At 70.6% G+C, this 114132-nt stretch carries 100 protein-coding genes (1 of these 100 running past the window's edge); 46 read left to right on the forward strand and 54 right to left on the reverse strand.

Features of this window, described 5'->3' with window-relative positions; all coding sequences use genetic code 11:
• A protein-coding gene (locus tag ACIA8L_RS26835) for a S8 family serine peptidase (protein WP_395909122.1) crosses the window boundary here: on the reverse strand, nt 1-593 show its 5' portion. The gene continues 1024 nt to the left of window position 1, outside the view; only the first 593 of its 1617 coding nucleotides appear in the window; its start codon is at nt 591-593; the stop codon falls past the left edge of the window.
• 115 nt (nt 594-708) lie between these two features.
• Between ACIA8L_RS26835 and ACIA8L_RS26840 the strand changes: the two genes are divergently transcribed.
• Nucleotides 709-1188, forward strand: coding sequence for a hypothetical protein (locus ACIA8L_RS26840; protein WP_395909123.1), 480 nt, complete (start codon nt 709-711; stop codon nt 1186-1188).
• On the opposite strand, the gene ACIA8L_RS26845 is transcribed toward ACIA8L_RS26840, so the two are convergent.
• Nucleotides 1185-3401 carry a putative bifunctional diguanylate cyclase/phosphodiesterase gene (locus ACIA8L_RS26845; RefSeq protein ID WP_395909124.1) on the reverse strand — a complete coding sequence of 739 codons (2217 nt, stop codon included), beginning with the start codon at nt 3399-3401 and terminating at the stop codon, nt 1185-1187. The genes ACIA8L_RS26840 and ACIA8L_RS26845 overlap by 4 nt on opposite strands.
• 24 nt (nt 3402-3425) lie before the next feature.
• Between ACIA8L_RS26845 and ACIA8L_RS26850 the strand changes: the two genes are divergently transcribed.
• The 17 genes from ACIA8L_RS26850 to ACIA8L_RS26930 all read left to right on the forward strand — a co-directional run bounded on the left by ACIA8L_RS26850 (nt 3426) and on the right by ACIA8L_RS26930 (nt 20843).
• Complete coding sequence (locus ACIA8L_RS26850; RefSeq protein ID WP_395909125.1) at nt 3426-4094, forward strand: MFS transporter; 669 nt, start codon at nt 3426-3428, stop codon at nt 4092-4094.
• 18 nt (nt 4095-4112) lie between these two features.
• Nucleotides 4113-4721, forward strand: coding sequence for a sortase (locus ACIA8L_RS26855; RefSeq protein WP_395909126.1), 609 nt, complete (start codon nt 4113-4115; stop codon nt 4719-4721).
• A gap of 148 nt (nt 4722-4869) precedes the next feature.
• Nucleotides 4870-7287, forward strand: coding sequence for a chemotaxis protein CheW (locus ACIA8L_RS26860; protein ID WP_395909127.1), 2418 nt, complete (start codon nt 4870-4872; stop codon nt 7285-7287).
• A gap of 2 nt (nt 7288-7289) precedes the next feature.
• The gene (locus ACIA8L_RS26865; protein WP_395909128.1) at nt 7290-7742 is read left to right on the forward strand and encodes a chemotaxis protein CheW; all 453 of its coding nucleotides are present in this window, start codon (nt 7290-7292) and stop codon (nt 7740-7742) included.
• A 9-nt stretch (nt 7743-7751) separates the two neighbouring features.
• Nucleotides 7752-9293 (forward strand): methyl-accepting chemotaxis protein, encoded by a 1542-nt coding sequence (locus tag ACIA8L_RS26870; protein ID WP_395909129.1) that lies wholly within the window; start codon nt 7752-7754, stop codon nt 9291-9293.
• Between the two features lie 110 nt (nt 9294-9403).
• The gene (locus tag ACIA8L_RS26875) at nt 9404-10297 is read left to right on the forward strand and encodes a hypothetical protein (RefSeq protein WP_395909130.1); all 894 of its coding nucleotides are present in this window, start codon (nt 9404-9406) and stop codon (nt 10295-10297) included.
• Between the two features lie 186 nt (nt 10298-10483).
• Nucleotides 10484-11686 carry a chemotaxis response regulator protein-glutamate methylesterase gene (locus tag ACIA8L_RS26880; RefSeq protein WP_395909132.1) on the forward strand — a complete coding sequence of 401 codons (1203 nt, stop codon included), beginning with the start codon at nt 10484-10486 and terminating at the stop codon, nt 11684-11686.
• The gene (locus ACIA8L_RS26885; RefSeq protein ID WP_395909133.1) at nt 11683-12540 is read left to right on the forward strand and encodes a CheR family methyltransferase; all 858 of its coding nucleotides are present in this window, start codon (nt 11683-11685) and stop codon (nt 12538-12540) included. Before ACIA8L_RS26880 ends, ACIA8L_RS26885 begins: the two co-directional genes overlap by 4 nt.
• A gap of 6 nt (nt 12541-12546) precedes the next feature.
• The gene (locus tag ACIA8L_RS26890) at nt 12547-12948 is read left to right on the forward strand and encodes a response regulator (protein ID WP_395909134.1); all 402 of its coding nucleotides are present in this window, start codon (nt 12547-12549) and stop codon (nt 12946-12948) included.
• Nucleotides 12945-13418, forward strand: coding sequence for a chemotaxis protein CheX (locus tag ACIA8L_RS26895; protein ID WP_395909136.1), 474 nt, complete (start codon nt 12945-12947; stop codon nt 13416-13418). The genes ACIA8L_RS26890 and ACIA8L_RS26895 overlap by 4 nt, the downstream gene beginning before the upstream one ends.
• Nucleotides 13415-13777 (forward strand): response regulator, encoded by a 363-nt coding sequence (locus tag ACIA8L_RS26900; RefSeq protein ID WP_350619586.1) that lies wholly within the window; start codon nt 13415-13417, stop codon nt 13775-13777. Before ACIA8L_RS26895 ends, ACIA8L_RS26900 begins: the two co-directional genes overlap by 4 nt.
• An 8-nt stretch (nt 13778-13785) precedes the next feature.
• Nucleotides 13786-14268: a hypothetical protein gene (locus ACIA8L_RS26905; RefSeq protein WP_395909137.1), complete on the forward strand. Its 483-nt coding sequence runs from the start codon at nt 13786-13788 to the stop codon at nt 14266-14268.
• A gap of 118 nt (nt 14269-14386) precedes the next feature.
• The gene (locus tag ACIA8L_RS26910) at nt 14387-15412 is read left to right on the forward strand and encodes a LacI family DNA-binding transcriptional regulator (RefSeq protein WP_395909138.1); all 1026 of its coding nucleotides are present in this window, start codon (nt 14387-14389) and stop codon (nt 15410-15412) included.
• A 391-nt stretch (nt 15413-15803) separates the two neighbouring features.
• A complete protein-coding gene (locus tag ACIA8L_RS26915; RefSeq protein WP_395909139.1) occupies nt 15804-17198 on the forward strand; it encodes an ABC transporter substrate-binding protein in 1395 nt (464 codons plus the stop codon).
• Between the two features lie 64 nt (nt 17199-17262).
• On the forward strand, nt 17263-18216 hold the full coding sequence (locus tag ACIA8L_RS26920) for a carbohydrate ABC transporter permease (protein WP_395909141.1): 954 nt from the start codon (nt 17263-17265) through the stop codon (nt 18214-18216).
• The gene (locus ACIA8L_RS26925; protein WP_395909142.1) at nt 18213-19196 is read left to right on the forward strand and encodes a carbohydrate ABC transporter permease; all 984 of its coding nucleotides are present in this window, start codon (nt 18213-18215) and stop codon (nt 19194-19196) included. The genes ACIA8L_RS26920 and ACIA8L_RS26925 overlap by 4 nt, the downstream gene beginning before the upstream one ends.
• Nucleotides 19197-19259: 63 nt before the next feature.
• Nucleotides 19260-20843, forward strand: coding sequence for a glycoside hydrolase family 13 protein (locus ACIA8L_RS26930; RefSeq protein ID WP_395909143.1), 1584 nt, complete (start codon nt 19260-19262; stop codon nt 20841-20843).
• Nucleotides 20844-21242: 399 nt separating this feature from the next.
• Here ACIA8L_RS26930 and ACIA8L_RS26935 read toward each other — a convergent pair whose 3' ends face one another.
• Nucleotides 21243-22142 carry a multiprotein-bridging factor 1 family protein gene (locus tag ACIA8L_RS26935; RefSeq protein WP_395909144.1) on the reverse strand — a complete coding sequence of 300 codons (900 nt, stop codon included), beginning with the start codon at nt 22140-22142 and terminating at the stop codon, nt 21243-21245.
• Between the two features lie 69 nt (nt 22143-22211).
• On the opposite strand from ACIA8L_RS26935, the gene ACIA8L_RS26940 reads away from it, so the two are divergent.
• Nucleotides 22212-23852, forward strand: coding sequence for an alpha-amylase family protein (locus tag ACIA8L_RS26940; RefSeq protein ID WP_395909145.1), 1641 nt, complete (start codon nt 22212-22214; stop codon nt 23850-23852).
• Here the strand turns inward: ACIA8L_RS26940 and ACIA8L_RS26945 are convergent.
• Both ACIA8L_RS26945 and ACIA8L_RS26950 read right to left on the reverse strand, forming a co-directional pair.
• Nucleotides 23827-25548, reverse strand: a complete 1722-nt coding sequence (locus ACIA8L_RS26945; protein WP_395909146.1) for a putative bifunctional diguanylate cyclase/phosphodiesterase — start codon at nt 25546-25548, stop codon at nt 23827-23829. The genes ACIA8L_RS26940 and ACIA8L_RS26945 overlap by 26 nt on opposite strands.
• A 169-nt stretch (nt 25549-25717) precedes the next feature.
• On the reverse strand, nt 25718-28027 hold the full coding sequence (locus tag ACIA8L_RS26950) for an FtsX-like permease family protein (protein ID WP_395909147.1): 2310 nt from the start codon (nt 28025-28027) through the stop codon (nt 25718-25720).
• Nucleotides 28028-28200: 173 nt separating this feature from the next.
• Between ACIA8L_RS26950 and ACIA8L_RS26955 the strand changes: the two genes are divergently transcribed.
• Nucleotides 28201-29409 (forward strand): sensor histidine kinase, encoded by a 1209-nt coding sequence (locus tag ACIA8L_RS26955; RefSeq protein ID WP_395909149.1) that lies wholly within the window; start codon nt 28201-28203, stop codon nt 29407-29409.
• Between the two features lie 59 nt (nt 29410-29468).
• On the forward strand, nt 29469-30092 hold the full coding sequence (locus ACIA8L_RS26960; protein WP_395909718.1) for a response regulator: 624 nt from the start codon (nt 29469-29471) through the stop codon (nt 30090-30092).
• On the opposite strand, the gene ACIA8L_RS26965 is transcribed toward ACIA8L_RS26960, so the two are convergent.
• Nucleotides 30061-31197: an NAD(P)/FAD-dependent oxidoreductase gene (locus tag ACIA8L_RS26965; RefSeq protein WP_395909151.1), complete on the reverse strand. Its 1137-nt coding sequence runs from the start codon at nt 31195-31197 to the stop codon at nt 30061-30063. The genes ACIA8L_RS26960 and ACIA8L_RS26965 overlap by 32 nt on opposite strands.
• A 134-nt stretch (nt 31198-31331) precedes the next feature.
• Between ACIA8L_RS26965 and ACIA8L_RS26970 the strand changes: the two genes are divergently transcribed.
• Nucleotides 31332-32435: a hypothetical protein gene (locus ACIA8L_RS26970; protein ID WP_395909152.1), complete on the forward strand. Its 1104-nt coding sequence runs from the start codon at nt 31332-31334 to the stop codon at nt 32433-32435.
• On the opposite strand, the gene ACIA8L_RS26975 is transcribed toward ACIA8L_RS26970, so the two are convergent.
• From ACIA8L_RS26975 to flhA, 3 genes are read right to left on the reverse strand one after another with little or no spacing between them, the layout of a single operon-like run.
• Nucleotides 32436-32750 carry a hypothetical protein gene (locus ACIA8L_RS26975; RefSeq protein ID WP_395909154.1) on the reverse strand — a complete coding sequence of 105 codons (315 nt, stop codon included), beginning with the start codon at nt 32748-32750 and terminating at the stop codon, nt 32436-32438.
• A complete protein-coding gene (locus ACIA8L_RS26980; protein WP_395909155.1) occupies nt 32751-35672 on the reverse strand; it encodes a hypothetical protein in 2922 nt (973 codons plus the stop codon).
• The gene (gene flhA, locus ACIA8L_RS26985) at nt 35650-37704 is read right to left on the reverse strand and encodes a flagellar biosynthesis protein FlhA (protein ID WP_395909157.1); all 2055 of its coding nucleotides are present in this window, start codon (nt 37702-37704) and stop codon (nt 35650-35652) included. Before flhA ends, ACIA8L_RS26980 begins: the two co-directional genes overlap by 23 nt.
• A 151-nt stretch (nt 37705-37855) precedes the next feature.
• Between flhA and ACIA8L_RS26990 the strand changes: the two genes are divergently transcribed.
• Together ACIA8L_RS26990 and ACIA8L_RS26995 are read left to right on the forward strand one after the other, a co-directional pair.
• Nucleotides 37856-39067 carry an EAL and HDOD domain-containing protein gene (locus tag ACIA8L_RS26990; protein WP_395909159.1) on the forward strand — a complete coding sequence of 404 codons (1212 nt, stop codon included), beginning with the start codon at nt 37856-37858 and terminating at the stop codon, nt 39065-39067.
• An 18-nt stretch (nt 39068-39085) separates the two neighbouring features.
• Nucleotides 39086-40168 carry a flagellar biosynthesis protein FlhB gene (locus tag ACIA8L_RS26995; protein WP_395909161.1) on the forward strand — a complete coding sequence of 361 codons (1083 nt, stop codon included), beginning with the start codon at nt 39086-39088 and terminating at the stop codon, nt 40166-40168.
• Here the strand turns inward: ACIA8L_RS26995 and ACIA8L_RS27000 are convergent.
• From ACIA8L_RS27000 to flgB, 22 genes are all read right to left on the reverse strand, one after another.
• On the reverse strand, nt 40154-40921 hold the full coding sequence (locus ACIA8L_RS27000; RefSeq protein WP_395909162.1) for a flagellar biosynthetic protein FliR: 768 nt from the start codon (nt 40919-40921) through the stop codon (nt 40154-40156). The genes ACIA8L_RS26995 and ACIA8L_RS27000 overlap by 15 nt on opposite strands.
• Nucleotides 40911-41186 (reverse strand): flagellar biosynthesis protein FliQ, encoded by a 276-nt coding sequence (gene fliQ, locus ACIA8L_RS27005; protein WP_395909163.1) that lies wholly within the window; start codon nt 41184-41186, stop codon nt 40911-40913. Before fliQ ends, ACIA8L_RS27000 begins: the two co-directional genes overlap by 11 nt.
• A gap of 15 nt (nt 41187-41201) precedes the next feature.
• Nucleotides 41202-41996, reverse strand: coding sequence for a flagellar type III secretion system pore protein FliP (gene fliP / locus ACIA8L_RS27010; protein WP_395909165.1), 795 nt, complete (start codon nt 41994-41996; stop codon nt 41202-41204).
• On the reverse strand, nt 41993-42244 hold the full coding sequence (locus ACIA8L_RS27015) for a flagellar biosynthetic protein FliO (RefSeq protein ID WP_395909166.1): 252 nt from the start codon (nt 42242-42244) through the stop codon (nt 41993-41995). Before ACIA8L_RS27015 ends, fliP begins: the two co-directional genes overlap by 4 nt.
• Nucleotides 42245-42324: 80 nt before the next feature.
• A complete protein-coding gene (fliN, locus tag ACIA8L_RS27020; protein WP_395909167.1) occupies nt 42325-43068 on the reverse strand; it encodes a flagellar motor switch protein FliN in 744 nt (247 codons plus the stop codon).
• Complete coding sequence (locus ACIA8L_RS27025) at nt 43065-44039, reverse strand: flagellar motor switch protein FliM (protein WP_395909169.1); 975 nt, start codon at nt 44037-44039, stop codon at nt 43065-43067. Before ACIA8L_RS27025 ends, fliN begins: the two co-directional genes overlap by 4 nt.
• 148 nt (nt 44040-44187) lie before the next feature.
• Nucleotides 44188-44643: a flagellar basal body-associated protein FliL gene (gene fliL, locus ACIA8L_RS27030; RefSeq protein ID WP_395909171.1), complete on the reverse strand. Its 456-nt coding sequence runs from the start codon at nt 44641-44643 to the stop codon at nt 44188-44190.
• A 44-nt stretch (nt 44644-44687) separates the two neighbouring features.
• Nucleotides 44688-45596, reverse strand: a complete 909-nt coding sequence (locus ACIA8L_RS27035; RefSeq protein ID WP_395909172.1) for a flagellar motor protein MotB — start codon at nt 45594-45596, stop codon at nt 44688-44690.
• A 241-nt stretch (nt 45597-45837) separates the two neighbouring features.
• Complete coding sequence (locus ACIA8L_RS27040; RefSeq protein ID WP_395909173.1) at nt 45838-46611, reverse strand: flagellar motor protein; 774 nt, start codon at nt 46609-46611, stop codon at nt 45838-45840.
• 4 nt (nt 46612-46615) lie between these two features.
• On the reverse strand, nt 46616-46900 hold the full coding sequence (locus ACIA8L_RS27045; RefSeq protein WP_395909174.1) for a flagellar FlbD family protein: 285 nt from the start codon (nt 46898-46900) through the stop codon (nt 46616-46618).
• 22 nt (nt 46901-46922) lie between these two features.
• On the reverse strand, nt 46923-48146 hold the full coding sequence (locus tag ACIA8L_RS27050; RefSeq protein WP_395909175.1) for a flagellar hook protein FlgE: 1224 nt from the start codon (nt 48144-48146) through the stop codon (nt 46923-46925).
• Nucleotides 48147-48162: 16 nt separating this feature from the next.
• Nucleotides 48163-48819 carry a flagellar hook capping FlgD N-terminal domain-containing protein gene (locus tag ACIA8L_RS27055; protein ID WP_395909177.1) on the reverse strand — a complete coding sequence of 219 codons (657 nt, stop codon included), beginning with the start codon at nt 48817-48819 and terminating at the stop codon, nt 48163-48165.
• 94 nt (nt 48820-48913) lie between these two features.
• On the reverse strand, nt 48914-51118 hold the full coding sequence (locus ACIA8L_RS27060; protein WP_395909178.1) for a flagellar hook-length control protein FliK: 2205 nt from the start codon (nt 51116-51118) through the stop codon (nt 48914-48916).
• 1415 nt (nt 51119-52533) lie between these two features.
• Complete coding sequence (locus ACIA8L_RS27065; RefSeq protein WP_395909180.1) at nt 52534-53640, reverse strand: transglycosylase SLT domain-containing protein; 1107 nt, start codon at nt 53638-53640, stop codon at nt 52534-52536.
• On the reverse strand, nt 53637-54008 hold the full coding sequence (locus ACIA8L_RS27070) for a flagellar FliJ family protein (protein ID WP_395909182.1): 372 nt from the start codon (nt 54006-54008) through the stop codon (nt 53637-53639). The genes ACIA8L_RS27065 and ACIA8L_RS27070 overlap by 4 nt, the downstream gene beginning before the upstream one ends.
• Nucleotides 54009-54067: 59 nt before the next feature.
• Nucleotides 54068-55387, reverse strand: a complete 1320-nt coding sequence (locus tag ACIA8L_RS27075; protein ID WP_395909184.1) for a FliI/YscN family ATPase — start codon at nt 55385-55387, stop codon at nt 54068-54070.
• Nucleotides 55384-56235 (reverse strand): FliH/SctL family protein, encoded by an 852-nt coding sequence (locus tag ACIA8L_RS27080; RefSeq protein WP_395909186.1) that lies wholly within the window; start codon nt 56233-56235, stop codon nt 55384-55386. The genes ACIA8L_RS27075 and ACIA8L_RS27080 overlap by 4 nt, the downstream gene beginning before the upstream one ends.
• Nucleotides 56219-57229 carry a flagellar motor switch protein FliG gene (gene fliG, locus ACIA8L_RS27085; protein ID WP_395909187.1) on the reverse strand — a complete coding sequence of 337 codons (1011 nt, stop codon included), beginning with the start codon at nt 57227-57229 and terminating at the stop codon, nt 56219-56221. The genes ACIA8L_RS27080 and fliG overlap by 17 nt, the downstream gene beginning before the upstream one ends.
• Nucleotides 57230-57325: 96 nt before the next feature.
• A complete protein-coding gene (fliF, locus tag ACIA8L_RS27090; RefSeq protein WP_395909189.1) occupies nt 57326-58948 on the reverse strand; it encodes a flagellar basal-body MS-ring/collar protein FliF in 1623 nt (540 codons plus the stop codon).
• Nucleotides 58948-59277, reverse strand: coding sequence for a flagellar hook-basal body complex protein FliE (gene fliE / locus ACIA8L_RS27095; RefSeq protein ID WP_395909191.1), 330 nt, complete (start codon nt 59275-59277; stop codon nt 58948-58950). The genes fliF and fliE overlap by 1 nt, the downstream gene beginning before the upstream one ends.
• A 2-nt stretch (nt 59278-59279) precedes the next feature.
• Nucleotides 59280-59684: a flagellar basal body rod protein FlgC gene (locus ACIA8L_RS27100; protein WP_395909193.1), complete on the reverse strand. Its 405-nt coding sequence runs from the start codon at nt 59682-59684 to the stop codon at nt 59280-59282.
• A 5-nt stretch (nt 59685-59689) separates the two neighbouring features.
• A complete protein-coding gene (gene flgB, locus ACIA8L_RS27105; protein WP_395909195.1) occupies nt 59690-60031 on the reverse strand; it encodes a flagellar basal body rod protein FlgB in 342 nt (113 codons plus the stop codon).
• 259 nt (nt 60032-60290) lie between these two features.
• Here flgB and ACIA8L_RS27110 point away from each other — a divergent pair, with 259 nt between their 5' ends.
• The 4 genes from ACIA8L_RS27110 to ACIA8L_RS27125 are packed head-to-tail and all read left to right on the forward strand — an operon-like array spanning nt 60291 to nt 68103.
• Complete coding sequence (locus ACIA8L_RS27110) at nt 60291-62483, forward strand: MMPL family transporter (RefSeq protein ID WP_395909196.1); 2193 nt, start codon at nt 60291-60293, stop codon at nt 62481-62483.
• 22 nt (nt 62484-62505) lie between these two features.
• Complete coding sequence (locus tag ACIA8L_RS27115) at nt 62506-64407, forward strand: glycosyltransferase (RefSeq protein ID WP_395909198.1); 1902 nt, start codon at nt 62506-62508, stop codon at nt 64405-64407.
• Nucleotides 64404-66290, forward strand: coding sequence for an FkbM family methyltransferase (locus ACIA8L_RS27120; protein WP_395909199.1), 1887 nt, complete (start codon nt 64404-64406; stop codon nt 66288-66290). Before ACIA8L_RS27115 ends, ACIA8L_RS27120 begins: the two co-directional genes overlap by 4 nt.
• A gap of 19 nt (nt 66291-66309) precedes the next feature.
• A complete protein-coding gene (locus ACIA8L_RS27125) occupies nt 66310-68103 on the forward strand; it encodes a glycosyltransferase (RefSeq protein ID WP_395909200.1) in 1794 nt (597 codons plus the stop codon).
• A gap of 424 nt (nt 68104-68527) precedes the next feature.
• Here the strand turns inward: ACIA8L_RS27125 and ACIA8L_RS27130 are convergent, their stop codons facing one another.
• From ACIA8L_RS27130 to ACIA8L_RS27170, 9 genes are all read right to left on the reverse strand, one after another.
• Nucleotides 68528-70696, reverse strand: a complete 2169-nt coding sequence (locus ACIA8L_RS27130) for a glycosyltransferase (protein ID WP_395909201.1) — start codon at nt 70694-70696, stop codon at nt 68528-68530.
• 163 nt (nt 70697-70859) lie between these two features.
• Nucleotides 70860-71186 carry a hypothetical protein gene (locus ACIA8L_RS27135; protein WP_395909202.1) on the reverse strand — a complete coding sequence of 109 codons (327 nt, stop codon included), beginning with the start codon at nt 71184-71186 and terminating at the stop codon, nt 70860-70862.
• Entirely contained in the window at nt 71183-71569 is a 387-nt protein-coding gene (gene fliS, locus ACIA8L_RS27140; protein ID WP_395909203.1) for a flagellar export chaperone FliS, read from the reverse strand. The genes ACIA8L_RS27135 and fliS overlap by 4 nt, the downstream gene beginning before the upstream one ends.
• A gap of 16 nt (nt 71570-71585) precedes the next feature.
• Nucleotides 71586-72956 (reverse strand): flagellar filament capping protein FliD, encoded by a 1371-nt coding sequence (fliD, locus tag ACIA8L_RS27145; protein ID WP_395909205.1) that lies wholly within the window; start codon nt 72954-72956, stop codon nt 71586-71588.
• 64 nt (nt 72957-73020) lie between these two features.
• The gene (locus ACIA8L_RS27150; RefSeq protein WP_395909206.1) at nt 73021-73878 is read right to left on the reverse strand and encodes a flagellin; all 858 of its coding nucleotides are present in this window, start codon (nt 73876-73878) and stop codon (nt 73021-73023) included.
• A 186-nt stretch (nt 73879-74064) separates the two neighbouring features.
• On the reverse strand, nt 74065-74925 hold the full coding sequence (locus tag ACIA8L_RS27155; protein ID WP_395909207.1) for a flagellin: 861 nt from the start codon (nt 74923-74925) through the stop codon (nt 74065-74067).
• Nucleotides 74926-75110: 185 nt separating this feature from the next.
• Nucleotides 75111-75968, reverse strand: coding sequence for a flagellin (locus ACIA8L_RS27160; protein ID WP_395909208.1), 858 nt, complete (start codon nt 75966-75968; stop codon nt 75111-75113).
• Nucleotides 75969-76065: 97 nt separating this feature from the next.
• On the reverse strand, nt 76066-76920 hold the full coding sequence (locus ACIA8L_RS27165; protein WP_395909210.1) for a sigma-70 family RNA polymerase sigma factor: 855 nt from the start codon (nt 76918-76920) through the stop codon (nt 76066-76068).
• Nucleotides 76921-77350: 430 nt separating this feature from the next.
• On the reverse strand, nt 77351-78223 hold the full coding sequence (locus ACIA8L_RS27170; protein WP_395909211.1) for a sigma-70 family RNA polymerase sigma factor: 873 nt from the start codon (nt 78221-78223) through the stop codon (nt 77351-77353).
• Nucleotides 78224-78391: 168 nt separating this feature from the next.
• Between ACIA8L_RS27170 and flgN the strand changes: the two genes are divergently transcribed.
• The 7 genes from flgN to ACIA8L_RS27205 all read left to right on the forward strand — a co-directional run bounded on the left by flgN (nt 78392) and on the right by ACIA8L_RS27205 (nt 85705).
• Entirely contained in the window at nt 78392-78874 is a 483-nt protein-coding gene (flgN, locus tag ACIA8L_RS27175) for a flagellar export chaperone FlgN (protein WP_395909212.1), read from the forward strand.
• Nucleotides 78874-80274 (forward strand): flagellar hook-associated protein FlgK, encoded by a 1401-nt coding sequence (gene flgK / locus ACIA8L_RS27180; protein ID WP_395909213.1) that lies wholly within the window; start codon nt 78874-78876, stop codon nt 80272-80274. Before flgN ends, flgK begins: the two co-directional genes overlap by 1 nt.
• A 16-nt stretch (nt 80275-80290) precedes the next feature.
• Complete coding sequence (gene flgL, locus ACIA8L_RS27185; RefSeq protein WP_395909214.1) at nt 80291-81181, forward strand: flagellar hook-associated protein FlgL; 891 nt, start codon at nt 80291-80293, stop codon at nt 81179-81181.
• A gap of 32 nt (nt 81182-81213) precedes the next feature.
• A complete protein-coding gene (gene fliW / locus ACIA8L_RS27190) occupies nt 81214-81639 on the forward strand; it encodes a flagellar assembly protein FliW (protein ID WP_395909215.1) in 426 nt (141 codons plus the stop codon).
• A 131-nt stretch (nt 81640-81770) separates the two neighbouring features.
• The gene (csrA, locus tag ACIA8L_RS27195; RefSeq protein ID WP_395909217.1) at nt 81771-82007 is read left to right on the forward strand and encodes a carbon storage regulator CsrA; all 237 of its coding nucleotides are present in this window, start codon (nt 81771-81773) and stop codon (nt 82005-82007) included.
• A gap of 113 nt (nt 82008-82120) precedes the next feature.
• Nucleotides 82121-83698 (forward strand): methyl-accepting chemotaxis protein, encoded by a 1578-nt coding sequence (locus ACIA8L_RS27200; protein ID WP_395909219.1) that lies wholly within the window; start codon nt 82121-82123, stop codon nt 83696-83698.
• A gap of 9 nt (nt 83699-83707) precedes the next feature.
• Nucleotides 83708-85705: an ATP-binding protein gene (locus ACIA8L_RS27205; RefSeq protein ID WP_395909220.1), complete on the forward strand. Its 1998-nt coding sequence runs from the start codon at nt 83708-83710 to the stop codon at nt 85703-85705.
• On the opposite strand, the gene ACIA8L_RS27210 is transcribed toward ACIA8L_RS27205, so the two are convergent.
• The 4 genes from ACIA8L_RS27210 to ACIA8L_RS27225 all read right to left on the reverse strand — a co-directional run bounded on the left by ACIA8L_RS27210 (nt 85702) and on the right by ACIA8L_RS27225 (nt 88923).
• Entirely contained in the window at nt 85702-86634 is a 933-nt protein-coding gene (locus ACIA8L_RS27210; RefSeq protein ID WP_395909221.1) for a polysaccharide lyase family 1 protein, read from the reverse strand. The two genes, ACIA8L_RS27205 and ACIA8L_RS27210, sit on opposite strands and share 4 nt — an antisense overlap.
• Nucleotides 86635-86639: 5 nt before the next feature.
• Nucleotides 86640-88220, reverse strand: a complete 1581-nt coding sequence (locus tag ACIA8L_RS27215; protein WP_395909222.1) for a right-handed parallel beta-helix repeat-containing protein — start codon at nt 88218-88220, stop codon at nt 86640-86642.
• 126 nt (nt 88221-88346) lie between these two features.
• Nucleotides 88347-88763: a DUF5655 domain-containing protein gene (locus ACIA8L_RS27220; protein WP_395909223.1), complete on the reverse strand. Its 417-nt coding sequence runs from the start codon at nt 88761-88763 to the stop codon at nt 88347-88349.
• A 19-nt stretch (nt 88764-88782) separates the two neighbouring features.
• Nucleotides 88783-88923, reverse strand: coding sequence for a hypothetical protein (locus ACIA8L_RS27225; protein WP_395909224.1), 141 nt, complete (start codon nt 88921-88923; stop codon nt 88783-88785).
• Between the two features lie 195 nt (nt 88924-89118).
• Between ACIA8L_RS27225 and ACIA8L_RS27230 the strand changes: the two genes are divergently transcribed.
• The 4 genes from ACIA8L_RS27230 (at nt 89119) to ACIA8L_RS27245 (ending at nt 94746) form a co-directional block, all read left to right on the forward strand.
• Complete coding sequence (locus tag ACIA8L_RS27230; protein ID WP_395909225.1) at nt 89119-89901, forward strand: hypothetical protein; 783 nt, start codon at nt 89119-89121, stop codon at nt 89899-89901.
• A gap of 7 nt (nt 89902-89908) precedes the next feature.
• Entirely contained in the window at nt 89909-91777 is a 1869-nt protein-coding gene (locus ACIA8L_RS27235) for a diguanylate cyclase domain-containing protein (protein ID WP_395909226.1), read from the forward strand.
• A 41-nt stretch (nt 91778-91818) separates the two neighbouring features.
• Nucleotides 91819-92697 (forward strand): sporangiospore maturation cell wall hydrolase GsmA, encoded by an 879-nt coding sequence (gene gsmA, locus ACIA8L_RS27240; protein ID WP_395909227.1) that lies wholly within the window; start codon nt 91819-91821, stop codon nt 92695-92697.
• 642 nt (nt 92698-93339) lie between these two features.
• The gene (locus ACIA8L_RS27245) at nt 93340-94746 is read left to right on the forward strand and encodes an RICIN domain-containing protein (RefSeq protein ID WP_395909229.1); all 1407 of its coding nucleotides are present in this window, start codon (nt 93340-93342) and stop codon (nt 94744-94746) included.
• A gap of 121 nt (nt 94747-94867) precedes the next feature.
• Here the strand turns inward: ACIA8L_RS27245 and ACIA8L_RS27250 are convergent, their stop codons facing one another.
• Nucleotides 94868-95503, reverse strand: coding sequence for a LuxR C-terminal-related transcriptional regulator (locus ACIA8L_RS27250; protein ID WP_395909230.1), 636 nt, complete (start codon nt 95501-95503; stop codon nt 94868-94870).
• A gap of 174 nt (nt 95504-95677) precedes the next feature.
• Between ACIA8L_RS27250 and ACIA8L_RS27255 the strand changes: the two genes are divergently transcribed.
• Nucleotides 95678-96013, forward strand: coding sequence for an MmcQ/YjbR family DNA-binding protein (locus tag ACIA8L_RS27255; RefSeq protein WP_395909231.1), 336 nt, complete (start codon nt 95678-95680; stop codon nt 96011-96013).
• On the opposite strand, the gene ACIA8L_RS27260 is transcribed toward ACIA8L_RS27255, so the two are convergent.
• Both ACIA8L_RS27260 and ACIA8L_RS27265 read right to left on the reverse strand, forming a co-directional pair.
• Nucleotides 95986-97257: an ATP-binding protein gene (locus ACIA8L_RS27260; RefSeq protein WP_395909232.1), complete on the reverse strand. Its 1272-nt coding sequence runs from the start codon at nt 97255-97257 to the stop codon at nt 95986-95988. The two genes, ACIA8L_RS27255 and ACIA8L_RS27260, sit on opposite strands and share 28 nt — an antisense overlap.
• Nucleotides 97258-97288: 31 nt before the next feature.
• A complete protein-coding gene (locus ACIA8L_RS27265) occupies nt 97289-97972 on the reverse strand; it encodes a sensor histidine kinase (RefSeq protein ID WP_395909233.1) in 684 nt (227 codons plus the stop codon).
• Nucleotides 97973-98087: 115 nt separating this feature from the next.
• On the opposite strand from ACIA8L_RS27265, the gene ACIA8L_RS27270 reads away from it, so the two are divergent.
• From ACIA8L_RS27270 to ACIA8L_RS27285, 4 genes are all read left to right on the forward strand, one after another.
• Nucleotides 98088-100013 (forward strand): ATP-binding protein, encoded by a 1926-nt coding sequence (locus ACIA8L_RS27270; RefSeq protein WP_395909235.1) that lies wholly within the window; start codon nt 98088-98090, stop codon nt 100011-100013.
• Entirely contained in the window at nt 100010-100717 is a 708-nt protein-coding gene (locus ACIA8L_RS27275) for a response regulator transcription factor (protein ID WP_246655778.1), read from the forward strand. Before ACIA8L_RS27270 ends, ACIA8L_RS27275 begins: the two co-directional genes overlap by 4 nt.
• A gap of 177 nt (nt 100718-100894) precedes the next feature.
• Nucleotides 100895-101623, forward strand: coding sequence for a hydrolase (locus tag ACIA8L_RS27280; protein WP_395909237.1), 729 nt, complete (start codon nt 100895-100897; stop codon nt 101621-101623).
• A 121-nt stretch (nt 101624-101744) separates the two neighbouring features.
• Nucleotides 101745-103418 carry an ATP-binding protein gene (locus ACIA8L_RS27285; protein WP_395909238.1) on the forward strand — a complete coding sequence of 558 codons (1674 nt, stop codon included), beginning with the start codon at nt 101745-101747 and terminating at the stop codon, nt 103416-103418.
• Here the strand turns inward: ACIA8L_RS27285 and ACIA8L_RS27290 are convergent.
• The 6 genes from ACIA8L_RS27290 to ACIA8L_RS27315 all read right to left on the reverse strand — a co-directional run bounded on the left by ACIA8L_RS27290 (nt 103378) and on the right by ACIA8L_RS27315 (nt 110887).
• A complete protein-coding gene (locus tag ACIA8L_RS27290) occupies nt 103378-104880 on the reverse strand; it encodes a glycosyltransferase (RefSeq protein WP_395909239.1) in 1503 nt (500 codons plus the stop codon). The two genes, ACIA8L_RS27285 and ACIA8L_RS27290, sit on opposite strands and share 41 nt — an antisense overlap.
• Nucleotides 104877-106007 carry a HEAT repeat domain-containing protein gene (locus ACIA8L_RS27295; RefSeq protein WP_395909241.1) on the reverse strand — a complete coding sequence of 377 codons (1131 nt, stop codon included), beginning with the start codon at nt 106005-106007 and terminating at the stop codon, nt 104877-104879. The genes ACIA8L_RS27290 and ACIA8L_RS27295 overlap by 4 nt, the downstream gene beginning before the upstream one ends.
• Complete coding sequence (locus tag ACIA8L_RS27300; RefSeq protein WP_395909243.1) at nt 106004-106378, reverse strand: response regulator transcription factor; 375 nt, start codon at nt 106376-106378, stop codon at nt 106004-106006. Before ACIA8L_RS27300 ends, ACIA8L_RS27295 begins: the two co-directional genes overlap by 4 nt.
• Nucleotides 106379-106488: 110 nt before the next feature.
• Nucleotides 106489-107169, reverse strand: a complete 681-nt coding sequence (locus ACIA8L_RS27305; protein WP_395909245.1) for an SRPBCC family protein — start codon at nt 107167-107169, stop codon at nt 106489-106491.
• A 135-nt stretch (nt 107170-107304) separates the two neighbouring features.
• Nucleotides 107305-108939, reverse strand: coding sequence for a S8 family serine peptidase (locus ACIA8L_RS27310; protein ID WP_395909247.1), 1635 nt, complete (start codon nt 108937-108939; stop codon nt 107305-107307).
• Between the two features lie 292 nt (nt 108940-109231).
• On the reverse strand, nt 109232-110887 hold the full coding sequence (locus tag ACIA8L_RS27315; protein WP_395909248.1) for a DNRLRE domain-containing protein: 1656 nt from the start codon (nt 110885-110887) through the stop codon (nt 109232-109234).
• 397 nt (nt 110888-111284) lie between these two features.
• On the opposite strand from ACIA8L_RS27315, the gene ACIA8L_RS27320 reads away from it, so the two are divergent.
• Nucleotides 111285-111500 (forward strand): hypothetical protein, encoded by a 216-nt coding sequence (locus ACIA8L_RS27320; protein WP_395909249.1) that lies wholly within the window; start codon nt 111285-111287, stop codon nt 111498-111500.
• 273 nt (nt 111501-111773) lie between these two features.
• On the opposite strand, the gene ACIA8L_RS27325 is transcribed toward ACIA8L_RS27320, so the two are convergent.
• Nucleotides 111774-112046, reverse strand: coding sequence for a hypothetical protein (locus ACIA8L_RS27325; RefSeq protein ID WP_395909251.1), 273 nt, complete (start codon nt 112044-112046; stop codon nt 111774-111776).
• A 172-nt stretch (nt 112047-112218) separates the two neighbouring features.
• Between ACIA8L_RS27325 and ACIA8L_RS27330 the strand changes: the two genes are divergently transcribed.
• Complete coding sequence (locus ACIA8L_RS27330) at nt 112219-113745, forward strand: putative bifunctional diguanylate cyclase/phosphodiesterase (protein WP_395909253.1); 1527 nt, start codon at nt 112219-112221, stop codon at nt 113743-113745.
• The last annotated feature ends 387 nt before the right edge of the window (nt 113746-114132 follow it).

The following is a 114132-nucleotide window of genomic DNA, read 5'->3' on the forward strand; positions in this document are numbered from 1 at the left end:
CTGCCGCCGACCGTGCCGGCCACGTGCGTGCCGTGGCCCTGGCAGTCGCTGGCGTTGGTGTCGTTGTCGATGAAGTCGTAGCCGGAGCGGGCGCGGCCGCCGAAGTCCGAGTGGGTCAGGCGGACGCCCGTGTCGAGGATGTACGCGGTCACGTTCGTCGCCGTCGTCGTGTAGTCGTAGCTGCCGTTCAGCGGCAGGCTCGGCTGGTCGATGCGGTCCAGGCCCCACGGGGCGTTGGGCTCGGTCGCCGCCAGCCGCACGGTCTTGTCCTGCTGCACGTAGTCGACGAGCGGGTTGGCCGCCAGGCGCTTCGCGGCCTTCTCGGTCAGCTCGGCCGAGAAGCCCTTCAGCGTCCGGCTGAACGAGCGGCCGACCTTGCCGCCGAACTTGTCGGCGAGTGCGGTGGCGTCGGCCGCGGTGCGCGAAGCGTCGACGGAGTCCTTGAAGACCACGATGTAGCGGTCGCGGATCGTGCCGGCCTCGTTGGCGCCGAGGATCGAGCCCTCGGGCGCGGCGAGCGCGGGCGTGCCGGCGCCGATCAGACCGGCGGTGGCCGCGGCCGCGATCAGGGTCGTTCGGAGGAACGCTCGCATGAGACCGAATCTCTCTTTCGCAGGACGGGACAGCTGTGCCGTTCCAGGTTCGGCAAGGCGGGGTGCGGGGCCGGGTCGGCGATCGTTGCCGGACGGGTGCGGCAGACTTGGTCGCGTGGAGGACTCGCTCGCGGTTTTTGACATCGACGGCGTCGTCGCGGACGTGCGGCACCGGCTGAAGTACCTGGACCGGCGGCCGAAGGACTGGTACCGGTTCTTCGCCGCCGCCGACCGCGACCCGGTGCTGGCCGAAGGGGTCGAGCTGGCCCGCGCCTACGCCGAGTCGCACGTGCTCGTCTGGCTCACCGGCCGGCCCGAGTATCTGCGCGACGTGACCGCCGAGTGGCTGCGCGCGGCCGACCTGCCGGCCGAGCTGCTGTTCATGCGCCCGGCCCACGAACGCCGGCCGGCCCGCGACTTCAAGGCCCAGCAGCTGCGCCGGATGGCCCGCGAGTCCGCGATCGAGATCGTCGTCGACGACGACCCCGAGGTGGTCCAGCGGCTGCAGGAGCTGCGCTACCCGGTGCGGCTGGCCGACTGGGTGCCGCACTCCAAGACCTTGCAGCAGGCCCAGGAGCGCGACGGCCGCACCTAAGCGGCGACGGCGGCCTTCTCCACCAGGAAGGTGGCCAGCGCGGGGGCCGGCATCGGGCGGGCGTGCAGGAAGCCCTGGGCCAGGGCGCAGTCCAGCTCGCGCAGGACCTCGGCCTGCCCGGGGGTCTCGACGCCCTCGGCGACCGGGGTGAGGTACATGCTGCGGGCCAGCTCCACCACCGCGCGGAACAGCGCTTTGTCCTGCCGCTCCTCGATGCGGTGCACGAAGGCGCGGTCGATCTTCAGCACGTCCAGCGGCAGCGTGCGCAGGTAGGCCAGCGACGAGTAGCCGGTGCCGAAGTCGTCGATGGCGATCCGGATGCCGAACGCGCGCAGCCGGGCCAGCCGCCGGCTCACCTCGGCCGTCTCCTCCAGCGACGCCGTGACCAGGACCGTCTCGGTGATCTCGAGGACCAGCGCGGCCCCCGGCAGGCCGGTGCGCTTGAGCACGGCCAGGACCTCGTCGGCGAACTTCGGGTTGCGCAGCTGGCGGCCGGAGACGTTCACGGTCACCGAGATGCCGTGCTCGTCGTGCCAGACCTTGGCGTCGGTGCAGGCCTGCTCCAGCACCCAGGCGCCGAGCTTGCCGATGAGGCCGATCTCCTCGGCGACGGGGACGAAGACGGCGGGCGAGACGGGGGTGCCGTCCGGCGTGGTGAAGCGCAGCAGGGCCTCGACCGCCGTGACCCGCCCGGTCTGCACGTCGACCACCGGCTGGTAGTGCATGGAGAATCCGAAGTAGGCGCCGGCCTCGACCGCGGCCCGGAGCTGGTCGGCCAGGACGGTGTGGGCCACGTGGGCCTCGCGCAGGGCCGGGTGGTAGCGCACGGCCCGGTTGCGCCCGGCCTCCTTCGCGGCGTACAGGGCGATGTCCGCGCTCTGCAGGGCGTCGCCGGTGGTGACCGGGTGCCCGGAGTACACGCCGATGCTGGCGCTGATCCGCTGCTCCCGGCCGGCCACCCGATACGGCAGCGCCAGCTCCCGTACCAGCGCGGCCGCGATGTCGTCGAGGTCGCCGGGCGGGCAGATGACGGCGAACTCGTCGCCGCCGAGCCGGGCCAGCAGCGAGGCCGCCGTGGCCGTGGCCCGCAGCCGCGCGGACGCGGTCAGCAGCAGCTCGTCGCCGGCCGGGTGGCCGAGGGTGTCGTTGACGTCCTTGAAGCCGTCGAGGTCGATGATGAGCAGCCCGATCTCGCGGTGCGCGTCGAGCTCGTCCTGCAGGCTGCTGCGGAACAGCTCGCGGTTGGCCAGGCCGGTGAGCACGTCGTGCTGGGCCCGGAAGGCGAGCTCCTGCTGCAGCTTCGTGCGCTCGCGCAGGGCCCGGCCGAGGCGCAGCACCATCGAGACCATCAGCGCGCCGGTGAGGATCGCGGGCACCAGCGCGTGCCGCCACGGGTCGGCGCCCGGGCGCAGCATCAGGTCGGCCATCAGCAGCCCGGGGCCGAGCAGCGACAGGGCGATGAAGCCGGCGATGGGGGTACCGTGATCGGCTCCGGCCGCGCGCGGGCGCAGCAGGGCGGTCCCGGCGTCGGGGTGCAGCGCGGCCGTCGCCAGCAGCAGCGCCCAGACCAGCCAGCCCACCGCCGAGAACGAGCTGATCGACGCGGTGCCGTGACCGGCCACGTATTTGATGACGTAAAAGGCGTCGGAGCTCACCATCACGCCCACCGCGGCCAGCACCAGCAGCGCGGCCGGGCTGCGGCGGGCCGCGAACGCGAACCGCAGCAGCAGCGCGATCGTGACCAGGTCGCTCACGGCGATCAGGCTCACGCCCCACGCGTCGAGGGGCTTGAGGCCACTGCGGTGCAGCAGCGGGTAGAGCACGAAGATCCAGTTGAGCTGGGCGATCCCGATCAGCACGATGCCGGCGTCGAGGATCCGCGTCGAGGACCACGGCCGCAGCCGCTTGGCGACGAGCCACAGGCCGGCCGCGGTGAGCGGGTAGCAGAGGAAGTAGCCGGCCCCGAGCTCCTCCGGCCCGTCCGGCATCAACGCCAGCAGGTAGGTGCTGGTGGCCGACGCGGCCACGCCGGCGAACAGCAGCCACCACGCGGCCCGCGGCTGGGGCCGCCGCCGGGCGATCGCACCGGCGGCCACGGCGACGAAGACCGCGAGCAGCACCAGGTTCAGCGGGCCGCTGCCGCCGGGCGCGGTAAGTGCCGCGACAGCGGCCAGCGCCGCGCCGCCGATCAGGAACCAGAGCCAGATTCGCACAACACCTATTCACCGGGACGAGCGGTGCAGCCCGGGTGCGCGACGGGGTGCAAGGCGGATCAGCGCTGCCGGAGCCGCACCCGCTACTTCGCGACCCAGCCGGCCGTCCTGGTCGTGCTGGGCGTGGCCTTCGTGCTCGGCAGCATCGGCCGCAGCTACCAGGTAACTATGGCGGCCATGAGCTACGGTCCGCTGTCGGGCGGTCCGGCCGGATACGGCATCCTGTCGACCGTCTTCGCGGGCGGTACCGTGCTCGGCGCGCTGCTCGTCGGCCGCTTCCGCGAGCTGCGCCACCAGCTGCTCATCGGGGCCGGCGTGGCCGCCGGCGTCCTGCAGATGGTGGCCGGCGTCGCGCCCGGGCTGTGGTCGTTCGCGGCCGCGCTGGTGCCGATCGCGGCGGCCGCGGTGATCGTGGACACCACGGTGTCGACCCGCGTGCGGCTGGACACCCGCGAGGACATGCGCGGCCGCGTGCTGGCGGCGGCGGCAGTGGTCAGCGCGCTGGGCGGGATGGTCGGTGCGCCGGTGCTGGGCGCGCTGTGCGAGGCCATCGGGCCGCGCGAGACGCTCGTGGTGGCCGGGGCGATCGGTGTGCTGGCCTGCACGGCCGGCGCGATGCTGCTGCTGCACCGCCCGGCCGGGGCGCTGCTGGTCCTGCGCCGGTCGGCGGAGGTGCCAGTGCTGGCCGAATAATGGCCATATAGTCGATTTATGAGGTTCCGTCGGTTCCTGCTTTCGGCGGTACTGCTGGTGCTCGTCCTATCAGCGGCGAGCGGCACGGCTGTGTGGCACTGGCTGGGGCGCACCCGCGAGATCCAGTCCGCCCAGCACCGGCTCTCCCAGCAGCTCGACGCGCGGTGGGCGGCCGGGGCGGTCCGGGCGGTCGCCACCGGCCCGGTCGCCCGCCTGCATCTGCCGACCATCGGCGAGGACTTCGTCGTGCTCGACGGCCCGGTCCCCGAGGATCGCGGCGTGAGCCCGGCCCGCATCCCGGGCACCGCGCCGATCGGGGCGGCCGGCAACACCGGCATCGCGGCCGAGCGGCGGCCGGGCCTCTTCTGGCGGCTCGACCGGCTCGGCATCGGCGACCCGGTGGTGCTCGAGACCCAGGACACCTGGTTCGTCTACCGCGTGATCGAGGCGACCGTCGTGCGCCCCGAGGACGGTGCGTTGCTCGAACCGCCGCCGCCCGGCGCCGGCCCCCGGCTGACGCTTATGACGGGCGAGCCGCGGCTCAGCACCGCCCGCCGCCTGGTCCGCCAGGCCACCCTGGTGCGCCGCGATCCACGCACCGGCCCGCGCCCGACCGAACTCGCGTAATCGCGGTTTATACCCTCCGTAGCGGAGCGGTGACACATTTCCTTTACCGGCTACGCAGGGTGCCGATTGTCCCAGTGGGCGCGGACCGCGGGGTTCGTCCCAATGCGTGTCGTGTCCCCCGCAGCGGGGTCGAAAGGAGCGCCTGGCCGTGAGCGAGTTGGGTGACATTGTCCAGGAGTTTCTCGTGGAGTCCCACGAGAACCTCGATCAGCTGGACCGAGACCTGGTCGCGCTCGAAGCCCAACCGGGCTCGCGCGACCTGCTCTCGTCGATCTTCCGGACGATCCACACGATCAAGGGCACGTCGGGCTTCCTGGCGTTCAACCGGCTGGAGAAGGTGACCCACGTCGGTGAGTCGCTGCTGTCGCGGCTGCGCGACGGTGCCCAGGACATGACGCCGGCCACGACCGACGCGCTGCTGCGCATGGTCGACACGGTCCGCGGTCTGCTCTCCGAGATCGAGGAGAACGGCCAGGAGCTGCCCGGCGACGACTCCGAGGTGGTCGCGGCGGTCAACGCCTGCATCACCGACGACGCCGCCAAGGCCCCGGCTCCGGCGGCCCCGGCCCCCGCCCCCGCCCCGGCCCCCGCGGCCGCGGCGGCCCCGGCGGCGCCGGCCACCCCGGAGCCCGCGCCCGAGCCGACGGTCGTCGTGGTCGAGCCGCCGGCCGAGGTCGTCGTGGTCGTGGAGCCACCCGCCGCGGCGGCCCCGGCCCCGGCCGCGGCGCCGCCACCGGCCGCGCCGCCCGCGGCCACCACCGCCCCGGCCGCCGCTGCCCCCGCCGCGCCGGCCGCGCCGGCCACCGGCAAGCCGACCGCCCCCGAGCCGGGCGAGGAGGGCGCGTCCCGCCGCAGCGTCGCCGACCAGTCCATCCGCGTCGACGTCGACCTGCTCGACAAGCTCATGAATCTCGTCGGCGAGCTGGTGCTGACCCGCAACCAGCTGGTGCGGGCGATCGGCACCGTCTCCGACCCGGGCATGACCCGCACCGGCCAGCGGCTCAACCTCATCACCTCCGAGCTGCAGGAATCGGTGATGAAGACCCGCATGCAGGCGATCGACCACATCTGGTCGAAGCTGCCCCGGGTTGTACGCGACCTCTCCTCGACCTTCGGCAAGCAGATCAAGCTGGCCCAGGAGGGCAAGGAGACCGAGCTCGACCGCTCGCTGCTGGAGGCGGTCAAGGACCCGCTGACCCACCTCGTGCGCAACGCCGTCGACCACGGCATCGAGGCCCCCGCGGACCGCGTGGCGGCCGGCAAGCCGGCTGAGGGGACGCTGACGCTGCGCGCCTATCACGAGGGCGGCCACGTCATCGTCGAGGTCCGCGACGACGGCTCGGGCATCGACCCGGACAAGATCGCCAGGATCGGCGTCGAGAAGGGCATCGTCTCCCGCGACCAGCTGGCCGCGATGGACAAGCGCGAGATCCTGGCGCTGGTGTTCAAGCCCGGCTTCTCCACCGCCAAGGCGGTCACGAACGTCTCCGGCCGCGGCGTCGGCATGGACGTGGTGAAGACGAACATCGAGCGCATCGGCGGGACCGTCGACGTCGACTCGGTGGTCGGCCAGGGCACCACCTGGCGGCTCACGATCCCGCTGACGCTGGCCATCATCCAGGCCCTGACGATCGAGTGCGGGCGGGAGCGGTACGTCATCCCGCAGGTCGCCGTCCACGAGCTGGTCTACCTCGACGGCCAGTCCGGTCGCGTCGTCGAACACGCGATGGGCGCCCCGGTGTACCGCCTGCGCGGCAAACTGCTGCCGCTGGTGTACCTCGACGACACGCTCGGCATTCCGCGCGACGGCGAGCACGACACCGACGTCTACGTCGCCGTGCTGCAGGCCGAGGGCAAGCGCTTCGGCCTCGTCGTCGACCGCGTGCTCAACACCGAGGAGGTCGTGGTGAAGCCGCTGACCTCCCGGTTCAAGGACATCGGGGCCTACGCCGGGGCCACCCTGCTCGGCGACGGCCGGGTCGCGCTGATCCTCGACGTCGCCTCACTGGCCCGCCGGGCCCACCTGGCCGCCAGCGGCGAGCGGGAGAACGCCGAGGCGTCGCAGCGCCGCGGCCGCGGCAACGCCGACCGGCTGCTCATCGCCGGCGTCGGCGACCGGCGGGTGGCGATCCCGCTGGACATGGTCACCCGGCTCGAGGAGTTCCCGGTCGAGCGCATCGAGCGGACCGGCAGCCGGGAGGTCGTGCAGTACCGCGACCAGATCCTGCCCGTGCTGCGCCTGTCGCACCTGCTCGGCGCCTACGAGACGGAGCCCGGGCCGACGGTACCGGTGGTCGTCTACACGGAGAACGGCCGCTCGGTCGCCCTGGCCGTGGAGAAGATCATCGACATCGTCGAGGAGGGTCTCGACGACTCCAAGCGCGACTTCGGCGACGACGGCCTGCTCGGCTCGGCCGTCATCCAGCAGCGCGTCACCGAACTGCTGGACGTGCGGCGGGCCATCCTCGCCGCCGACCCGCTCTTCCACACCTCGATGGACCCGTATGAGCAGTACCAGGCCGGGACCGAGGCCGACTACACCTCCTACCAGACCGCCGGAGCCTGACCATGGCCAGCCGTCAGTACGCCACCTTCGAGGTCGCCGACCAGCTCTTCGGCCTCGACGTCGCCAAGGTCCAGGAGGTCCTCTCCTTCGACCAGTACACGTCCGTCCCGCTCGCGCCGGAGTCCGTCGGCGGCCTGTTCAACCTGCGGGGCCAGGTCATCGCCGCGGTGGACCTGCGGGTCCAGCTCGGCCTGCCGCCGCGCACGAAGACCGCCGAGCCGGCGATGAACGTCATCGTCCGGACCGACGAGGAGTCGGTGTCGCTGCTCGTCGACCGGATCGGCGAGGTCGTGACGCTGCAGGAGGACACGTTCGAGCCGCCGCCGGACACGCTGCAGGGCCGCGCCCGCCAGCTCATCACCGGCGCGTTCAAGCTCGACGGCCGGCTGCTGCTGGCCCTGGACACCCAGAAGGCCGTCAACACCAACCCGCCCGGCACCAACCGCGAGGAATAGGCCATCTTCATGAGCTGGTTCACGAATCGCAGCGTGCGGGCGAAGGTCCTCACCGCGATCGCCGTCGGCGGTATCATCACGGTCGCCATCACGGTCTTCGGCCTCAACTCGCTGAGTGACTCGAACAGCACCATGCGGCAGTTCACGGCCAAGAACAAGCAGTTCGTGGCTCTGTCCGAGATGCGCCAGGCGGTCGCCGACATTCTCGGGGCACTGAGTCCCGACCAGCAGAAGAGCGCCGACGCGGCGCTGGCCGACGCGATCGCGCGGTATCGCCAGGGCGCGCCGGCCAGCCGCAGCGCCGACCTGGACACGATCGCCACCGCGCTGGACGCCTACCGCAAGGTGCGCGACGGCGTCGCCGCCCAGGCCATCGCGGCCGGGAGCGTGGCCGACTACGTCACCATCATGGCCGCGCAGGGCCAGCCGCAGCTGACCAAGGCCAAGGAGGCGATCGGCCGGCTGCAGGACGCCGACGTGGCCGAAGCCGAGGCGTGGCGGGCCAGCGCCGAGGACGACTACAACAGCGACAGCATGCTGATGGGCGTCGTGGCCGCACTCGGGCTGGTGGCCGCATTCGGCATCGGGCTCTGGGTCACCGCGCTCGTGGTCGGGCCGCTGCGGCGGGTCTCGCAGGTGCTCGGCGCGGTCGCCGACGGTGACCTGTCGGCGAAGGTCGAGGTGCGCTCCAGCGACGAGGTCGGTGAGATGGCCACGGCGCTGAACCGGGCCACCGACAGCATGCGCGGCACGGTCCAGACGATGGACCAGACGGCCACCTCGCTGGCCTCCTCGGCCAGCGAGCTCTCCGGGGTCAGCGCGCAGATCGCCTCCGGCACCGGCGAGGTGACCGACCAGGCCGGCGTGGTCGCCCTCGCGGCCGAGGAGGTCTCGCGCAACGTGCAGACCGTGGCCGCCGGCGCCGACGAGATGGGCCTGTCGATCCGCGAGATCGCGCAGAACGCCAGTGAGGCGGCGAAGGTCGCGTCCCAGGCGGTCATGGCGGCCGAGTCGACCAATAAGGCCGTGAGCCGGCTGGGCGAGTCCTCGACCGAGATCGGCAACGTGGTCAAGGTGATCACGTCGATCGCCGAGCAGACCAACCTGCTCGCGCTCAACGCGACAATCGAGGCGGCCCGGGCGGGCGAGGCCGGCAAGGGCTTCGCGGTCGTCGCCAACGAGGTCAAGGAGCTCGCGCAGGAGACCGCGCGGGCCACCGAGGACATCTCCCGGCGGGTCGAGGCGATCCAGGCCGACACCACCGGCGCGGTCGCGGCGATCGGCGAGATCGGCCAGATCATCTCCCGGATCAACGACTACCAGCTCACCATCGCCTCCGCGGTGGAGGAGCAGACGGCGACCACGAACGAGATGAACCGCAGCGTCAGCGAGGCGGCGACGGGCTCGGCCGAGATCGCGACGAACGTCTCGACGGTGGCCTCGGCGACCCAGAATACGTCACGCAACGTAGCCGAAGCGCAGCGGGCCGCATCCGATCTGTCCCGTATGTCGAGCGAGATGCGCTCGCTCGTGGCCCGGTTCAAGATCTGATGCCGAGTTCGGTGGACACCCCGGGGATGACGCTCAGTCACTAGGCTGGCGTCGTCCCCGGCCCATTTGGCGGACAGACCGGGGTGCAGCTGCGTTGCAGACTAGTTGCCATGTACAGCCTGGTTAGCGCCCCCGTTCTCGGCTTCGACCTCTCTCGTCTGCAGGGTGGATCGGCAGCGGCCGATGTACTGCTCCGCAGTCTCGCCCTTACGCAGGGTGATCTTCCGGCCATCGCCGCGGCCCGTGGCGACGACGACTGGGACCGTGTGGACCTCTGGCGTGACGTCGACGCCGCGGCTCAGGAGCGGCGGGCCACCGCCGCCGACGCCGGGACGCTGACCGTCATCGAGCGGGCACCCCTGGGCACCCTCGACGGGCTGCTGCACTGCCTGCGCTACGACGTGCTCGACTGGACCTGGGGCAAGCGGCCGGCGCAGCCGGCCACCATGCCGACCCCGCAGGCCCGCACCCCGCGCCAGCGGCAGAGCCCGGTCGCCAGCAAGGCCACCGGCGTGCTCTCCGACGCCGCGGCCGCCGCCTACCTGCGCGAGCTGCTCTCCGACGACTCCCGCCGCCGGCTGTCGGCGCCGTGGACCTCCGCCGTGCGGGCCCTGCCCGAGCGCGAGCACGACCTGGGCCCGCAGGCCGAGGACGTGCACAAGCTACTCACCCGGGTCGGTTCGCTGTCCGGGGCCGAGATGCAGGCCCTCAACAAGGTGACCGACACGGCCCGCCCCGGCCTGTCCGACTGGGCCCCGGCCGTGCACTCGGCCTCGTGGGCCGTCTTCCTCTCCGGCCGCGTCCGCGCCGGCGCCGTCGCCCAACTGCTGCTCGTGCAGGCGCTGGACCGCTCCGGCGTCCCGGTGCCCGACCGGGCCGGTGGCGTGTGGAACCTGCTCAGCGGAGCCGTCCAGGCGCTCATGGTGCGCGATCTGCTCGACTCGGCCACCGCCCGGCGCCTGCTGGACCCGTACTTCACCGCGCTGGGTCCGCTGGCCGGCTGAAATGCCGGGGTGACCCCTCGCGGGCGCGAACGCGCGCATTCACCGCCGCTGTCCGGAATGCTCCGGGCAGCGGCGGTTCTTTTGGGAATTTCCTTATCCCCGCCCGATCTGACGCCGATTAGCCCGCTGGAACGTGACGGGCCCGACACCTCTGCCGTGGGCCCCCCGGTGCTGGAGGCAAGGCGCGTGATCTCGGTTCTGGTCGTGGACGACTCGGTCGTCGTGCGGCGTCTCATCACCGACGCGCTCGGCGACGACCCGGAGATCCGGGTGGTCGGGACGGCCCCCAACGGCAAGGTCGCCCTCGCCAAGATCGAGCAGCTGCGGCCCGACCTGGTCACCCTCGACATCGAGATGCCGATCATGGACGGCCTGCAGACCATGCGGGCGATCCGCCAGCAGTACGCCCGCCTGCCGGTCATCATGTTCAGCACGCTGACCGCGGCCGGGGCGACGGCCACGCTCGACGCGCTCTCCGCGGGCGCCAGCGACTACGTGACCAAGCCGGCCAACGTCGGCTCCGTCGCCGAGAGCATCCGCAGCGTCCGCGAGCAGATCATCCCGCGCATCCACGCCCTGTGCGGCGGCCGGCGCAGTGCGCTCGCCCCGCCGGCGCGGCCCGGGCTCGCGCCGGGGCGCCCGCTGACCGGAGCCGGCAACATGCCCGCGCCCTCCCTCACCCGGCCGCCCGGGGGCACCCCGCTGCCGGGTGTCGTGCGGCCGCCGAACGTGCCGCCGGGCGCACCGGCCGCGGCGCCGATCCGGGCCGCGCCCCGCACCGGTGGCATCGAGATCGTGGCGGTCGGCTGCTCGACGGGCGGGCCGGACGCGCTCACCGCCGTGGTCCGGGCGTTGCCGGCGAGCCTGCCGGTGCCCGTGGTGGTGGTGCAGCACATGCCGCCCGTGTTCACCAAGATGTTCGCCGACCGGCTCGACCGGACCGCGGCACTTACCGTCGTCGAGGCCGCAGGCGAGATGGTGGTGCGCCCCGGGACCGTGTACATCGCGCCGGGCGACTTCCATCTGGAGGTACACCGGCGGGGAACCGAGGTGGTGACCAAGCTCAACACCGGGCCGCCGGAGAACTTCTGCCGCCCGGCTGTGGACGTGCTCTTCCGTTCGGTGGCGCGCACGTACGGCGGCGCGACACTGGCGATCATCCTGACCGGCATGGGCCAGGACGGCAAACGCGGCGCCGAGCAGTTGCGCTCGGCGGGGGCCGAGATCGTGGCGCAGGACGAGGCGACGTCGGTTGTCTGGGGAATGCCGGGCGCGGTCACGCACGCGGGCCTCGCGCACGCCGTGCTGCCGCTCGGCGAGATCGCGAACCATCTCATCAGCCGTACCGCAGGCGGCCGCGGCGCGAAGTCCATGGAGGTGACCCGATGACCTTGACTGCCCAGGAGTTCGCCTTCATCAGCGGCCTCGTTCGCCGTGACGCGGCGATCGTGCTGGAGGCCGGCAAGGAGTACCTGGTCGAGGCGCGCCTGCTGCCCTTGGCCCGGCAATCTGGCCTGCCGACGGTGTCCGAGTTCGTCAACCGGGCCCAGATGAAGCCGGACTCCGAGATCCACGCCAAGATCGTCGACGCGCTCACCACCAACGAGACCTCGTTCTTCCGCGATGGAGAGCCGTTCAAACAACTCGTCGACACGGTACTGCCGGATCTCCTGCAACGGCGGGCGAGCACCCGCACGATCAAGGTCTGGTCGGCGGCGAGCTCGAGCGGGCAGGAGCCCTACACGCTGTCGATGGTCCTGCAGGACAACCTGCCGGCCGGCTGGAGCTTCGACATCCTCGGCACCGACATCTCCACCGAGATGCTGACCCGGGCCGAGGCCGGGCAGTACACCCAGCTGGAGGTCAACCGCGGCCTGCCGGCACCGCTGCTGGTGAAGCACTTCGAGCGGCAGGGTGCGCACTGGAAGGTCACGGCGACGCTGCGCAAGCACGTGACGTTTCGCCGGCTCAACCTGGCGGCGCCGTTCCCGCCGATGGGCCCGTTCGACATCGTGTTCATCCGCAACGTGCTGATCTATTTCGATGTTCAGACGAAGCGGACCGTCCTGCAGCGGGTCGCCGGGACGCTGCGCCCGGACGGGTGGCTGTTCCTCGGCTCCGCCGAGACCACGATCGGCATCGATGACAGGTTTGAACGGGTGGTCGCCGGCCGCACGTCCGCATACAAGCTCCGGGCGGCCGGCAAGGCCGCCACCCCCGTGAGCGCTGTAGGAAAGGGGTGAATCCAGATGCTCACCATGGTGATCGACGATTCGCGCGCGATGCGCCTGATTCTCAAGCGGATCGTGGCCCAGCTGGGCTTCGACGTGGTCGAGGCGGGCAACGGTCAAGAGGCGATGGACTACCTCAAGACCAACGTTCTCGACGGTGACGGCGAGATTCCGGGTCTGGCGCTCGTCGACTGGAACATGCCCGAGATGAACGGGCTGGAATTCGTCACGGCGGTCCGCGCGGAGCCGCGGCTGCGTGGGATGACGCTCATGATGGTCACTACCGAGAGTGAGCAGAGTCAGATCGTCCGGGCCCTGGCCTCGGGGGCGCACGAATACGTGATCAAGCCCTTCACCCCGGACGCCATCATCGACAAGCTGGCCCTGCTCGGCCTCGTCCCGAACGGAGTCGCAGCATGACGAACCCGACTGAAGACGACCTGAAGGTCATCGCCGAGCAGGTCTGGTCCTCCTACCTCGACCTCGACGGCGCGAGCCCACTGGTGGCCCTTCCGCACGAGAAGCCCGTCGCCGACGTGACCGCGTCGGTCTCGGTCACCGGTGCGTGGCGCGGACACGTGCTGGTCAGCTGCTCGGAGGCGGCCGCCAAGCACGTCGCGGCGGCGCTGCTGGGCATCGAGTTCGAGGAGGTCGCCGAGGAGGACGTCGCCGACGCCCTGGGCGAGCTCGCGAACATCATCGGCGGCAACGTGAAGAGCCTGCTGCCCGAGCCGTGTGCCCTGTCGCTGCCGCACGTGCACGTCGACGGGGCCAACGGCCGCTACCCCTCGGTCACCGAGGTCTGCCACCTCGGAGGCACCTGGATGGCCGAGTCGGTCACCGTCACCGTTCTCGAAAGCACCGCCGACCTCGCTGGAGCACCCGCATGAAAATTCTGATCGCCGACGACAGCCGGGTGATGCGGCAGATCGTGACCCGCACCCTGCGCCAGGCCGGCTTCGAAGGACACGACCTCGTCGAGGCCAGTGACGGGCAGGAGGCCTTCGACAAGACCGTTGCCGAGAAGCCGGACCTGGTCCTGTCCGACTGGAACATGCCGCACATGACCGGGGTCGAGGTGCTGCGGATGCTGCGCGCCAACGGCAACCAGGTCCCGTTCGGGTTCGTCACGTCCGAGGGCACGCCGGAGATGCGGCAGGCGGCCGAGGATGCGGGCGCGCTGTTCCTCGTCACCAAGCCGTTCACAGCCGACACTTTCAAGGACGCGCTCGACCCGATTTTGGGATGATATGACCTATGTCGCATGTTCTGCCCGTTCCGAAGGCCGTCAAGGACCTGTTTGACGACCTGCTGGGCCGGCCGGTCACCGTGAACCCGGCCGACCCGCTCAAAGCCGCCGACGTCCCCCGCACCACCTTCGCCCTCTACACCGACGAACGCATGCAACTCATGGCTGTGATCGGGATGGACTTCCAGCTCACCGCCTACGCGGGCGCCGCGATCGGCCTGATCCCGCCGGGTGGCGCCGAGGCCTGCATCGAGGACAAGGAGATCTCGAAGATGATCGGCGAGAACGCCGGCGAGATCTGCAACATCCTGGCGGGCCTGATCAACAAAGAGGACGCGCCGCGGGTCAAGCTGCACCAGACCTTCCTGCCCGGCCAGAACCCGCCGGCGGACGCGGTGAACCACCTGCTCGCCCTCGGCCGGCGGCTGGATCTCAAGGTGGATGTTTCAGGGTATGGCGGCGGCAAGATCTCCATCGCCCTCGTCGGTTAGCGTGGTGCCCGGAAAATTCGCTATTTTTCGGGCACCAAACCAGGTCAGGCCCGGGGTGCACGGTTGCGTGGGCGACATCGTGCAAAAAATTGCGTAGTCATGCACTACGCTTGCGGGCATGACTCGACGACTCGCTGAGGTGGCGAAGTACGCCGGCGTGAGCGAGGCGACCGTGAGTCGGGTGCTCAACGGCAAGCCAGGCATCTCCGACGCGACCCGCACGGCGGTCCTCACCGCCCTCGACGTGCTCGGCTACGAGCGGCCGACCAAGCTGCGCGGCGAGCGGGCCCGCCTGGTCGGCCTCGTGCTGCCGGAACTGCAAAACCCGATCTTCCCGGCCTTCGCCGAAGTGGTCGCCGGCGCGCTCTCCAAGCGCGGCTTCACCCCGGTGCTGTGCACCCGGACCGCCGACGGCGTCTCCGAGGCCGACTACGTCGACATGCTGCTCGACCAGCATGTCTCCGGCATCATCTTCTGCGGCGGCCTCTATCACCAGGCGGCCGCCGAGCACGACCACTATCACCGCCTGCGCGACCGTGGCCTGCCCGCGGTGCTGGTCAACGCCGCCATCGACGACCTCGGCTTCCCGCGGGTCGCGACCGACGACGGCCACGCGGTGGACCAGGCGTTCAACCACCTCACCTCGTTGGGGCACAAGCGGATCGGGCTGATCCTCGGCCCGGCCGACCACGCGCCGTCCAACCGCAAGCTGGCCGCGTTCCAGGAGGCGGCGGCCGACTCGCCAACGGTCGACGAGGGCGACGTCGAGCGGGTCATCTTCTCGATGGAGGGCGGCCGCGCCGGCGCCACCCGGCTCATCAAGCACGGCGTCACCGGCATCATCTGCGCCTCCGACGTCCAGGCCCTGGGCGCGATCCGGGCCGCCCGCCGGCTCGGCCGGGAGGTGCCCGACGACGTGTCGGTGGTCGGCTACGACGACTCGCTGTTCATGAACTGCACCGACCCGCCGCTGACCACGGTCCGCCAGCCCATCCAGGCGATCGGCCAGGCCGCCGTCACCCTGCTCGTCAGCCAGGTGGCCGGCACGCTGGTGCCGACCGAGGAGATGCTGTTCGAGCCCGAGCTCGTCGTGCGCGGCTCGACCGGCGCCATGCAAGTGGCCCGGGCCATCACCGCCGCATAACTGTTCTGCACCGAGCGCGCCTCGACTCCTGCGGGAGTCGGGGCGCTCTTTGCGTTGCGCAGGAAACTCGTTTGCTGGGCGCGCTCCCAGTGGCGCGGACCGCCGGCGTGCAGGTTTTCGGGCGATTTCGTGCAAGTCGGAGGGGCGTGGGAGCGCGTCCGTGCAAACGGCTGCTCGAAGATCATTAAAATTTTGCAACGGACCATGGACTTCTTGTGGGACGTGAGCCTAATCTCTTGCCTACGTCAGGCCGAAACCCTGGCGCGATGCGACGGAAATCGAGCAGTAACGCGCCTAGATCGCACGGGGACAGGCCCCGGCAGCTGAACGTCGTGCTGCGACCTCGTGCGCGGTGGTTCGCGAATCGCCTACACCCCAACAAGGAGCGACGATGAAGTTCTCACGTACGACGAGGGCCGCACTGGCCTTCGTCGGTGCGCTCGCGCTCAGCGGCACGCTCGTCGCGTGCGGCTCGAGCGACGACCCGAGCAGCAGCGACGCCGGCTCGACCACGCTCGACCCGAACACCAAGGTCACGCTGAACGTCGTGGGCCTGCTCCCGGGCGCGAAGCCGGAGGCGCAGACGGCGCTGGCGCAGGAGGTCACCGACTTCCAGAAGGAAAACCCGAACATCACGGTCAAGACGCACGACTACGAGTGGAAGGCCACGACGTTCGCGGCCGACCTCGCCGGTGGCACGCTGCCGACGGTGTTCGAGATCCCCTTCACCGACGCGAAGACGCTGATCGCGAACCAGCAGATCGCGAACATGCAGGCCTACCTGGACTCGCTGTCGTACGCGAAGAACTTCAACCAGAACCTGCTGCAGTACGGCCAGGGCGAGGACGGCAAGGTCTACGCCATCCCGGCCAAGAGCATCTACGCGGTCGGCCTGCACTACAACCGTGACCTGTTCACCAAGGCCGGCCTCGACCCGAACAAGCCGCCGACGACGTGGGACGAGGTCCGCACCGACGCCAAGGCGATCGCCGACAAGACCGGCGTGGCCGGCTTCGCCCAGATGTCCAAGGACGGCACCGGCGGCTGGCAGCTGACCGTCGACACCTACGCCCGCGGCGGGCGCATGGAGGACGGCAAGAAGGCCACCCTCACCAACCAGGGCACCAAGGACGCGCTGCAGTTCCTGAAGGACCTGCGCTGGAGCGACAACTCCATGGGCGCGAACTTCGACTACGACTGGTCGAGCATCAACCAGGCCTTCGCGGCCGGCAAGGTCGGCATGTACACCTCGGGCCAGGACGTCTACACGAGCCTCGTGCAGACGAACAACATCGACCCGAAGACGTACGGCCTGACGATGATCCCGCTGACCGGTAGCAACGCCGGCGTGCTCGGCGGTGGCACCATGGCCGCCGTCTCCAGCAAGGCCAGCAACAACGAGAAGGCCGCCGCCATCAAGTGGATCGACGCGCACTACCTGCGCAAGTACACCAACGCTGACGCTGCGGCCAAGCAGGCGCAGGTCCAGGTGGCCAGCAAGCAGCCGGTCGGCACCCCCGAGCTGCCGATCTTCTCGCAGCAGCAGTACGAGCAGTACCAGGGCTGGATCAAGTCCTACGTCAACGTGCCGCTGGAGCAGATGACCACCTTCACCAGCAAGGTCTTCGACGCCAAGCTCGTCAACGAGCCGGCGGTCGCCACCCAGGACGTCTACAAGTCGCTCGACACGGTGGTCCAGGCCGTCCTGACCAACAAGGACGCCAACATCGACCAGCTCCTCACCGACGCCAACACGAAGGCGCAGCGCGCCATCGACGCGGCCTGACCGACCTTCCACGCGTGGGCCGCCGGTCGCCGGCGGCCCACGCCACTAGGACTGGAGATGTGTCGTGAGTGTCGTCTCTGACCGTCACCCGCGGGGCAATGAGGTGGTCGGCCGGGTCCGCAAGCGCAATCCGGTGACCTGGGTGCAGCGCGGCGGGCTGAGCTCGGTCCTCTTCGCGCTGCCGCTGCTGATCGTCTTCGGGGTCTTCTCGTGGTGGCCGATCCTGCGGTCGGTCGTCATGAGCTTCCAGAAGACCAACCTCGTCGGCACGCCGAAGTGGGTCGGCTGGGACAACTTCCACTACGTGCTCACCGATCCCGACCTGCCGACGGCGATCCTCAACACGCTCTACTTCGCGCTGCTGGCCCTGGTGATCGGCTTCCCGATCCCGTTGGTGACCGCGGTGCTGATCAGCTCGGTCCGGCGGCGCAAGGGCATCTACTCCGTGCTGTCCTACCTGCCGGTGGTCGTACCGCCGGTCGTCGCCGTGCTGCTGTGGAAGTTCTTCTACGACGGATCCCCCGACGGCGTGTTCAACACGATCCTGGGCTGGGTCGGGCTCGGTCCCTACACCTGGCTGTCGAGCCCCTCCCTGGCGATGCCGTCCCTGGTGATCGAGGCGACGTGGGCCGCGGCCGGCGGGACCGTCATCATCTACCTGGCCGCCCTCATCGGCGTGCCGGACGAGCTCTACGACGCGGCCGAGGTCGACGGGGCCGGCATCTGGCGCAAGGTGTGGCACGTGACGATGCCGCAGCTGCGCGGTGTCCTGCTCATCACCTTCATCCTGCAGATCATCGGTACCGTCCAGGTCTTCCTGGAGCCGTACCTCTTCACCGGCGGCGGCCCCGCGAACGCCACGCTGACGATCCTGCTGATGATCTACGACTACGGGTTCGGCCGGTCCCTGGGCGGGAACTACGGTGCCGCCACCGCGTTGTCCGTCCTGCTGGCCGCGTTCCTGGCCATCCTGTCCCTGGTGTACTTCAAGCTCACGTCCGGTTGGAGCAAGTCGTGACCACCCAGCAGACCATCACCGCGCGGTCGCCCGGCGGCGCCGCTCCCGCCCTCCCACCTCCGGCCGCCCGCCCGGCCCGGCGGCGCAAGGCCTCGCAGTTCGAGGGCGGCCGCGGCTTCGTCTCCAGCCAGGACTGGCGCAACCCCCGCATCGCCGGGGCCATGAAGACCCTGCACGTGATCCTGCTGGTACTGCTCCTCGTCGTCGGCATCGGCCCGATCCTGCTGCTGGCGAAGTATGCGATCACCCCGACGCAGGACATCATCCGCACCCCGCTGGCGATCTTCCCCAACGGCGTGCGCTGGGAGAACATCTCCGAGGCCTGGAACGACGTCCAGATCAGCCGGTACTTCCTCAACACCATCTGGCTCGCGGCCGGCTCCTGGTTCGTGCAGCTGCTCGTCGCGACCACCGGCGGCTACGTCCTGTCGGTCCTGCGCCCGGCCTGGAGCAAGATCGTCAACGGCCTGGTCATCGCCACCCTGTTCGTGCCGAGCGTGGTGCTGCTGGTGCCGCTGTACCTGACGATCCTCAACCCGCCGCTGGTCGGCACGTCGCTCATCAACAACTTCTTCGCCGTCTGGCTCCCGGCCGGCGCCAGCGCGTTCAACGTCGTGCTCGTGACCCGGTTCTTCGACAGCCTCCCGCGCGAGGTGTTCGAGGCGGCGAAGGTCGACGGGGCCAGCTCGTTCCGGCTGTTCTGGTCGGTCGTCCTGCCGATGTCCAAGCCGATCCTCGGTGTGGTGTCGGTGTTTGCGACCATCGCCAGCTGGAAGGACTTCCTGTGGCCCATGCTGGTGCTCAAGGACCCGGCCAAGCAGCCGCTGTCGGTGCGCCTGCCGGCGATCGCGTCGCAGACCGACCTGGGTGTGTTCCTGGCGTCGCTGGCCATCTCGACGCTCATCCCGGTTGTATTCTTCCTGGTCTTCCAGCGGCTCTTCCTCTCGGGCGCCGGCCTGGGCGGGGCCGTCAAGGGCTGAGCCCCCGCCACTGGCCCGGCCGTTCGCGTTCAACACTTCGATCTTCGAGAAAGCAGGTTCCTCGTGACCGACCAAGCTTGGTGGCGTAGCGCCGCTATCTACCAGGTGTACTTGCGCAGCTTCGCCGACGGCAACGGCGATGGCGTCGGTGACCTGGCAGGCCTGCGCTCTCGCCTGCCCTACCTGGCCGGCCTCGGGGTCAACGCGATCTGGATCGTGCCGTGGTACCCCTCGCCGCTCGCGGACGGCGGCTACGACGTGGCCGACTTCCGGGCCATCGACCCGATCTTCGGCACCCTGGCCGAGGCCGAGAAGCTCGTCGAGGAGGCCCACGCCGCCGGCATCCGGGTGATCTGCGACATCGTGCCCAACCACTGCTCCGATCAGCACGCCTGGTTTCAGCGGGCGCTCGCGTCGGCGCCCGGCTCGCCGGAGCGAGACCTGTTCTGGTTCCGCAAGGGCCGCGGTGAGCACGGCGAGCTGCCGCCGACGGACCTGCAGTCCATCTTCGGCGGGCCGGCCTGGACCCGGGTCGCCGACGGCGAGTGGTACCTGCACCTGTTCGCCTCCGAGCAGCCGGACTTCAACTGGGACCACCCGGCGGTGCGCGACGAGTTCGAGGACATCCTGCGGTTCTGGTTCGACCGCGGCATCGACGGCATCCGCATCGACTCGGCCGCCGTGCTCATCAAGGACCCGCTCGTCAGCGACGTCTACGAGGACAACGACGGCATCCACGAGGTCTACCAGGCGTGGCGGCGCATCGCCGACACCTACAGCCCGCCGCGGGCGCTCATCGGTGAGGTCTGGCTGCCCGACCACGCCGCCTTCGCCCGCTACCTGCGCCCCGACGAGCTGCACACCGCGTTCAACTTCGCGTTCCTGGGCGCGCCGTGGGAGGCCGCCGAGCTGCGCCGCGAGATCGACATGACGATCGACGTGCACGCCCCGGTCGCGGCCCCGGCCACCTGGGTGCTCAGCAACCACGACGTCACCCGCGAGGTGACCCGGTTCGGCCGCGAGGTGACCAACTTCGCGTTCGCCGACAAGCGCCGGGACGTCCCGTCGGACCTGGCCCTGGGCACCCGCCGGGCCCGGGCCGCGGCCCTGCTGACCATGTCGCTGCCCGGCGCCTACTACCTCTACCAGGGCGAGGAGCTCGGCCTGGAGGAGGTCGAGGACCTCGACGACGCGCTGCGCGAGGACCCCATGTTCCACCGCTCCGGGGGTGTGAACCCCGGCCGGGACGGCTGCCGCGTGCCGCTGCCCTGGTCGGGGACCTCCGCCCCGTTCGGCTTCAGCCCGCCCGACGCCACCGGCGAGCCGTGGCTGCCGCAGCCGGCGCACTGGTCGGAGCTCACGGTCGCCGCGCAGCAGGGCGAGCCCGGCTCATTTCTGCGGCTGTACTGCGACGCCCTGCGCATCCGCCAGGACGAGCCCGAGCTCGGCGACGGGCCGCTGCGCTGGCTGGATTCGCAGCCGCAGGTCCTGGCCTTCGCCCGCGGGGACTCCTTCGCCAACGTGACGAACCTAGGCACCGAGCCGGCCGAGCTGCCGCCGCACCGCGAGGTGTTGCTGAGCAGCGTCCCGCTCAACGCCGACGGCACGCTGCCCGCCGACGCGTCGGCCTGGATCCGGCTGGAGTAGCGGCAACACACACGGGGGTCTTGAACGCCGGGCGGTCGCACAAGTTGGCGGGTGCGACCGTCCGGCCCTATTTGTATGTACGGTCGTCTCTTAACTGTTAAGAGTGATCCGAACCCAGAGCGTTAACTGTTAAGGCGATCCACAATCTTGATGGCGCGTGTGCCGCCCAATAGGTTCTCCACCAAGGAAAGACTTCCTTGTGGAGGCGGCACATGCGTTCCACCCTGACCGTCGCGGCGACATCCCAGCCGTTCCGATGGTGACGCCGGGATTCTCCGGGAACAGAGGCGGGGCGCTGGCCACACCGGCGCCCCGTTGTTCGTCCCTACCGTCGAAGGTGTTGTGAAATGCCATCCAAGATTCTGTGACCAGCGAGTTTGTCCCGGCCGTCGGCCGCTGCTACTCCCAGTCCCAGCGCACGCCATAGCGCCCGGGGCCGTAGTCGAGGGCGATGGCGTGCACCGAGTGCCCGGCATCCGCCTCGATTGTGACCACCTGCTCGTCCTGATCGTCCATCTGCTGATATTGATAAATCGCGCGCGGCAATGCGGCGGGGTCGAAACACACCTCGACCACATATTCGCGGACCGGCAGCCGAAACTTTCGCTCGTACTGCGACGCCAGGGGAAACGGCGGATAATTGTGCAGTGCGTGCTCGGTGATCACCGTCTCGCCCTTGGCGAGCGGCCGGTCGAACAGCAACTCGGCCAGCAGCAGGCCGCTCTCGCGGGCCTCCACCACCCGGCCCAGCCGGCAGTTGCGCACCGGCGTCAATAACGGCAGCGGCGGCCCGGGCTCGTCGAGCCGGATGATCGCCACCCAGCGGTCCGGCCCGTCGGCCTCGGCCCGCAGCACCTGACGCACCACGATCGACGCCTCGCCCCGGTCCGGGCCGACGTTGATCCGGTCGTGCTGGCTGAGCCGGGTCAGCCGCTCGTCCCATCGGGTGTCGATGCCCTGGGCGAGGTCGACGATCAGCTCGCGCTCCGACCAGAACGCGCCCAGCGGCGCCTCGGCGCTCTTGTGCAAATGCCGCCCGCGGGGCCGGGGCGGACCGACCAGGGCCGCGAGGGAGCCGGGCTCGACCTCGAGGATTTTCTCCAGCTCGGTCAGGGCGGCGAGCGACTCGCGCCGCTCCGGCCGGCTGCGCCCGGTCTGCCAGTAACTGAGCGTGGCCAGACTGACCGAGTAACCCTCCGCGCGCAACCGCTCCTGGATGCGTTCCAGCCCCAGGCCACGTGCCTGGATTGCATCTCGTAGCGCGCCAGCGAAGTCGACCATCAGCCCCCCGGGAGCCATCCTCGCGTTCCGGGCCGCACACACGCAAGCGCGCGTTTGAGCTGAGGCCGAATCGGAGACCCGAACCGCATGGGCGAGCGGTGGTACACCGAGAGTGTCATCTATTGCCTGGACGTCGAGACGTTCCAGGACTCCAACGACGACGGCATCGGCGACTTTCAGGGTCTGATCAGCCGCTTGGACTACCTGACCAGGCTCGGAGTCAACTGCCTGTGGCTCAGCCCGATCCATCCGACGCCCGGCAAGGACGACGGCTACGACGTCACCGACTTCTACAACGTCGACCCGCGGCTGGGCACTCTGGGCGATTTCGCCGAGTTGCTGCATCAGGCGAACAACCGCGGCATCAAGGTGATGATCGACCTGGTGGTGAACCACACATCGGATGAGCACCCGTGGTTCCAGTCCGCGGTGTCGTCGCCGGACTCGCCGTATCGCGACTGGTTCGTCTGGGCGGACAAGGAGCCCGCCGACCGCCACCAGGGCATGGTGTTCCCGGGCGAGCAGTCGGAGACGTGGACGTACCACCGCAAGGCCCGGGCCTGGTACTACCACCGCTTCTACAACTTCCAGCCCGATCTCAACTTCAGCAATCCGGAGGTCCGGGCCGAGATCAAGAAGGTGCTCGCGTTCTGGATCCAGCTCGGCGTGGCCGGTTTCCGCATGGACGCGGTGCCGTTCATCATCGAGCTCACCGAGCCCGGCAACCCGAACAGCCCGATGGACTTCGACTACCTCTCGGAGCTGCGCTCGCACGTGCAGTGGCGGCGCGGCGACGCGGTGCTGCTGGCCGAGGCCAACGTGGAGCCGGAGAAGCTCCCGGAGTACTTCGGCGACGCCGGCGGCACCGGCAACCGCATCCACATGCTCTTCGACTTCATGCTCAACGGCCGCCTGGTGCTGGCCCTGGCCCGGCAGAACCCCGAGCCCGTCATCGAGTGGCTGCGCACGACCCCGAAGCTGCCGCCGGGCGGCCACTGGGCCACGTTCCTGCGCAACCACGACGAGATCGACCTGTCCCGGCTCACCGCCGAGCAGCGCGACGACGTCTTCACCGAGTTCGGCCCGGACGAGAACATGCAGCTCTACGGCCGCGGCATCCGCCGCCGGCTGGCGCCGATGCTCGGCGGCGACCGGACCCGGATCGAGCTGGCGTACTCGCTGCAGTTCACGATGCGCGGCACGCCGGTCCTGCGCTACGGCGAGGAGATCGGGATGGGGGAGGACCTGTCCCAGGTGGGCCGCTACGCGATCCGCACGCCGATGCAGTGGTCCTACGACACGAACGGCGGGTTCTCGTCGGCCGAGCCGATCCGGCCGGTGATCAGCAAGGGCGAGTACGGCTACGAAGAGGTCAACGTGACCGCCCAGCGCCGCGACGACCAGTCGCTGCTGGCCTGGTTCGAGCGGATGATTCGGACGCTGCGGGAGAGCCCCGAGGTCGGCAACGGCACCTGCACCGCGATCGACCAGGCGCTGCCGCCGGGCGTGCTCGCGCATCGGGCCGACGGGCCGACCGGCTCCATGCTCTTCCTGCACAACCTCGGCACCGAGGACGTCGTCGTGGACCTCAGCTCGCTGCACGCCGGGACCAACCACCCCAACGCGGTGTTCGGCGACCAGGACTACCCGGAGGTCGGGGACTTCTCCGAGCTGGCGCTCGGGCCCTACGGGTATCGATGGATCAGGTTGAAGCGGGTGAGCGCGTAAGGGGAATCCGGGCCGGCTCCACGGGCCGCCCGAAATGCCAGCCCTGGCCGAGGTCACAGCCCAGCGCGGCCAGGCGGGCGGCCTGGTCGGCGGTCTCGATGCCCTCGGCGGTGACCGTCATCTGCAGCGTGTGCGCGAGGCGGATGACGGTCTCGACGATCTGCTCGTCGACGTGGTCGCTCTCCAGCTTGCGGATGCCGGCCATGAACGCCCCGGCCAGCTTCAGCCCGTGGACCGGCAGGTGGCGCAGGTAGGCCAGGTTGGAGTAGCCGATCCCGAAGTCGTCGATGACGATCCGCACGCCCAGGTCGGCCAGCTGGCGCAGGGTCTGCACGGGGCGGCCGGTCTCCTGCATGAGGACCGTCTCGGTCAGCTCCAACTGCAGGCTGCCCGGGGCCAGCCCGGTCTCGGCCAGCACCGCCCGCACGTCGTCGAGCAGTCGCGGGTCGCTGCACTGCCGCGGGGAGACGTTGACGCTGATCAACAGCGGGTGCCCGGGGTGGCTCGCCTGCCAGGCGGCCGCGGCCAGGCACGACTCGCGCAGCACCCACCGGCCCAGCGGCAGGATCATGCCGGACTGCTCGGCGACCGGGATGAACGTGTTGGGCGAGACCGTGCCCAGCTCCGGGTGGCGCCACCGCAGCAGCGCCTCGGCCCCGTGCAGGCGATTGTCGGCCAGGCCCACGAGCGGCTGGTAGACCAGCTCGAATTCGCCGCGCTCGAGCGCGCCCGCCAGGCGCCCGGTCAGCCCGTATTGCAGCAGCTGCTGGGCGTTGCGCTGGGCGTCGAACACCGCGTAGCGGGCGCGGCCGTCGGCCTTCGCCAGGTAGAGCGTGGCGTCGGCGGCCCGCAGCAGCTCCTCGGGGTCGGCCCCGGCCGCGGCCTGCTCGACGATGCCGATGCTGGCCGACACCGCGAGCTCGTGCCCGTCGAGCCGGACCGGCTTCGCGAGCGCCTCCAGCATCGCCTCGGCCAGCTCGGTGAGCTCGTCCGGCCCCTTGGTGTCGCGCACGACGACCACGAACTCGTCGCCGCCGACCCGGGCCACGAAATGCCCGGCCGCGTTGACGCAGCCCCGCAGCCGGTCGGCCAGGGCGACGAGCAGCTGGTCGCCGTAGCCGTGCCCGAGTGTGTCGTTGATGGTCTTGAACTCGTCGAGGTCGAGGAAGCACACGCCGATCCGGGACCCGTCGCCGGCGTCGCGCAGCGCCTCGGCGAGGTGGCCGTAGAGCAGCACCCGGTTGGGCAGGCCGGTGAGCGGGTCGTGGTGGGCCTGGTGGTGCAGCTCGCGCTGGAGGGTGTGCTCGGCGTCGGTGAGCGCGCGGGTCCAGGCCCGGCGGATGCGCTCCTGGTCGTCGAGGATCTTCTGCCGCTCGGCCCGCGCGAAGCCGGCCGCGAACCCGCCGAGCACGTCGCCGGTCGCGTTGGGCATGAGCACGCTGATCGAGCGCTGCAGGGCCTCGGGGCTGTTGAGCCCGACGGACACCAGCGCGGCCCCGACCTCGGCGGCCGCCGTGGAGTCGCCCTGCTCGAGGGCGCCGGTCAGCCGGACCGTCTGCTCCTCGAAGAACCGCTTCAGCGCGTCCGCGGTCAGGTCCAGGTAGCTGGTCTGCCGCACGGCCGCCAGCCACTGCCGCGCGAGCTGCGACAGCGCAGGGTCGATGGCGGCATCGCTCCCGCTGTCCGAGCCCGCCACTGCATCACCCCCGGCGAAGATTACTGCACCAGGGCCCCGGGCTGAATCGACGCTCAGTGGCGCTGTCCGACTGTTTCGGTGAGGTCTGCGAGCCGACCTGGGCTTTTACGGTTTGCCGGCCAACCCGTTCATAAATCCGAGCTTGACGGCCTACAGGCTCGGCGAGTGCTCAGTCCGCGCGCAGCGCGCCGACGGTCCGCACCCGCGCCGCCCACACCGCCGGCGGAAGAGCCCCGGCGACGGCGATGAGCACCCCGGCCCCGGCCAGCAGCACCAGGACGGACGGCGGCAGCGCGGCGGTGACACCGGCCGGCAGGGTGAAGCCGGCCGAGCGGCCCATGGCCGGCACGAGCAGTCCGTGCAGGGTCCGGCCGGCCACCACCCCGGCCACCGCGCCGAGCAGCCCGGGCCCGAGCACGGACGCGACGATCGCGGCCACGGTCTGCACCGGCGTCATGCCGATCGCCTTCTGGATGCCGATGTCGCGGGCCCGGGCCCGCACCTCCAGCAGCACCACGTTGAGGACGCCCAGGGCGGCGACGGCGGCGAGCACGGCGCCCAGGGCGGTGGTAAGGGCGATGGCGGTGAGCAGGCTGCCGCTCGTCCGGTCCGGGATGGGCTCGGCGGTGGCTCCGGTCCCGGCCAGGGAGTGGTTCAGCCGGTCGGCATAGCCCGACGGATCACTGCCGAAGAGCAGGGTTATGTGGTACTCCCTGTGCTCCGGCAAGGCCTCGGCGACCGCGACGGTGGCCAGGTCGGTCATCAGGTTCAGGCCACCGTTGGAGGTATCGAAGACCTCGCCGACCAGCCGCACCGCGATGGCGGTGCCGTGCACGTCGACGGTGGCCGAGTCACCGACGCGCAGGCCGGCCGCGGTCAGGAACGCCGTGGCCACCACCGCCTCGCCGGGCCGTTCGAACCAGCGCCCGACGGTGAGCCGGTACGCGCCCGAGGCGTCGCCGGTGACGGCGGAGACGATGATCGCGCCGGGCCGGCCGGCGAGCACGGCCTGGGTGACCGCAACGCCGTACCGGGCGCCGGTCCCGGGCTGCGCGTCGATGGCCCGCGTGACCGCATCCTGGTCCGGGCCGGCCGCCGGCGGCACGGTGACGAGGACGTCGCCGCCGCGCGGGCGCGCCTCCTGCAGCCGGCCGAGGGAGGCGGTGAGCCCGGCGGCCAGGGTGACGGTGGTGGCGCCGAAGACCACGGCGGCGAACACGGCGGCGGCGCGGCCGGGCCGGCTCATGGTCCGGGCCAGTCCGAGCGCGACCGGCGCCGGCAGCGGCCAGATCGATACCGACCTGGCCTTGCCGATCGGCCGGGCCGGGCCGGTGGCCAGGACCTCGACCGCGGCCAGACGCGCGGCCCGGCCCGCCGCGGCCCCGGCGACCGCGGCGACCAGGGCCAGCACGGCGGCGGTCGCGGCGGCGGCGACCCCGGGCGGCAGGCCCGGGCCGGCGACTCCGTAGACGTCCGCGGTCTCCGCGAGGATCGGCACCGCGAGGAGCTCGCCGGCGACCAGGCCGAGGACCGCACCGGCCGACGCCGGGATCAGGACCTGGGCCAGGTACATCATCAGGATCTGGCCGGGGCCGCACCCCACGGCCTTGAGCACGCCGATCCGGCGCCGGTCGGCGCTCACCGCCCCGGCGATCGTGTTGGCGGCGACGAACCCGCTGAGCATCAGGCTCAGCAGGGCGAAGACGAGCAGGAACGGCACATACAGGGTCGCGCCGCCGGTCACCGTCGCGCGGACCACCAGCCAGGACTGCGCACCCCGGACCGACTCCGGCGGCAGCGCGGCGACGATCGCGGCCCGTGCCGCCTCGACCTCGGCCTCCGTCCTGGCCTGGCCGAGCCGGTAGAGCAGCTGCCAGCCGACCGGCGAGCCCGGGGTGGTCAGCGCCGCGACCTGGTCCGGTGCGACCCAGGCGTCGGCGCTGTGGCCGGCCGAGCGCGCGGTGCCCACGACCGTCAGCGCCGGTCGGCCCGGCCGGTCCGGGAAGACCACGGTGCTGCCGAGCGGCGGTGGCGGCGGGTCGGCCGCGAGCACGATCTCACCGGGGCCGGTCACCCAGCGGCCGGTCACGACGGCCACGCGGTCGACCGCCGCGACCGGCGTGGCCCGCCCGGCGATCCGCAGCGCCGACATCTCCTTGCCTTCCATCCAGCCGGTGCCGGGCCCGCCGTATGGTGTCGCCGCCACCGTGGCGAACGGCCCCGCCACCGCGGTGACCCCGGTGACCTGGCCGGTGCGCGCCACCTGCGCGGCCGCGGCCCGGCCCGGGTCGACCTCGACCGTCAGGTGGGCACCCCGCTGAGCGGCGAACGCGCGGTCGAACGGGCCGTCCGACGCGACCATCAGCCCGCCACCGAGCACCGCCGCCGACACGGCCGCCGCCGTGCTCAACCCGACGGTGACGAACGCGATCCGCCGGCGCCGCACACCTGAGCGCACGACCGTCCACCAAGCTCTCATCCGGCGAGGCTATGGACGGCCCCGGCGGCCGCGCGTCGGGCCACGGCCGGACCCGGGTGCCTCCGCCGGCTGAACCGGCCGCCGGCTCATCCCCGCGATGTAGTCCAGCGATGTAGCGGGGCTCGGCGCCGCAGCGGATGTCGCCGGGCCGCGGCGCCGGAGAGAATGGGGTGATGTGGCGGCTCCGCGACCGGGCCCGGGAACTGGCCCGGCCCACCGGCCCCCGCCCGCGGCCGGACCGGCGGGCGTGGCTCTTCGACGCCGCCCTCGCGCTGGTGCTGACCGGGGTCGGGGTGCAGTACGCCCGCGAGCATGCGGGTGATGCGTGGCCCGGGCCGGTGGCCGTCGCCGTCGTCGCCGGTGTGGCGCTGGCCTGGCGGCGGCGCTATCCGCTCGCGGTGCTGTGGATCGTCACCGGTGCGATGCTGCTCGCGCCGGCCGAGGCGGTGCGGCCGGAGTTCTACGCCTGCGTCGTCGCGGCCTACAGTGCCGCCGCGTTCAGCCCGTACCGGGTGCCGGCGCTGGCCGGCCTGGCCGTGGCGGCGCTGGCGGCCATGGCGGCGCCGGACTCGTCGCTGCCGACCGTGCCGAACGAGTATGTGCCGTTCGCGATCCTGGTCCCCGTGGTGCTCGCCGCCAACGGGCGCCGGGCCTGGCAGCGGCGGGCGGCCGAGCAGCGGGAGCGGTTCGCGGCCGCGGCGCGGGCGGCCGAGGCGGAGGAGCGCGCCCGCATCGCGCGCGAGCTCCACGACGTCGTGACGCACCACGTCAGCATGATGATCATCCAGGCCGGCGCGGCCCGGCACACCCTGGCCGGCGCGCCCGACCAGGCCATCGGCGCGTTGCTCGCGGTCGAGGCCAGCGGTCGGGCCGCGATGACCGACCTTCGCCAGGTGATGGGGCTGCTCGCGACCGAGCCGAGCCCGGCGCCGGCCGACGGCGCCGATCCAGGACCAGGCTTGTGTCGCCCGGCCGCGTTGGAGCCGTTGCCCGGGCTGGACCGGCTCGAAGCGCTCGTCAGCGGCGTGCGGGGGAGTGGCGTGGCCGTCGCGCTCGCCGTGCACGGCACGCCGCGGCCGCTGCCCGACGGGGTCGACCTGGCCGCCTACCGGGTGGTCCAGGAGGCGCTCACCAACACCGTCAAGCACGCGGCCGGGGCCGGTGCGCGGGTCGACGTGCATTACGGCGCCGACGAGCTGCGCGTCGAGGTCACCGACACCGGCTCGGCGCGGTCGGGCCCGGGTGGCGCGGGCGGTCCGGGCAGTGGGCGGGGGCTCATCGGGCTGCGGGAACGGGTCGCCGTGCTTGCCGGGACGCTGCGGGCCGGGCCGGAGCACGAGGGCTTCGCCGTCCGGGCCGCGTTTCCTCTGGAGCGGGTGTGACCGCGGCCGTCCGGGTCGTCATCGCCGACGACCATGCCCTGGTCCGGACCGGCTTCCGGATGATCCTGGCAGCCAACGGCATCGACGTGGTCGGGGAGGCCGCCGACGGGCTCGCGGCGATCGACGTCGTCCGCCGCACCCGCCCCGATGTCGTGCTCATGGACATCCGGATGCCTGACCTCGACGGGCTCGAGGCGACCGGGCGCCTGGTGACGGGTACCCCCGAAGATCCTTGCATCATCATCCTGACCACGTTCGACCTCGACGAATACGTCTACGCCGCGCTGCGCGCCGGTGCCGCCGGCTTCCTGCTCAAGGACATCACCCCGGAGCATCTCGTCCTCGCCGTCCGCACGGTCCGGTCCGGTGACGCGCTGCTCGCCCCGGCCGTCACCCGCCGCCTCGTCGAACGCTTCGCCCGCCGCCCCGGCCCCGCTCGCCCGACCGACCCGCGGCGCGGCGTCGCCGGCCTGACCCGGCGCGAGCTCGAGGTGCTCCACCTGGTCGCGCAGGGCCTGAGCAACACCGAGCTGGCCGCGCGCCTGTTCCTCTCCGAGGCCACGGTGAAGACCCACGTCGCCCGGGTGCTCGCCAAGCTGGGCCTGCGCGACCGCGTCCAGGCCGTCGTGTTCGCCTACGAGACCGGGCTGGTCAGCCCCGGCGAGACGGGACCGCCCGGGTGATGGCGGCCAGGGTGCGGGGGCTCAGGAGGCCGTCGCCGAGGCCCAGCTCGATCAGGGCGTCGAACACCCGCTGGTCGCGGTCGGCGGCGTGCACGGCGGCGTCGACGATCCAGCGGCGCTGGCTCAGGGCGGCGGCGGCCCGGGAGTGGCGCAGGTGGCGGCCCAGGCGGGACCGGAGGGCGCGGCGGTAGCGGCCGGCCGGGTCGTCGGTGTGGGTGGCGGCCGCGCCGGCCAGGGCGCCGGAGAGGACGGCGTAGAAGATGCCCTCGCCGGTGAACGGGTTGATGAGGGAAAGGGCGTCGCCGGCCAGCAGGAGGCGGCCCCGGCCCGGCGGTGGGCGGTGGGTCGACAGCGGCAGGTGGTGGGCGCGCAGGCCGGTGGCGCCGGCCGTGTCGATGTCGGGGAGGAGCTCGGCCAGGCGGGTCAGGAGGCGGGTGCGGGTCAGCGGGCGGCCGCGGAGGACCTCGCCGTAGCCGATGTTGGCGCGGCCGTCGCCGATCGGGAACGCCCAGGCATAGGCTGGCCAGCCCGACTCGGTGGTGATGATCCGCTGCTCGGGAGCGAGGTGCGGGGCGTGCGCGTAGCCGCGGATGGCCAGTGCCAGGTGACCGGGGGCGTTCGGGGCGTGGCCCAGCGTCTTGCGGACCAGCGAGTAGGCCCCGTCGGCGCCCACCACCGCCCCGGCCCGCAGCTCGCCGTCGATGACCACGTGGTCGCCGCGGTCCTCGACCCGCCGGACGGTGTGGCGGCGCAGGGTGGCGCCGGCCCGCACCGCGGCCTGGACCAGGCGGTCGTCGAAGACCTCGCGGGGGATCGTGTAGGCCGGGCGGGCGTGCGGGCGGGCGACCTCGGCGCCGCCGGGGCCGGCCAGGCGCAGGGCCGGGACCGGGGGGTAGCCCGCGGTGAGGTCGGTGACGCCCAGCGCCCGGGCCACGTCCACGGCGTGCGGGGCGATGCCGTCGCCGCAGGGCTTGTCGCGGGGGAAGCCGGCCTTGTCCAGCAGCAGGACCGTGGCCCCGGCGTTGCGGGCGGCCAGGGCGGCGGCGGAGCCGGCCGGGCCCGCCCCGACCACCACGACGTCGAACCGGTCGCCGGAAAGGGTCATGGGGTCGAGCCTGCCACCATGGCCGGTCGGGCGCACCCGTCGGCGGGTGGTGGGTGCGGGGTCCGTCGATTCGTCACCGACGCGGGGACGCATGGTGGATCCGGCTGGTTGTGGCGGCTGGTTAGGCTCGTCGCATGCCCTGCCCCACGTGCTATTTCCCCGGCAACGCGCCCGGCGCCACGCAGTGTTCGCAGTGCGGGTCGCCGTTGACGCCCGTGGGCGGGCAGTATCCGAACTCGGCGCCGCCCGGGGGCGGCCAGTATCCGATGCCGACGCCGGTGGCGTACGACGTGCATCCGGTGTCCGGGCCGGGACAGCCGCCGGCGCCGCAGTTCCCGCCGATGCCGCAGTTCCCGCCGCCCGCCCCCGCGGCCTATCCGCAGTCCGCGCCCGCGGCCTATCCGCAGCCTGCTCCGGCGGCCTATCCGCAGTATCCGACGGGTGGATATACGCAGGTGCCGCCGCCGGTCTCGGGGGCGCCGTATCCGGGTATGCCCATGTCGCCGACGCCGATCTCCATCACGCCCGCCTCGGGCGCGCCGGACCCCGGCTACTACCAGCCGCTCAAGCCCACCCGCTCGCGGGCCCTGCTGCCGCTCACCGTCATCGTCGTCGTGCTGGTCATCGCCAGCACCGTCATCGCGGTCGTGAAGCTCAAGGGCGGCGGTGACGACAATCCGACACCGCCCGTCGCGGCCTCGGGCACGGCGACCGGCGGCCCGACGACCACGGCCCCGGCCACGACCGATGCGGCGGCACCGACCACCGCGGCGGCCACGACCAAGGCCAGCGCGGACCCGGTGGCGCAGGCGGCGGCCGTCGACGCGCTGCTCAACGCGAGCGTGTCCAGCCGCAAGAAGCTCAACGACGCGATCCAGCTCATGGGCAACTGCACGCTCGTCGAGAAGGCCATCGGGGACATGCGGGCGGCCGGCACCGAGCGCGAGGCGCAGATCGACAACATCGGCAAGTTCGACCTGTCCGCGATCCCCGAGGGCGAGCAGGTGCGGGCCGCGCTCAAGGAGTCGCTCGGCTTCTCCCTCGCGGCCGACCGCAGCTTCGTGCAGTGGGCGCAGGCGCAGCAGAGCTCCGGCTGCGGCGGCGGTGGGCAGTCGTACTACGACGAGGCCCAGAAGCAGTCGAAGAACGCCACGGACGCCAAGAACCGGTTCCTGGGCGTGTGGAACCCGGTCGCGAGCCGATACCAGCTGCAGACCCGGTCGTCCGACAATATTTAGCTAGGAGTCCTCGGCGCGCCGCTGCTGGAACGGCTCGCCCGCGACGGCCTCGGCCCGCACCGGCTCGTCGGTGCCCGGCTCGGTGGCGCCTTCCGGCGTGTCCGGGCGCTTGCGGGGCTCGTCGGGCTTGTGACCGTACCCCCGCGTAATCATGCGGAAGACGGCCAGCATCACCGCGGCCACCGGCACCGCGATCAGCAGGCGGAGCAGGGCCGTCTTGACGTCGAGCGCGTGGGTCACGAAGCCGGCGTAGAGGGCCGGGGACGCGATCAGCAACGCCAGGAGCAGCGTCGAGTAGCGCGCCATACCCAGCATCTACTCACCCACCAGGCTCAGCCGCTCGCACAGCATCGCCGCCCACTGGAACGGGGTCGACGGGCGGCCGTCGAGCAGAGCCACCGGCATCCGCAGCGACAGCGGGCTGGCCGGGTCGCCGCTCGAGCCGGTGCCGCGCAGGCAGATCGCGTCGACGCGGCGCAGGCCCTGCAGGTGGTGAGCGACATCGGAGGTCTTGCGGCTGGCGTCGACGACGACCCAGACCGCCACCGGTCGTACCGCCTCCACGATCGCCGCCGCCCACGTCGCCTCGTCCAGGGCCGCCTCGACCGCGACCACGCTCGGCGCGTCGGACTTGCGCAGCTTCTTGGCCCACAGCCGGGCGTCGTGCGCACCGGTGATGCGGCGCTTGCCGTCGATGCCCGCGGCCGCGGCGTTGCGGCCGGCGAACAGGATGTGGTCGGCGTCGAGCCGCTGCGCCTCGGCCACGAACCGGGCGACCTCCATCGCGTGCGTCGACTCGCCCACCACGATCAGGGTCTCGCCGGGGGCGTCGGGCGCCGGGTCGGCGACCGGAAGGGCGGTGAACGCCTCGACGATGGCCCCATAGGTGTCGCCCGTGGTCGCACGAACAGAAATATCCGGGGGTACTCCCAGAGACTGCAACTTCCGCGCCAGCACCGTGGCACCGCCGTTGCCGCCGTTCGGGCCGCGGTCCGTGCGGTCACCCTTCTCGGCCATGGCCGCGGCGGCCTCGGCGGCCGCGGAGGTTTGCTGGGCGTACGCGCCGCCCAGCCGCTCACTCGCGGGCGGGGTACGCGGCTTCTCCACCGTGGCGGTCGCTTCAACAGGCATTCGGGACTCCTGCGGGGAATCGGTCGGCCGGAACTGACCCGGCTCACTACGGTTTGGTCCATCAGGTGCGAGACCGTCGTCTTCATACGGCGATCCGTCCGGTCCGGGCGACCCGGTCCACCCGTCCGCGCCGGTCCAGGCCGGCGGCGGGGGCACCGGGCCCCGCGGGAAGGTGCCGCCCAGCCGGCCGGGCGACGCTGCCCGGGTCGGCGGGAGCGGGCCTGCTGGTCGGCCGGAGCGCGACGGCGCCGCGGCCCCGGGTGGTGCGGTGGTCGCTCGGGCCCGAGCCGGCCGCGACGGCACGGCGAACCCCGCCGGCGCGGCGTCGCCATAGGCTGCGTCCCCATACGCGGGGAGCTCCGGCGGCGCTGGGAACCCTGGCGGTGCCGGGAATCCGGATGCCGTGGGGAGTTTCTGCCGGGCCGGGTAGCCCAACGCCCGGGCGTACTCCGGTGGCGGCGCGAACCGGCCCCCCGCGCGCCGCCCGGACGCGCTGCGCAGGGCGTCGCCGGTGGCCATCGGCACGCCGAGCGGGGGTGGTGGACCCGAGCCGGTCGACGGCCGCCCCCAGGCGACGGTGGCGAGGTCGGCGGGGCTGTCGGTGCTGTACCGGCGCGCACCCCGTTGTGCGCTCCAGGGGTCGGGCTCGCCGCGCAGCCAGTCCTGTTCGAGGCGGCTCCAGTCGACGTCGATTCCCGGCGGGACCTCCGGGTCCATGCCCGCCGACACGAGCGGGTCGATGACCGGCGGCGGTGGGAAGGCCGTCGTCGCCGGCGGCGGATACGCGGCCGACGGGTGCGCGGCCGGTGGATATGCGGGCGGTGGATATGCGGCCGGAGGCGGGAATTCGGCCGATGGTGCCGGCGCCGGCGGCGGGAATGCGGCGGGCGGGAATGGGGCCGGCGGCGCTGAGTCGACCGCGGGTGTGGCGGTGGCCGGCGGCGCGGCCGGGCGGATCGTCGGCGGGTTGGCCGGGGTCCAGCCGGCGGGCGGGGCGGTCACCGGCCTGACGGTGGGCGGCGGGGCGGCCTTCGCGGACGGCGGCGCGGACGCGGGGCCGGCGGCGGGTGCCTTCGACTGGGCGGCCCGGATCTGGTCGGCTCTCGTTTGGGCGCCCCGGATTTGGTCGGCTCCGGTTTGGGCGGCTTCCGTCTGGGCGGCTCTGGTTTGGGCGGCTCGGGTCTGGGTGCCGTTCGCTTCGGCCGTGCTCGCTGCGAACGTATTGCTGTCGGAAGGCCCGGCGTGCGGCGTCCTGGTGCCCGAAGCCTTCGCGGCCGGCGCGTTCGCGGTGGGGGGCTGGGTGTCGGTGGTCTTCGCCGGTGGTTTCTCCGCCGCCGTCGTTGCGCCGCCGTTCGCCTTCGCCGCCGCAGTTTTACCGGCCGGCTTCGTGGCGGCGTTGTTGGGCCGGGCGGCGGCGGACTGTGCTGCGGCGGACTGGGCGGCTGCGGACTGGGCGGGCGCGGCGGGCGTGGCGTTTCGGACCGGCGTGGGGTTGGCCGGTGGTGTGGCGGGGCGGGCCGCGGGGTTGTGCTGGGCGGCCTGGGCGGCGGCCGGTGGCGGGGGTGTGCGCAGGCTCAGTTTGGCCACGGGCTGGTCGGCGCCCGCGCGGATGGGGCGGACCGACGGGGCGGCGGGCTCGGCCGGCTCGTTCGGTGCCGTCGGCTCCGCGGCCAAGAGGCGGTGCAGGGCGTCGGCGGCGGTTGCCGGGCGATCGGGCAGTACCCCCGCCGCCGTTTGCTGCTCTTTGTGCTGGGCCTCGGCCAGCAATTCGGCGAATGCGGACGCGGCCGTCGGGTTTTCGCCCCGGCGTTCCGCCGCATCCGCCATCGCGGCCAAATCTTCGATGCTGATCTGGCGTTTCGGCGTGTCGTCTTGGTCGGTGGCGGGAGCAGATGATGAAGTGGTCTCAGCGGGGGCGGAAACGACCTCGCCGGGGCTCGGAACCTCGACCGTCAGCTCATATTTCTGCGTGCCGAAAAGACCGCCGACGCCACCGGACCGGACCTTTTCGGCCGAGATGATGACAGCGTCGGGCCCGTGTTCGTCGCGCACTTGCGCGAGCAGTTCCTCGAGGTCACGACCTTCAAGCAGCAACCGGGTAGGCACCGTTCACCACCCCAATAGTCTCAATTCGCAGCGTACTCCCGGTGATCTCTGAGTACGACAGAACCGGCAAACGCGGTAGCGCCATCTGCACCAGGCGGCGCAATGCGTTGCGCAGTTGTGGCGAGCAGACCAGGACGGGGCTCACGCCGCGCTCCTCGCCCTGTTCGGTGAGGCGCGTGAGGTCGGCCAGAATGGACTCGGCGCGGCCGGTGTCGATGAGCAGCTGCAGGCCGTTGTCGGTCGGGCGCATCGATTCCAGCAGTTGCTGTTCCAGCCGGGGCTCCAACGTAATAGCGGTCAGGGTGCCGTCCTGTGAATAGCGGTTGGCGATGGCCGGGCCCAGGGACGCGCGGGCGGCCTCGAGCAGGCTGTCGGCGTCGGTGGACTGCTTCGCCTGCAGCGACAGCGCCTCGTAGATGCGGACCAGGTCGCGGATCGGCACGCCCTCGTCGAGCATCGCCTGCAGGACCTGCTGCACCTGGCCGAGGCTGAGCGCGGCCGGGGTGAGCTCCTCGACGACGACCGGGTGCGAGCGCTTGACGATCTCGGTGAGCGCGCGCACGTCCTCGCGGCCGAGCAAGCGGCTGGCGTGCACGCGGACGATCTCGGCCAGGTGCGTGATGATGACGGACGCGCGGTCGACGACGGTGGCGCCGGTGAGGTCGGCCTGGTGCCGCAGTTCGGCCGGGACCCACTTGCCGGCCAGGCCGAAGACGGGCTCGACGCCGGCCCGGCCGGGCAGGAAGTCCAGGCCCTCGCCGATGGCCAGGACGGTCCCGGGCGGGGCCTGACCGCGGCCGACCTCGACGCCGCTGATCCGCACCACGTAGTGCGACAGGGGCAGGTCCAGGTCGTCGCGGGTGCGCACCGGCGGCATCACGATCCCCAGCTCCAGCGCGACCTTGCGGCGCAGCGCGCGGACGCGTTCGAGCAGATCGCCGCCGCTGGCCTCGACCAAGTCGACCAGGTCGGGGGCGAGGGCGAGCTCGAGCGGGTCGACGCGCATCTCGCCCAGCAGCACCTCGGTCGGGTCCGGCGGGGCGATGTCGGCCTCGGCCGCGGCGAGCGCGGCCTGGTCCTCGGCGCTCGGCTCGCCGGTCTGCTTCGGCAGCCGCAGCGCGATCGCCAGCACCCCGCCGCCGGCCAGCAGGAACGGCAGCTTCGGCAGGCCCGGCACCAGGCACAGGGCCAGGGCCGCGCCGCCGGCGATGAGCAGGGCGTTGCGGTGCTGGCTGAGCTGCTTGCTGACGGTCGAGCCCATGTCGCCGTCGCTGGCCGAGCGGGTCACGATGAGGCCGGTGGCCACCGACAGCAGCAGCGCCGGGATCTGCGAGACCAGGCCGTCACCGACGGACAGCAGCGAGTACGTCGTGATCGAGTCCTGCGGCGACAGTCCCCGCTGCAGCATGCCGATCGCGAAGCCGCCGACCAGGTTGACCATCGTGATGATGATGGCCGCGATGGCGTCGCCCTTGACGAACTTCGACGCACCGTCCATCGCCCCGTAGAAGCTCGCCTCGGAGGTGACCTCGGTGCGCCGCTTGCGCGCGGTCGCCTCGTCGATCAGGCCGGCGTTGAGGTCGGCGTCGATCGCCATCTGCTTGCCGGGCATCGCGTCGAGGGTGAACCGGGCCCCGACCTCGGCCACCCGCTCGGCGCCCTTGGTGATGACGATGAACTGGATGATGAACAGGATCAGGAAGATGACCAGGCCGACGATGAGTGAGCCGCCGACGACGAAGTGGCCGAACGCGTCGATGACGTGGCCGGCGAAGCCGTTGGTGAGCACGAGCCGGGTCGCGCTGATGTTCAGGGCCAGCCGGAACAGCGTCGCGATGAGCAGCAGCGACGGGAACGACGAGAAGTCGAGGGCGCGCTTCACATACATGCTGACGAGCACGATTGTGAGCGCGAGGGTGATGTTGGCGGCGATGAGCGCGTCGAGCACGAACGCGGGCAGCGGCACGACCATCATCAAGATGATCAGCACGATGCCGATCGGCACGACGTACTGCGAAAGCCGCTTCGGCACCGCCCGCTGTTCCTTCCCGCACCTCTGGTCGTTGTCCACCTGATCGGTGGCGAACGGGTAGTTCTGAGGTTTTTCTTTGGTTGCAGGGCTGAGTGCCGATCGGTCCTGCGTGCAGCCCGCAGCAACCTCCTCCCGCGACTCCACTCAGCTCGTGCACATCGGCCGCCAGCCCATCTACGACTGGGGCGGCCACGTCGTGGGCTACGAGCTGCTCTTCCGCGGTGCCTCCGAGGACCTCGAGGCGACCCGGCGCAGCTCGTACGCGACAAGTCAGGTCATCGTCAACGCGTTCACCGAGTTCGGCCTGGAGCAGCTGGTCGGCGGTCGCAAGTGCTTCATCAACCTGACCCGGGAGTTTCTCGTCGGGGACCTGCCGCTGCCGTTCGACCCCGACCACGCGATCCTGGAGATCCTCGAGACCGTCGAGATCGACGGCGCGGTGCTGTCGGGCACGGCCCGCCTGGTCGAGCAGGGCTACGAGATCGCGCTCGACGACTTCGTCTTCGGCCTCGGGCACGAGCGGCTGCTGGGGCTGGCCGCCTACGTCAAGCTGGACCTGCTGATCCGGGAGCCGGACGAGCTGGCCGCGGTGGTGGAGCAGTGCCGGCGATACCCGGGGGTGAAGCTGGTCGCGGAGCGCCTCGAGTCCGAGGAGCACATCCTGCTGGCCAAGCGGTTCGGCTTCGACCTGCTGCAGGGCTACGCGGTCGGCCGGCCCCAGGTGCTCAGCGCCGTCGCGCTGTCCCCGTCGCGGCTGCGGCGGCTGGAGCTGCTCGGCGCGGTCACGGCCGAGGACGCGGATCTGGCGAAGGTCGCGGCGATCGTGCAGGGCGACCCGGCGCTGTCCTATCGCGTGCTGCGCGCGACGAACTCGGCGGCGAGCGGGCTGCCCCGCCGGGTCGCGTCCGTCCGCGACGCGGTCGTCCTGCTGGGCTCGGCGAAGATCCGGCAGTGGGCCGCGCTCATGCTCGTCAGCGATGTCGCCGAGTCGGCCAGCGAGGAGCAGCTGTCCAGCACCATGGCCCGGGCCCGGCTCTGCCAGACCGTCGCCGAGCGGCTCGGGCTCTCCGGCGAGGCCGCGTTCACCGTGGGGCTGCTGGCCGGTGTCGCCGAGCTGATCTCCGAGCCGATCGCCGAGATCGCCAACCGGCTGCCGCTGACCGTCGAGATCGTCGAGGCGCTCGTCGACGGCCACGGCCGGCTCGGGCAGGTGCTGGCCACCGTCCGCGCCTACGAGCTCGCCGACGAGCAGGCCCTGGCGGCGTCGCCGGTGTCGTCCAGCGAGCTGGCCAAGGCGTACCTGTCGGCGGTCGGCTGGTCGATGAAGACGATCGAGGGCGCGCTGGGCACCGGCCCGGCGTAGCGCCCGTTGGAGTAAGCGGTGGCCGGGGAAAAGACCGAGCAGCCTACCGAGCAGAAGAAGCGGCAGGCCCGAAGGGAAGGCACCCGGGCCCGCACCCCGGACCTCGGCGCGTGGGGCGGCGTGCTGCTGGCGAGCTTCCTGATCCCGTGGACCGCCCGCGAGCTGGCGACCCGCACGCAGGCGCTGTTCAACCAGAGCACCCAGGCGTTCATCGACCCCGAGCCGGCCAAGGCCCTGCGGCTGATGAAGGGCGCGGCCTGGGACCTGGTCGTCATCGGCGCGCCGATCACCGTCGGGCTGTTCGCGTTCGTCATCCTGGCCGCCGCGGCGCAGGGCGGGCTGCGGCCGGCGACGAAGCTGTTCAAGCCGGACTTCAAGCGGCTCAACCCGATCAAGGGCCTGAAGAAGACGTTCGGCGGCCAGGCCCTGTGGGAGACGGTGAAGTCCCTCGCGAAGGTCGTCGTGCTCGGCCTGGTCGTCTACAACTCGATGAAGACGCTGGTCCCGGCGCTGCTGTCGGCGACCGCGGTGCCGCTGCAGACCGTCATCGGCATGGTCGCCTCCACCGTCATGCACGTCGTGCAGATCGCCGCCGCGACCGGTCTCGTCCTCGCCTTCGCCGACTACTTCGTGGCCAAGCGCCGGGTCAACAAGCAGCTGAAGATGTCGAAGGAAGAGGTCAAGGAGGAGCACAAGAAATCCGAGGGCGACCCGCACGTCAAGGGCCAGATCCGGGCCCGCCAGCACGCGATGGCCCGCCAGCGGATGATGGCCGACGTGCCGAAGGCCGACGTGGTGGTGGTCAACCCGACGCACGTGGCCGTGGCGCTCAAGTATGAGCCGGACAAGGGCGCGCCCCGGGTCGTCGCGAAGGGGGCCGAGCTGGTTGCGGCGAAGATCCGCGAGATCGCCACCGAGCACCGGGTGCCGCTGGTGCAGGACGTCCCGCTGGCCCGCGCGCTCTACGGGGCCTGCGAGGTCGGCGACGAGATCCCGCCCGAGCTCTTCGGCGCGGTCGCCCGCGTGCTCGCGTTCATCATGCTGCTGAAGTCGAAAGGCTCGGCGGCCGGGCTGCACAGCAATGTCCTAACCGCCGAATAGCTCCAGGATCAGGTTGATGGCGCGGGTGGTCAGGTTCGCCATCGCGTTGGGGAGCAGCATCATGGCGGTACCGGCGACGGTCAGGGTTAAAAAGATCTTCGCCGGATAGCCGAAGGAGAACGGGTTGAGCGCGGGGGCGGCCCGGGTGAGCAGGCCCAGGGACACGTCCACGGCCAGCATGATCCCGATGAGCGGAGCCGCGATCTGCAGGCCCGCCAGGAACATCTGCGTGGCCCCGGTGGTGACGATCTTCGTGAAGTGGGTCATGTCCATCGTGCCGTTGAGGGGGATCGCCGTGTAGGACGCCGTGAACCCGCGCAGGATCAGCTGGTGGGCGTCCGTGGCGTACATGATGGCCATGGTGATCAGGCCGTAGAACCGGCCGAAGACCGCGTTGCCCTGCAGCGAGAACGGGTCCAGCGCGAACGCGAGCGTGAAGCCGCCGACGAGGTCGATGAGGTTGCCCGCGATCTGGGTGGCGGCGAAGATCAGCATGGTCAGGAAGGCCAGCGCGGCCCCGACCGCGGCCTGTTCGACCGCGTTGGCGACGAGGAAGCCGGTCGACATCTCGGCCGGCACCTGGCTCGCCAGCTTCGGCGCGAGCGGCAGCGCGATCGCGATGGAGAGCAGGCCCTTCACCGTGGTCGGCGTGCCCTTGTTGCTGAACGGCGGGCACAGGGCCAGCCACACGCCGGCCCGGATCGAGGCCAGCAGGATCGCGGTGACGGTGCTGAGCGAGAGGTCAAGCGCCATTGATCAGGTCGGGGATCTGGGCGTAGAGCTGCTCGGTGTAGTGGACCATCTCGTGCAGCATCCAGTTGCCGGCGATGATCAGGGCGGCTCCGATGGCGGCGGCCTTCGGCACGAAGCTGAGCGTGCTCTCCTGGATCTGGGTGACGGACTGGAACAGCGACACCGCGAAGCCGACGACGAGCGCGGTGAGCAGGATGGGCGCGCCGAGCTTGGCCGCGATCGTCATGGCCTGGACGGCGAGTTCGATGATCTTTGTGTCGGTCATGGTGTGGTACTCCGATCAGCTGCGGTAGCTGGCCACGAGCGCGGTGAGAATCAGGCCCCACCCGTTGACCAGCACGAACAGCAGGAGTTTGAAGGGCAGGGCGATCGAGACCGGGGGCAGCATCATCATGCCCAGGGACATCAGGGCGGCCGAGACCACCATGTCGATCACCAGGAAGGGGATGTAGATGACGAAGCCGATGATGAACGCGGCCCGCAGCTCCGACAGGATGAACGCGGGGATCAGCGTGGTCATCGGCACGTCGTTCTTGTTCTTCGGCGCCGGCCGGTCGGCGATCTTGGTGAAGAGGGCGATCTCGTCCTTGCGCGTCTGCTTGAGCATGAAGTCGCGCAGCGGGGCCGAGCCGTCCTTGAACGCCACCGACTGGGTCTTCTCGCCCTTGATGTAGGGCTGCACGCCGTCCTTGTTCACGCCGGACAGCACCGGCGACATGATGAACAGGCTGATGAACAGGGCCAGGCCGGCGACCACCTGGTTGGGCGGGACGTTGCTCAGGCCCAGCGCGTTGCGGGTGATGCTCAGGACCACGAAGACCTTCGTGAAGCTCGTCATCGTGAGCAGCAGCGCCGGCGCGACGGACAGCAGCGTCAGGGCGACCAGGATCGTGATGGACTGGCTGGGTTTGACGCCGTTGACGTCGATGTTGACGGTGCCGTCGGGGTTGCCGTCGATCACAGGGGCGCTCGGCGTTGCCGGTGGCTTCGGGGTCGGGACCGCTTCGGCGATGCCCGGGGACGCGAGGATGCAGAGGGCCAGCAGGAGCAGTACCGCCGCCGCTGTTTTTTTCACGGCGTGCTCTTCCGGAACAGTTTCAGCGCCTGCTCGACCACCGGATTCTCGAGCGGTGCCGGCTCCGGGAACAGGGCGGCGTCCGCGTCGGCCAGCAGGGACACGCCGGCGTCGCTGACACCGAGGACGAGCGCGCGGTCGGCGACCTTGACCACCGCGACCGACGAGCCGCGGCTGAGCTGCTGGCGTGCGACCACGGTGAGGGCTCCTCCGCTGCGGCTGCCGAGCGGGCGCCGAGCCAGCCGCATCAGAGCCCAGAGTATCGCGAAGACTACGGTGAGTGAGCACAATACGCGGAGTACGAGTTCCATGATGGTCGGTGCTTCCGTCAGGCCCGGTCGCTCGGGCCGACGATCTCCGTGATCCGGATGCCGAAGTTCTCGTCGATCACGACCACCTCGCCGCGGGCGATGAGCCGGCCGTTGACCAGCAGGTCGGCCGGCCCGCCGGCGGCCCGGTCGAGCTCGATCACCGCGCCCGGGGCCAGCGACAGCAGCTCCCGCACACTCATCCGGGTGCGCCCGAGCTCGGCCGTGACCTCCATCTCGACGTCGTGCAGCAGGTCGAACGCGGGCGGGCCGCCGCGGGCCCGCTCCGAGCGGTCCGGCTCCCCGCCGCCGTCGGCGCCCGGCACCTCCACCGCCACCGCGAGCCCGACGACGGCCTGGACCCCGAGCTCACCGGCCTCCAGCGGGATCAGGACGCCGCCGGCGGCGACGAGCTCGGCCAGGGCCCGCGCCGGGTCCAGCAGCTCGCCCGGGTCGACGACGACCGGGCCGACGACGGACGCGGCCGCCTCCAGCGCCGGGCGCACCGCCTGGCTCAGGTCCAGGCTGCCCATGGGGGAGTTGGCGAGGGCCTCGACGAGATCCTGGGTGACGACGATCGCGACCTCACCCTGTGCCGCCCCGGCGAACCGGGCCCGCACGGACTGGCCGGTGATGGCCAGATCGTCCGCGTTCTGCGTGGGTGCACCGACGGAGAGCGGCGAGCTGGCGGGCAGCAGTGCTACGGCGGCCTGCGCGGCCGCCTCCGCCCGGGCCAGCGCGGTCTCGTTGGTACCGATCGTCATCGGCTGGTCTCCTCAGCGCGGCTCTTCATGCCGAGTTGCCCGGCGGTGGCGGGTTGCGTCGCCGGACGTTGTCCCGGCTGAGGGCTCGGCACCACCAGGCAGGCCATGCGGTTGCCCTGCGCGCCGGGCACGGCGTAGGCGAACGTGATGTCCGCGGTCACGACGGCCAGCGGCGTGGCCGTCGAGTGGGCCAGCGGGACGACGTCGCCCGGCTGTAGCCCGATGAGGTCGGCGGGGTGCATCCGCACCGGCTGGAACCGCACGGAGACCTCGATCGGGGCGCCTTCCAAACCCGCGACGACATTACGGTACGCGGCTTCCCGGGCCGCCCGCTGCGCGTCGGTCAACACGCCCTCGCCCCGCTCGCCCTGCAGCTTCGGGAAGATCGAGCCGAACGGCAGGCAGATCGAGGCCACGCACTCCTCGCTGCCGACCCGCATCTCGAACGACGACACGATGACGGCGTCCGAGGCGGCCCCCGCCTGTGCGAACTGCGGGTTGTACTCGATCGTCGTCATCTGCGGGCGCAGCGCCACGATGCCCTCGAAGGCATACCGCAGCTCGCCGAGCGTGCGCTCGATGAGGCCGTGCAGCAAGGGCATCTCGATGTCGCTCAGCGGCCGCTGCGGCTGCGGGCCGCCGGGGCCGCCCAGCATGTGGTCGATGCAGGCCATGGCCGTGCTCAGGGAGAACTCCAGGATCGCGGTGCCGGGCAGGGGCTCGATGGTGAACATCGCCACCACCGTCGGGCTGGACAGGCCGGAGATGTACTCGTCATAGGTGAGCTGTTCGATGGAGATCAGGCTGATCGACGACACGGCGCGCAGGCTCGTCGTCAGCAGCGTGGCGTACTGGCGGCCGAAGGTCTCATAGGCGATCTGCAGGGTTCGGATGTGCTCCCGGGAGAGCTTGGTCGGGCGACGGAAGTCATACGGCTCCGGGCCGGAGCTTTTGCCCCCACGCCGGGACATCCTGCCCGGCGTGCGGCCACCCCCGGTCGCGGACGTTGACTGCGTCACTCTCTTACCATCGGCCTTTTCGGGAGCAAGTTGACGTAAAACGGCCGAAACGGACCTGAAGGTTTCCTGCGAAACCCCCAGGTCCGATCGGTGCTTCCAGCTACTGAATCACAAACGTGGTGAAGTAGACGTCCATTACCTCTTTCTTCTTGTCCTCCGTGTACGCCTTCACGACCTTGGCCACGAGGTCCTTCTTCGCGGCCTCCCGGCCCTCGGCGGTCAGCAGCTTGTCCTGGCTCTGGTTGCTGAACAGCTCGATCGCGATGTCCAGGGCCTTGGAGCCGTCCGGGGCCTCGGCGGCGTCGGTGGTGGCCTGCAGCGTCATCTTGAGCTTGAGGTAGTGCCCGTCGGCCAGGTTGATGGTGATGGCGTCCAGGACGGACACGACGCCGGGCGTGGGCTCCGGCTCGGCCTCGACCTTCTTGGGGGAGAACATCTTATAGCCGGCGAACCCGCCGCCGAGCAGGGCGACCAGCGCGATCGCCACGATGATGATCAGCTTCTTCTTCCCACCCTTGGCGGGGGTCTCTTCGGTGGTCTTCTCATCCGCGGCCATGTCAGGTCCTCCTCGTCAACGTTCGGTGGTCAGGGCTTGGCAGATCAGCTGGTGGTGGTCGCGGCCGACGGCAGGAGCGCCTTCGTGTCGGCCGGCAGGTTCGACAGGACGATGACCTCGACGCGGCGGTTCAGGTCCGCGGCGCGGGCGTCGGTGGTCGGGTAGAGGGGTTTGGTGTCGGCGAAGCCGACGGCTTGCAGGCGGTTGTCGGGGATGGCGGCGTCGGTGTGCAGCATGCGTACGACGGCGGAGGCGCGGGCGGAGGACAGTTCCCAGCCGGAGGGGTAGTTGCCGGTGCCGCCGGAGAGCTGGTTGGTGTGTCCGTCGACCTCGAGTTTGTTGGGCAGTTTCGCGATGGCCGGGCCGACGCTGTCGATGATTGTCTGGCCGGCGGGGAGGAGGTTGGCTTCGTTGCCGTTGAACACGATGCCGGTGGTGACGATGGTGACGACCAGGCCGCGTTCGTCGATGGAGTATTTGACCTGGTCCTGTAGGCCTTGTTTGGTCAGTTCGGCGGTGATCTCGGCTTTGATCTTCTCGTAGTCCTTGACCTCCTGGGCGGCGGCGGCTTGGCGCTGGGAGGCGGTGGCGCGTTCTTTGCTCTGGACGGCTTCCTGTACGGCGGTGGCGTCGGAGGTGGTGCCGCCGATGCCGGAGGAGAGGTCCATGGGGCTGTTGGAGTCGGAGGACTCCATGAGGCTGGCCTCGCCGCCGTCGAAGGCCACGGAGGGGTTGCCGAAGCCGACGGCGAGGCCGTTCTTGAGTTCGGCGAACTTTTTCTGGTCGACCTGGGAGATCGCGAACAGCACGATGAACAGGACCATGAGCAGGGTCATCATGTCGGCGTAGGAGACCAGCCAGCGCTCGTGGTTCTCGTGCTCCTCCTCGTCGTGGCCGCCCTTCTTGTGCTTCGTGTGCGCGCCGGCCTTCGCCGCGTGTCCACCACCAGACATCGTGGCGGCCCCCCTCCAAGTCGTTGTAACGCTGTCGGGGTTCTCATCGGCCTAACCGGGGGACACAAGAGTTCCGGGGCGGTGCCCTACGGGTGCACGGCGGTTACTGAGCTCCTCTCGGTACGCGAAATGTCGGGCGCTGGTCGGTACGCGAAATGTCGGGCGCTGGCGCGCCCGACATTTCGGACTTATCATGATTTAGCGGGGCAGTTGGCTCGCGAAGGGTGCTTGGCCTGCGGTTTCAGGCCGCCTTCTTCTCCTCCTTGACCGTGCCCGGAGGCAGGAGGCTGCGGAGCTTCTGGGCGACGAGACGCGGATTGGCGCCGGCCTGGATGTTGATGATGCCGGCGATGACGAGCTCCATCTGCGCGCACTCGATCTCGGAGAGGCGCTTGAGCTTGGCGCCCATCGGCAGCCACATGACGTTGGCCGAGAGCACACCCCACAGCGTGGCCACGAACGCGCCGGCGATGAGGTGGCCGAGCTTCTCCGGCTGGCTCAGGTTCTCCAGCACGTGGATCAGGCCGATGACAGTACCGATGATGCCGACGGTGGGTGCGTAACCACCCATGGCCGTGAAGATCGCCGCGGCCTGCTTGTCGGCCTTTTTCTTCGCGTCGACCTCGGCCTCGAGGATCGCCGCGAGCTCCTCCGAGTCGGTGCCGTCGATCGCGAGCTGCAGGCCCTTCTTGAGGAAGGGGTCCTGCACCTCCTTCATCGCGTCCTCCAGGGCGAGCAGGCCCTCGCGGCGGGCCTTCTCGGCGAGCTTGACGATGTCATCGACGAGCGTGTCGTAGGTCGCCGACTTGGACAGCAGTACCCGCTTGAAGGAGTCGATCAGCGCGATCGTGTCCTTGAGCATGCCGCCGGCCATGGCCGCGCCGAGCGTGCCGACGAACACCAGGATCAGCGGCGGGACCAGGAAGATCGAGCCGGGGCTGCCACCCTCCAGGATCATCGCGGCGAAGATCGCGATGAAGGCGAGGACGATGCCAGCGATAGTTGCCGGATCCATGGATTCAGCGCTCCCGACGCTTCAGACGGACGACGTTGGTCTCCGTGACCTGCTCGGCCGCGGCCTCGGCGCGCTCGTCCGGAGTCTGCCCAGCCAGCTGCTGCGCCTCGACGATGACGGACGCGCGGTAGTGGCGCACGAGCGTCACCACCTCCGGCAGCGACTCCGCGACCAGGTACTTCGTGCCGTCGACCAGCGTGATCACGGTGTCGGGGGTGCAGTCGGCCCGCTCGACCAGGTCGGGGTTGAGCGCGAACACCGGGCCGTTGAGCCGGGTCAGCAGAATCACGGCGACCTCCCGCTTCTACGCGTTACCGCTTGAGGTTGACCAGTTCCTGCAGCACGTCGTCGGAGGTGCTGATGACCTTGGAATTGGCCTGGAAGCCGCGCTGGGCGACGATCAGGTTGGTGAACTCCTGGGCCAGGTCCACATTGGACATCTCGACCGCACCGCTCTGCAGCGTGCCGAGGCCACCGGTGCCGGGCGGGCCGACCTGCGCCAGGCCGGAGTTGACGGTGAAGCGATACAGCGAGTCGCCGGCCTTCTCCAGGCCGGGCGGGTTGTTGAAGTTCGCCAGCGCCAGCTGGGCGATGGTCTGCTTGTTGCCGTTGGAGAACACGCCGACCAGCTGACCGTCGGGGTTGATGCTGAAGGACTGCAGCGTCGCCGCCGGCGCACCGTTCTGACTCAGCGGTTGTACTGTCGCATTGCCCGTGTAGCTCGTGAGCCCGGCCAGGTCGATGCCGATACCCGTGCCCGTGCTCAGCGGGTCATACAGGACACCGACCTTCGTGGCGCCGTTCTTGTCGGTGAACGTCGGCCCGGTGACCTGGCCGTTGGCCCCGAACGTCAGCGCCGTCGGCCCGACACTGTTCGTGCCGTCGGAGAACGTCACCGACCACGTGCCGCCCGTGTACTGGTACGACTGCGACAGGTTCACGGCCGCGCCGGTGACGTCGTAGGTCTTGATGACCCGCGTGATCGTCGACGGGTCGGGCGCGTTGGCCGGCAGGTTGCCGGAGATGACCACGGTGTCGGTGGCCGTCGGCGCGATGAGCGTGCCCATCGGCAGCCGGATGTCACCGAGCGGGGCGTTGGAGTTGACGACACCGTTGACCGCGGGCCAGCCCTGCACGGCGGCACCGGTCGGGGTCACCAGCTTGCCCTCGGCATCGAAGTTGAACGCACCGGCCCGGGAGTACAGCTGCTCGTTCGTCGAGTTCACGATGAAGAAGCCGTCACCGGAGATCATCACGTCGGTCGGCCGGCCCGTCGTCTGCGCCGAGCCCTGCGTGAACACCGTGTTGATCGCGGCCAGCCGCACACCGAGGCCGACCTGGGCCGGGTTCGTGCCGCCGATCTCCGGCTGGGGCGCGCCCGCAGAGCGCATCATCTGGCTGAGCGTGTCGGCGAAGACCGTTTGCGCGGCCTTGTACCCCACCGTGTTGACGTTGGCGATGTTGTTGCTGGTGACGTCGAGCATCTGCTGGTGCGCGCGGAGGCCGCTGATGCCGGAGAAGAGTGAGCGGAGCATGTGGGGTGGTTTCCTTTCAGGACGCCGCTTCGGCGGGCCGGCTCGGCTGGCCCGGTTGCTGCTGTTGCTGCTGACCGGCCGGTGGCTGACCGTTCTGGGCCGGCACTGTCGCTTGGCCGCCGTTTTGGGCAGGCGCCGTTGCTTGGCCGCCTGTTTGGGCGGGTGCCGTTGCTTGGTTGCCGGCTTGGGCGCTGCCTTGGTTGCCGGCTTGGTTGCCGGCTTGGGCGCTGGCTTGTGCCGGCGTTGTGGCCTGAGGGCCTTGCGGGGCCTGGTTGCCGATCTCGGTCACCGCGGCGAGGGCCACGTCGGTGTCGCCCACGCGGAGGGTCGGCGGGGCGCCCGTGAAGAACTTGGCCGACGACACGATGCCGCTGTGGACCTGGTTCTCCTTGTCGGTGTACGTGACCGTCTTGCCGATCAGCGCACTGGCTCCGAGCTGCAGCTGCGCACTGAGCAGGCTCTGCTGGGTCTCCGCGAGATCGTTGAGCTTCTCGACGGTGGTGAACTGCGCCGTCTGCGCCAGGAACTCCCGGTTGTCCATGGGATTGCTCGGATCCTGGTACTTCAGCTGCGTGACGAGCAGCTTGAGGAACGCATCCTTCCCCAGCTCGCCACCGGGCTTCGCGAGCCCGTCCGAGTCACTCTTCTTGGTCGGTGCGTTCGTCTTCGGCACGTAGTCGGCGACGTTTCCACTGACCGGCGTCGGGGCGGTGATGGCACACTCCCTTGTTCGGCTTCATCTACTGCTCGTCTTGCCGGCCCTTTGGCTAGAGCCGGACGTCGAGCAGCCCATCTCCGGCGGGCTGGTCCGAACGGGACGCGTCAACCGCCACGCCCGATTCGACGCGTTCGGACGCTCGTCGTTGAGATCGTCCCGGAGCCTCCCAACCTGAGTAATGTTGCGATTCGTTGCCCGCGAAGGCAGCATCCTGGTGCAACTCGAGTGCACATTGCGCAAACCCGGCCGCACTGAGCTCCTGCCGAAGCTCCGGCAGCGCGGCCTGCAGCGCCGCCAGCCCGGCCTCGTGATCGGCCCGCAACCGCACTTCGATGGCCCCATCCCGCACCTCGGCCACGATGCTGACGGGCCCAAGCTCGTCCGGCTGCAAGTGAACAGCTAGCCGGTGTACTCCATCCGCCCCTTTCCGCAACGGCGAGAGCACACTCAACACCTGCGGCGCGACGCTGGCCCAAGCACTTTGCCCTCCACCGGAAAGCCCGGTACCGTCCATCGCCGCACCACCGCTACCACCGACCCCCGCGATCCCGGCGCCGGCACCGCTCGGCGCACCGACACCCCCGCCGCCGGCGACACCCCCGCTGCCGTTACCGCTTCCACCGGTACGAGCCCCGGCCGTCCCAAGCCCACCCGCCCGATCGCCGCTGACCGCCCCGGCCAGCCCCACACCGGCGAGCGCCCCGAGTCCAGCACTCCCGAGCACCCCGAACCCGTTGACGCTGAAGTCACCGCCGCCCCCGAACCCACCAGTGGCCCCGAACCCACCGGCTCCCGAGTTCCCGCCGCCCTCAGCCCCGCGACTGCCGGACTGATCACCACCGGAACCACCGCTGTCGAGCCCACTCCCACCACTTCCACCACCGGAACCGCCGCTGATTCCGTCCGTACCGTTCGCCGCGCCCCCAACCCCGACAACGTTGCCGTCAACTTCTCCGGCGATGAGATCGTCGGCGGCGAGCCGACCGGCGGCACCGATTCCGTTCACACTCGAGCCGTCGCCGGCCAGCCCCTCGCGAGACCCGCCGTCCGCGGCGCCAACCCCATGCCCGGCTCCGTCCACACCACCACTGCGGTCCACACCACCACTGCGGTCCACGCTGCCGGAGGATTCGCTGCTATGTGCGACATTGCCGGCGGCCAAGTCCTCCACAACCGTGCCGGTCGTCGCACCGTTGCCGGACATGCCTTGGCCACTGCTGAACGTGATGTCCGGGTGCGCCGCGTTGGAAAGCCCATGCGCGGCAGTGTCCGAAGCGGAAGTGTTCGTGCGCATTTCGGGAGCGGTTCGCACATCGCGTACGTCAGCTGTTGCACGCTGCGAACCACTCGCCGTTGCATCCGAGTGCGCACCGTGCGGGGATGGGTCGACTGCTTGCTCGGCGGCCGGGTGTGCGCCTGACGGGGTGCGGTTGGTGCCGGTGGGCGTACTTGTCGCTTCGGTGATGCGGTTGGCGCCACTGCCACTGCCACTGCCGCCAGCGGCCAGGATGCCTTCGTTGGTCACCGCCGCGCCGGATGCGGTTGTGTCGTCCGTCGCGGTCGTTCCTGCGCCGGTCATGTCCGCCGCCGTCATGCCCGTCGTGCCCGTAGCTGTCGTGCCTGCCGCTGTCGTGTCCGTAGCTGTCGTGCCTGCCGCTGTCGTGCCCGTTGCGGTCGTGCCGGCCGCGGTTGTGTCCGTTGCGGTCGTGCCTGCCGGTGTCGTGTCCGTCGCTGTCGTGCCGGCTGCGGTCGTGTCCGTTGCGGTCGTGCCTGCCGGTGTCGTGTCCGTCGCGGTCGTGTTCATTTGTGTCGCGTCGGCCTGGGTCGTGCCAGCAGCAGTCGTGCCAGCAGCAGTCGTGCCAGCAGCAGTCGTGCCAGCAGCCGTCGCGCCCGTTGCGGTCGTGCCCGAAGCCGTTGCCGTCGTGTCCGTTGCTGTCGTGCCCGTTGCCTTTGTGGCCGCCGCGGTTGTGTTTGCCGCCGTTATGTGTGTCGCGGTTGTCCCGGTCGCCATTCCGGTCGTCATGCCGGTCGCGGCTTGGCGGAGCGCGGTTGGGGCGAGCGAGGAGAGGCGGGCTTTGGTCATGCCTGTCTCGGTCGGGGCGGTTGCTGCCGCGTGGAGGGCCTCGGTCAGGGCTTTCTCGGCGGCGGCCAGGGCTCGTTCCATCGGTGTGCGCGGGCCGAGGTTCTGTGCGAAGGCCGCGTTGGCCGTCGTCGCGGCCGAGTTGGGCGTGGTCGCGAGGGTTGGTGAAGCCATGGTTGCCGGGTTCTGGGAGGCGGGACTTCCGAGAGCGGCGTTTGCAGTGCTGCCCGTCGCGAAGGTTGACGTCTGCGCCGCCGGGCTGGGGTTGGGTGCCTCTGCAGGAGTTTGCGCATGCATGCTCGGGGTGCGCATGGTGGCGTCCGCGAGCTGCGCGATTGTGTGCGTGCCTCGGGTGAGGGTTGCGTTGGCGGGCGTTCCGGGTGCTCGGTCCGGCGCCGGCTTGGTCGCGTTCTGGAGGGGTGGTTCCGGTGCTTGTCCGGCTACGGAGGTTTTCGCATCCGGGCCGCCGGAATCGGCTGTGGGCGTGGTCGGAAGTGCGGCCCGCACTTCGGTGACCGTGGCGGTTTCCGGTGCGTTTGACGGTGCGTTTTGCACGGCGGTTGCGGGTGCGGCGTCCGTCGGTGCTCGCATTGCAGCTCGGGGTGCGGTGGTGGGGGAGTGGGTTGAAATGCTGTCGGGGGTGGGTGTGCTTGCGGCATCGCCCGTTGCGGTGGCGGCCGCCGGGATCGGGGTGGGTGGCTTGGCGGTCGGGGTGAGCTGGAACTTCTCGGGAGACCGGGGGAGGGAGGCCAGTGCTTGGGTGGCCGCGTCCCGGGCTGCCCTGGCTCGGGACTTGGCATCTTCGGCGGCGTCCACGGCTTGCCGGTCGCGCGCGGCTGCGTCGCGGATTGCCGAATCGCGAGCTGTGGCGGCCCGGGCTGCATCGCGGATTGCAGCTTCTCGAGTTGCGGCATCACGGGCTGCAGATTCTCGAGTTGCGGTGTCACGGGCTGCGGCGTCACGAGTCGCGGCATCGCGGGTGGTCGCGTCTCTGGCTGCGTCGCGGTTGGCAGCGTCTCGGGCTGCGGCGTCTCTCGCTGCGTCGCGAGTTGCGGCGTCTCGGGCTGCGGCGTCGCGGGTGGTCGCGTCTCTGGCTGCGTCGCGGTTGGCAGCGTCTCGGGCTGCGGTGTCTTTCGCTGCGTCGCGAGTTGCGGCGTCTCGGGCTGCGGCGCTTTCGGCGGCATCATGGGCGGCAGTCTCGCGGGCCGCTGCGTCTCGGGCGAAAGTCTCGCGGGCGGCTGTCTCGCGGGCCGCTGCGTCTCGGGCGAGAGTCTCGCGGGCCGCTGTCTCGCGGGCGGCTGTCTCGCGGGCGGTGGAGAGGCGGTCGTTGCGTCGTTGGTCGTCGCGGGACTCGGTTGCCCGGGCCGCTGCCTCGCGTTGTTGGGCGGCCTCGCGTTGTTCGGTTGCGGCTGTGCGGTTGTTCGTTGTGGTGTCCGTGAGCCTTGGGCGGATTGTCGGGCGTGGCTGGTGTTGTGCGGGGTCCTGCATCGCCGCGGCCAGAGTTTCTGCGAAGTCCGGGCCCGAAGTCGACGGCTGGGGCGGGGCGGGGGTGGGTGCTGTGGTGGTTGCTGTCGTCGGTGTTGTTTTGATCATGACAGCAGGCCTCCGTCCGAAGTGGACTCCGCGGTCAGCAGCGCGGCGATCGACGGGGAAAGTGCTGGTGAGGTGGCGACGGGAGATGTTGAGGCCAGGGACAGGGCGGCCAGTGTCGACGGGGTCAGGGTGGTGGACTCCGTCAGTGGTGTCACCGCTCTGGTCAGTTGGGCCAGGGCGGCCTTCACCTTCGGGACGTAGGCCTGAGTCTCCGGGAACGGTGGGATGCCGCCGTATCGGCTCACGGCCCCGCCGCCCGCGTTGTACGCGGCCAACGCCAGGTCCAGGTTGCCGAACTGCTTCAAGTGCGAGGAGAGCAGGCGGGCCGCGCCGTCCACGGCCTGGGTCGGGTTCAAGGCGTCCACGCCCAAGCCGCGCGCGGTGGCCGGCATGATCTGCATCAGGCCCTGCGCGCCGGCCTTGCTCACGGCGGCCGGGTTGTAGCCGGACTCCACCTTCGCGACCGCGGCCAGCAGGGCCGGTGAGATGCCGTACCGCGAGCCGGCGGACTGGAAGAGGGCTGCGTACGGTACCGACTCCGGCAGTTGGTTGGTTGTGAGCGCGGCCGGGCGGACGGCCGGGGTCGTGACCGTCGGGATGATGCGGCGGATGGCGGTCGGCCGGCCGGAGACGCGCTCCGTCTTGACGACCTCGCCAGTGTGTGGAGCGACGATCATGTTGCCGTCGCCCGCGTAGATGGCGATGTGGTTCACCGGGCGGCCGAAGGCCAGCAGGTCGCCCGGGCGGGCCTGGGCCAGCGAGGACACGGCGGTGCCGAAGCTGGCCTGGTCGCGGGCGGTGCGGGGGAGTTTGATGCCCACGTCGGCGTAGGCGCGCTGCACCAGGCCCGAGCAGTCCAGGCCGCTCTCGGGGACATTGCTGCCGAATTTGTACGGTGTCCCCGCGTACTTCTGCGCGGCCGCCACCACCGCGGCGCCGGTCGAAACAGTCTTGCGGCCCGTCACGAAACCGGACGTCGCGGCCGAGTCTACTGTGGACTGCAACGTGTCGGCGAACGCGGCCTTGTCCGAGGCGGTGGGGTGGTGCCGGCCCAGCATCGAGCGGATCTCGGCGATGCGGGACTGTGCCTCCAGTACGGTCACGAAAGGTCCTCTCGGAACGAGGCCGACGTCGTCAGGTCGTCGACCGCCTTCTCCTCGGCGGCGGCCTCGGTGCGCTTGCGGGTGGCGTCGTGGCGCTCCTGGAGCTTTTCGATCGTGCGGCGCTGCACGGCCGCGTCGGTCAGTTCGTGCATGCGCTGTTCGACGGTCTCGTCGGCCAGCCGGGCCAGGCCCATCGCGGCGGCCAGCTCGCCGGCCAGAGCCTGGCGGGCGGTCAGCGTGGCCGCATACGCCGCGGCGGTCGCGGAGGTGGGCACCGGGCGGCCGTCGAGGTCGCGCTCACGGGCCCGGATCCTCTGGACGGCGGCGGAAGCGTCTTCTCGTGCCCGTACCACCGCTGCTTTTGCCATGTCTTCCTGCGCCTTGCGGGCTCGCAGCACCGCGCCCAGGCGAAAACCGCCCTTTGCCATCAGGCACCCCCGGCCAGCAGCGTTTCCAGCATCTGCCACGCCCGCGGCGCGGGTGTGGTTTCGTCCATGTCCTGCCGCAGGAAGTCGTTGATCTGCGGCCACAGCTCGCGCGCCCGGTCGGCGTCGGGGTTCGTTCCTGCTTGATAGGCGCCGATTTCGAGCAGCTCCCGCACATCCCGGTGCGCGGCGAGCATGCGGCGCAGCGCGATCGCGTTCGCTTTCTGCTCGCGGGTGGTGACGGCGCCGAACACTCGGGAGATCGATTCGAGCACGTCGATGCTCGGGAAGTGTCCGGATGTGGCCAGGCGGCGGTCGAGGGTGATGTGCCCGTCCAGGATGGAGCGCGCGGAGTCGGCGATCGGCTCGTTGTGGTCGTCGCCCTCGACGAGGACGGTGTAGAGGCCGGTGATGCTGCCGACGGGCGCCGGCCCGGCCCGTTCCAGCAGCCGCGGCAGAAGGGCGAAGACGCTTGGGGGGTACCCGCGGGTCGCCGGAGGTTCGCCGGCCGAGAGCCCGACCTCACGCTGCGCCATCGCGGTGCGGGTCAGGCTGTCCATGAGCAGCAGGACGTCCTGGCCGCCGTCGCGGAAGTACTCGGCGATGCGGGTCGCGACGAATCCGGCCCGCAGGCGCACCAGCGGGGGCTGGTCCGAGGTGGCGATGACCACGACCGAGCGGGCCAGGCCCTCGGGGCCGAGATCGTTCTCGATGAACTCGCGGACCTCGCGCCCGCGCTCACCGACGAGCCCGATGACCGAGATCTCGGCGTCGGTACCGCGGGTGATCATCGACATCAGCGAGCTCTTCCCGACCCCGGAGCCGGCGAAGATGCCCATCCGCTGCCCGCGCCCGCACGGCACCAGCGTGTCGAGGGCGCGGACCCCGAGCGACAGCGGCTGCTGCACGCGGCCGCGTTCGAGCGCGATCGGGGCCTCGTTCTCGACCGAGAACTGCTCGAGTCCGGTCAGCGCCGGGCCGTTGTCCATGGGGCGCCCGAGCCCGTCCAGGATCCGCCCGCGCAGCTGCGGCCCGATGGGGATCCGCAGCGGGGCGCCGGTGCTGGAGACCGGGCTGCCGGTACCGATGCCGGTCAACGGGCCGAGGGGCAGGCAGGCGAGCCGGTCGCCCTGCAGCGACACGACCTCGGCCGGGACGATGGCCCCGGACGCCGGGTCGCCGATCTCCACCAGGTCGCCGACCGCGCCCTCGACGCCGGCCACGGTCACCGACAGCCCGACGATCGACACCACGCGCCCGGTCACGCGCGGGTGCGCGGCGTGGGCGGCGGCCCGCAGGCGCTGCTGAAGCCCTGATGTCACTGCTGCAAAACCTCCCGGACCCGGTCGAGCGCGGGGCCCAGCCGGGCGTCGACGGTCGTCGCGTCGCACAGCGCCACCGCGTCGCCGGGCCCCAGGCCCGGATCGTCCACGAGCGTCACCGTGCGTCCGCCGATGACCAGTTCCGTCTGGCCAATCGTCAGCCGGTCGGCCGGGTTGAGCCGTACGGTCACCGGACTTGCCGAGGGCGCCAGCGCGAGGGCGCGGGCCAGGGCGTCCCGGCCCGGCTCGGCCGCGGTGCGCAGCTCGCGGGTCAGCACCGCCTCGGCGATCGCGAACGCGGTGGCGAGGATCTGCTCCTCGATGTCGTGCGCGGCGGCGACCGCGCGGCCCTCCAGCGACATGGCGGCGGCGCCGATCGCGTGCAGCGCCCGCTCGACCACCTGCCGGTGCGCCTCGGCGAGTTCGGCGGCCTCCCGCGCGGCCCGGGCGGCGTCTGCGGCGGCGGCCTCGCGGGCCTCCCGCACGCCCTGGGCCCAGCCGGCCGCGTAGCCGGTCGCCTCCGCCTCGCCCTTCCACCGTTCGAGCAGCTCCGGCGGGATCGGCTCGCGCTCGCGCAGGTCGACGTCGAAGCGCGCGGACCGGGCCGCGCCCGCGCGGGCGTCGCGCAGGACGCTCTCGCCGAAGCGGACCGTCGGTGGCTGCTCCGGCGGCGGGAACGCGCGGGTCGCCGGGGTCGTCGGCGGGGGCGGGGGCGGCGGGAAGGCCGGCCGGGGCGGGGCCGGGCGCTTCTTCGGCGGCGGTGGGAAGGCTAGGGGGTAGTCCTCCGGCTCCGCGTCCGGCGTTGCGGCCGGGAACGACGCCGGGGCGAACTCATCCGACCATTTCATCGTCGTCACCCCTGCTGATCACGATCTGGCCGGACTCCTCCAGCGTGCGGATGGCCTGGACGATCTTGGCCTGGGACTCCTCGACCTGGCGCAGCCGCACCGGCCCGAGCATCTCGATCTCGTCGCCCAGGTTCTCGGCCGCGCGCTCGGAGAGGTTCTTCATGACCTTCTGGCGCACCTCCTCGCGCACGCCCTTGAGCGCGGTCGCGAGGTCGTTGGTCTCCACCTGCCGCAGCACCAGCTGGATGGAGCGGTCGTCGAGGGACACGATGTCCTCGAACATGAACATCTTGGAGCGGATCTCCTCGGCCAGCTCCGGGTTGCGCCCGGCCAGGCCCTCCAGGATCAGCCGCTCCGTGGCCCGGTCGGTCCGGTTGATGATCTCGACCAGGGGCTCCAGGCCGCCCACGTTGGACAGGTCGTTGGGCTGCAGGACCGAGGACATCTTGCGTTCCAGGGTCGCCTCGACCTGGCGGATGATGTCCGGCGACGTGCGGTCCATGACGGCGATCCGGTGGGCGACGTCGGCCTGCAGCTCGGGGGCGAGGCCGGAGAGGATCTGCGAGGCCTGCGTGGCCGTCATGTGGGCCAGCACCAGGGCGATCGTCTGCGGGTGCTCGTCCTGCAGGAACGACAGCAGCTGGCGCGGGTCGGCCTGGCCGAGGAAGCCGAACGGCACGTCCATGAAGACGGTGTTGAGCCGACCGACGATCTCGCCGGCCCGCTCCCGCCCGAGCGAGGCCTCGAGCAGGTCGCGGGCGAAGTCCATGCCGCCCTGGCCGACGTACTTGTGCCCGGTCGCCATGTCGTGGAACTCCTCGAGCACCACGTTGGCGACATCCGCCTCGACCTGGCCGAGACGCACGATCTCGGCCGTGAGCTCCTCGACCTCCGACTCGCGGAGATGCGCCATGATCTTGGCGGCCTCTTCCTTGCCCATCTGCACGAGCAGGACGGCGGCTTTGCGCAACCCCGTCATCTCACCCGTGGCCATGCACTACCTCTCCCGAAAACGCCGAGACCCTCAAAAATCGTGATATGTCCGAAATGTCGAGCGGAGCGTGGCGCGGAGCGCCCGACATTTCGCGCCCTAACTGCGCCGGTCGGCCAGCCAGCCGCGCAGCAACTGGGCCACCTCGTCCGGCTGCTTCTCCACCATCGTCGAGAGGTCGCGGAAGCGGCCGTCGCGGTCGAACTCCTCGCCCGGCGCGCCCCCGCCCTCCAGGGCGGCCGCTCCGCCCGGCCCGCCGCCGCCCTCGAGCGCCAGCTTGGCCCGGGCCGCCTCGATCGCGGCCTGCATGTCCTCGAGCGCGGCGTTCTGCTCCTCGGTGAGTTTCTGCTTCTCCGCCTTCTTGCGCTTGCGGTTGGCCAGCGCCGCGATGATGAGCAGGATCAGCAGCGCGAGCACGATCGCGCCCATCTGGATGTACTGCTGCTGCACCTCGGCCTGCTCGCCCTTGGCCGCGGCCGCCTGCGCGTTCTTCTCGGCGGTGGCCGCGGACGTGTCGAACGCCATCGACGAGACCGCGATCTGGTCGCCGCGGGTCGGGTCCAGGCCGACCGCGGAGGAGACCAGCTGCTGCAGCTGGGCCAGGTCGACCTTGGCGACCGAGCTGTCGACGATCACCGCGATGCCGAGCTTGTCCACCCGCCCGGGCGCGCTCTTGGTCGTCTCGGTGACCATGCCGACGGCGTTGTTGCGGGTCTCGGTGGTCTGCTGGTACTGCCCGTCGCCCCCGGCCCCGGTCCCGTTGGGCACCTGGATGTTGTCCGGGCCGAGCACCCCGCCGACGGGGACGCCGTTGCCGCCGGTGTACTGCTCCGACTTCTTCTGCTCGGACAGCGGCGGGATGGCCGGGTCGGCGACGTACTTCTGCGTCTTCGTCTCGGTGTTGTCGTAGTTCATCGCCGCGGTCACGTTCACGGCCGCGTGCCCGGGCCCGACGACCGTGTCCAGCATCGTCTGCACCGCCGAGCGCAGCCGCTGTTCGTAGGCGGAGGTGGCCGCGCTGCCGCTGTCGCCGCCGGAACCGCTGCCGCCGCCCGAGTCCGATGTGGACAGCACCTTGCCGCCGGCCGAGACGACTGTCACGGCGCCGGGTTCGAGCCCTTCGACGCTGGAGGAGACCAGGTGCACGATCGACGTGACCTGGTCGCCGGAGAGCGCCTGGGTGCCGGTGTTCACCAGCACCGACGCGGTCGGCGCCTGCTGGTCGTCGCTGAAGACGTCTTTTTCCGGGATCGCCAGGTGTACCGTCGCCGAGTTCACGTTCTTGATCGAGCCGATGGTCTTGGCGAGCTCACCCTCGAGCGCCCGCCGATACGTCACCTGCTGCATGAACTCGCTGGTCATGATGCCCTGCTTGTCCAGCAGGGCGTAGCCGGCATCACCCTGTGCGGGCAGGCCGGCCCCGCTCATCGAGATGCGCAGTGCGTACACCTGGTCGGCGGGCACGTTGACGGTGCCGCCGCCGTCCGAGAGCGTGTAGGTGACCCCGTCCGCGTTGAGCTTGTCCACGATGGCGCTCGCGTCCGCGGCGGCCAGGTTGGAGAACAGCGGGGCCATCGTCGGCTGGCCGGACCAGCTCGCGAAGAAGTAGCCGCCGATCGCCAGGGCCAGGATGGCGAAGATCGTGACGGCCTTCTGCCCGGGGGAGAACGACTTCCAGCCGTCGATGCCCCGCCGGCCGAGCGCAGTGAGCCGGTCACGCATCAGGCCTGCATCCTCATGATCTCGTTGAAGGCGTCGAGGGCCTTGTTACGCACGGCCACGGTCAGCTGCGTGGCCAGGCTGGCCTCGGTCGCGGCGATGATGTAGTCGTGCACGTCGGTGAGCCGGCCGGTGGCCGCCTCGACGGCGAGGTTGTCGGCGGTGTTCTGCGTGTCCTGGAGCTTCTGCAGGCCCTGCGCGACCATGTTGCCGAAGTTGAGCCCGGCGGCCGGGTCGGCCGACGAGCCGGAGGAGCCCGAGGTGCCGGTCGCGTTCATCATCGAGGAGACCGGCGAGATGGCGCCGAGCGGGGAGATGGCGTCGATACTCACGATCAGCCCTTTCCGACCTGGATCGCGGCCTGGTACTGGTCCTTGGCCCGGTCGACCACGGTCAGGTTCGCCTGGTAGGCGCGCTGGGCCATGATCAGCTGGGTCATCTGCGAGCCGAGGTCGATATCGGGGTACTTCACATACCCCTCCCGGTCCGCGAGGGGGTTCTCCGGCTCGTAGACCAGCCGCCCCTTCGGGTCCCCGAGCGCCGTCCCGGCGACCACGACCCCGCCCTCGCCGTCGCCGTAGTGCACGGCCTGCGCCTGGACGTAGCGGGCCCGGAACACCTGCGCGCTCGTCGGCACCGCGTCGTTGATGTTGGCCACATTGTCGGCGACGGCGTCCAGCCACTTGCGGTACGCCGTGACGCCCGTTCCGGCGATGCCGATCGCCCCGAAGATCGTCATCGCGATCAGCCCCGGATGACGGAGCGGAGGAGGCCGAACTTGTCGTCGGTCGCGCGAAGCATCGTCTGGTACCGCAGCCCCGTGTCGATGTTCGAGAGAACCTCGTGGTCCAGGTTCACGTTGTTGCCGTCCTCGCGGGTGGGCTCCAGCGACCGCGCCGTCGTGATGTCAGTGTCCTTCGGGTCGCCGGCCTGCACCGCCAGGCGCAGCGCGTCCTCGAAGTCGGTGCGGCCGGCGAGGAAGCCGGGGGTGTTGATGTTGGCGATGTTGTCCGCGATCACCCGCTGCCGCTTGGCCAGCCCGGCCAGCGCGGCGTGTATGGCGACCTGGGTAGTGTCCTCGAGCACGAAACCGACTCCCCACGGTGTGTCGCCGCGTCCTGCGCTTACGGGTGAGCGATCCTTGCTCACTGGGGCTATCGGCTCGTTCGCGGCCAGGTTAAGGCAGATCGGTGCTTTCTTCGGTTGCCGCCCGGTTGCGAGCCGGTCGCTTCCGACGACCCCCTGTGAGCCCTGATACTCAGGGGAACCCCCGGTTCGTGAATCGGGGTGCGGGGCGGGTGCAGCCCGGATGTTGCGGGGCCGCCCGATCCATAGCGTCATCGGCGTGGAGAAGAGACCAGTCACTGTCCGCGTCGCCCGCTGGAGTGCCGAGCACCCGTGGCGCGCGATTGCCCTGTGGGTCGTGTTCGTCGCCGTGTGCTTCGTCGGCGGGAGCATGGCCGGGTCCGTCGAGGCGACCAACCGCGACCAGGCCATCGGCGAGTCCGGCCGGGCCGACGTCATCGTCGACGACGGCCACTTCGACAACCCGGCCACGGAAAGCGTCCTCATCACCGCCCGCACCGGCGTCCTCGACACCGACGCCGCCATGAAGGCCGCGGCCGACGTCACCACGGCCATGAAGGCCCTGCCGGACGTCGAAGCGGTCAGCGACCCGCTGCCGGCCCACGACAAGAGCGCCGTCATGGTCCGGGTGACCCTCAAGGGCGACCCCGACACCGCGTCGGACCGCCTCGGCCCGCTCACCGCCGCGGCCGCGGACGTGCAGAGCCGCCACCCGGACCTGCGGGTCGAGGAGACCGGCGGCCCGTCGATCTCCAAGGCGATGGACGACACCCTCGGCAAGGACTTCCAGCGGGCGGAGTACCTGAGCCTGCCGGTCACCTTCGCGATCCTCATCGTGGCCTTCGGCGCGCTCATCGCCGCCGGCATCCCGGTGTTGCTCGCGCTGTCCTCGGTGGCGGCCGCCCTCGGCCTCTCGACCCTGGCGTCCCACCTCGTCCCGTCGACCGACACCACCTCCAGCGTCATCCTGCTCATCGGCATGGCCGTCGGTGTCGACTACTCCCTGTTCTACCTGCGCCGCGAGCGGGAGGAGCGGGCCAAGGGGCGCAAGCACCTCGACGCCGTCGAGCTGGCCGCGGAGACCTCCGGGCACGCCGTCGTCGTCTCCGGGATCGCCGTGACGATCGCGATGGCCGGGCTGTTCCTCGCCGGCGACGTCGTCTTCTCGTCCCTGGCCGTCGGCTCCATCCTGGTCGTGCTCGTCGCCGTGCTCGGCTCGCTGACCGTCCTGCCGGCGCTGCTGTCGAAGCTGGGCCGCTGGATCGATCGCCCCCGCGTGCCGCTCCTGTGGCGTCTGACTCGTCCCCGTACCGACGAACAAGGCTCCAAGGTTTGGGCTTTTATCCTTCGCCCCGCGCTCCGTCGCCCGGCCGCAACCCTGATGATCTCCGTCATCGCTCTGCTCGCCCTGGCCGCGCCGGCGCTGAGCATGCGCCTGACGTTCCCCGGCATGGAGGACCTTCCGCGAACCACGCCGGCCATGCAGGCGTACGACCGCCTCGTGAAGGCCTTCCCGAGCAACGGCACGGTGCACGAGGTCGCGGTCCGGGTCCCGGCCGGGCAGCTCGACAACACCAAGGCCGCCCTCACCCAGCTGGCCCAGAAGGCGGCCGCCGACCCGCTGTTCGCCCCGCTGGACCAGGAGCCGCAGATCGAGGTGTCGAAGGACGGCACCGTCGCCGTGCTGGACGTCGCCACCCCGTTCGAGGGCCGCTCCGAGCAGGCCCGCACGTCACTGACGAAGCTGCGCACCGAGCTGGTGCCGCAGACCCTCGGCGGTGTTACCGGCGCCGAGACCGCGGTCGGCGGGTTCGTCGCCGCCGACGTCGACTACGCCCAGCACGTCAAGGACAAACTGCCGCTGGTCGTCGGTTTCGTACTCGTCCTGACCTTCATCGTCATGGCGTTCACGTTCCGCTCGGTCGTCGTCGCGGTGACCTCGATCGCCCTGAACATGCTGTCCGCGGCCGCCTCCTACGGCCTGGTCGTCCTGATCTTCCAGGGCACCTGGGCCGAGGGCATCCTCGGGTTCAAGTCGATGGACGCGGTCGTCTCCTGGCTGCCGCTGTTCCTCTTCGTGGTCCTCTTCGGCCTGTCGATGGACTACCACGTGTTCGTCGTCAGCCGCATCCGCGAGGCGGTCCGCTCCGGCCTCACCACCCGTGAGGCCGTCGCCAGGGGCATCTCCGGCTCGGCCGGCGTCGTCACCAGCGCCGCCGTGGTCATGGTGGCCGTGTTCGCCATCTTCGCCACGCTCAGCACGATCGACATGAAGCAGCTCGGCGTCGGCCTGGCCGCGGCGATCCTGCTCGACGCGACGATCATCCGCGCGGTGGTACTGCCGGCGCTGATGACCCTGCTCGGCGACGCCAACTGGTGGGCGCCGCGGTTCATGCGCGAGAAGTCCCCGGTGGTTGCGAACAACCCGGAGAAGGTTTTCCTAAAGGTGTGAATCAGGTGCCGATGGGGCCGGTGTGCGGAAGAACACACGCCGGCCCTGTGCGGCCGTCATCCTCCCCTCGCGCGACTCGATCGCGTACCGCCGCTGCGCCACTCTGGCCCGCCAGGTCGCGGCCCGCGGCTGGGATGTCCTGGCCATCGAGCCTTCGCGTGGTGCGACTGCCGTTCTACGCGAGACCGGGCTGGAGCAGGGCGTGCGGCAGTACACCCTGGAAGTGCCCGGCCCCGAGCCGTTCTTCGGCGACACCCCCTCCGAGAAGCTCCTGGCCGAGCTGCTCACCTCGCACGACGTCGACGTGGTGCACGTACACCTGGCCGGTGAGCTCGCCGACGCGGCCCTCCTGGAGCGTTCCTGGCTCCTCGGCCTGCCCCTGGTCGTCAGCGTCCACGCCGGCTGGGCACCCCCGCCGAGCGAGGCCGCCCAGGTCTTCCTCACCGACCAGTTCACCCGGGCCGACCTGGTCTGCGTCGCCGACCACCGGGGCCTGCTGGCCGACTGGCTCGACCCCGGCAGCCCCGTGCTCGACCACTCCAGCCCGGGTGCCGGCAAGGGTTGGTCCGATGTGTACCGCGAACTCGCCGGCGACCTCGAGCCGCCGGAGACGGACCTCACCCTCAGCGTCGTCATCAGCACCTTCCAGCGCCCGGCGGCCCTGCACGACTGCCTCGCCGCCCTCTGCGCGCAGACCCTGCCCCGGGAACGGTTCCAGGTCGTGGTCGTCGACGACGGCTCACCCGACTCCGCCGAGCTGGTCGTCCTGCCGTTCCTCGACCGCCTGGACCTGAAGTTCATCCGGCTCGAGCAGAACGGCGGCCCCGGCGTCGCCCGCAACGCCGGCCTCGAAGCCGGCCGCGGCGACATCGTCTTCTTCCTCGACGACGACGACGAACCCGCGCCCCGCTGCCTCGCCGAGCACCTGCGCACCTACGTCGAGCACGGCAACGACGTCGACGCCGTCCTCGGCTGGACCGGCCCGACGGCCGACCGGGCCTGCAGTGTCGAGGCCTGGCTCGCCTTCCGCGGCACCGTATATCGCAGCCACGACGGCCTGCGCCACTACGGCATCGGCGACTGGCATCAGTTCTGGGGCGGCCGCTCCAGCATCCGCCGCTCCGTCCTCGGCGACGCCCGCTTCGAGGTGCCCTTCGCCGAGGACGCCGACCTCGCGTATCGGCTCTCGCGCCGCCCGCGCGGCCTCCGCGTCGTCCACAACCGCCACGCCGTGCAGCGGGTGCGGATCGGCCTCGACCCGGTGTCGCTGATGCGCCGGGCCGGCCGCGTCGGACAGGCCCGGGCCCACCTCGCCGAGCGCCACCCGGACCTGCGGACGCACCCGGCGTATCGGAGCACGACCTACGAGGCGACGACCCGCAAGGTCGGCCGGCGGACCGACGCGCGGCTGCGCCTCATGACGACGAACCTCCCGACCACCGTCGAGGAGCTGCGGCGCACCCACGACCCGCACGGCAAAGGCACCCTCCTCGACCGCGTGCACCAGGACCTGGTGACGGTCAGCTCCATCGAGGCGAGCCTGGGCTGGCTCCTCGTCACCCGCCGCACCGCCGCCCGGGCCGAGGGGCGCCCGCTGCGGGTCGGCATCAGCGCGCTCTCCCCGCTGCTGGACGAGGTCGCGGCGCAGCTGGCGCGGGCGCCCTCGGGGTCGGCGATGCTCGTGGTGGGAGTACCCCCGGGAATCGCCATCACCGCCGCCGACATCGACGTGCCGTGCGAATTCGAGGTCCAGGCCGGACAGGGCGCCGACGACCTCTGGCGGGCCTGCGACCTGGTGGCGTCCTTCGCACCGGTCGACGGGCACGACCCGGCCCGCCACGCCCTGCCGCTGCCGCGCGGCGGGATCGCCGAGACCCTGCGGCGCCTGCTGGACACACGCGACCTGGTGGGGAGCTTCAGATGACGGCGGTACTCGAACGGCTCCTGATCCCCAAGGTCTTCCACCGCATCGCGCTCGGCGGGCCGCTGTCCGCGCGGGAGCAGGCCTTCGGCGAGTCCTGGCTTCGCCACCACCCCGGCTGGGAGCTGCGGCTGTGGACCGAAGCCGACGTGCCGCCGCTGCGCAACCAGCAGCTGTTCGACGCCGCCCCGCCCGGGCAGAAGGCCGACATCCTGCGGTACGAGCTGCTCCTCGCCCACGGCGGCGTGTGCATCGGCACCGACATGGAGTGCCTGCGCAACATCGAGCCGCTGCTGGCCGGGGTCGACGTCTTCTGCGTGCGCGAGGACGGCTTCCGGCTCGGCGACGGCGTGCTCGGGGCCGCACCCGGTTCGCCGCTGCTGGAGGCGGTCGTGGCGGCGCTGCCGAACTCCGTCGCCTGGCGGCCCGGGAAGCCCCGGGACGAGCAGACCGGGGCCGAGCTGCTCACCCGGGTCGTGGCCGAGCAGGACGCGCTGGGGGCGGTCACCCCGGCGGTCTTCGGGTCCGAGCTGTTCTTCCCCTACCACTGGACCGAACCAGCCCGCGAGGGTACGGCCTATCCCGCGGCGTATGCCGTGTGTCATTGGCTGTCCGCCTTCCCGTCCGAGCCGGTCGCCGAACGGCCGGTCGCCCCGTCGCCGGCGGTGGCTGCCCCGGCCGCCGACGCTTCGAAGGTCGCCGATCGCATCGTGGTGACCGTCGACCCGGACCTGGTGGAGACCGCGGCGGTGGTGCTGGCGGCGGCCGTCGAGATCGCCATGGGGCGGCCCGGGATGGAGCTCGCGCTCGTCGTGAAGGGCGTCCCGCAGGTCACCGAGGCCGTCGGCGACGCCATGGCGGGGCTGCTGCGGCAGCTCGCGGGTGGGCGGGACCTGCCCGAGATCGTGGTGTACAGCGAGCCGGAAGGAGCCGCGCTGCAGGCCACGATGCGGGTGGCGATGAGCGACGACCCGGCCGAGAACGCGCGGATGCTGCTCGGATTGCAGGCTCCGCCGTCGGGTCAGGCGCCGTCGGGTCAAGCGCCGTCGGGTCAGGCGCCGGCGGTGCCAATGCCCGCCCCGCCGCTCGCCAAGGCGGGCCTGCGGGGGACCTACATCGGCAACAACCGGATGCTGGTCGAGACCATCTACAACGCGATGCTGGTCATGCCCGCCGACGACTACAGCCTCATGCCGTCGCTGGTGACGTGGGGCGCGATCGAGGGGCCGCTGACCAAGTTCCTGGCCTCCGAGCTGCGGCCCGGGCAGACGTTCGTCGACGTCGGGGCCAACATCGGCTACTTCACCGTGCTCGCCACCCAGCGCGTCGGCCTGGGCGGCAAGGTGATCGCGTTCGAGGCCAACCCGGGGACGGCCGCCGTCCTGCGCGACAACCTGGCCGTCAACTGGCTCACCGAGCACAACGTGGTGGTGCACAACCAGGCCGCGTACTCCGCCAACACCACGGTCAGGTTCAACGCCTCGGCCCGGTGGGTCGGCGACTCCTCGATCCAGCATCGCCCGGGCAACGCCCACCGGCTCGACGAAATCACGGCGATCGAGGTTCCGGCGGTACGCCTGGACGACGCGCTGCAGAGCGCCGGCGTCATCGACGTCCTGAAGATCGATATCGAGGGCGGCGAGTATCAGGCGTTCATGGGCATGATGGGCCTCATCCGCCAGCGCCGCGTCCGCCGCCTCATCTTCGAGTGGAATACGCTGATGCTGGGCGCGGACCGCGGCCGCTTCGCCGACCTGCTGCGCACGATCGGCGCGGAGTGCGGCGGCCGGTTCTCGGCCCTGGACGGCGAGGCGCGGCTGAAGCCCATGCAGGTCTCGGACCTGGAGCGGGTCGACTTCTACCCGTTCGCGATCATCGATTTCTGAGAGAGTCCGCTTCGCGATCATGGGTTTGCGTCTCAAGTCATTCTCGCCGTCGGTGGCCGGCGCGCTGTGTCCGGATCTGCCGGCGGCGGTGACGGCGGCCCGGCGCCGGGAGTTCGAGTCCCGCCGCGCGCTGCCGGCACTGGCTCCGTCGACGCTCAGCTTCGGCATATCCGGCAGATCCGGATATTTGCGCATTGCTTATCTGGCGCCTCGCACGGATGTGGGCGGCGGCGCGAGGATCTTGTTCGAGCACGCCAACCGCCTGGCCGTCCGCGGTCATCGAGTCACCGTCGTCAGCCACTTTCCGCGGCCGGACTGGTTCGATCTGCGCGCCGACTTCACGCAGGTGCCGTTCGGGGTGGATTTATCGGCATATGTCGAGGAAGCGGATGTCGTTGTCGGCGGCTACTGGGACCAGCTCCTGGCCGCCCGCGCCCTGGGCACCGCCCCGGTCGTCCACTTCGAGCAGGGCGACTTCCACCTCTTCGAGAAGATCGACCGCGACATCTTCGACATCGCCGCCCGCAACCTGTCCGCCGCCGACGCGACGATCACGGTGAGCGGCACAGTCGCCGAGGTCCTCCGCGACCGCTACAACATCCCCGCCGCCGTCGTCCACAACGCCGTCGACCGCGCCGTCTTCACCCCGGCCGGCCCGCCCGCGACCGCCGACCACCCATACCTGCTCTTCGTGGGCTGGGACGGCAACGCGTTCAAGGGCATGGACGAGATGCGCCGGGTGTACCGCAAGCTGTCCGCCGAACTCGCGATGCTGGGCCGCCCGCTCGACCTGATCTGGGTGACGCCCCGCCCGCCGCTGGACCCGATCGGCCGCGTGGTCGTCGCACCCGACCAGCCGACACTGGGCGCCCTGTTCCGGGGCGCCGCCGCATACGTCTGCTGCTCCCGCTACGAGTCCTTCTCCCTCCCGTGCCTGGAAGCGATGGCCTCCGGCACCCCGGTCGTAGCAACCCGCAACACCGGCGTCCTGGAGTATGCCCGCGACGGCGACAACGCCCTCCTGGCCGACGTCGGCGACGTGGACACCTTGACCGCCCAGCTCCGCCGAGTCCTGGACGAGCCCGGCCTGTCCGAGCACCTCCGCGCCGGCGGCCTGGCCACAGCGGCCGGCTACTCCTGGGACGTCATCGTGGGCCGCCTGGAGGACACCTACCGAACCACAGCCGCCGGCTGGTCACCACCGCCACTCCCACCCGGCTGGACCTTCGACCTGACCGGCCTCCACTTCACCGACCCGACCTCCGAGCAGCGTCTCCGCCGACAGGCCGCCGCCACAACGGCCGGCGCCATAGCGGTGCCGGTGTCGTTCCCGGCCTTCGAAGGCCACCGAGCGGTGCGCTGGCAGATCGTGGCCCGCCGCCCCGAGGCCACCCCGGGCGTAGCAAGGGCCTACCTCCCAGCGGCGGCCGATCGGCTGCCGGAAGACCTGCCGTACCGCACCGCCATGGAGCACTTCGCCGCGGGCCGGATCGAGGCCGCGCTGAACGACTTCACGGCCGCCTTCCAACGCCCGGCAACGAGGACCGCCGCCGGCCGCTGGGTGGTCCTGTCGCTCCTCGAACTGGGCCGCGACGTGGAGGCGGCGGAGCTGGTGTCGGGCGCCGTCCGCGAATACCCGGACCACAGCGACTACCAGTACCTGCAGGCCGTGGTCGGCAAGCTCACCGGCCGCCGAGTGGACACCGACGCGTACGTCACCGCGATCGACATGCTCGGCCCGGCCACCACCCACGACGAGTGGTTCGACGACCCCGCCACTCTGATCCGGCGCGCTCTTCACCACGGTCGCTAGGGCGCTGCCGGACCCGCCGGGCTTCGGCCCGGACCGCAACCAACAAACCGCGACCAGACCACATAGATGCCCCTCCGAGCGGCACCGCAGAATGTGACGCCCGCGCGGGGCAACTACCGGATAGTGTGGGCGCGACCGTGATTTGGTTGCGGTATCGGTGGCCGGGGTCCGTCGTTTGCTGCCGGGTCGGTCGTGGTCACTTTTCGGTGGTGACGATTCGTGGGCGCCTGCGGCGACAGAAGCAGATTTCGGTCCGTGGTGATTGCGGCCGGTTGCCGCGTTCGGCTCGCCGCGTGGGCTGGCGACGTCGCGAATCCCCTGCGATCATCTGCCGTCGCCGTCGCCGTCGCCGTCGCCGTCGCCGTCGCCGTCGCCGCTGCGTTTGCCGTTGCCGTTATGTGCCCCCAGCCGGCCGGGGGAGAGGCTACGCGTCGGCGAGTTCGATGCTGGCCGAGACGCGCGGGGCCAGGATGCGGATCTCCTCCAGGACGCCGGCGGAGAGTTCGTCCGGCACGTCGGTCAGGGCGTCGTTCAGCAGCGGCAGCGCCGACTCGTCGTGGAACATCTCCAGAGCTATCGCCGCCGCCAAGGTCCGTTCGCGTGGTGTGCGGCGCTGGTCGGCGGAGAGGGCCAGGAGTGTGCACTGGTCCGGGAAGCCGTGCTGGCGCAGGCGGGCCGACCATTCCATGGCGCGGATCAACGGTACGCGCCGGCCCACGCGGGCGGCCAAGGTGAGGACCGTAGCCTCGCCGGGGTAGCGGCGCCACAGCGCTTCGAGGAGTTCGTCGGCGGCCTCCGGTGGGGCCTCGGCGACGCTGAACAGCAGGCCGCGGACGTTCTCGGGCGGCAGGAGCTCGGCGACCTCGGCCAGGCTGCCGTCGGCGGCGCCGAGGACCTGGGCCATGCGGGCCACGGGAATCGGGACCTGGCCCTCCTTCAGCCACTGGCGCAGGTGGTACGCGGCCTCCTGGTGGCGGTCGAGCCGGCTCAGAGCGTCGACGTGCAGGCCGGCGAAGCGGCCCTTGCCGACGCCGTAGAGGAGGTCGTTGGCGCCGGACTCGGGGAGTTCGGCGATGAGCTCCAGGGTGCGTTCGTAGTCGCCCTCGGAGAAGCGGAGTTTGACCTCGTGCTCGACGACCGTGAACGCGGTGTTGGCGATCTTGCGGAGGTCCTCGATGGCCTCGTTGGCCTCGGTGAGGCGGCCCACGGTGATGTACGCGTCGGCCAGGATCTTCAGGAACAGCACCTTGTGCGTGTGGTCCTGAGCCTCGTCGAGGCCGCGGCGGGCGGTGGTGATGCACTCGTCGTAGTGGCCGGAGCCGAGCTGGGAGCGGGCCAGGTTGCCGACCGCGGTCAGGCCGCTGACGTCCTCGGCGGCCAGGGTGGCCAGGCGGAGGTTGCGCTCGGCCTTGTTCTTCAGCGTGCCGCGCAGGCGGGTGTAGCCGGAGTGGTCGAGGACGAGGTCGTTGAGCAGCGAGCCGGACAGGGAGCGGCCGGTGATGCGGTCGACGACCTGTTCGTGGAGGCGGCCGTAGATGCGGCCGCGGACCCGGCGGAACATGCGCGGGAAGTAGATGGTGCTGGAGCCGGCACCGCCCTCGTGGCCCTCGCGGTTGTCGATCGTGGCAAAAAAGGCGCTGTTTTCGCTGTACCGCAATGCATCCCGGACGATCCGCGCGTCGCCGGTGAACACCTCGTCGGCGTCGACCCACAGAGCCCAGCGGCCGGAGCAGTGATTGAGGCAGCGGCTGCGGGCGTCGCCGAAGTGGTCGCTCCAGTAGCCTTCGACGACCTTCGCACCGTACTCCCGGGCGATCTCCATGCTGCGGTCGCTGGAGCCGGTGTCGTAGACGACGATCTCGTCGGCGAGCTCGCGCAGGGCCTCGAGGCAGCGGGGCAGCACGTCCTCCTCGTCCTTGACGATGAGGCTGGCGGTGAGCAGCGGAGCGTCATCGGCCGGGTCGGGCTGGCGCAGGCCGCACGCCGGGGAGCCGACGTGGGCGACGAGGGCGGCGTGGGCGACGACGATGCGGCCCTGCGCGGACAGTTCGTCGTAGGGCAGGTCGAGGCTGGGGCCCCCGGCGATCATGAGGGCGTCGCGGCGGATGGCGACGCAGACCGGGCCGAGCCGGTCGACGTCCATGAACTCGCCGCGGTGCTGCTGGCGCCACTCGCGGGCGTAGGCCTTGAACGCGGCGGCGCTGTCCATCGCGGCCTCGGGCGGGTCGGCCTGCTGGGGGCCGTAGCTGTGCTGGACGCGGGGGCCGGCGGCGACGACCGACGGGTCGCCGAAGGCCTCGAGGACCGGGTCGAGCCAGTGCGCGGAGAGCACGACGTCGCCGTCGAGGAAGACGACGATCGGGTGGCGGGTGGCCGCGAGCCCGTCGGTCCAGGGGAGCGGGCCGGCTGCGTCGACGACCCGCAGCCAGGTGTGGCCCCGCAGCTCGGCCCGCAGTTCGGGGCGGTCGGCGGGCATCACGCACACGACCTCGTCGCGCAGGCCGAGGGTGGGTCGCAGCGACTCGAGGCAGGCGTGGAAGTCGTCGGGGCTCCCGCCGGCGGCGATGATGACGGAGACGGGGATGTGGCTCATGCTGCCCGTATCGGCACAAACAGGCGCAAATCAAGAGTTTTTCGGTTGCCGTCAAACGAAGCCGAGGGCGCGCACCGGCGGGGGCGCAGGGGGGCGCAGCCCTCCCGCACCGGGCGGGAGCGAAGCGGCCCGGAATCCGAAGCAGCTTGAAGGTTTGTCGTTTTTACGTACGGATGTCGTGGTAAACGGGGGGTGGGCCGCCGCCGCTGCCCTCGCGCCGGGTGCGGTTGACCAGCCGGGACTGCTGCCGGTTGCTGGCGATGGCGATCGAGAGTTCGCGGGACAGGTCCAGCTGCCGCTGCATGAGCAGGCGGGCCCGGTCGGTCAGCTCCATCGGCAGCGGCCCGATCCCGGTCGGCGGCGTGAACACGGCCCGCTCCGGCGCCTGCTCCAGCCGGTCGCGGTGGCGCAGCATCTGCTCCACCGCGTCCGCCTCGAGCTCCATGGCCGCCAGCGCGGCATCCCAGGCCGCGGACCAGTCCGGGTTCATTTCCCCTGCGCCGTCACCTGTGCGGCCGCCGCCCGCCACGCGTCCCGCAGTTGCTCGGCGAAGCCCTGCACGGTCTCGATCCGCTCGCGGTCGCCGGCCACGTTGGCCTGCACCAGCTCGTTGATCATGAAGCTGTAGAGCGACGCGAGGCCGGGGCCGCCGCTCCACACCGAGGTGTCGAGCGTCGCGCGCAGCTCCATGAGGATCTCCTGGGCGTGGTACACCCGGCTCGAGCTCGTCGCGGTGTCGCCGGCCTCCAGGGCCTGGCCGGCGATCATCAGGTCGAGCACGAGCCGGTCGTACAGCATCACCAGCAGCTGCGCCGGGGGCGCGGTGGAGACGCTGTCGGTGACATAGCGGTTCCGCAACGCTTGCGTAGTCATTCAGGACTCTCCCGGATCAGCCCAGCGAGGACAGCTGGCCGGCGAGCCAGCTGGACTGGTTCTTCATCGAGCCCAGCGCCGTCTCCATCGCGGTGAACTGCTTCTGCAGCGTCGCCTGCCGTTGCTGGAGACGGACGTCCCAGTCGCTGATCCGGTCGTTGAGATCCGTGATGTTGTTGTTGCCGCTGGTGATGAGCTGCGCGAGGGTGCCGGTGCTGGACATGGTGGCCTTGTTGGCCATGCCGACCATCTTGTCGGCGAAGCCGTCCTTGATGCCGTCACCGTCGGTGTCGGTGGCCCCGTTGAAGTAGGACTGCGTCTTGGCCGGGTCGGCGTTGAGGGCCGACACGAACTTCGTCTTGTCGAACGTGAGCTGGCCGTCGCGGGTCAGCTCGATGCCGACGTCCTTGAGGCTGCCCAGGTTGCCGGCGCCGCCGGAGACGGTCTGCAGAATGGTGCTGGCCAGCTGCTGCATTGAGGAGTTGCCGGCGAGCTGGCCGGCGGGCACGGCGCCGCTGGCGTTCTTGGTCTGCGCGCCGATCTCGGACAGGGCCCCGTTGGCCGCGTCGACCATCGCCTGGACCTTGGCCGCGATGCCGTCGGTGTCGCTGCTCACGCCGACCGTGACCGCCGGGTCGGTGTCCTTGGTGACGGACTTCGCGGTGACCGTCAGGCCGTCCATGAGGCCCTTGAAGGTGTTCGAGGAGGAGGAGATCTCGAACGCGTTGGTCGTGCCGACGGTCAGCACGGCGTCGGAGCCCTCGGTGGCGGCCACGTCGGCGCCCAGGCCGTCGATGCCGCCGATCGAGAACGCGGACGCGGCGCCGGTGTCCTTCGAGGTCAGCTGGAGGGTGTACTTCCCGGGGGCGAGCTGGATCGCGGTGGCCTTGACGGGCAGGTCGGTGGAGGCGTTGATGGCGTCGACGACGCCCTTGAGCGTGCCGTCGGTGATCGGCAGGTTCTTGACCTCGCCACTGGCCGTGTTCGTGATCGAGATGTTCGACGAGGAGGTGATGCTGTCACTGGTGGCGCCGACCGAGCCGGCGGAGAAGATCCGCGACTCCGCCGCGGCCAGCGACTTGACCTTGAAGGTCACCGAGCCGGTCTGGTTGCTGCTGGTCGCGCTCGTGGTGGCCAGCACGGAGTCCGAGCTGGACGTGGCCGTCGCGCCCTTCCAGGCCGTCGGGTCGTTGAGCGCCTTCGCCGCGGTCAGCAGTCCGCCCATCTTCGTGTTGATCGACTGGTACGAGCTGATGACCTTCTGCTGGGTGCTGACCTTGGCCTTCAGGGCCGTCTGCGGTGCGGCTTCGACCTGCATCAGCCCCGCGATGACGGACGAGGTCTGCATACCGGAGACCAGGCCGTCGACGCTTGCGCCAGTGACCATGCGGTACCTCCTGAGGAGCGGCGAGCGGGGAGGAGACCTGCTCCTCCCCGGACGGTTCGGTGGTTTACCGCAGCAGCGACAGCACGTTCTGTGGTGCCTGGTTGGCCTGGGCCAGCATGCTGGTGCCGGCCTGGGTCAAGATCTGCGAGCGGGTGAACGACACCATCTCCTGCGCCATGTCCGTATCTCGGATGCGGGACTCGGACGCGGACAGGTTCTCGACGGCGACGTTGAGGTTGTTGATCGTGTGTTCGAAGCGGTTCTGATACGCACCGAGCTGGGCCCGGGCCGTGGATACACCTTTGATGGCGGTGTCGATGGCGTCGATCGCCGAGGTGCCGGCGGTCGACAGGTCCAGCGACCCCACACCGAGGCCGGCCGAGTCGAACCCGCTGACGCCCGCGACGCTGCCGAACGCGGCGGTGCCCAGGCTGACCGTGATCTGGTCGGAGGCCGACCCGTTCGCGCCGACCTGGAACGTGCCGGTGAACGGCGTGGTCGCGTCGAGCAGCTTCTGGCCGCCGAACGACGTGGTGTTGGCGATGCGGTCGAGCTCCTGGCCGAGCTGCGAGAACTCGGTCTGCGCCGCGTAGCGGGCGTCGGAGTCCTGCGAACCCGTGGAGGCGGCCTGCACCGACAGGTCGCGCATGCGCTGGAGGATCGAGTGGGTCTCGGTCAGTGCACCTTCAGCGGTCTGGACGACGGAGATGCCGTCCTGCGCGTTGCGGACGGCGACCTTCAGGCCGCCGATCTGTGAACGGAGCCCCTCCGAGATGGACAGCCCGGCCGCGTCGTCCGCGGCCCGGTTGATCCGGTAGCCCGAAGAGAGTTTCTCCAGCGACTTGCCCATCTGGTTGTCGGTCACCGACAGGTTGCGATAGGCGTTCTGCGCAGCGATGTTGTTGTTGATCCTGAGACCCATGGCGCTCCTCCCTGAGTCTTGAAACCGGCCATCCGCGGCCTAGGTCGCGTCTTCTGCCGGTCCCATCGGACCGCGCGGGCATCGGTTGAGGGGAAAAGCTTAAGAAGATCATGTAGCAGGGCACGGCGCCCTGGCTGGATGCCGTGCCCTGCCGGTGTCCTCTGGGTCAGGTCAAGCCCGTAGGTCCTAGCGCAGCAGCGAGAGGACGTTCTGCGGCGCCTGGTTGGCCTGGGCCAGCATGCTGGTGCCGGCCTGGGTCAGGATCTGCGAGCGGGTGAACGACACCATCTCCTGAGCCATGTCGGTGTCACGGATCCGCGACTCCGACGCCGAGAGGTTCTCGACCGCGACGTTCAGGTTGTTGATGGTGTGCTCGAACCGGTTCTGGTATGCACCCAGGGTGGCGCGAGCCGTCGAAACACCCTTGATGGCATTGTCGATCGCGTCGATCGCCGCGGTCCCGGCGGTCGTCAGGTCGAGGGAGCCGACACCGAGGCCGGCCGAGTCGAACCCGGTCAGGGTGGAACCGCTGCCGAAGGCGGCGGTGCTCAGGTTGACCGCGATCTGGTCGGACGAAGAACCGTTCGCGCCGACCTGGAAGGTGCCGTTGTACGCGGTGCCACCGACGTCGAGCAGCTTCTGGCCGCCGAACGCGGTGGTGTTGGCGATACGGTCGAGCTCCTGGCCGAGCTGCGAGAACTCGGTCTGAGCGGCCGACCGCGCATCGGAGTCCTGGGAACCCGTGCTGGAGGCCTGAACGGACAGGTCACGCATACGCTGCAGGATGGAGTGCGTCTCGGTGAGCGCACCTTCAGCGGTCTGGACGACCGAAATACCGTCCTGGGCGTTGCGAACCGCGACCTTCAGGCCGCCGATCTGGGACCGGAGACCCTCGCTGATGGAGAGGCCTGCGGCGTCGTCGGCCGCCCGGTTGATCCGGTAACCCGACGACAGCTTCTCCAGCGACTTACCCATCTGGCTGTCCGTAACCGACAGGTTGCGGTAGGCGTTCTGGGCAGCGATGTTGTTGTTAATGCGAAGACCCACGATCTTCCTCCTTGAGTCGGGTCAAGCCGGTCCATCCGTGGTCCGGTCACTCATAAGTTCGGCACGAGCCCTTGCGGCATAAGGTTTTCGTGAAGAATTTTTCGCGGGGGTACTGTCCTGAGGCCGCACCCGCACCGCGAAGAGCCCGGCCCCACGCTGGGGAGCCGGGCTCTCGCGGTCGCCGATTAGCGCAGCAGGGACAGGACGTTCTGCGGTGCCTGGTTGGCCTGGGCCAGCATGCTGGTGCCGGCCTGGGTCAGGATCTGCGAGCGGGTGAAGGACACCATCTCCTGGGCCATGTCGGTGTCGCGGATGCGCGACTCGGACGCGGACAGGTTCTCGACGGCGACGTTGAGGTTGTTGATGGTGTGCTCGAAGCGGTTCTGGTAGGCACCGAGGTTGGCGCGCGCGGTGGAGACGCCCTTGATGGCCTTGTCGATCGCGTCGATCGCGGCCGTGCCGGACGTGGTCAGGTCCAGCGAGCCCACGCCGAGGCCGGCCGAGTCGAAGCCGGACAGGCCGGAGCCGCTGCCGAACGCGGCCGAGCCGAGGTTGACCGCGATCTGGTCCGAGGTCGAGCCGTTGGCGCCGACCTGGAACGTGCCGGTGTAGGCGGTGGTGCTGTCCAGCAGCTTCTGGCTGCCGAATGCGGTCGTCGAGGCGATCCGGTCGAGCTCCTTGCCCAGCTGCGAGAACTCGGTCTGCGCGGCCGAGCGGGCGTCGGAGTCCTGCGAACCCGTGGACGAGGCCTGCACCGACAGGTCGCGCATGCGCTGCAGGATCGAGTGCGTCTCGGTGAGCGCACCTTCAGCGGTCTGCACGACCGAGATGCCGTCCTGCGCGTTGCGCACGGCCACCTTGAGGCCGCCGATCTGCGAGCGCAGACCCTCGGAGATGGACAGGCCGGCGGCGTCGTCGGCGGCGCGGTTGATCCGGAAGCCGGACGAGAGCTTCTCGAGCGACTTGCCCATCTGGCTGTCGGTGACCGACAGGTTGCGGTAGGCGTTCTGCGCGGCGATGTTGTTGTTGATGCGAAGACCCATGATGACTCCTCCGTGAATTGGGTCGAACTCCGCGAGCCGTCCTTGGCTCGCTCGCCGTGAACATCGGCGCTCCGGGCCGGTTCACAAGGGTTTTTGATCAGAAGCTTCTCGGCACTCCCAGCGGATTGGTCATGGACAGCCGGGCGCTCAGGTCGCCCTGGGCCGCGATGTTCGCGTAGTAGGCCTCCCGCCGCCGGGTCACGCAGCCCTTGTCCCGGGCCGCCTCCACGAGGTGCGGGTCGAGATGGTTGTTGAGCCCGTCGCGCAGCAGCATGAGCGCCTCGGCCCGCAGCTGGCTGACCCGCGACTCGGTGACGCCGAGCTGCTCGGCAATGTCACTCATCGGGCGCTCGTCGAAGAAGTAGGCGGTGACGACCTTGCGCAGGCGCTCCGGCAGTGCGGTGACGGCCTGGTGGAGGTAGCCGATGCGCTCCCGGTGCAGGATCAGCTCCTCGGGGCCGGCGGTGCGCTCCGGCACGAGATCCTCGGCGGTACCGGCGGTGAAGCCCTGCAGCGACAGTACGACCGAACGCTGCACGTCCTCACTGAGGCTCTTGAGCTCCTCAACGGCGACGCCGAGCGCCTCCGCCAGCTCGTTCTGGGTGGGTGTGCGGCCCAGGGCCGCGGTCAGCTCCTGCTGGGTCGTCTCGACCCGGCGGGCCCGGGTGCGCACGGAGCGGCTGGCCCAGTCCAGGCCGCGCAGCTCGTCCAGCAGCGCGCCGCGGATGCGCGTGGTCGCGAAGCTGCCGAACGGGATGCCGCGGCCCGGGTCGAACGAGCGCGCGGCGCCGGCGAGGGCGGCCATGCCGGCCGAGATGAGATCCTCGCGCAGGACGTGCGCGGGCAGGCGGCCGAGCATCTCGCGGACGAGGTGCCCGACGAGCGGCAGGTGGCTGCGCACGAGCTCCTCTCGCTCGGCGCTTGACGTCTTGGTGGCGATGCTGCTGGTCACGGCAACCTCTTCGTGGCAGGAGGCGGGTACTCGCGACCGGGTTGATCAACCCGGTACGACCCAGCCTCCGTCACTTTGGGTACACAATCGGTGCCTCTCGGTTGCGAAACGGTTGTTCTCGGGGGCGGTCACGGCATCCGTGCCGCTTGACCGCCCCCGAGCCCGTTTTTCTGGCGGGACCTCCGTGTCCCCGCGTCGTTCCGGCCTCCGTGCCACGCGTTGTCCCTCGGCGTCCATGCCCGGCCTGCTGCGGCGTCCGTGCCTCACAAGGTGGTGCTGCGGTGCGGTGCGCATCCGTGCCTGGGCGTCATGCCTGATCCCTGGTGCCTCCTCCCGCGCCCGAATCCGTTCGGCGTCGCGGGTTTGCAGCGCGTTCGTCCGTCGCTCCCGGACCCTCCGGTGCGACCCGCTGCGGGTCTGTGATGGCGTTTTAAGCGGCTTTCGGCATGCCCAAGGGCGTGGTGATGGCGAGGCGGGCGCTCAGGTTGCCCTGGGCGGCGATGTTCGCGTAGTAGGTCTCGCGGCGGCGGGCCACGCAGCCGGCCGCAGTGGTGCCCGGGCCGCCCTGGAGCAGGTCGGGATCCAGGTGGTTGTTCAGGCCGTCGCGCAGCAGGACCAGGGCCTCGGCGCGGAGCTGGCTGATGCGGGACTCCGTGACACCGAGCTCCTCGGCGATGTCGTTCATCGGGCGCTCGTCGAAGAAGTAGGCGGTGACGACCTTGCGGAGGCGCTCCGGGAGGGCGTTGATCGCCTGGTGGAGGTAGCCGATGCGCTCGCGGTGCAGGATCAGGTCCTCGGGACCGGCGGCGCGCTCCGGGACGAGCTCCTCGGCACTGCCGGCGGTGAAGCCCTGCAGCGACAGTACGACCGCGCGCTGGACGTCCTCGTCGATCGTCTTGAGCTCCTCCACGGCGACGCCCATCGCTGCGGCCAGCTCCGGCTGCGTCGGTGTGCGGCCCAGGCGGCCGGTGAGCTCCTGTTGGACCGTGTCGACCTTGCGGGCGCGGGCCCGCACGGAGCGGCTGGCCCAGTCGAGGCCGCGCAGCTCGTCGAGGAGGGCACCGCGGATGCGGCTGGTGGCGAAGCTGCCGAACGGGATGCCGCGGCTCGGGTCGAAGGAGCGGCCGGCCCCGGCGAGGGCGGCCATGCCCGCGGAGACGAGGTCCTCGCGGGAGACGTGGGCCGGCAGGCGGCCGAGCATCTCGCGCACCAGGTGGCCCACGAGCGGGAGGTGGGCGCGCACGTGGGCGTCCAGCTCCGCCGGGGTCAGGGCGGTGGCGGTGGCTTCGGCGGTGGTGGTCACGGCAACCTCTTCGTGGCAAGGAGTTGGTTGGTCGAGAACCAGATTCGCCAGCCCCGGGTGCGGGCTCGGGTGACGCAAAGTTGCAGACCGGTTGTGCTCAAGCCGGGCATCGAAATGCCGAAGTGTCGGGCGTCCGACGTGGAGATGTGCTTAGGGAAGGCGGAGCGGATGGGGCTGGCGGATCTCGCGAGCATCCTGTGGCGGGAGCGCGAGATGCTGGAGCTGCTGCTGTTCAAGCTGGAGGAGGAGCAACTCGTCCTGGCTTCCGGCCGCACACGCTGGCTGGCCCACGCCACCCGCGAGGTCGAGGTCGTGCTGGAGGAGATCCGGCGCACCGAGGTCGTGCGGGCGGCCGAGGTCGAGGCGATCGGGGCGGAGCTCGGCGTCGGGCCCAACCCGAGCCTGAGCCGGCTCGCCGAGGCCGCGCCGGCGCCGTGGGGAGACCTGCTGACCGAGCACCGCAAGGCCTTCCTGACCGTGACCGCCGAGGTGAGCGCGCTCGCCGAGGCCAACCGCGACCTGCTCACCACCGGGGCCCGCGCGGCGCGCGAGACGATGCTCGCCGTCGTCGGCTCCGTCGAGACCTACGGGAGCAAGGGCGAGACCGTGTCGGCCGCCGCCCGGACCCGGCTGATTGACAAGGCGATGTGATGAGCACCTTTTCCGGTCTGAACACAGCCCTCTCGGCCCTCTACGCCCAGCGCCGCGCCCTCGACCTCACCGGGCAGAACATCGCCAACGCCAACACCGAGGGCTACTCCCGGCAGCGCGTGGAGCTCGCGCCCGTGCAGTCGCTGACCCGGCCGGCATACTGGTCGACCAGCGAGGCCATCGGCGACGGCGTGAAGATCACCGACGTCACCCGGCTGCACGACGAGTTCATCTCCAACCGGACCCGGACCGAGCGCGGGCTGAACGAGTACCTGCAGGCGCAGAACGGCGTCTACGCCAACGTCGAGCAGGCCATCGGCGAGCCCAGCGACACCGGGCTGCAGTCGCAGCTGTCCGACTACTGGTCGGCCTGGTCGGACGTGGCCAACCGGCCCGGCGACATGTCGGCCCGCACCCAGCTGCTGTCCCGGGCCAACACCATCACCCAGAACATGGGCACCACCCGGCAGAATCTGGACAACCTCTTCGGGGCGACCCGCGAAGCCCTCGACGCCGACGTCTCCGTGGTCAACCAGACCTCGGCCGGTGTCGCCGACCTCAACGCGCGCATCAAGCTCGCCCGCAACGCCAACATGCCGACCAACGAGCTCTCCGATCAGCGCGACCAGCTGGTCATGAAGCTGTCCGAGCTCACCGGGGCGGCCGGGCGGCTCAACGAGGACGGCAGCATGGACGTCGCCCTCGGCGGCAACCTGCTCGTGCAGGGCGACTCGGTGCGCAACCTCAAGGCGGTCGGCAGCACGACGGTCGACGGGATCGGCGTCGCGCCGGTGCAGGTGCAGTTCGCCGACAACAGCAGCGTCGCCGCGATCACCACCGGCAAGCTCGCCTCGGGCCTGGAGGCGCTGACGAAGACCATCCCGGACACCGTCGCCGGCCTCGACAGCGTCGCCCGGACCCTGATCCAGTCCGTGAACGACCAGCACGCCAAGGGGTACGACATCACGACGACGCCCCCGGCGACGACCCCGAGCCCGCAGCCGGGCGGCGCGTTCTTCACCGGCACCAACGCCAAGGACATCCGGGTCGCGATCACCGACCCGACGAAGATCGCCGCGTCGAGCACGCCCGCCACGCCGTATCAGGGCGACAACGCCAACGCCATGGCCGACATCGCCAAGGACCCGCTGGGCGCGGACACGCAGTACCGCAACTTCGTGGTCGACATCGGCATCCAGGCCCAGACCGTCAGCCGGCGCGCCTCCTCGCAGCAGGTCATCGCCGACGACGTCACCTCGGCCGAGCAGGCCGAGTCGGGCGTCAGCCTCGACGAGGAGATGACGAACATGCTGATGTACCAGCGGGCGTACGAGGCGGCCGCGAAGGTGATCAGCACCGTCGACACCACGCTCGACACGCTGATCAACATGAAGCGATAGCAGGAGGAGGGAACGGATGCCCGGCTTCCGCGTCACCGAGCGCTCGGTGGCCACCAACACGCTGGCCAACCTGCAGGTCAATCTGCAGAAGAACCAGGATCTGCAGAACCAGCTGTCCAGCGGCAAGCAGCTCACCAAGGCGTCGGACTCGCCCGGCGGCGCGGTCATCGCCATGCAGACCCGCAGCGACATGGCGACGCTGAATCAGTACTCGCGCAACGGCGATGACGGGATGGGCTGGTTGAACCAGGCCGACACGGCGCTCAGCAGCGCCTCCACGCAGCTCAACCGGGCTCGTGAGCTGGTGCTGACCGGCATGTCCAGCGGCACCGCCGGTGACGCCCAGGCCCGCGAGGCGATCGCGCAGGAGATGGACAACCTCCGCGGCTCGATGCTCGACCTGGCCAATACCACCTACCTCGACCGGCCCATCTTCGGCGGTACCGCAGCCGGCTCCATCGCCTACGACGAGAACGGCGTGTACAAGGGCGACACGGGCCGGGTGAACCGCACCATCGGCGCGAACGCGACCGTGCGCGTGGACACCGACGCCGCGTCCGTGTTCGGCGCCGAACCCGGCAACGTGTTCAAGATGCTCGGCCGGATCGCCGACGACCTGCGCAACAACCCCTCGGCGCTCAAGGCCGACCTGGACGATGTCGACACGGCGCAGAAACGGGTGCAGACGGGGCTTTCGGGGGTTGGATCCCGATATAATCAGGTTTCACAAATGCAGCAGGCCGCGGACAACCGGGTGCTCGACCTGAGGACCCAGCTGTCCAATGTCGAGGACATCGACCTGCCGAAGACCATCACCGAGCTGTCCCTGCAGAGCACCGCGTATCAGGCGGCGCTGGCCGCGACCGCGAAGGTCGTCCAGCCGTCGCTGGTGGACTTCCTGCGGTAGCCCGCACGGCGGCTCCAGTCAGTGAGGAATCTATGAGCGTCGCGACCGTTGACAGTCCGGGGGAGACCACCACGCTGCCGGTGATCGACTTCGTCGCGCCGATCCCCGGCTTTCCCGAGGACCGCCGCTTCGTGCTCGTCCGCCTCGACGACGCCGGGGTGCTGTACTCGCTGAAGTCCGTGGACTCCGACAGCCTGCGGTTCCTGGTCGTCCCGCCGACGCAGTTCTTCCCCGACTACGAGGCCGAGATCGACGACGAGACCCTCGCCACGCTCGGCGTGTCCGACCAGGCCGACCTGCTCGTGCTGCTGGTGGTCACGGCCGGCGAGGCCGGTGCGGAGGACGCCACCGCCAACCTGATGGCCCCCATCGTGCTCGATCAGCGGACCCGCCGGGCGGTGCAGCTGATCCTGAGCCACAGCGGCCATCCGGTCCGCCAGAAGCTGATGGTGCCCTGAGGCTGCTGGTGCCCTGAGGCTGATGGTCGCCTGAGCCGACGGTGCCCTAACGGGGTCCCGCCCGGCTTTCCGGCCCGGCGGGACCGACAAATCGGGTACTGTTCGCGTATCGCCCACGGAAGGAGCGGCCCGTGCTCGTCCTGACCCGACGTCCCGGTGAAAGCGTGATGGTCGGTGACGACGTCGTCGTCACCGTGCTCGATGTGCGCGGCGACGTGGTGCGGCTGGGCATCAAGGCGCCCCGCAGCATCCAGGTCCACCGCGAAGAGGTTTACCGCGAGCTGCAGAAGGCCAACATCGAGGCGGCCTCGCCCAGCGACGTGGCCGTGCGGGCCCTGAGCCGGATGCTTCGCACGGAACCCAAGTAGCGTCGAACCATGCGGCACCGAACCGGATAGCCACCAAACGCAAACCGAGTTCTCAAGACGTCTCCGCCCGCGCCGATAGGCCGGGCGGAGATTTCTGTGAGAGAGGCACGTTCATGGCCGCGGTGCGTAATCTTCCCATCGCCGCGAAGCTCGGTGCGGTCATCGTGCTCGCTGTCATCACCGTCGCCGTGCTGCTGGCGATCGGCGTGCGGACGTTCGCCGCCGACGGCGACCGCGCCCACCAGCTGCAGTCACTCAACGGCCTGACCCGCACGACGCTCGAGGCCGACATGGCACACGACGCGGTCCGCGGGGACGTGCTGCGGGCCCTGCTCGCCACGACCGGCAGCACCGACGTGGCCGAGGCGCAGAGCGACCTCACCGAGCACGCCAAGATCCTCACCGACGCGATGACGCTGTTCACCGGAGCCGGCATGACCGCCGACGTGCGCGCCGCGGCGCAAGGGGTCCAGCCCGCCGTCCTGCGCTACGTGGACCTGGCCAACGAGGTGGTGCGCGCGGTCGTCGCGGGGCAGCGCACCGGGTTGGGGTACACCCAGTTCCAGACGTCCTTCACCGAGGTCGAGGAGAAGCTCCCGGCGATCGGGGACGCGCTCGGCCGGCACGCCGAGGACGCGGCGGCCGCCGTCGACCGCGAGCAGGTGCGGGCCATCACCGCGCTGTCCCTGGCCGGCGGGGCCGGGGTGCTGCTCATCGTCGCGGTCAGTGTGCTCGTCGCCCGCGGCATCATCGTGCCCCTGCGCGACGTGTCCGGCGTGCTGCGCGGCATGGCCGGCGGCGACCTGTCGCGCAGCTGCGGTGTCGACTCCACGGACGAGGTCGGACGGATGGCCCGCGATCTGAATCAAGCGATAAGCAGCGTTCGCGGTACCGTCAAATCGCTTTCGGAATCGGCCGGCACCGTCGCGGGCTCAGCGGAGGAGCTGTCGGGCTCCGCGCAGCGGATCGCCGCTTCGGCCGGGGAGTCCAGCGGGCGCGTCGGCGCCGCGAACGAGGCCGCCAACCAGGTCTCCCTCAACGTCGACACCCTGGCGTCGGCCAGCGAGCAGATGAGCGGCTCGATCGCCGAGATCTCCCGCAACGCCAACGAGGCGCTGCGGGTCGCGGGCGACGCCGTCACGATGGCCGAGCAGACCAACGCGACGATGGCCCGGCTCGGCGCCTCCTCGGCCGAGATCGGCAACGTCATCAAGGTGATCACGTCGATCGCCGCGCAGACCAACCTCCTCGCGCTCAACGCCACCATCGAGGCCGCCCGCGCGGGCGAGCTCGGCAAGGGCTTCGCGGTCGTCGCCGGTGAGGTGAAGGAGCTGGCCCAGGAGACGTCCCGGGCCACCGAGGACATCGGCGCGCGGGTCGACACGATCCAGGCCGACGCCCAGCAGGCGATCGCCGCCATCAGCGAGATCGGCTCGATCATCGAGCGGATCAACGACTTCCAGGTCACCATCGCCAGCGCCGTCGAGGAGCAGACGGCCACGACGCAGGAGACCAGCCGCACGGTGAGCGACGTCGCCACCCGGACCAACGAGATCGCCGCGACCATCGGCGACATCGCCGGCGATGCCGCCCGCAACACCGAGGAGGCCGGCACGTCGCTCACCGCCGCCCGCCAGCTGGCCGGGATGGCCGAGCAGATGAACGGCCTCGTCACCCGGTTCCGGTTCTGAGGTCGGTCCATGCCCACCGGTGACCTGCGCGCGCTGAGTGCGCCCGACCGCTGGCTGCGGATCCTGCCGTTCCTGGCGGTGACCGGGCTGGCGTTCGGGGCCGCCCTGCTGCCGCCGGCCGTGCACCCGCCGGCGCTGCTCGCGGCCCTCGGCCTGACGGCGGCGCTGCTGGCCCTGGTCGTGGTCGTGCCCTGGTCGCGGCTACCGGTCCTGCTGGAGGCCGGGCCGCCGCTGGGCTACTTCGGCGTCGTCCTGCTGCTCAACCTCGGCTCCGACGGTGGCCCGGCCGGCTACGGCCCGCTCGCGCTGCTGCCCGTGCTGTGGCTGGGCCTGTATCACGGCCGGCTCGCCACCGCGATCGGCGTCGCCGTGATGGCGGGCGTCCTGCTGGTGCCGGCCGCGCTGGACAACCACGTGATCCGGGCCGAGTGGCGGCGCGGGCTGCTGCTCATCGCCATGGGCGTCATCGTCGCCACCGCCGCGCAGAGCTGGACCCGGCGCGCCCGCGACGTCACCCGGGAGGCCCGCCGCGACCGCGACTTCAGCCAGGCCATCCTCGACTCGACCGGGTTCCTGGTGCTCGTGGTCGCCCGGAACGGAATCGTCACCGCCTTCAACCGCCGGTGCGAGGAGCTGACCGGGCGGGCCGCGGCCGATATCGTCGGACGGTCGTACGGCGAGCTGGGTCTCGCCGTCGACGGCGGGGAACGGCTGAACACGGCCCTGGCCGGCTCGATCCCCGGCGACTTCCCGCGCACCGTCGAACGTGACTGGCTCGTGCCCGGCGGGAAGCGCCGGATCGCCTGGAGCAACGCCGCCAGGGCCGACGACGACGGCCGGTTCACACACGTGATCTGCACCGGCATCGACGTCACCGAGCAGCGGCGCACCGAACGCCTCTTCGCCGACGTGCTCGCGGCCGCGACCGAGCAGGCCATCATCGGCGTGGATCGGGTCGGCACCGTGACGGTCTTCAACGCCGGGGCCGAGCGGCTGCTGGGCTACCGCGCGGCCGAGGTCGTGGGCATCGCCGGCCTGTCACGCTTCCACGCCGAAGCCGGCCCCCTGGAAGCGGTCTTCGCGCCCGCGCGGGCCGGTGACACGGAGGCCCGGGAGAGCGTTTATCAACGCCAGGACGGTTCGGTGGTACCGGTTGCGCGGACGGTCAGCGTCATCCGGGACGAGTCCGGGGAGGTCGCCGGGTATCTCAGCGTGGCCCGCGACGTCACCCGCGAGCGGCGCACCGTCGAAGCGATGCGCCACGCCCTGGAGCGCGAACGGGAGGCCACCGCCCGGCTGCGCGAGCTCGACAAGGTGCGGGCCGATCTGGTCGCGACCGTCTCCCACGAGCTGCGCACCCCGCTGACCAGCATCCTGGGCAACCTCGAGGTGATCGTCGACGGCGACGCCGGCCCGGTCGCGGCGGCCCAGGCCCGGCTGCTGGCCGCGGTCGAACGCAACGCCCGCCGGCTGCTCGCCCTGATCGAGGACCTGCTGATGCTGTCACGCATCGAGGCCGGCGCGGTGAAGATCAACGCCCGGCCGGTGCAGGTCGCGGCGGTGGTGTCCGGGGCCCTGGAGGCCCTCGAGACGGTCCGCGGCCGCCGCGAGGTGGCCCTCGAGGTCGACCTGCCCGGCGATCCGCTGGTCGTCTTCGGCGACCGCGACCAGCTCGAACGGGTGGTCATCAACCTGCTCGACAACGCCCTGAAGTTCACGCCGGCCGGTGGGAGCGCGCGGCTGAGCGCCGACGGGGACGGCGAGCAGGTGCGGCTGACCGTCTCGGACACCGGCATGGGGATCCCGGACGACGAGATCGACCAGATCTTCGAGCAGTTCTTCCGGTCGAGCCGCTCCCAGGAGCACCAGAGCCAGGGCACCGGCCTGGGGCTGGCCATCACCAAGACGATCGTGGAGCGGCACGGCGGCCGGATCTGGGCGACGCCCGCCACCGGCCAGGGCACGGTGGTCACGTGCCTGCTGCCGTGCCGCTCCGGTGTCTCCTAGATGTGCCCGGTGCCGGCGTTGGCCGTCACGGCCGCCGCGACGCTGCTGACCGGGTCCAGGGTGTACGCGTACGGCGGGTTCGTGAACGAGCCCGTCCGCGTGATGTTGTTCGGACCGCAGCCGGTGTAGCTGTTATTGCGCTCGACCGCGTAGCCGTCCGCGACGCTCAGCGTCGTCGTCTTGATCGGCGTCTGCACGTTGGTGAACACGTTGCCCTCGACGAGCACCTGCGCGCCCATGCGCGAATGCACACCGTTGACGTTGTTGTGGAAGTAGTTGTTGAACACGTGCGCGGTGCCGAAGCGGACACTCGGCGTGCGGGCGTCGAGGTTGTAGAACTCGTTGTGGTGGTAGGTCACCGTGAGATGCCCGGTGTCCTCGCCGCCGTTGTCGTCGTCGTGCCCGACCAGTGACGTCTTCCAGTGGTCGTGGATCTTGTTCCAGGACACCGTCACCCAGTCACTGGCGTGCGTGATGTCGACCAGGCCGTCGTAGTAGTCGATGTCGTGCGCGCGGTCGCTCCACAGCTCGTTGTGGTCGATCCAGACGTGCTGCGCGTCCTGCACGGTGATCGCGTCGGTGCCGACCGGGAACGAGATCTTCAGGTTGCGGATGATGACGTTGTCGTAGTGCGAGATCTTCAGTCCGCCGCCGGTGATCCCGGAGTTCGCGCCGACGCCGACGATGGTCTTGTCGTTGCGGACCTGGACCTGGCCCGAGCCCTGGAGGATGCCGTTGATCCGGATCGTCTCCGGCGTCTTCTTGCCGGCCTCGGTCTTGAGCTGGGCCCAGGTGGTCACGGTGACCGTCGGCCCGGCCGCCCCGCCGGTGGTGCCGCCGGCCAGGGTCGCGTAGCCGATCGGCCCGGCGTCGGCCAGCAGGGGCGCGGCGGGGTTGAGCATCGCCGCGACCAGGAGCAGTGCCTTCATGATCGTCAAATCCTTCCGGTACCCGCGCCGGCGAGGACGGAGGCCTTGACCGTGCCGGCGGGTTCGAGGGTGTACGCGTAGTAGGTGCTCGGCTCCTGGACCGTGCCGCCGATCGTGCCGGGCGCGCTCTCGCCGATGAAGAGGTTGCCGCGGGCCACGATCCGGCCGCGCGGGCCGGCGTAGTCGATCGCGTAGGCCTCCTCGGTGTCCTCGAAGACGTTGTTCTCGATGACACAGCCGGACGACGCCTGGCAGGCGACGCCGATGTCGGAGTTGTGCAGGTAGTAGTTGTCGAACACGTGCACCGGCTCGCCGAAGCGCACGCGCGGGTTGCGCTGGGGCGTGCGGTCGAAGAAGTTGTGGTGGTACGTCACCTTCAACTGGCCGGTGTCCTGTGCGCCGTTGCCGTCGTCGTGGCCCAGCAGCATGTTCTTCGTGTGGTCGTGCGTGTGGTTCCAGGAGACGGTGACGTAGCTGGACCCGCGCTTGATGTCCACGAGCCCGTCGTAGCCGTGCGACAGGTCGTTGTGGTCGATCCAGACGTGGTGGGAGAACATCTGCACGTTGATGGCGTCGTCCGGGGTGCCGGTGAACACCAGATTGCGGATGATGACGTTGTGCACCGCGTTCGCGGGCACTGAGGTCACCGTGTCGTCGACCGGCAGGCCCACGTTCAGCCCGCCACCGGTGAACCCGGAGGCCGCGCCCACGCCGACGATCGTCTTGTCGGACGTGACGTCGTGCATCGGACCGGGAAGGGCGATCATCCCGTTGACGACGATCACGACGGGGCCGGTCCGCGCGACCGCGGCCAGGAACCCGGCGGCGTCGGTCACGGTGACCGTCGGCCCGCCGCAGCCGCCGGTCGTGCCGCGCTGCCCCCACGCGTCGACGGACGCGAATCCGGCGACCGGCGGCGGGTTGGTGCAGTCCCCGGGCGGCTCCGGCGACGTGCTCGGGGTCGGGCCGGCGCTGCCGCTCGGGGTGGCCGTGACCTGGTCGTCGGCGGTCACGTCGTCGAAGGTGGCGCTGGCGTAGGTGGCGGCCAGCCCGAGCCGGCCTCTGGCGAAGGTGGCGTCGGTCGCGGTGGTGACCTGCGCGTTGTTCACGAATCCGCGCAGCGCCGCGCCTCTGGCCTCGAGCCGCAGCGTGGCCCAGCTGCCGGCGGCCACGGCGACCGGGGCGCTCGCGAGGGTGGTCGTGGCCCCACCGACGCGTTTGACGAGCTGTGCCTGGCCACCGGTGAGCACGAGGGCGTAGTAGTCGGACGTGTTCTGCGCCCGCGCTATCACCCCGACGGAGTGCGCGTTGTACGCGATCGGCTTCACCTTCGCCTGCACGGCATAGTCCGTCCAGGCCGCACTGCCGGCCAGGGCGCGCGCATCCGCGCTGGTGCCGCTCTGCCGCAGGGATCTCGTGCCGTCGGTGACCACGGTCCAGCTTCCACCGGACCGCGTCCACCCATCGGCGTTACCGTCTTCGAAGTCATCGGCGAACAGGGTCGCCGCTCCGGCCTGGTTCGCCACGACACCGACGAGCACGGCGGCGCCGGCGAGCACGGGCAGGACACGTTTGAAAGTCGACATGGCGTTGGATCGCCTCCCGGTAGTTCTGGCGGGATCCCCGGGGAAAGGCCTTTCCTGAACGCTAAAGCGGCGCATTGATCGAAGTCAACGCATCTTGTGCGCAGGTTTGTTGCAGTGTTTTCGCGCTTACGGACCGGCGTCCTCGAACGCCTCGGTCAGCCAGCCCCGCATCCGCTCGTCCACCTGGTCGACGTCGGTGATCCGGACGACGTTGACGAACCGCCCCCGGCCGACCTCGTAGTGCCGGGTCACGCGCTCGTCGTCGAGAGGCCGGGAGAGGTACAGCTCGACCGAGAGCGCCCGGGCCATGGGCCGGATCTCGGCCAGCTTGCGGTCCCGCTTGAGGAACACGCCGACCTTCACGGCGTCCTCGTGCACCGGCCCCAGGTCGTCGAGGAGCCCGATGATCGCGGCGTAGGCGGCCCGCTGGTAGTCCGGCCGGCCGGCGAAGGTCTCGTCGACGGTGCCGCCGGGCACGCAGACATGGCCCTGCCGGGCCTTGTCGAACTCCCGCTCACACTGCGGACAGATCCAGCGTGCCATCAAGGTCGATGATACGTGCCTACCAGGCCTCGCCGAAGAGGGTGATCGCGGCGACCACGGTGATGCCGAGGAGGACGGCGCCCAGGCCGACGTCCAGGGTCGCGGCGCCGCGGTCGTTGCCGGTGGTGCGGGCCACCAGCTTGGCGAGCAGCAGCTTCATGTTTCGTTCCCCCTTGACTTTGTGTAGTCAAACTATGACGGAAAGTCGCAGCGCGGGGCATCCGCCAACCACCCGACACGGCGGTGCTGGGTGGGTGTCGGGCGGGCGCTGATGGGCAGCTAGCGGGGCATGGCGTTGCGGGCGCATTTGCCGAAAGTCACCCCTGTGCGGGGTTGTGCGGATCAGAATGAGTCTGTGCCGAAGATCGACAGTGGTCTGGCGGCGGTGCTGCGGGCGCTTGTTCCGCTGGTCCTCTGCGCGGCCTGGCTCGTGGGTGAGCCGGCCATCATCCTGCATACGGCCCGGTTCGCCGTCGTGATCCCGGGGCCGCCGACCGGGCAGCCGGCCGAGGCCGCGATGGACGGCGGGCGCTGCGCCGACCCGGCGGGGACGTGGCTGGGCATGCGCTGGCGCAGCGAGCTCAAGTGGCGGGTCAACGAGAAGACGATCCCGGCCTACCTCGGCGACCGCGCGGCCGTCGTCAACTCCCTGCGCAGCGCCGCCTACACCGTCGACACCGGCCGCAACGACTGCGGACTGCCGGCCAACCTCGGCATCTCCGAGTCCTACGCCGGCAAGACCGACCACACCGCCGGTGTCACGCCCACGGGCGGCTGCGGCGAGCGGGACGGGGCCAACGCCGTGTCGTTCGGACCGCTCAACCAGGGGCTGCTCGCGGTCACGTGCATCTGGTGGTACGGCGGCAAAGACAACGGCCGCAGTGTCGAAACGGACATCCTCATCGACGACACCGAAGGCCTCTTCTTCCTCAGCACTCCCGCCGCGTGCGGCAACCGCTGGGACCTCGAGGGCACGCTGACGCACGAGTTCGGGCACGCGTTCGGTCTCGGGCACGTCGCCTACGCCCAGCACTCCGCGCTCACCATGACCGACGGGCTGCCGGACTGCTCGACCGCCTACCGCGGCCTCGGGCTCGGCGACTACCTGGCCCTCAAGCAGCAGTACGGGACCAACTGAGCGGACCGTGTGGCGCGCATACCTGCTGATCGCGGCGTTCCTGGCCCCGGTGGCGCTGTGGAACGACGGGCCGGTGGCGCGCCTCGCCAACCTGGCGCTGCAGCTGGCGGCCGTGGTGGCGACCGGTGTCGGGATACTGCGCAACCGGCCTTCCGCGCGACGGGCGTGGCTGTTGCTGTGGGGTGCGCTCACGCTCGTGTTCGCGCAGAACTCGATCTGGACGCTGCAGGATCTGTTGCGGTTGCCGGCGCCGCCGAGCGACCTGTTCGTCAACTGGCTTTCATACACGGCATTTTTGGCGGGTACGGCCGGCTTGTTCCTCCTCGCCGGAAGGGGCGACGGGCGGGCGCCGTGGGAGTCGCTGATCGACGCCGGGATCGTGACGGTCGGGGTCGCCATCCCGGTGTGGAGCTTCCTCGTCGAGCCCCAGGTCACCGACTATGACCTCGGCCCCGGTGAGCTCGCCGGCCGGCTGATCTTCCCGGCCTGCGACCTGGTCGTCGTGGCCATGACGACCCGGCTGTGGTTCACCGGTGCCCGTTCGCCGGCCGCGGCCATGCTCACGGTCGCACAGTTCTTCCTGCTCGCCGCGGACATCCTGTTCTGGTCGCAGTCGCGCAGCCTGGCCGAAGCGGACCTGAACCGGCCGGCGAGCGCCGCCTGGCTGGCCTGGTTCACGCTGTGCGCGGCCGCGACCCTGCACCCGGCGATGCGCGAACTCGGCGCCTACTCGGAAGCCGCGCGCAGCCGGAGCGGTACCCGCGGACGATTCTTGCTGCTCTTGTCGCTGTCACTGGTCGGGCCGCTCGTCACGGCGCTCCAGGCGCACGCGACGGTCATCGGTGAGCGGGTCGTCGTGCCCGTGTTCACCGGGACCCTGGCCGTGCTGCTCGTCGTGCGCATGCAGCGCATCAACCGGCTGGCCCGCCGCCGCGCGGACGAGCTCGCCTACCGGGCCACGCACGATCCGCTCACCGGTCTCGGCAACCGCGCACTGCTCGCCGACCGCCTGCGCGAACAGCCACATTCGCCGTCCGGACCGGCCTCGCCGGACCACGACGGCACGCTGCTGCTGCTCGACCTCGACGGGTTCAAGCTCGTCAACGACACGTACGGACATCCGGTCGGCGACCGTCTCCTGGTGACCGTGGCCGAACGGCTGCGATCCGTCGTCGCGCCGGGCGACGTCCTCGTGCGCCTCGGCGGTGACGAGTTCGCGGTGATAAGCCATTTCGCGGGAGTACCGGAAAGAATCCTGCATCGCCTGCGCGAACCCTTCGTGCACGACGGCCGCGAACTCGCGGTCACGGCGAGCATCGGACTGTTGCCGCTGCGGGGCTCGTCGGACCCGCTGCGGGATGCCGACCTCGCGCTCTACGCGGCCAAGGCGGCCGGCCGCAACCAGATCGTCGAGTTCGACCCGGGCCTGCGCGACGCGAACCGCCGCTCGGACGCGCTCCGGCAGGCGTTCGCGGCGGGTGAACTGCACGTGCGGTATCAGCGAATGGACATGGAGCCCGGGCTCTTCTCGGCCCGGATCGACTGGCCCCCGCACGACGGTGCGGAGCTGGTGGCCGCGGCCGAGAGCGCCGGCCTGGTCAAGGCCATCGGCGCATGGCTGCTCAACCGGGCCTGCGCGGACGCGGCCGCGGGCGGCTTCAACGTCGCCGTGCCGATCTCCGTGACCCAGCTCCGCGACCCGCAACTGTCCGGCACCGTGCTGGCCACGCTGGCCCGCCACGACCTGCCGGCGAGCGCGCTCACGCTCGTGCCGCAGGGCACCGCCCCGCTCGAACGCCTGCGCGCCGCGGGCGTGCGGGTGGGGCTTGCACCTGCCTGGCACCAGACGGAGAACGAGGTCCGCAACGCCCGCTGACGATCTTTGAGGGGTCCTACTCGACCCTCATCGGAGATCAGATGCTGCACTCCCTGAAAAAGTATGTTTTCGCTCCGGCGCTGGCCCTTGCCGCGACCGCCACGACGCTCGTCGTGGCCGCTGCACCGGCCGACGCCGCCGTTGTCAGTGTTCGCGTCAAGGGCTCCCTCGCCGCTCGTACCGGCGCCGCCAACTGGTTCGGCCAGACCCGCACCATCAGGAACAAGCAGAAGGTGACCGTCACGTGCAAGGTGAGCGGTCAGTACCTGCGCGGCAACGTGCGCAAAACCGCGCAGTGGGACCGCACCGCGATCGGTGACTACATCTCCCACGCGTACGTCTCGGGCAACCCGAAGCTCCCCGTCTGCGCCCCGCCCGCCGCCCCGGCCCCGGTCACACCGGCGCCCGTGGCCGCGGTCCCGATGGGCCCGACCGGGACCATGACCAACGAGCAGTTCCTGGCCGCCTCCATCCCGGCCGCCCAGCAGAGCCAGCGCGACACCAAGGTGCCGACGTCGGTGACGCTGGCGCAGGCGATCCTGGAGTCCGGCTGGGGCCGCAGCTCACTGTCGGCCAGCGACAACAACTTCTTCGGCATGAAGTGCTTCAACAACGCCCCGGGCAGTTACGCGGCGGGCTGCAAGTCGTACTCGACACAGGAGTGCAACGCGGCCGGCACCTGCACGACGACGGTCGCGACGTTCCGCACGTATCGCGCATCGGTGGACTCGTTCCGCGACCACGGCGCGAACCTGAAGTCGCTGTCCCGGTATGCGGCCGCCTTCAACTACACGGGCAACCCGAACCAGTTCATCGCCGAGATCCACAAGGGCGGCTACGCCACGGACCCGCAGTACACGACCAAGGTCGTCGCGCTCATGACGAAGTACAACCTGTATCGGTACGACATCGCGGTCTGACGCTTTCTGGTCCGGCAACGGCGGTCACCCTGTCCCGGGGTGACCGCCGTCGTCGTTGCGTACCGGTCGGCGACGGCGACGCCGACCCGGCCGGTCTCCCGCAGCAGCGGTACCGCCGCCGCGAGGTCGTCCCGCCGGACGTACGTGTCCGCCAGCCGGTACTTGGTCGCGGTGTCGGCCGGTGCGAGCTCGACGGCCTTGCGCAGCAGCCGCTCACTGTCGGCGAGCCGGTGCGCCGGTGATCAGGTGCCGGGCCCGCCGGACGATGGGGTCGATCGACGTGTCGTAGTTGCTGAGCACGACCACCACCCGGTCCGGGTCGGGCACCGCCCACCACGGCGTCGTCGTCGCCGAGCCGGGTCTGACCGGCGGCCTCGACCTGTCGGTCGCCCGGCCGGGCGCCGATTGAGCTCCGGGCTGGCCGTTGCCGGGGTGTCCGGGCTGCCGCCGGGGTGAAGGCGCGCTGGTCAGCTGGCTTGAGAGACACTTAATGTAATCAGCAAACAAAGCTAAACAATTCGCTGTTGGACATTGTTCGATGGCGCGGAACTGGGACACACTGGGCGTTCCTGACCCGTCCGCCAGCGGGAGATGCTCATGTTTCGATTGCAGTTCAGGCCGCGGAGGAAGGTGCTCGCCATCGTGGCGGGGGCCTTGCTCGTCGCCGGCATCAGCACAGCGCCCGCCTGGGCGCAGCAACAGCAGCAAGGGCCGCCGGACCCCACGATTCCGGCGAACGACAGTGCGCGGGGGTTGGTGTACGACGGGTTCAAGGTCGGCACCGGGCGCTGTAAAGGTCTGTTCGAGGTCAAGAACGTGCCGGGAGCGTGCACGCACGGGCCCGATGCGTCGTTCGCCGGGACGGACGTCACGCGGTCCGTCGCACCGTTGGCCGAGGCCGGCACCGCGGCTCAGGCCGCGGCGGCCGCGAGCATCGTCTGCGACGGTGACGGGCAGTCCGGCAACCGGGTGCAGGTGCTGTACATCCACGGGTCCGGCAACGCCGACCGGTACAGCCAGTATCTGGCCTCGATCCGGACCTGGACCGCGGGTGTCGACGACATCTACAGTGCCAGCGCCGCGCAGACCGGGGGTACGCGGCACATCCGGTTCGTGACGGACAGTTCGTGCAACATCTCGGTGACCGACGTGGCCATCGCGAACAGTGCGCTCAGCGACTTCGGCAACTCGGTCAACGCCATCAAGGCGCTCGGGTACAACCGGACCGACCGGAAGTACCTCATGTACGTCGACGCCACCGCGCTGTGCGGCGTCGCGTACGTGACGCTCGATGACCGGCCGGGGCAGGACAACGCCAACAACTCCGGTGCCAGCTTCAGCCGGGTCGACTCCGGGTGCTGGAGTTCCGGGCCGGCGGCGCACGAGCTCACGCACGCGATGGGCGCGGTGATGAGCAGCTCGCCGAACCACACCGCGTACGGGCACTGCACGGACGACTACGACATCATGTGTTACAACGACGGCCCCGGCACCGTCATGCGCATCGTCTGCGGTGACCAGGCGCAGGACAACCGCCTGGACTGCAACAAGGACGACTACTTCAACACCAACCCGCCGGCCGGCTCATACCTGGCCACGCACTGGAACACGGCGAACAACCGGTTCCTGCTCACCAGCGGCGGCAGCGGCGGCGGCACGAAGACGGGGCCGGTGACGCTGGTCCAGCTCGGCAAGTGCGTCGACGTGAACAATTCGAACTCGGCCAACGGCACGAAGATTCAGATCTGGACCTGCAACGGCACCGGCGCGCAGCAGTGGACGTTCAACACCGACGGTTCGGTGCGGGCGCTCGGGAAGTGCCTCGACGTGACGGCGGCCGGCACCGCGAACGGCACGAAGTTGCAGCTTTACGACTGCAACGGGACCGGCGCGCAGCAGTGGACGTATGTGTCCGGCACGCAGGCGCTGCGCAACCCGGCGTCCGGTCGCTGCCTGGACGACCCGTCGAGCAGCACGACGGACGGCACGCAGCTGCAGATCTGGGACTGCAACGCCACGAACGCACAACGAGTGACCGTTCCCGCGTAGACACCGTGCACGAAATGACGGCCCGGCTCCAAGGGGGAGGAGCCGGGCCGTCACGCCTGTGCAAGCGAACAGCAGTCAGTCGGTCAGTCGGTCAGCCGGGTCAGTCGGCCGGCGTCTCTCTTCAAGCGGCGTCCGCCGACACCAGGAGGCCCTGGTTGACGGCGGCCATGAGCGCCTGTGAGCGGTTGTTGACGCGCAGCTTGCTGTACAGCCGCGACACGTACGTCTTCACGGTCGCCTCGGACACGGACAGGCGCTGGGCGATCGTCGGCAGCGACAGGCCGTCGCGCATCAGCGACAGCACCTCCTGCTCGCGCTGACTCAGCAGGCCGGTCTGGCCGCGGCGGCGGGACAGCGCGGCGGACAGGCCCGGCGCGGTGAACGAGTGCGGGGCGACGGCGGCGTGGCGGATCGCGGCCAGCACCGACGAGATCGGGGCGGCCTTGGTGACGTACGCGGACAGGCCCGCGTCCAGCGCCCGGTACAGCAGGTTGTCGTCGCTGACCGCGCTGAGCAGGACCACGCCCAGGTCGGGGCGGGCGAGGCGGAGCTTGCGGGCGAGCGAGATGCCGTCACCGCCGGCGAGTGAGGCGTCGATGGTGACGACCTCGGCCTCGGTCTCGGCGACGACGCGCTCGGCCTCGGCCGCGCTGCCGGCCTCGCCGACGAGGGTGATGTCGGGAACGGTGGCCACGACCCGGTTGAGACCGAGACGGAGAAGGACGTGTTCGTCGACGGCGACCAGTCGGATCGTCATCAAGGGCTCCTAGTGCGAGGGTGTGGCCGGGCGTTTTCGCTTGCCTGACCAGCGTCGCAGCGGGAGCGGTACCCCAGCTAGATGCTGCAATTGCCTTGCGCTCGTCGGCACCCGTGCTGCACCGGGCGACAATCGGACACCGGATGACACTCGTCCTGTTTTAGGCTCAAGCGCATGGCTGATCTGGTGACACGAGTGCGCGAGCTGTGTCTTGCGCGGCCGGGCGTGAGCGAGCACGTGAGCCACGGGACGCCGTTTTTCAAGCGCAAGGGCAAGGGTTTCCTGTACCTCTGGCCGGACGGACATCACCAGAACGCGTTCGCGCACCTGTGGTGTGCGGCGCCGGAGGGTGTGCAGGAGCTGCTCATCGCCCAGGACTCGCGGGTGTACTTCAAGCCGCCGTACGTGGGCCATCGGGGCTGGATCGGCATGGATCTGACCGCTCCGGACTGGGACGATGTCGAGGAGCGGATCGATACCGCCTACGAGACCAGTGCCAAGGCGACCTGATCGGCGGGTTTGGGGATCGTGATGCGCATGGTGGTACCCCCGCCGGGTGTTTCGTCTATGACCAACGCGGCGCCGTGGGCTTCCACGATCCGCTGACAGGTGGCCAGGCCGATGCCCGAGCCCTCGACGTCGCTGCGCAGCCGGGTGAACATCTCCAGAACCTTCGGGCGGTCCTCGGCCGGGATGCCGATGCCGTTGTCGGCGATGTTCAGCGTCCAGCCGGTCGGTGACTCCTCGGACGTGAGCGAGATGTGGCAATCGCGGGCGCGGTCGCGGAACTTGAGCGAGTTGCTCACGATGTTCTGGATGAGCACGCGCAACTGTGTCGCGTCGCCGACGACCTTCGGCAGCGGGCCGACCTCGACCACCGCCTGCGACGCCGCGATCGCCGTGCTGACGTCCTCGACGACGTTGCGGGCGACGGCCTCCAGGTTCACCTCGGTGAAGCTGGGGCGGCCGCCGAGCGAGGCGTGCGAGAGGACATCCTCGATCATGCGCCACATGCGGGTCGCCGAGGAGAGCGCCCGGTCGACGCAGCGTTTCCCGTCCGGGTCGGCGGCGACGGCCGGGATCTCGGACAGCATGGCGACAAAGCCGAGCACGCCGGTGAGCGGGTTCTTGAGGTCGTGGCTGACCTGGCCGGCGAAGTGCTGCAGCGAGGAGTTGGACCGCTGCAGCTCGCGGGACGTGCGGTGGACCTTGTCCAGGGCCTGCTCCAGCATTTGACTGTGCCGGTGCAGCTCGAGCACATCCAGTACCATCTTCGCCAGCTTGTCGAGTCCTTCACGCTGGTCCGGGGTCAGGTCGTGCGGCTTGTCGTCAAACACGCACAGCGTGCCGAGCACGTTCCCGTCGCGGTCGCGCAGCTGCGACGAGGCGTAGAAGCGCACTTCGTCGATCTCGCCGGTGACGAACGGGTTGTCGGCGAAGCGCGGGTCCTGGGTGGCGTCACGCACGACCACCGTCTCCGGCTCGACGATGCTGATCGCGCACATCGAGTCCTCGCGGGCGCACGCGTTCGCCGTGAACCCGAACGCCGCCATCTGCAGCTGCTGCGACGCCGAGATGATGTTCACGACGGCGTTCGGCACACCGCACACGTAGGCCGCGAGCTCGACCACGGACGGCAGGTCCGGCAGCGGCGGTCCACCGACGATCCCGTAGCCGGCCAGGGATTTGAGCCGCTCCTGCTCGTTGTCGGGAACCGGGAACGTGCGCGGTTTGATGACCGAAGGCGTGCTCATGCTGGCGACGTTAGGCGCACGAGGTTGCAGCTCACGGGAAACGGGCGGGAAGGGCTATCCGGACGGTCACTCCTGGCCGGTCGACGGACGTGACCATGGAGCCGCCGTGCCGGGCAGCGATCTCGCGGCCCAGCATGAGCGCCAGCGCACCGGTGCGGAACTCGCCGGGCTGCTCGGGGTGCGGGATGCGCATCGACAGCAGCCGTTCGGGGGTCAGGGCGGCTTCGGTGGGGGCGGAGATGACGATGTGCCAATGGCCGCCGGAGCAGTACGCCTCGATCTCGGCCGGCCCCGTGAGCGCGACGACCCGCACGGCCGTGTGGAAGAGCTCGTGCAGCAGCGTGCGATCGCCCAGCAGCTCGGGCCCGGGCTCGCAGCGAAGCGGGACATCGGGGAAGTCCAGGAGGTCGGCGACGCGCAACCGCACCCGGTCGAGGGGCGCCTCGGCCGTCTCGAGACTGCTCAGCAGCAGCAGGTCGGCCACGATCACCTGCATGTGCTCCGCGTTGCGCCGGATCACGCCGATCGCCTGCTGACGGTCGGCGGCGGTCAGCGGCAGGGAGTCGTCGGCCGTCTCCAGCATCGTGGCGAACGTGACGATCGACGTGAGCGGGGTGCGCAGCTCGTGCGACGCGACCCGGATGAACTCGGTGCGCAGCTGAGCCAGATCCGCCGTCGTCGAACGCTCGCCCGTGTCGGGTGTTTCGTCATTCATCAGCACCCGCTCGGTCCTCCGGAAACGTTACAGGACATGTCATTACATTGCGTAGGATATGTGTGTACCGACAGTAAGCGACGAATGCCGCATTCGCTGTCGGCCGAGGAGTGCTTTGCGAGGAGAGACCGACCGTCTGGTCGACACGAGCCTGATCGAAGGGGCCGTGGTCGACCTGGTGGTCCGTGCGTCGAACGCGGCCACTGCGGTGGACGCGCAGCGACTCGTGTCCGAGTTACGGACGTTCTCCGGCGTGCGCGCGGCCGACATCGTCCCCGCGCTGCTGCCCGTCGTCGGCGACCTCGACCTGCTGGAGCGGCTGCCCGTCGGGCCGGCGCAGTGGGGCCAGGAGCTGCGGGTCGAGTTCAGCGCCGAGCCGGCCCGGGCCGAGCTGCTCGTGGCCGCGTCCGAGATCGCGGCCGCGGCCGACCGGGTCCTGACGGTGCCGTGCCGGGCCGTGCCGCCCCCGCCGATGCTCGGCTCGCCGCTGGCCTGGGCGATCACCGCCGGCGCCCGCGCGATGATCCTGTGCATCGAGCCGGGCCGCGGCTGGAGCGCACTGTCCGACTCGTTCACCAACTCCCTCGGATACGACCGGCACCACCCGCCCGACTTCCGGCTCCTCGACATCGTCCACCCCGACGACCGCCCCGCGGCCATCGGCCTGTTCCTGGCCAGCTGCGCCGGGCGGCCCCCGGAGCACGCGGTCGACCTGCGGGTGTGCACGGTCAAGGGCCGCTGGCGCACGATCGAGATCGGCGCCCGCAGCTTCGTCGACGACCCCGACGTCGGCGCGGTCGTCTTCTTCGGCCTCGACGTCACCGCCCAGCGCGACGCCGAGCGGACCGCCCGCATCGAGCAGCAGCGCCTGGCCCGCCTCGTCGAGACGATGGACGACGGCCTGCTGATGCTCGACGAGGACGGCAACGTCTGCCTGGCCAACCGGGCCGCGCACCGGCTGCTGGACACCGGCGTGCTCGACGTGAGCCCCGAGCACGACCCCGACGACGCCGAACCGCTGGACTGGCACCAGGTCATCGCCCGGACCATCCATCGGCTCGGGACCGAGTCGGGCCGCATCGAGCGGCTGCGCGCCGGGTTCCGCTCGCGCCGGGCCGTGATCGGGGAAGAAATGCCGTTCGAGGACGGGCGGGTCCTGGAGCTGGACCTCGTCCCCGTCACGGGACCGGCCGGCCCAGGAGGTACCGATGGAGGAACGCTCATCCACCTTCGGGACGTCACCTCCCGGGTCGCCGTGCGCCGGGGACTGGAAGAGCGCAGCCGGGGGCTCGAGGAGCGCAATCAGGCACTGGTGGAGGCGACGGCGCTCAACAACGAGTTCATCGCCAGCGTCTCCCACGAGCTGCGCGGGCCGCTGTCGTCGGTGGTCGCGTTCTCGCACCTGCTCGGCGACAGCTCCAGCGGGGCGCTGTCGGAGGACCAGCAGACGTACCTCTCCGTCATCGACCGCAACGCCAACCGCCTCCTGCGCCTCATCGAGGACCTGCTCCTGCTGTCCCGGCTGGAGGCCCGCACGCTACAGCTCAAACCGATGCCCACCCGGCTGCCGGAGCTGCTCCACGTGGCCGTGGCCGAGCGCACGCCCACCGCCCAGGCGGCCGGCATCGACCTGCTGCTGGAATGCCTGGAAGGCCCCGAGATCGTCTGCGACGACACCCGGATCCACCAGGTCGTGGACAACCTCGTCAGCAACGCGGTGAAGTTCACGCCCAGCGGTGGCCGGGTCACCGTGAAGGCCTGGCCCGGGCGCGACGGCGAAGGCTGGAGCGTCGCCGTCGCCGACTCCGGGGTCGGCATCCCGGCCGCGGACCTACCGCGGCTGTTCAGCGCGTTTTTCCGCGGTTCCAACGTGACCGCGGCGGTCGGGCGGCAAGTCATGCCCGGCACGGGACTCGGGCTGGTCGTCAGCCGGGCCATCGTCGAGTTACACGGCGGCAGCATCAGCGTCGCCAGCACTGAAGGGGTCGGCACGACGGTCACGCTGTCGTTGCCCACGCGACCGGCACGAAATGGGGGATGATCGTGAGCCGACTTCTCGTCGTCGAGGACGATCCGGATATCGCCATGGCGCTTCGCCTGCTCCTCACGCGGGCGGGGCATCAGGTCGCGCATGCGAAGGACGGCCGGACCGGCCTGCGGGACGCGTACACCGAGCGCCCGGAGCTGGTGATCCTCGACATCGGCTTGCCGGGGATGGACGGCTGGCAGGTGCTGGAGCGGCTGCGTGACGTCAGTGACGTGCCGGTGCTGCTGCTCACCGCGCACGGCCAGGAGTCGGACAAGGTCCGCGGCCTGCGCGGCGGGGCCGACGACTACCTGACCAAGCCGTTCACCAACGCCGAGCTCGTCGCTCGGGTCGAGGCGCTCCTGCGGCGGTCGGCCGGTCCGGCGTCGTGGGCCGACGAGGTGTACGACGACGGCGTCCTGCGCATCGATCCGGCGGCCCGCCGGACGTTCGTTGCCGGCGACGAGGTGCGGCTCACGCCGACCGAGTTCCGGCTGCTCAACGTGCTCGTGCGGCATGCGGGGGCGGTGCTGTCGCCGAACCAGCTGCTCGCGCAGGCCTGGGACGACCCGACCGGCATCGGCCCGGAGCGCGTGAAGTTCGCCGTCCTGCGACTGCGGCGCAAGCTCGGCTGGACCGACCCCGACGCGTCACCGATCGAATCCGTCAGAGGCTTCGGTTATCGGTACCGCCGGCCGGTCATGGATCGCGCGGAGTGACGCTGTTCCGATATGTCGGGCGCTGCGCGCCCCGCTGCGCTCGACATGTCGGAGGCTGGAGTGTCGGGCGTCTCGGGCGGTCGAACCGAGCCGCAACTGGGTGGGAACGGTCATCGCGACCAATCGTGGCGAACCTGAAATGGTCCCGCCACGCAGACCCACGAAATGAGTGCCTCGATGATCGACCTCTCCGTTGACGGCCACGTCCACACCGCGTTCTCGTCCGGGCGCGACAGCGTCTCCGTGCTTGTCGCCGCGGCCGAGCAGGCCGGCCTGGCGGAGCTGACGTTCGCCGACCGGGTGGGGCCGGACACCAGCTGGCTGCCGCCGTACCTCTCGTCGATCCAGCGGGCCCAGCAGCGCACCGACATCACGCTGCGGCGCGGGGTCGAGGTCGAGGCGATCGGGATCGACGGCTGGCTGGCGTTCCCGTCCGACCTCAACGGGCTCGAGGTCATCTCGGTCGCGTTCAACCGGCTGCCGCTGCCGGCCGGGCTGCTCAGCCCCGACGCCGTGCGGGCCCAGATCGAGTCCGGTGCGATGCGCGCGCTCGACGTCATCGACCAGGTCGTCACCGTCACCGGGCTGGCCGTCGAGCGGGTCTCCCGGTATGCCCCGACCCGGCTCGCCCGGCCGCTGGACTTCCTGACCCGCTCCGGGATCGACGAGGCCGCGGTGCCGGACTCGGCCCTCGCCGAACTGGTCGCGGCCTGCCGGACCAACGGCACCGTCGTCGAGATCAGCGAGCGGCACCGGCTGCCCGGGCTGCGGCTCGTGCAGGCGTGCGTCGACGCGGGCGTGCGGCTCGTGGCGGCCAGCGACGCGGTGCGGGCCGGCGAGGTCGGCGCCTACCGGTACGTGCGCGAGCTGTCCGCCGCCGCCGTCCCCGCCTCGGTCACCGCCTGAGTACCACCTGGGGCTTCGCTTCCGGGGGCCTGGACTTCGTTTGAGGTGCGGCTCCGAGTGGACCCGCCGTCGTTGCCCGAAACGGGTCAAGGGCGGCGGGTCCGGCATTTAGGATCAAGGTGTGCCGAAGGATCGCGAACTCGTCCTCGTCTCCCTCCTGCAGGAGGCGACGAGGATCGCGAACGAAGCCGACGACATCCGGGACGCCGGGCTCCCCGTGATCACGGCTGTGTGCGCGGCGACGGGGTGGCCCGTGGGCCATCTCTGCCTGCCGGACGAGCGGGACCGCCGGGTGTTCGTGTCCACCGACGTGTGGCACGAGGAGATCGCCGGCGAGTTCGCCGAGCTGCGTAAGGCCAGCGAGGACGTGCGGTTTCCGCTCGGCGCCGGGATCGTCGGGCGGGCGGCGAAGACCGGGCGGCCGCAGTGGATCGCCGACGTGAGCGACGAGCCGATGTTGGTGCGCCCGCTGGTGAACTGTGTCGGCTCCGCCATCGCCTTCCCCATCACCGGGCGCGGGATCGTCGCCGCGGTGCTCGAGTTCTTCACCCGGGAGCCGGTCACGCCCGACCCGGGGCTGCTGGAGATCATGGCCGACGTCGGCATCCAGCTCGGCCGGGTCGCCGACCGGATGGCCGCGCGGCAGGCGCTGCTGTTCGGCTCGCAGCGGCTGGAGCGCATCCTCGACAGCTGCGTCGAGGCGTTCGTCTCCATGGACGAGGGCGGCATGATCACCTCCTGGAACGCGGCCGCCGAGAAGGTGTTCGGCCTGTCCAAGGAGGAGGCGATCGGCCGGCGGCTGGCGGACACGATCGTGCCGCCGCAGTACCGGGAAGCCCATCATCTCGGCGTCGGGCGCTTCCTGACGACGGGCGAGAAGCGGGTCCTGGACAACCGGATCGAGATCACCGGGTGGCACGCCAACGGCTACGAGTTTCCGGTCGAGCTCGCCACCTGGGCCGTGCAGGACCCGATGATGGGCTGGACGTTCAACGCGTTCGTGCACGACATCACCGACCGCAAGCGGACCGAGGACGCGCTGCGCCACGCCTATGAGCACGAGCGCGAGGCCGTCACCCGGCTGCGCGAGCTCGACGTGGCCAAGAGCGACTTCGTGGCCACCGTGTCGCACGAGTTTCGCACGCCGCTGACCAACGTGATCGGCCACCTCGAGGTGCTCACCTCCGGCGACGCCGGCCCGCTCACCGCCGCGCAGACGCGCATGCTCGGCGTCATCGGCCGCAACTCCGACCGGCTGCGCGCGCTCATCGAGGACCTGCTCACCATCTCCAAGGTGGAGGCCGGCGTCTTCGACCTGGAGCTGCGCCCGACCGACCTGCAGGAGGTCCTCACGGCCGCCTGCGCCACCGTCGAGCCGCGGGCCAAGCGCCGCGGCCACCGGCTCGTCCTGGCCGTCGAGGGCCAGCTCGGCACCGTCGAGGCCGACCCCGAGCAGCTGCAGCGGGCCCTGTCCAACCTGCTCACCAACGGTGTGAACTTCACGCCCGACGGCGGTCTGGTCGAGCTCACCGCGCGCATCGACGACGACCACGTCGAGATCAAGGTGCGCGACAACGGTGTCGGTATCGACACGGACGAACAGCCACAGCTGTTCACCCGCTTCTTCCGCGGCACGTTCGCGGTGCGCGAGGCGGTGCAGGGCGCCGGCCTCGGCCTGGCCATCACGAAGACGATCGTCGAGGGGCACGGCGGCGAGATCGCCGTGGCGAGCGACGTCGGCCACGGCACGACGTTCACGATCCGGATTCCGCGCGAACGTCCTCTCTGGCTTTGAGCGGCTCCTCGGCCACGTGTTCAAACGGCTGCGTCTGTACTGTCTGAAAGCCCGTCCGCGTCATCTCGCCCCAGACGTGCTTGCCACCCCGGATCGCCGACCACATGCCCATGACCCGCCACAGCGCGGTCAGCTGGCGATAGCCGACGTTCTCCAGGATCGAGGCCAGGACCGAGGCGACCAGGTCCGTCCAGCGGTGGTAGCGGTGGAACGAGTACTCCTCGACCGTCAGCGCGATCAGGTTGAGCAGCAGGGCGTAGCCGTAGGCCACGGCGATGTAGACGAGCGCCAGGCCCGTGTCGATCGCGCCCACATAGAGGCCGAGCGGGATCAGGATGACGCCGGCCAGCTCGATCAGCGGGGCGAGCAGTTCGAAGAACACGTAGTACGGCATGGAGACGAGGCCGATGCGACCGTACCGCGGATTGAAGATCATGCTCTTGTGCTTGCTGAGGATCTCCGTGATGCCGCGGTGCCAGCGGCGGCGTTGCTTGCCGAGCACCTTCAGGGTGCTGGGGGCCTCGCTCCAGGAGACGGGCTCGGCCACGAACACGATGCGGTAGTCCCGCTTCTGCCGCCGCAGGTGCTTGTGCAGGCGGACCACCAGCTCGGCGTCCTCGCCGATGCAGTCGTGCGCCAGGCCGCCGACCTCGATGAGCAGGGAGCGGCGGAAGATGCCGAACGCGCCGGAGATGATGAGCAGGCCGCCGACGCGCGACCAGCCGGTGCGGCCCAGCAGGAACGCGCGGAGGTACTCCACCACCTGCACCCGCGGCAGCCAGCACCTCGGCATCTTCACGTCGACGATACGACCGGCCACGACCGTGCAGCCGTTGGCGACGCGGATGACGCCACCGGACGCGGCGGTGCGCACGGGATCGTCGGCGAACGGCTTCGCCACCGACAGCAGCGCCTGCGGGTCGAGGATGGAGTCGGCGTCGACCATGCACACCAAGGGATGCCGGGCGACGTTGATGCCGGTGTTGAGGGCGTCGGTCTTGCCGCCGTTCTCCTTGCGCACCACCACGAGCGGGTCCGGCCGCTCCTTCGGCACGTGGATGGAGACGATGCCGCCGCGGGTCGGGGTGTGGTCGGGGACCACGCGCGGGACCTCGACCAGGCCGTACTCCTCCCGCAGGCGCTCGAACGTGTCGTCGCTGGAGCCGTCGTCGATGACGATGACCTCGAAGACCGGATAGCGCAGCGCGAGCATGGCCTGCACCGACTGCACGATGCCGGCCGACTCGTTGTAGGCGGGAACCAGTACCGAGACCGGCTCGGTCAACGGGCTGCGGTAGGTCTCCTCGTGGCCGGCGAACGGCACCCGGCGCAGGTGGCGCACGAACTCGGCGGTGGCCAGCACGATCAGGACCAGGTAGCTGCTGTTGATGAGCAGGAAGTAGACGAGGATGAAGACGTCCGTCACGGTCAGGACGTCGATGACCCATTCCCTCGGTATCACGTCACCGGCTGCTTTCGGTTGGCGTCGATGTCGGCGGCGGCCAGCGCCTCGCGGGCGTGGGCGGCGCTGAGCACGATGTCGGGGTCCGGCTCATCGTCGGGTTCGGCGCTGTGGCGGGGGCGCACGTGGACCCGGTGCTCGGCGGCGACGAGCGCGGCCCGGCCGGAGTTGCCCAGGCGCAGCAGGGAGCGGGCGGCGTTGTGGGCGACCTCGTAGTCGGGGTCGGCCAGCAGGCCCGTGAGCGGCGCGGCGGCACTGACGGCACCGAGTTCGCCCAGGGCCTTGGCCGCCTCCGCACGCAGTACCCCCGGATGCTGTGGCTCTAATGCATCGATCAGTGGGGCCAATGCCGTCCGGGTGCCGAGGCGACCGAGGGTGCGGGCGGCGGCGACGCGCACCTCGACCACCGGATCGGCCCGCAGCGCGCTCTCCACGCGCACGGTCGCACCGGCGGCGCCGATCAGACCGAGGACCTCGGCGGCGCAGGCCCGCACGGGGGAGCGGGGATCGTCAAGCGCGGCGAGGAGGGCGTTCGTAGCGGCGGTACCCAGGCGGGTCAATGCGGTGGCCACGACCTGACTCGGCACGGTCCGGCGGCTGGGCAGCGTGGCCAGCAGCGGCTGCGTCGCTCCGGCGTCACCGATGCGGCCGAGCGAACGGGCCGCGACCACGCGCACGTCGGGATCGGGGTCGCCGAGCAGGTCGCACAGGGGTAGCAGGGCGTCCTTGCGGCCCAGGTTGCCCAGCACCTCCGCGGCCAGCGCCCGGGCCACCGGATCGCGCCGCTTGAGCTGGCTGCGGGCCCGCCAGGCGGCCCCCCGGCGCTCGAAGACATCGACCAGCGCGGTGTGCGCCTCGCCGCGAACCTTGCCCAGCAGCGCGATCGCGCTCGGCTCGACCGCGAGCCACACCTCGTCGGGCAGGCGCACCAGTTCATCGATCTGCTCGGGTTCGTCGTCGCCGGCGGCGATGGCCAGCAGCAGCTGCCGGGCCGGCTTGGCGAGCTGGGTCCGTCTGGCCTCGCGGGCCCGGCGTACCGTGCGCCCGCCGACGATGAGGCCACCGAAGACGAGCGCGGCGAAGATCAGGATGATCAGCGCCACCAGCGCGGCGCCGGCCAGGGTCACGCCCGCATGCGGGCCAGGACCGCCTCGACCCGGCTCACCAACTCCCGCGGGCTGAAGGGTTTGACGATGTAGTCGTCCGCGCCGGCGCCGAAGCCGACCTCGACGTCGCCCTCCTGGGCGCGCGCGGTGAGCAGGATGATCGGCAGCGCCTTGGTGCCCTGCTCCTGGCGAAGCTGGCGGCAGACGTCGATGCCCGACATGCCCGGCATCATGACGTCGAGCACGACGAGGTCCGGGGGGTTCTCGGTGGCCGCGGTGAGCGCGGCCAGGCCGTTGTCCACCGCCACGACGTCGTAGCCCGCCTGCTCGAGCTTGAACGCGACGAGGTCGCGGATGTCCATGTCGTCGTCGGCGACCAGGATCGCGGTCATACCCTCGATTTTATGCGCCATTCGTGAGGGATATCCGAAATATGCGGAAAGGGCGCCAGCCCTTCGGCCGGCGCCCCTTCGTTTCGCACAGAGCGGTTTGACGCGGTGGTTCAGAGCGGTTGCTGCGGTGGTACTGGACGTGCGCGCGACGCCCGCTCCGTCGTGTGATGGCCACCGAGGTTGCCGCCGCTGGGTGTCGGCTGCGCGGGTCGCTCATTGCTCGCGTGCGCGGGCCGCTCACCGCTCATGTGCGCGGGTCGCTCACTGCTCGCCGGCGCGATGCCGCGGGCCGTCTTGGCGCCCGGCATGTTGGCCGGCGACGGCTTGATCTCGCGGGTCTTCATGGTGCTTTCGGCGGCCTTCGGGAGGCTTCCGATAGCGGACTCCTCGCAGAATCGCTTGAAGCCCTTCAGGTCGGCCTTCAGGCGGCGGTTGAGGACCTCGACGGCGTGCTCCTCGGCCGGCATCAGCTCGCGCGCGTCGATCTGCAGCTCGGCGATGACCCGCGTCATGTCCCCGGCCATGGGCTCCAGCCGCAGCGCCTCGATGACCTGCGGGCCGTCCATCGCCTCCCAGCACAGGAACTCGTCCGTGCGGCTCTCGGTGATCCGGGCGTCGAACTCGGCCCGGGTGCCCCCGATGTCGAGCACCATGTGGGCGGTGGAGGCGTCGATCGGCGCCATGCTCATCACGCCGGACATGAACTGCGGATAGTTCTCGAAGTGGGTGAGCTGCTCGTAGGCCACTGCCACCGGTACGGCCACCTCGATCGAATCTCTGGCGGTGCTCATGGTGGTCCCCCTTGCCTCGTTGACTGACCACACCGTACGGCCGTTACGACCGGGTTGAGGGGGATTTGTGAGAATGCTTTGCACGCGAAAACCCCCGCCGGTGACCGACGGGGGCTCTCATCGTTCGGTTGTGGCTCAGACGTTCAGGGTCCAGCCGGTCAGGGTGCCGGCGTCGCCCGCGAAGACGTCCTTGACCTGCAGCGTCCAGGTGCCGTTGCGCAGCTCGGAGGACAGGTCCACCGTGTAGGTCGCGGTACCGAAGGCCACGTCGTCAGCGGCGATCGAGCTCTTGACCTTGTAGTCGGTGCCGTCCGGGGCGATCAGGTCGATGCGCAGGTCGCCACGGTCGGCGTGGTTGATCGCGACCTTGACGGTGGCGGTCTTGGAGCCGGTGCCGGCGCAGTTGTTCACGACCAGCTTGCTGGTGACGGTGGCGCGGTCGGCGATCGCGACCGGGGTGGCGCTGACGGCCGGAGTGCAGGTGGCCGGGGTGCTCGGCGTGGTCGGCGTGGCCGGGGCGGTGACCGGCGTGGCCGGCGTGGTGACCGGCGTGGCCGGGGTGGCCGGGGTGGCCGGCGCGGCGTTGTTGAACGAGGTGGTGTTCAGCAGCTTGTTCGGCGAGCCGGAGTTCGCGTTCTTCACGACGCCGTTGGTGGCGGCGTTGACCAGCGCGTCACGGACCTGCGCCGGGGTGGCGGTCGGGTGACCGGCCAGGTACAGCGCGGCCGCACCGGTGACCTCCGGGGTGGCCATGGAGGTGCCGCTCATCTTCTGGGTGCCGGTGTTGCTGGCGTTGGAGCTGGACGTGATGTTCACGCCCGGGGCGAAGATGTCGAGGCAGCTGCCGTAGTTCGAGAAGCTCGCGCGGGTGTCGTTGGCGTCGGTGGCGCCGACGGTGATCGCCTCCGGCAGCCGGGCCGGGGACTTGGTGCAGGCCGCGGCCGAGTCGTTGCCGCCGGCGACCGCGTAGGTCACGCCGGCCGCGATCGACTTCTTGACCGCGTTGTCCATCGTGGCGCCCGCGGCCCCGCCGAGGCTCATGTTGGCCACGGCCGGCTTGACGGCGTTCTTGGTCACCCAGTCGACGCCGGCGATGATCTGCGAGTAGGAGCCGCCGCCGTTGCAGTCGAGCACGCGCACGGCGACCATCTTGACGTCCTTGGCCACGCCGTAGGTCTTACCACCGACGGTGCCGGCGACGTGGGTGCCGTGGCCCTGGCAGTCCGTGGCGTCCGCGTCGTTGTCGACGAAGTCGTAGCCGGACTTGACGCGGCCCGCGTACTCCGAGTGCGTCATGCGCACGCCGGTGTCGATGATGTAGGCGGTGACGTTGCTGGCCGGGCCGTAGGTGTACTTGGCGTCCAGCGGCAGCGCCGCCTGGTCGATGCGGTCCAGGCCCCACGTGGCGGAGGTCTGCGTCGACTCGATCTGCACGCGGCGGTCCTGCTCCACGTACGAGACGGCCGGGTCGGCGGCCAAGCGGCGAGCGGCGTCGGCGCTCATGTGGCCGGAGAACCCGCGCACGGCGGTGTCGAACCGGTCCTCGATCTTCCCGCCGACCTTGCCGGCGAGGGCGTCCGAGGTCGTCGTGCTGCCGTCCTTCATGACCACGATGTACTGGTCCTTGAGGGCGCCGGGGGCGTCGACGTTCTGAATGCTCCCCATGGCCGGGCCCGCGTAAGCGGTCGAGCCGAAGGAGAACGCGGTCGCGGCGGCGGCGGTGCCGAGGACGAATCCGGTAATGGCGCGGCGGGCGATGTTCTTCGTCATTATGTCTGCATCCCTTTACGGTAGCCGGCATATGTCGCGTCATGAGACAGGCCGTGATATGTGGTCATTTCTTGGTGTTGCATTTCCTTGCTGAAATAAGATTGCCGGGCCACGGTGGTTGCTCCGGGACCCTTGAAGTTGCAGGCCGGTTGTCCCGCTTCCCTTTCGCGCTCGGCCCTCCAAGTTGCGAACGGTTGCTGAACGGGTCGCTTTTCTGGGAATGGCGAAGGCCGCCAGGACTGGGTCCTGACGGCCTTCGCTCACCGGGGGGAACCGGGTGTTGCGGTCGGTGTTACAGCTTCACGTTGAACCGCGGGTCGGCGGCGATCTTCTGGAAGCCGGCGAGCGCCTCCGGGGTGTCGTCCATGCGGATGTCGTGGCCGCTCTGGTCCTTGGCGGTCTCGAAGTACACGAGGCCCTTGATCTGCGGCATCTTGGCGAGCTGCGGGAGCACGGTGGCGTACACGGCGGCCTTGTTCTTGCCCTGGACGACCTTCGACGAGTCGTAGACGCCCCACTCGGCGACCATGATCGGCTTGCTCGGGTGCTTCGTGGTGGCCCAGGTGTAGAAGCCCGGGAACTTCGGGTCGTTGGTGCGGTTCATCAGGTAGTTGAAGTCGCCGTAGTGGAACGCGCCCGGCTCGGCGTTGTTGTACGTGTCCACGCCGACCCAGTCCACGACGTCGTCACCCGGGTACAGGTCGCCCCACCAGGAGGTGTTGTTCCACTTCTCGTAGTTCATGTACGCGACGGTGAACACGGCGTTGGTGACGCCGTCGGCCTTCAGGCGCAGCGCGGTGTGGCGGAACATGGCCGCGAAGTCCTTGGCGGTCTGGCCCGAGCCGGCCGTCGGGTTGACGTCGTTCTCCGGCTCGTGGTGCAGCACCAGGAAGAACGGCTTGTTGGCGAAGTTGGCCTTCAGGTAGGCGGCGGCCTTGTCGATGCGGGCGTCCTGGGCGCCGGCGGCGACCTTGGCCCACGTGGTGCCGTAGCCGACCTTCCAGTTCAGCATCAGGGTGCGCGGGTGCGCCGGGTCGTTGGTCATGGCGATCTCGTCCTTGGTCGGCCAGACCTCGTCACCCTTGTGGTAGGTGTGGTAGATCGCCGACGTGCGGCCGCTCTTGGTCTCGAACGTCTTCAGGGCCTCGTCGCGCGGCACGTCGGAGAAGCCGCCGGCGGCCGCGCCCCACAGGACGCCGCAGGACGGGACGAGCTTGGCGTCCACCTTGCACTCGGCCGGGGTGGTGACCGGCTTGGTCGGCGTGGTGGTCACCGGCGTGGACGGCGTGGTCGTCACCGGCTTGGTCGGCGTCGTCACCGGCTTGGTGGGCTTGACGTCCTCCACCGGCTTGGTCACGACCGGGCGGGCCACGGTCACGTCCAGGGCCGGCTGGCCCGCGGGGGCCTCGGCCGACTTGAAGCGGGCCGGGCTGTTCGCGACCGACGAGGTGACGGCGAACGTGTAGGTGCCGGCACCCTTGACGACCGAGCTGACGTCGAACGTCACCGCGGTGGCGGTGGCGGCCGGCTTCGCGACGGCGACCGAGGCGCCCAGCTTCGGCGCGTTCTTGCCGGTGATGGCCTTCTCGGTCCACGCGCTGTCCGCGACGCGGCTCAGCGTGATCGAGGCCGGCAGGTCCTTCGAGTCGCGGGTCAGGGTCACCTTGGCGCTCTTCACCGAGGTGCCGGTGCCGAGCGGGCCGACCTGGAACTTCAGGAACCCGACCATCGTGTCCCCGGCCTGGCGGCCGGCGGTCAGCGTGGGGGCGAGGCCGAAGTTGTACGTCGGGCGGGTGCTGGAGCTGTAGCTGTCCTCCGCGGCGCCCGAGCGCACGACGTCGGTCGTCTCCGCAGCGGCGGCAACGCCACTGTGGATCGTGGTGCCGGCTCCGGCACCGATGGCGAGCGCGGCGATCGGCATGAATTTGCGGGCGTAACGGCGGATCATCTATTCAAAGCCCTTCCGTGGCTGGCGAAATCCTGTGGAGCGGTTTTGCATCCGGCGTTGTCATCCGGACCTCCACAAGATTCGGCAGTCGGGGTTACACCCCCGGTTCGCCGGAAGTTGCCGTTCGGGTGTCTGCCATCCGGCCCGTTGTGCGCACTGTCTTTCCTCCCGCGGGCGGGGCGCATGGTGTCGAAAAGTTGCGGGGTGGGTATGTGAGCTGCCCCAGTGATGCATCAGACGAACGGACAGAAGTGGCAACCGACCCGCGACTCAACGCAACGCTTCTGAACTAGGCGCGCAAATGCGGCGAACGTAATGTTGGTCGGGTAAGCCGCAAGCCACGGAAATGCCGCAAATCGGACTTCCGCCCACCCGTCCCGACCTCGAGGAGACTGAGATGACCCCGATGCTGATCTCGCGCCCGGCCGTTGAGTCCGTCCCCGAGCTCGTGGGGGAGCGCTGCGACAGCTGCGGCGCCGCGGCGAAGGCGGTCGTGACCTTCGGCAGCGCCGGCGACCTGGCGTTCTGCGGGCACCACGCGAAGAAGTTCGCCGACCGGATCTCGGCCACCGCGGACAAGGTCGTCGTCGAGCAGGGGTTCGACTGGCGGTAGATCTCTTGGACACAGAAGCGGGGCGCCTCTTGGCGCCCCGCTTTTTTGTGCCCTACGGCCTTGCGCCGCGCTCTTCTGGTCTCGTGCTGGGGATCTCTTGACGTGCGATGTGTCGGGCGCTGGGCGTGCGATATGTCGGGCGCTGGGCGGCGATATGTCGGGCGCTTCGCGCCGCGCTTCGCTCGACATATCGTATTTATACCCTGACGGGGTATAAGTCGGAAATGTCGGGTTAGCGGGGCGCCCGACATTTCGTTTCCGCAGGTGAGGCGGTTAGGGGAGGTCGCGGCCGAAGAGGGCGGCTATGCGGCGTTGCCAGGCGGGCAGGATGCGGGGCGGGCGGTCGGCGGTGTGGTTCCGCGTGCGGCCGTTTCCGTGCGGGGAGTGGCTGTGCGGGGAGTGGTCGTGGGCGGCGTCGTTGTGGGGGGAGCGGCTGTGGGCGGCGTGGCTGTGGGGGGCGTGGGCGTGCGGCTTGTGTGGCTGGTTCTCGGTGTGCTCCGGGACGCCCGGGATGCGGTGTAGCAGGCGGTGCATGGTGTCGCGCATGGCTGGCCTCCGTAAACGTACGTCGTACTACTTAACGTATGGTGTACGTCTTACAGGTTAGACGTACGCTGTACGTCTCGTCAACGGCGCTGGACGGGGCTGTGTAGCGTGCGCTTCAGCGTGTTGTCCGTTATGGGGGAAATATCGGACATTTGCCGGATAGCATGCCGGTGTGCGCCGCAAGCCGAGTCCGCTGCCTCGGCGGTCCTCGTTCGTGGGCCGCGAGACGGGGCTGCTTGTGGCCGTTTGGGTCGCCGGGGCCGCTTTTTTGGCGGTGGTACCGGCACTGCTCCGGCAGTTCTCATCCCTCCTGGCCGGGCTCGTCGGGCTGACCGCGGCTGTGGTCGCCCTGATGCTGGTCCGCGCGCGGTCGCGGCGGCTGGCCTCCTCGCTCGCACAGTCCTCGGCGCATCAGCGCGGGCTCGAGCGGGCCCTGCGGGAGCGGGCGACCCGGGACTCGGTGACGGGGCTGGCCAACCGGGCGATGCTGACCGCCGTGCTCGACGGGCCCGGGCGGGGAGAGCTGACCGTGATCCTCGTGGACCTGGACGGGTTCGGCGAGATCAACGCCGAACTTGGGCACGTCGCCGGGGACGAGCTGCTCACGGAGGTGGCCCGGCGGCTGCGGGGCGCGCTGCCCACCGCCGACCTGCTGGCCCGGCACGGCGACGACGAGTTCGCGGCCGTGTGGCGCGGTGCGGCGCCGGTCGGGGCGGCGGAGCGGGTCCTGGCGCGGCTCCGGCCGGCGTACCGGGTGGGCGAGCGCACCGTACACCTCACCGGCAGTGCGGGTGTGGTCGTGGTCGATGGGCGGCGCGGCTCGGCCGAGGTGCTGCGGGACGCGGGGCTGGCCCTGCAGGCGGCCAAGGGCGGCGGCAAGGACCGGATCGTGCGGTTCGAGGCCGGCCTGCGCACGGCCGCGGACCGGCAGCGGGAGCTGGCCACCGGGCTGCGGCGGGCGCTGCGCGAGGGTGAGCTGGACGTGCACTACCAGCCGGTCGTACGCCTGGCCGACGGGCGCATCACCGCCGTCGAGGCGCTGCTGCGCTGGTTCCCGCCGGGCGCCGAGGCCATTCCGCCGGGCGTGTTCATCCCCGTCGCCGAGGCCACCGGCTTCATCGTGCCGCTGGGCTGGTGGGTGCTGGAGCGGGCGTGCGCGCAGGCGCGGCCGTGGCACGAGCGGGACGGGATCAGCCTCACCGTCAACGTCGCCGCCCATCAGCTGCGCGAGGCCGACTTCGTGGACCGGGTCCGGGCCGCGCTGGCCTCGAGCGGGCTGCCGGCGACCGCGCTGGTGCTGGAGGTCACCGAGAGCACCCTGGTCGCGGACGCCGAGTCGACCGCGCGGCTCGACACGCTGCGCGCGGACGGGGTGCGGGTGGCGATCGACGACTTCGGCACCGGGTACTCCTCCCTCGCCTACCTCGTCCACCTCCCCGTCGACGTGCTGAAGATCGACCGCACCTTCCTGGCCACCGCCGTCGACACCACGCTCATGCGGGCGATCCTGCAGCTGGCCGGGGGTCTTTCGCTGCAGACGGTCGCCGAGGGGGTCGAGACGGAGGACCAGGCGACGGCGCTGCGGGCGCTCGGGTGCGAGCACGCGCAGGGCTTCCTGTTCTCCCGCCCGGTGCCGTCGGCCGACCTGGACGCGCTGCTGTCGGGCCGCCTCGAGTTCGGAGCCGCCCGCGCCCACTGAGGGCCGTGTGCTGGGTTGGTCAGGCCGCTTCGAGTTTGGTGGAGCGGCGCGGGCGCGGTAGGGGGGCCGGCCACTCCTCAGGAGGGCCCGGTTTGGCGCCCTCGGCGATGGTCAGCGGTGGTGCGGCGATGCGAGCGCGGCGCGGCGCGGCGATGCGAGCGTGAAACGGCAAACGTGAGCGTGGCACCACGATGCGCATGCGGCGGCGCGGTAGGGCGCCGTGCGCTGCGAGCGCGAAAACGGCGATGCGAGCGCGAAACGGCAACGCGAGCGCGGCGCGGCGCGGTGGGCGCCGTGTGCTGGGTTGGTCAGGCCGCTTCGAGTTTGGTGGAGCGGCGCGGGCGCGGTAGGGGGGCCGGCCACTCCTCAGGAGGGCCCGGTTTGGCG

The organism is Dactylosporangium sp. NPDC051541 (assembly GCF_044454505.1).
Taxonomy (GTDB): Bacteria; Actinomycetota; Actinomycetes; order Mycobacteriales; family Micromonosporaceae; genus Dactylosporangium.

Excerpts from the sequence above, each read along its gene's own strand:
- ACIA8L_RS27320 (WP_395909249.1), top strand. The coding sequence starts at position 111,285 with ATGACCCCGATGCTGATCTCGCGCCCGGCCGTTGAGTCCGTCCCCGAG.
- ACIA8L_RS26970 (WP_395909152.1), top strand. The coding sequence starts at position 31,332 with ATGCCCTGCCCCACGTGCTATTTCCCCGGCAACGCGCCCGGCGCCACG.
- fliS (WP_395909203.1), bottom strand. The coding sequence starts at position 71,569 with ATGACTACGCAAGCGTTGCGGAACCGCTATGTCACCGACAGCGTCTCC.
- ACIA8L_RS27275 (WP_246655778.1), top strand. The coding sequence starts at position 100,010 with ATGATCGTGAGCCGACTTCTCGTCGTCGAGGACGATCCGGATATCGCC.
- ACIA8L_RS26910 (WP_395909138.1), top strand. The coding sequence starts at position 14,387 with ATGACTCGACGACTCGCTGAGGTGGCGAAGTACGCCGGCGTGAGCGAG.
- ACIA8L_RS26960 (WP_395909718.1), top strand. The coding sequence starts at position 29,469 with ATGATCCTGGCAGCCAACGGCATCGACGTGGTCGGGGAGGCCGCCGAC.
- ACIA8L_RS27280 (WP_395909237.1), top strand. The coding sequence starts at position 100,895 with ATGATCGACCTCTCCGTTGACGGCCACGTCCACACCGCGTTCTCGTCC.
- ACIA8L_RS27125 (WP_395909200.1), top strand. The coding sequence starts at position 66,310 with ATGGGTTTGCGTCTCAAGTCATTCTCGCCGTCGGTGGCCGGCGCGCTG.
- ACIA8L_RS26900 (WP_350619586.1), top strand. The coding sequence starts at position 13,415 with ATGAAAATTCTGATCGCCGACGACAGCCGGGTGATGCGGCAGATCGTG.
- ACIA8L_RS27100 (WP_395909193.1), bottom strand. The coding sequence starts at position 59,684 with ATGACGATCTTCGGGGCGATCGGCATCGCCGGAACGGGCGTCACGGCG.
- ACIA8L_RS27050 (WP_395909175.1), bottom strand. The coding sequence starts at position 48,146 with ATGCTCCGCTCACTCTTCTCCGGCATCAGCGGCCTCCGCGCGCACCAG.
- fliG (WP_395909187.1), bottom strand. The coding sequence starts at position 57,229 with ATGGCCACGGGTGAGATGACGGGGTTGCGCAAAGCCGCCGTCCTGCTC.
- ACIA8L_RS26950 (WP_395909147.1), bottom strand. The coding sequence starts at position 28,027 with ATGAGAGCTTGGTGGACGGTCGTGCGCTCAGGTGTGCGGCGCCGGCGG.
- ACIA8L_RS27070 (WP_395909182.1), bottom strand. The coding sequence starts at position 54,008 with ATGGCAAAAGCAGCGGTGGTACGGGCACGAGAAGACGCTTCCGCCGCC.
- flgL (WP_395909214.1), top strand. The coding sequence starts at position 80,291 with ATGCCCGGCTTCCGCGTCACCGAGCGCTCGGTGGCCACCAACACGCTG.
- ACIA8L_RS26895 (WP_395909136.1), top strand. The coding sequence starts at position 12,945 with ATGACGAACCCGACTGAAGACGACCTGAAGGTCATCGCCGAGCAGGTC.
- ACIA8L_RS27035 (WP_395909172.1), bottom strand. The coding sequence starts at position 45,596 with ATGTCTGGTGGTGGACACGCGGCGAAGGCCGGCGCGCACACGAAGCAC.
- ACIA8L_RS26870 (WP_395909129.1), top strand. The coding sequence starts at position 7,752 with ATGAGCTGGTTCACGAATCGCAGCGTGCGGGCGAAGGTCCTCACCGCG.
- ACIA8L_RS26855 (WP_395909126.1), top strand. The coding sequence starts at position 4,113 with ATGAGGTTCCGTCGGTTCCTGCTTTCGGCGGTACTGCTGGTGCTCGTC.
- ACIA8L_RS27255 (WP_395909231.1), top strand. The coding sequence starts at position 95,678 with ATGGCTGATCTGGTGACACGAGTGCGCGAGCTGTGTCTTGCGCGGCCG.
- fliQ (WP_395909163.1), bottom strand. The coding sequence starts at position 41,186 with ATGACCGACACAAAGATCATCGAACTCGCCGTCCAGGCCATGACGATC.
- ACIA8L_RS27225 (WP_395909224.1), bottom strand. The coding sequence starts at position 88,923 with ATGAAGCTGCTGCTCGCCAAGCTGGTGGCCCGCACCACCGGCAACGAC.
- ACIA8L_RS26865 (WP_395909128.1), top strand. The coding sequence starts at position 7,290 with ATGGCCAGCCGTCAGTACGCCACCTTCGAGGTCGCCGACCAGCTCTTC.
- ACIA8L_RS26915 (WP_395909139.1), top strand. The coding sequence starts at position 15,804 with ATGAAGTTCTCACGTACGACGAGGGCCGCACTGGCCTTCGTCGGTGCG.
- fliN (WP_395909167.1), bottom strand. The coding sequence starts at position 43,068 with ATGACGATCGGTACCAACGAGACCGCGCTGGCCCGGGCGGAGGCGGCC.
- ACIA8L_RS27150 (WP_395909206.1), bottom strand. The coding sequence starts at position 73,878 with ATGGGTCTCAGGATCAACAACAACATCGCTGCGCAGAACGCCTATCGC.
- ACIA8L_RS27060 (WP_395909178.1), bottom strand. The coding sequence starts at position 51,118 with ATGGCTTCACCAACCCTCGCGACCACGCCCAACTCGGCCGCGACGACG.
- ACIA8L_RS27000 (WP_395909162.1), bottom strand. The coding sequence starts at position 40,921 with ATGGCGCTTGACCTCTCGCTCAGCACCGTCACCGCGATCCTGCTGGCC.
- ACIA8L_RS27310 (WP_395909247.1), bottom strand. The coding sequence starts at position 108,939 with ATGACGAAGAACATCGCCCGCCGCGCCATTACCGGATTCGTCCTCGGC.
- ACIA8L_RS27315 (WP_395909248.1), bottom strand. The coding sequence starts at position 110,887 with ATGATCCGCCGTTACGCCCGCAAATTCATGCCGATCGCCGCGCTCGCC.
- ACIA8L_RS26890 (WP_395909134.1), top strand. The coding sequence starts at position 12,547 with ATGCTCACCATGGTGATCGACGATTCGCGCGCGATGCGCCTGATTCTC.
- ACIA8L_RS27205 (WP_395909220.1), top strand. The coding sequence starts at position 83,708 with ATGCCCACCGGTGACCTGCGCGCGCTGAGTGCGCCCGACCGCTGGCTG.
- ACIA8L_RS27130 (WP_395909201.1), bottom strand. The coding sequence starts at position 70,696 with ATGAGCCACATCCCCGTCTCCGTCATCATCGCCGCCGGCGGGAGCCCC.
- ACIA8L_RS27120 (WP_395909199.1), top strand. The coding sequence starts at position 64,404 with ATGACGGCGGTACTCGAACGGCTCCTGATCCCCAAGGTCTTCCACCGC.
- ACIA8L_RS26955 (WP_395909149.1), top strand. The coding sequence starts at position 28,201 with ATGTGGCGGCTCCGCGACCGGGCCCGGGAACTGGCCCGGCCCACCGGC.
- ACIA8L_RS27220 (WP_395909223.1), bottom strand. The coding sequence starts at position 88,763 with ATGGCACGCTGGATCTGTCCGCAGTGTGAGCGGGAGTTCGACAAGGCC.
- ACIA8L_RS27015 (WP_395909166.1), bottom strand. The coding sequence starts at position 42,244 with ATGCGGCTGGCTCGGCGCCCGCTCGGCAGCCGCAGCGGAGGAGCCCTC.
- fliL (WP_395909171.1), bottom strand. The coding sequence starts at position 44,643 with ATGGCCGCGGATGAGAAGACCACCGAAGAGACCCCCGCCAAGGGTGGG.
- ACIA8L_RS27160 (WP_395909208.1), bottom strand. The coding sequence starts at position 75,968 with ATGGGTCTTCGCATCAACAACAACATCGCCGCGCAGAACGCCTACCGC.
- ACIA8L_RS27265 (WP_395909233.1), bottom strand. The coding sequence starts at position 97,972 with ATGAATGACGAAACACCCGACACGGGCGAGCGTTCGACGACGGCGGAT.
- gsmA (WP_395909227.1), top strand. The coding sequence starts at position 91,819 with ATGCTGCACTCCCTGAAAAAGTATGTTTTCGCTCCGGCGCTGGCCCTT.
- ACIA8L_RS26940 (WP_395909145.1), top strand. The coding sequence starts at position 22,212 with ATGGGCGAGCGGTGGTACACCGAGAGTGTCATCTATTGCCTGGACGTC.
- ACIA8L_RS27305 (WP_395909245.1), bottom strand. The coding sequence starts at position 107,169 with ATGAGCACCGCCAGAGATTCGATCGAGGTGGCCGTACCGGTGGCAGTG.
- ACIA8L_RS27040 (WP_395909173.1), bottom strand. The coding sequence starts at position 46,611 with ATGGATCCGGCAACTATCGCTGGCATCGTCCTCGCCTTCATCGCGATC.
- fliW (WP_395909215.1), top strand. The coding sequence starts at position 81,214 with ATGAGCGTCGCGACCGTTGACAGTCCGGGGGAGACCACCACGCTGCCG.
- ACIA8L_RS27260 (WP_395909232.1), bottom strand. The coding sequence starts at position 97,257 with ATGAGCACGCCTTCGGTCATCAAACCGCGCACGTTCCCGGTTCCCGAC.
- ACIA8L_RS27250 (WP_395909230.1), bottom strand. The coding sequence starts at position 95,503 with ATGACGATCCGACTGGTCGCCGTCGACGAACACGTCCTTCTCCGTCTC.
- ACIA8L_RS26975 (WP_395909154.1), bottom strand. The coding sequence starts at position 32,750 with ATGCTGGGTATGGCGCGCTACTCGACGCTGCTCCTGGCGTTGCTGATC.
- ACIA8L_RS27080 (WP_395909186.1), bottom strand. The coding sequence starts at position 56,235 with ATGAAATGGTCGGATGAGTTCGCCCCGGCGTCGTTCCCGGCCGCAACG.
- ACIA8L_RS27215 (WP_395909222.1), bottom strand. The coding sequence starts at position 88,220 with ATGTCGACTTTCAAACGTGTCCTGCCCGTGCTCGCCGGCGCCGCCGTG.
- ACIA8L_RS27025 (WP_395909169.1), bottom strand. The coding sequence starts at position 44,039 with ATGTCCCGGCGTGGGGGCAAAAGCTCCGGCCCGGAGCCGTATGACTTC.
- flgK (WP_395909213.1), top strand. The coding sequence starts at position 78,874 with ATGAGCACCTTTTCCGGTCTGAACACAGCCCTCTCGGCCCTCTACGCC.
- ACIA8L_RS27200 (WP_395909219.1), top strand. The coding sequence starts at position 82,121 with ATGGCCGCGGTGCGTAATCTTCCCATCGCCGCGAAGCTCGGTGCGGTC.
- ACIA8L_RS27325 (WP_395909251.1), bottom strand. The coding sequence starts at position 112,046 with ATGCGCGACACCATGCACCGCCTGCTACACCGCATCCCGGGCGTCCCG.
- ACIA8L_RS27210 (WP_395909221.1), bottom strand. The coding sequence starts at position 86,634 with ATGAAGGCACTGCTCCTGGTCGCGGCGATGCTCAACCCCGCCGCGCCC.
- fliF (WP_395909189.1), bottom strand. The coding sequence starts at position 58,948 with ATGCGTGACCGGCTCACTGCGCTCGGCCGGCGGGGCATCGACGGCTGG.
- flgN (WP_395909212.1), top strand. The coding sequence starts at position 78,392 with ATGGGGCTGGCGGATCTCGCGAGCATCCTGTGGCGGGAGCGCGAGATG.
- ACIA8L_RS27135 (WP_395909202.1), bottom strand. The coding sequence starts at position 71,186 with ATGAACCCGGACTGGTCCGCGGCCTGGGATGCCGCGCTGGCGGCCATG.
- ACIA8L_RS27300 (WP_395909243.1), bottom strand. The coding sequence starts at position 106,378 with ATGACCGCGATCCTGGTCGCCGACGACGACATGGACATCCGCGACCTC.
- ACIA8L_RS26875 (WP_395909130.1), top strand. The coding sequence starts at position 9,404 with ATGTACAGCCTGGTTAGCGCCCCCGTTCTCGGCTTCGACCTCTCTCGT.
- ACIA8L_RS26965 (WP_395909151.1), bottom strand. The coding sequence starts at position 31,197 with ATGACCCTTTCCGGCGACCGGTTCGACGTCGTGGTGGTCGGGGCGGGC.
- ACIA8L_RS26935 (WP_395909144.1), bottom strand. The coding sequence starts at position 22,142 with ATGGCTCCCGGGGGGCTGATGGTCGACTTCGCTGGCGCGCTACGAGAT.
- fliD (WP_395909205.1), bottom strand. The coding sequence starts at position 72,956 with ATGGTCACTGGCGCAAGCGTCGACGGCCTGGTCTCCGGTATGCAGACC.
- ACIA8L_RS26905 (WP_395909137.1), top strand. The coding sequence starts at position 13,786 with ATGTCGCATGTTCTGCCCGTTCCGAAGGCCGTCAAGGACCTGTTTGAC.
- ACIA8L_RS26885 (WP_395909133.1), top strand. The coding sequence starts at position 11,683 with ATGACCTTGACTGCCCAGGAGTTCGCCTTCATCAGCGGCCTCGTTCGC.